The sequence below is a fragment of the Streptomyces sp. NPDC052016 genome (assembly GCF_044548445.1).
In the GTDB taxonomy this organism is placed as follows: Bacteria; Actinomycetota; Actinomycetes; order Streptomycetales; family Streptomycetaceae; genus Streptomyces.
Genome location: NZ_JBIUBX010000004.1, coordinates 57,672 through 172,699 on the forward strand (window position 1 = coordinate 57,672; position 115,028 = coordinate 172,699).

Below are 115,028 nucleotides of genomic sequence, written 5' to 3' on the forward strand. Positions count from 1 at the left end.
CACGACGACTCCACGCTCGCCCTGACACTCAAGGGCCTCTCCGTCGCGGACGTCGCCGCCCTCAACTGCGCTGTCGGCCCAGCGCGACTGCCGCGCCGCGCCCTGAGCCGACTGCACGCGCATACACAGGGGAACCCGCTGCACACCAAGGCCCTGCTGCAGCAGTGCACACCGAGCCTCCTGGGCGCCCACCACGCACAGTTGCCCGCGCCTCGGGGATACGAACGGATCATCGCCGCACGCCTCGACGAGTGCTCGCCCCCCACGCGCCGTCTGGTGAACGCCGTCAGCGTGTTGGGCACCTCCAGTGCCCTGCACACGGCCGCGCGCGTCGGCACGGTCCCCGACGCCCTCGAGGCTCTCTCCGAGGCCATGCGCCGCGACCTGCTGGAAGAGGCCTCACACGGCGGTGCCCCCCACGTGGCCTTCGCGCATCCGCTGGTGAGAGCAGCTGTGTATCAGGCCATGGAACCCGCGCTGCGCTCCCGCCTCCACCACGCGGCGGCGGGTATCGTCACCGAGCCCCAGATGGTCCTGCAGCACCGTGTGTGGGCGGCGGCCGGCCCGGACCCCGACCTCGCGCGGGACCTGAGCACCTACGCGGCCGAGCGCTCCCGCGAAGGAGCGTGGTCCGCCGCCGCCTCGGCCTCCCTGGCATCCGCCCGTCTGTCGCCGCAGGAAGCCGAACGCACCCGACGGACCCTGAAAGCGGTCGAGTACCTCCTCCTCGCCGGGGACATCAGCCAGGCCGCCGAGATGGAACCCACCCTGCGCGCCATGCCGCCGAGCCCGCAGCGGCACTACGTCCTCGGCCACCTCGCTCTGACGACTGGCCGTCTGGACGACGCCCGCCAAGAACTCGACACCTGCTGGGAGAGCTGCGATCCGGCGACAGCGCCCGAGACGGTGCGCTGCGCCACCGAGCAGATGGCATGGCTGTGCCTGATCGAGGGCGACGGGAACGGCATCGTCCAGTGGGCGCGGCGAGGGCTCGCCCTGCCGCCCGGCAACCGGCCTTCCTTCCTCCGCGACTCCCTGGCGATCGGACTGGCCGTCACCGGCCGGCACGAAGAAAGCATGCACTCCGTGGGCCACCTGCCCGACGCGGGCCCGCCCCGCGCACGACACGAGCTGGAAGGCCTGCTCGCCCGGGGCATGCTGCGACTGTGGAACGGTGATCTCGGCGCAGCCCGCCACGACTTGAAGCAAGCCTTCGACGCGCACCGGCGCGGCGGGCTGCCTTACGCGGCCCTGGTGGCCCTCGGGTTCCTCACAGACGCCGAGTACCGCAGCGGACGCTGGGACGATGCGATCGCCCACGGCACCCAGGCCGTTTCCCTGGCCGAAGACACCGATCAGGTCTCGATCCTGGCCGTCGTCCACGCCTTCGCGGCCTTCCCGCTGGCCGGCCGCGGCGAGTACCAGGCCGCCGAGGAACACGCCGACGCGGCCGCCGAACACGCCCGGGTACTCTCGGACGTCAACGACCTCGCGCTCGCGCACACCGCACATGCCCTCATACGGACTGCCCAGGGGGACCATGAGCAAGTGGTCACGCTCTTGCGGCCGTTGACCAGTGCGGAGATCGTCCACCGCGACGGCCTGGACGAAACAGGCATCATTCCCTGGCGGGCTCTGCTCGTGGAGAGCCTCATCCGCACCGGCCACCCGGAGGAAGCCGAGGAGCTGCTCGCCGACTACGAACTCCGCGCCGCCCAGCGGCAGCGATGGCTCGATCTCGCCGCGGCCTGCCGATGCAGGGGCCTGCTCGAAGCCAGCAGGGGACGCGCGAAGGAAGCGGAGCAGGCCTTCCGACATGGGCTGGACCACGGTGACGGCGGCGAGGCCTGCTGGGAGCAGGCCCTGCTGCACCTGTCCTACGGCACGTTCCTGCGACGCGCCGGCAGACGCAGCGAGGCCGTCGCCCAACTCGAGCCCGCCTTGCGGACCTTCGACCGATTGCGGGCCATGCCGTACCTGGAGCGGTGCCGTACCGAACTGGGAGGCTGCGGCCGCACCACGACGAAAGCCCGCACCGCCCGCCATCCGGTGCTGACCGCACAGGAGCTCACCGTCGCACGGCTGGCCGTCCGGGGGCTGACCAACCGGCAGATCGCCCGCGAGCTCATGCTCAGCGTCAAGACGATCGAGTACCACCTGGGCAACACCTACATGAAGCTCGGCATCAACTCGCGCATGGGACTCGTCGCCACACTCGATCCGAAGTAGCCGATACCGCCCGAGCCGCAATTCCTCCTCCTCGCTTCACTGCTGCCACGACGCTCATCGCCTTCTGTCGACGGTCCCCAGGGATATCCCCGGGTGTGTTCCCGGGGTGCCGGTGCACCGGCACCCCTAGCGTGCGGAAGACAGCGAGGACAGCACAGAGAAGGGCCCTGAAGGCGCTTGCGCGCCGATCCACCTCGGGGATCGGGGCCGTGAGACGGACATCGAACACCCATGCGCCCGCCATGGCGGCGCACCTTTCCCGGGAGGGCAAGAGTGCTCATCGATACGGCAACGCCAGGGTCCCGCACCATGCCCCTGCAGGGGATGCTCCCGCCGGACGCGGCCGACGGACAGCAGCCGGCGCCCGCCGCCGTCCCCCGCGACCACCGGATCAGGCTCGCGTTCTCCGTGGACGTCACGGGCTACAGCGCCAGGCCCGTCGCGTGCCAGGACCAGGTGCAACGGCGGCTTGCCGTGCTCGTCCACCAGGTGCTGCACGACGCCCGGGCCGATCTCGCGCGAACGGACGTCCAGCCCGTGGGCGACGGCATGAACGTCGTGCTCCCGGCCGACATGGAGTGCATCGAAGCTCTTCCACGGCTGATGACCGGGGCCGCCCGGCTCCTCTCCCAGGACAACCGTGCCTACAGTGACCGACTGCGCCTGCGCATGGCGTGGGACATCGGTCCCGTCAGCCGCGCCGCCCTCGGTTTCGCCGGCCCCCTGCTGGTGCGGCTCAGCCGTCTGGTCGACTGCGAGCAGCTGCGGACGGCCGCAGAGAGCACCGCGCACGCCGACCTCGTGGTCGCGGTGTCCGACTGGCTCTACGAGAACGTCTTCCGGCCGGGATACACGGACGTCCATGCCGACGACTTCACCAGGATCTGCGCCGTGAGCAAGGACTACCGGGCTTCCGCCTGGCTCTGGACCGGTGATCACCTCGCTCCCGGGCCGGTCTGATTCTTGAGAGGCCGACGTCTGGCGCTGAAGCACCGAGTACGTCAGAGACGCCTACCGGGCCTCAGGGGGCGGATCGAAACGGTGTTCCTATTTTGTCGGATGTCGGGTTAAGGTCACGTGCAGCGAGGATCTTGCACGGAGGTGCCCGCGATGGAGAACAGTGCGCCCGCACGCCGGGGCCGTCCCCCGGGCTCCCGGACCGCCCAGGGAGAGCTGACGGACCGACAGTCGGCCATCGTCCGTTACATCACGGAGACGGTCGACCGGCAGGGCTACCCGCCGTCGATGCGGGAGATCGGCCAGGCCGTGGACCTCGCCAGCACATCGTCGGTCGCCCACCAACTGATGGCCCTCGAGCGCAAAGGCATCCTCTACCGCGATCCGCACCGTCCCCGCGCCTACCGGGTGCGGCCTTCGTGGGCGCCCGCCCTGGGCGGGAGGAGCGCGGCACCGGTCGACGTGCCGCTCGTCGGACGGATCGCCGCCGGCACCCCGCTGCTTGCCGAGGAGATGGTCGAGGACGTCTACTCCCTGCCCCGCCAGGTCGTGGGCGAGGGGGATCTGTTCGCATTGACCGTCTCCGGCGACTCCATGATCGACGCGGCGATCTGTGACGGAGACATCGTGACCGTACGACGCCAGGACAGCGCCGATCACGGGGACATCGTCGCCGCGCTCCTGGATGACGAGGCCACCGTCAAGGTGCTGCGCCGCCAGGACGGGCAGGTGTGGCTCATGCCCCGCAACCCGTCCTACGAACCGATCCGCGGCGACCAGGCGCAGATCCTCGGGAAGGTCGTCGGCGTCCTGCGCCTGCTCTAGACGGGCGCTCGGGCGGGCGGACACGGTGCAGTCGGCCCGGCCCGCCATATCGATGACGAGAGCGTGGCGCCGATCGGCCGCCTCGAAACGGACCTGCAGGCGGTCGCCGTCGCCCCGGTGCTTCTCCGCGCAACCCCGGTGAGGCGAGGCGGTTCCCGGCCGCGGTGCCGGTCGGCGGATCAGCCGGGGTCGTCGAACATGGCCAGCAGTGCATCCTCGTCCGTCTCCGGCGCCGGCTGCTGTTCCGGCTGCGGAATCTGCTCGGCCCACACCGTCTTGCCCTGCGGCATGTAGCGGGCGCCCCAGCTCTTGGTGAACTGCGCCACCAGGTACAGGCCGCGTCCGCCCTCCTCGGTCGTGGCCGCCCGGCGGAGCCGCGGAGAGGTGTTGCTGCGGTCGGAGACCTCGCAGATCAGTGAGTCGTCGCGCAGCAACCGCAGGCCCACCGGCCCCCGGCCGCCATAGCGCACGGCGTTGGTGACCAGCTCGCTGACCACCAGCCCGGTATTGAAATCCAGCTCCGACATGCCCCACTCGGCGAGCTGAGCACGGGTCAGCTCCCTGGCCCGGGCGACGACCGAGGTGTCGGACGGGAACTCCCAGGACGCCACCCGGTCCTCGGGCAGCGCGTGCACACGGGCCAGGAGGAGGGCGACGTCGTCCTGCGGGCCGTCGGGCAGGAGGGTGTCCGCGACCCGGTCGCAGATGTCCTCCAGCGCCGGACCCGCGATGTTCAGCGAGTTCAGCAGCTGCCCGGTGCGGGCGTCGGTGTCCCCGTACCCGCGGCCTTCCTTGAGCAGGCCGTCGGTGTACATCGTCAGCACGCTGCCTGCGGGCAGGTCGACGGTGGCGGACTCGTACGGCTGGAGCCCGCCGAGGCCGAGCGGTGGCCCGGCCGGCAGGTCGACCAGCCGCGCCTGCCCGTCCGGCGTCAGCAGAGCGGGCGGCGGATGACCGGCCCGTGCGGCCGTGCAGCGGCAGGACACCGGGTCGTACACCGCGTACAGGCAGGTCGCCCCGGTCGCAGGGTCCTCTTCGTCGGCCGATTCGTCGGGGGTACGGCTGACCAGTTCGTCCAGATGGGTCAGCACCTCTTCGGGCAGCAGGTCCAGACCGGCCAGCGTGCGCACCGCCGTACGCAGCCGGCCCATGGTCGCCGCCGCCTGCAGACCGGTTCCGGGCACGTCCCCGACGAGCAGCGCCACGCGCATCCCGGACAGCGGGATCGCGTCGAACCAGTCCCCGCCCACACCTGCCCTGGCATCCGCGGGCAGATACCGGGAGGCGAGGTCGACGGCGCTCACCTGGGGCAGGGCGTGCGGCAGCAGGCTGCGCTGCAGGGTGAGGGAGGCGTGGTGCTCCCGGCGGTAGTGGCGGGCGTTGTCCACGCTGATCGCGGCACGGGCCGCCAGCTCGGCCGCCAGCGTCAGGTCGTCCTGCTCGTACGGCCTCGTCCTGCCGCGGCGGTAGAACCCTGCCAGCCCCAGGATGGAGCCCCGCGCGCACAGGGGAGCGCCCAGGTAGGAGTGCACGCCCTCGCCCAGCAGGTCGACGGGGTGCACCCGGTCGGCCGGGTGCCCGGCCAGGGCGGCGGTCAGCACCGAGTCCGTGACCGGCTGGCCGGTCTCCAGACACCGGGACTGGGGTGTACCGGCGGGGTAGGTGGCCGGTTCGTCCACGCCACCGATCGGGGTGTCGCGGGAGTCCTCGCCCGCCCAGGCGGCCACCCGGCGCAGTGCCACGCCGGGGCCCAGCCGTCGGGGCGGTGGCTCTTCGCCCGCCAGGACGCCCTCCACCAGATCGACGACCACCAGGTCGGCGAAGCGGGGCACGGCGATCTCCGCCAGCTGCTCGGCCGTACGCCACATGTCCAGGGTGGTGCCGAGTCGGCTGCCTGCCTCGTTCAGCAAGGACAGCCGTCCGCGCGCCTCGGCGGCGAGTCGGCCGACGCCCGGCTCGCCCACCAGCAGCAGCCACGCGTCGGTGGCTCCGGCGGCGTGCGGTTGCGTCGTCGCGTCGGGAGCGTTCGTCCCAGGCGTCACGGTGGGACGGTTCAGCAGCGGCACATGACGGCCGCCGGGGGCCGTCACGGTGGAGGGGCCCGCTGTCCCGGCGCCACGGGCGTCCTCGAAGCTGACCTCGATCGCCGCGCCCTCCGCGTCGCCGTGGTGCAGCTCTCGGCGGCGCAGCATGGCCACACGACTGCCCGAGAGCGGCACGTCGGCGAAGGTTTCACCGGTCGAGGAGATCAGCTCCACGGCACGCTCCAGCAGCATCAGCCGCTCCTGCGGGGCCAGCCGGGGCGCCGGTCCGCCGAGCCGGGCCAGTTCTCCCGAGCCGAGGTCCAGCTCGGCGTGCCCGCCGCGTTCCCTGGCCCGGCGGAAGGAGCGCATCAGCTCGAGTTCACGGGTCGTGCCCAGCTCCAGCAGCCGTTCCCCGATGCGTTCGGTGGCGTTCTGCAGAGCCAGCGCCATGCCGGGGTCGGCGAGCACGCGGGGCACGGAGAGGTTGACCGCGCCCCGCACGGTGCCGCCCACCGGGTCGCACACCGGCGCGGCCATGCACGTCAGCTCCTTGAGGTCGTGCAGGAAGTGTTCGTGACCGACGACCACGAACGGCGCCCTGGTGCTCAGCACCATGCTGACGCTGCTGGTCCCCATGAATCGCTCATCGACATTGGCGCCCGGCACCAGGGAGGCGGCGTCCATCAGCTTCAGCCCGGCCGGGGCGCCCCACCGATCGAGGATGTTCGCCTGTGCGTCGGCCAGCGTCACGGTCACGGGCACGCCCGAGAACCGTTCGCAGAGGCGGTCCAGCACCGGCGCGGCGGCTCGGACGAGCCGGGAGTCGGGGTCGAGGTCACTCTCGATCGGCAGCGCCGCCCGTTCGCGGTCGATGCCGAGCGACTGCGAGCGCTCCCAGGAGGCGAGAATCTGAGGACGTACTCCGGCAACCCGCGGCATCCGGTCGTCCTGACCGCTGCCCGGAGGAGTTGGATACAGCGCCACAGAACCAGAGTAATCGGGCAATTAGTGCATCTGTCTCGCGGGGCAGTCGAGGCAACGGCATCCGGCGACATCGGCATCCGGTGACATCGGCCTGGCGGGCGTGACGGCCGTCCACCTCGGCGAGACGCGTGCATGTGTGGTCGTAGGTCTAGGGGCTACTCGCACCCTCAAGCCTTCGTCGCGGCCAGAGGCGGCGCCGACGGATCATGCAGAGACGGATGTGGCAAGGGGTTGGTCGCGATGACCGTGGCGACACAGCAGGGTGGCGGGGGCGGTTCCAGTGGCCTCTACGACGTTCTGGAACTCATTCTCGACCGCGGGCTGGTGATCGACGCCTTCGTGCGGGTCTCCCTTGTCGGGATCGAGATACTCAAGATCGACATACGGATCGTGGTGGCCAGCGTCGACACCTACCTCCGCTTCGCCGAGGCGTGCAACCGCCTCGATCTGGAGGCGGGACCGCGGAAGCCGGCCGGGCTGACGGAGCTCACGGGGCAGCTCACGGAGTCCGGCGCCCGTGGCAAGACCAAGGGAGCCCTGTCCGGCGCCGCGGAAACCATTTCCGACGCCTTTCAGCAGGCGCGGAAGGAGGGCCAGAAGTCATAGGGCGACCGGGCCACGCGCAGGCGAGGGGGAGGGAGGGGCGAGCATCTGCGCCTACGGGATCATCCGTCCCTCGAACTTCTCCCTCCGTCGGCACATGACATGAACGGCACCGGAGACCCGCCGCGGCGGGTGTGCGTGCTTGCCAGGGCAAGGTCGGTGTAGGCCTGGCGCAGGCGTCGGCGATGGCCTGCATGTCCGAGTAGAACGGACCCCTCGTGCATGGCTGCCGTGCGTCTCCGGTCCAGACTTTGTCCTGCACGTGGAAGAAGTCCTGGCGGGATCGTGCGTAAGTTCTTCCCACCCCGGTAAATCGCTGCTACTTTCCTCCCCGAAAGCCGACGACTCAGCCGATGAAGGCATGGCGTCTGGGTCCCCAGCCGTAGGCGTGGGAAGGGGAGGGGTTCGTGCGACGGATGACTGCTCGGCCTGAGAACGCGCATCAGGCGCGGCTGCTTCGTTTGCTGCGTGACAGCGGGGCCAACTCCCGTGCCCAGCTCGGCGATCTGGTGGACCTGTCCCGTTCGAAGCTGGCTGTCGAGGTGGACCGGCTGCTGGAGACGGGGCTGGTGGTCGCGGACGGGCTCGCCCCCTCACGGGGCGGCCGGCGTTCGCACAACATCCGCCTCGCTCCGGCGCTGCGTTTCCTCGGTGTCGACATCGGTGCCACGTCGATCGACGTCGCCGTGACGAACGCGGAGTTGGAGGTCCTGGGGCATCTGAATCATCCGATGGACGTCCGGGAAGGGCCCGTGGCGGTCTTCGAGCAGGTGCTGTCGATGGCGGCCAAGCTGAAGGCCTCCGGTGTCGCGGAGGGCTTCGACGGCGCCGGGATCGGTGTGCCGGGGCCGGTCCGCTTCCCGGAGGGTGTGCCGGTCGCGCCTCCCATCATGCCGGGCTGGGACGGCTTCCCGGTGCGGGAGGCGCTCAGTCAGGAACTGGGCTGCCCCGTCATGGTCGACAACGACGTGAACCTGATGGCGGTGGGGGAGCAGCACGCGGGTGTGGCGCGTTCGGTGGGCGACTTCCTCTGCATCAAGATCGGGACCGGTATCGGCTGCGGGATCGTGGTCGGTGGCCAGGTCTACCGGGGGACGACCGGCAGTGCCGGTGACATCGGCCATATCCAGGTGGAACCGGGAGGCCGTGCGTGTGCGTGCGGCAACCACGGTTGTCTGGAGGCACATTTCAGCGGTGCCGCGCTGGCCGGTGACGCGGAGGAGGCCGCGCGTGCGGGCCGCTCGGTGGAGCTCGCCGCTCGGCTGGAGACGGCCGGGCATCTGACGGCCGCGGACGTGTCGGCCGCTGCCGCGGCGGGCGACACGGTGGCCCTGGAGCTGATCCGGGAGGGCGGGAAGCGTCTGGGTCAGGTCATCGCCGGGCTCGTCAGTTTCTTCAATCCGGGGCTGGTGGTGATCGGCGGTGGTGTCACAGGTCTCGGGCACACGCTGCTGGCCAGTGTCCGGACCCAGGTGTACCGGCAGTCGTTGCCGCTGGCCACGGGCAATCTGCCGATCGTCCTGGGGGAGTTGGGGCCGGCCGCCGGGGTCATCGGCGCGGCCCGGCTCATCAGCGACCACCTGTTCTCACCGGCCTGACCGCTGCCGGCATCCGCCGGCGCATTCCCACCACGGGCCACGGCAACCCCTGACGCCAGAAGCGACAGCGCGACCACAGCCACCACAGCACCACCAAGCCAACACAGCCACCGAAGCGCCACGACCGAACCCATTCGCCACAGCGCCACCACGAACACAGCCGCCACCGCGCCACCTCAGCGCCACCGCAGCACCGCCGTACTACCGCACGACACTGCGGCGGCCGGCTCCACCGACAGCACTGGTCGCGGGCCGACCTGCCCTGCCTTGTCCTGCCTACCCTGCTCGCCCCGCCCCGGCACAGACGACGCCAGGCGCTTCCCACAGCTGCCCATGTACCCGATCCACCCTGTCCAGCCCTGCCCGCCCACGGCCGGCACCTGCCGAGGGGATTCCTCATGGCACCACAACCACCCCTGCTCACCATGTCCGGCATCACCAAGTCGTTCCCGGGCGTCCGTGCCCTGGACGGTGTCGACCTCGAGGTCCAGGCCGGCGAGGTCCACTGCCTCCTCGGCCAGAACGGTGCCGGGAAGTCCACGCTGATCAAGGTGCTCGCCGGAGCCCACCAGCCCGACGGCGGTGAGATCACCTGGCGAGGTGAGCCCGTGACCCTGGGGTCGCCGATCGCCGCCATGCGTCTGGGCATCGCCACCATCTACCAGGAACTCGACCTGATCGAGGGGCTGTCCGTCGCGGAGAACGTCTTCCTCGGGCATGAACCCACGTCCGCCGGGTTCGTCGTGCGCGGCTCCGCCGCCCGTACGGCGACCGCGGAACTGCTCAAGCGCCTCGGGCACTCGGAGATCGATCCCGCGCGGCTCGTCGGCGACCTGTCCGCGGCACAGCAGCAGATCGTCTCGATGGCCCGCGCGCTCTCCCACGAGGTACGGCTGATCGTGATGGACGAGCCGTCGGCGGCGCTCGACCCCGACGAGGTCGACAACCTCTTCAGGATCGTGGGCGATCTGACGGCCGACGGTGTCGCCGTCGTCTACATCTCCCACCGTCTCGAGGAGATCAGGCGCATCGGCGACCGGGTGACGGTGCTGAAGGACGGCCGGGCCGTCGCCGGCGGTCTGCCCGCCGAGACCACTCCCACCAAAGACGTCGTGGCCCTGATGACCGGGCGGAACGTCGAGTACGTCTTCCCCGAGCGCCCCCGGGCGGGGTTCGCCGCGGAGAGGGAACCGGTGCTGACGGTCCAAGGGCTGACCCGGCGGGGCGAGTTCGCGCCCGTCGATCTGGAGTTGCGGCCCGGTGAGATCGTCGGGCTGGCCGGGCTCGTGGGGTCCGGGCGCAGCGAGATCCTGGAGACGATCTACGGGGCCCGCAAGGCCGACGGCGGCCGTGTGCTCGTCGAGGGGACCCCCCTGCCTGCCGGCAGTGTCCGCGCCGCCGTCCGCGCCGGCATCGGCCTCGCACCTGAGGAACGCAAGGCGCAGGGGCTGCTGATGCTGGAGTCCGTCAGCAGCAACGTATCGATCTCCACCCTGTCCCGGTTCGCCCGCGCGGGCTGGCTGGACCGGCGTGCCGAGCGCGCCGCGGCGCACCGGGCGGTTCGGGAGCTGTCCCTGCGGCCGGACAATCCCGATGCCGCGATCAGGACGCTGTCCGGCGGCAACCAGCAGAAGGCGGTGCTCGCACGCTGGCTGTTGCGCGGTTGCAAGGTGCTGCTGCTGGACGAGCCGACCCGTGGTGTCGACATCGGCGCCCGGGCTGAGCTCTACGCAGTGATCCGCCGGCTCGCCGACGAGGGCCTGGCCGTACTTCTCGTCTCCAGTGAGGTGCCCGAAGTCCTGGGTCTCGCCGACCGGGTGCTGGTGCTCCGTGAAGGAAGCGTCGTGCACACGGCGGACGCCCGGGAGCTCGACGAGCACCGTGTACTCGATCTCGTGATGGAAGGGAGCCCGACGTCATGACGCAGCCGGCCGCCGCGGCGCAGAAGGAAGCGCCGAAGTCCGCCGCCGAGTCCGCGACGGACAAGGAGGGTGCGCGCCGACCGCTCGGTCTGCGGTGGGACGTGCGCAGTCTGTCGTTGCTCGGTGTCCTCGCCGTACTCGTCGCGGTCGGTGGGATCACCGCGCCGGACGAGTTCCTCGCGACGAGCAATCTGCAGCTCGTCCTCACCCAGGCGTCCGTGATCGGTGTCGTCACCGTCGGCATGACGTTCGTCATCACCAGTGGCGGTATCGACCTGTCGGTCGGCGCGATCGTGGCGCTCGCCTCGGTGTGGGCGACGACCGTGGCCACGCAGGAGTTCGGCTTCGCGGGCATCCTCTTCACCGCCGTGATCGTCGGTGTGGGCTGCGGACTCGTGAACGGCCTGCTGATCGCCTACGGCAGGATGGTGCCGTTCATCGCGACGCTGGCCATGCTCGCCTCCGCGCGGGGGCTGGCGTTGCAGATCACCGACGGCAGGACCCAGATCGTCACCGTCGAATCGGTGCTCGACCTCGGCGTCCGGGACGCCTACATCCTCGGCATCCCGCCCCTGGTCCTGGTCTTCGCCGCGGTCACCGTCATCGGCTGGCTGCTCCTCAACCGCACCACCTTCGGCCGCCGCACCGTCGCGGTCGGCGGCAACGCGGAAGCGGCTCGGCTCGCCGGCATCGACGTCCGCCGCCAGCGCCTGTACCTGTACCTGCTGTCCGGACTGTGCTGCGGTATCGCCGCGTTCATGCTGATCGTGCTCGCCGGCTCGGGGCAGAACACCAACGGCAACCTCTACGAGCTGGACGCCATCGCCGCGGCGATCATCGGCGGCACCCTGCTCAGCGGCGGCCGCGGCACCATCGTCGGCTCCGTCCTCGGTGTCCTGGTCTTCACCACGATCACCAACATCTTCGCCCTGAACAACCTCGAGACCGCTGTCCAGCAGATCGCGAAGGGCGCCATCATCGTCGCCGCCGTCCTGGTCCAGCACCGCTCGTTGCGCGGCGGCGACGCCTGACGCAGCACGGCACACCGCCGGCACGGGTCCTGACCCCGCCGTCCGGCATCCCCCACATCCCTCATCTCACGCACACCGCCCAGTCGAAGGGTCGATCCGCCATGGCAAGAGTCCCGGCCACCAGCCGCAGAGCACTGCTGTTCGGCACCGCAGCCGCATCCGCCGGCGCGCTGCTGACGGCGTGCACCAGCAACGAACCCAGCAAGCAGGAACAGGCCACGAACAACGCCCCGGTCGCGGACGACAAGCCGGGCAAGGCCGTCACCATCGGCTTCGCCGGCCCCCAGGCCGACCACGGCTGGCTCAACGCCATCAACCAGAACGCCAAGTCGCGTGCGGAGAAGTACTCCGACGTCACGCTGGAGATCACCGAGGGATCCAACGACACCGCCCAGCAGATCGGCCAGATCCAGACCCTGATCAACAAGAAGGTCGACGTCCTGGTGATCCTGCCGGCCGACGGCAAGGCGCTCACCCAGGTCGGTCTGCAGGCCATGAAGGCGGGCATCCCCGTCGTCAACCTGGACCGCGTCTTCGCCTCCCCGCAGGCGTACCGCTGCTGGATCGGCGGCGACAACTACGGCATGGGCTTCAACGCCGGCCACTACATCGGCGAGCAGCTCAAGGACAAGCCGAACGCCAAGGTCGTCGAACTCGCCGGGCTCGACAACCTCGAACTGACCAAGCAGCGCACCCAGGGCTTCGACGACGCCCTGAAGAACTACCCCAACATCAGGAAGGTGGCCCGCCAGGCGGCCGACTTCACGGTCGAGTCCGGCCAGGCCAAGACCGCGCAACTGCTGCAGGCGCAGTCGCAGTTCGACGCGCTGTGGAACCACGACGACGACCAGGGCGTGGGCGCGCTGCGCGCCATCGAACAGGCCGGCCGGGACGACTTCCTGATGGTCGGGGGAGCGGGCGCCAAGTCCGCGATGGACGCCATCAAGGCCGACAACGGCGTGCTCAAGGCGACCGTCCTGTACCCGCCGACGATGGCCGCCTCCGCGATCGACCTCGCCCGCGCCCTCGGCCAGGGCAAGGGCGTCGGCGGCCTCGCCGAGTTCGAGATCCCGTCCTCGCTGACCCTCTACTCGGCCGTGGTCACCAAGGACAACGTCGACCAGTACCTGCCGACCGGCTTCATCTGACCGGTCCGGGCCCCGTGCCCCACCAGCACAGCGATGAGTCAGTGACACTCCGACGAGGAGGAATCCGTATGGAACAGAGGGACAGTCGGGCCGCGCCGCCGGCACTCGGCGTGGGCATGGTCGGCTACGCGTTCATGGGCGCCGCGCACTCGCAAGGATGGCGCACCGTAGGGCGCGCGTTCGACCTGCCGCTGCGGCCGGTCCTCGCCGCGATCGCGGGCCGCGACGCGCACGCCGTGCGGGCGGCGGCCGACAAGCACGGCTGGGCCGCGGCGGAGACCGACTGGCGCGCCCTCGTGGCCCGCGACGACGTGCAGCTCGTCGACGTCTGCACACCGGGCGACAGCCATGCGGAGATCGCGATCGCGGCACTGGAGGCCGGCAAGCACGTGCTGTGCGAGAAGCCCCTGGCCAATTCGGTGGCCGAGGCGGAGGCCATGGTCGCGGCGGCCGAAGCGGCCCGCGCACGCGGACAGCTGGCGATGGTGGGCTTCAACTACCGGCGCGTGCCCGCCCTGGCCCACGCACGCCGGCTGATCGCCGACGGCCGGCTCGGCGCGCTGCGCCACGTACGGGTCACCTACCTACAGGACTGGCTGGTCGACCCCGACTTCCCGCTGACCTGGCGGCTGCAGCGCGAGCACGCGGGGTCGGGGGCGCTGGGCGACCTCGGCGCGCACATCGTCGACCTCGCCCAGTACCTGGCGGGTGAGGTACTGGTCGGGGTCTCCGCCCAGATGGAGACCTTCGTCGGGGAACGCCCCCGCCTCGAGGGTGCCTCCTCCGGCCTGACCGCTTCCGGCGGCGCCGGGCGCGGGCCCGTCACGGTCGACGACGCGGCCGTCTTCACCGGCCGGCTCTCCTCGGGTGCGCTCGCCACGTTCGAGGCGACCCGCATGGCGACGGGGCGCAAGAACGCCCTGCGGCTGGAGGTCAACGGCGAGTACGGTTCGCTCGCCTTCGACCTCGAGCGGCTCAACGAGCTGTCCTTCCACGACCACCGGGAGCCGGCCACCACGGCGGGGTTCCGCAGGATCGTCGTCACCGAGGCCGAGCACCCGTACCTGGAGGCGTGGTGGCCGCCGGGCCACGCCCTCGGCTACGAGCACACCTTCACCCACCAGGCCCGCGACCTGGTCCTGGCCATCGCGTCCGGCACCGATCCGGTGCCGTCGTTCGCCGACGGTCTGCAGGTGCAGCGGGTGCTCGCCGCGGTGGAGGAGAGCGCGCAGAAGAACGCCGTCTACACCCCCGTCCAGGCAGTCCAGGCCGAAGTCCGGTAGAGACCCGGCAGGAACCCCGATTGGAGGCGCCATGCCACGCCCGTTCACCCTGTTCACCGGTCAGTGGGCCGACCTGCCGCTGGAGGACGTCTGCCGGCTGGCCCGCGACTTCGGCTACGACGGCCTCGAACTCGCCTGCTGGGGCGACCACTTCGAGGTCGACAAGGCCCTGGCCGACCCGTCCTACCTGGCCGGCCGGCACGCCCTGCTGGACAAGTACGGCCTCACCTGCTGGGCGATCTCCAACCATCTCGTCGGCCAGGCCGTCTGCGACAACCCCATCGACGAACGGCACCAGGGCATCCTGCCCGCCCGGATCTGGGGCGACGGGGAGCCGGAGGGCGTCCGCCGGCGTGCGGCGGCCGAGATCAAGGACACGGCGCGTGCCGCGGCCGCCTTCGGCGTCGACACGGTCGTCGGGTTCACCGGATCGTCGATCTGGCACCTGGTGGCGATGTTCCCACCGGTACCGGAACGGATGATCGAGCGCGGCTACGAGGACTTCGCGGAGCGCTGGAACCCGATCCTGGACGTGTTCGACACCGAGGGCGTCCGTTTCGCCCACGAGGTCCATCCGAGCGAGATCGCCTACGACTACTGGACCACCCGACGCGCCCTGGACGCGGTGGACAACCGGCCGGCCTTCGGGCTCAACTTCGACCCCAGCCACTTCGTCTGGCAGGACCTGGACCCGGTCGGCTTCCTCTACGACTTCCGGGACCGGATCTACCACGTCGACTGCAAGGAGGCCCGGAAGCGTCTGGACGGGCGCAACGGGCGCCTCGGCTCCCATCTGCCCTGGGGCGACCCGCGGCGCGGCTGGGACTTCGTCTCCGCCGGGCACGGTGACGTCCCCTGGGAGGACGTGTTCCGGATGCTGCGTTCGATCGGTTACGACGGTCCGATCTCCGTGGAGTGGGAGGACGCCGGCATGGACCGCCTCATCGGTGCGCCGCAGGCGCTCGCCGATCTCAAGCGGTTCGACTTCGACCCGCCCTCCGCGTCCTTCGACGCCGCCTTCGGGGGCGGCGACAAGTAGAGGGGAGTCGCGAGGGTCCCGCCCTCCGGGGGGACGGCGGGACCCTCGCGACCGGCCCCGCGACCAGCTGGACCGTTGCCCGGCGCTGAGAAGGCCGCCGGGCCGGTCCGGGCTGCCCGGACACGCCTTTGTCCTGGCGTGGGAAGAAGTTTCGACTTCTTCGTGCACAAGGGCTTTCCGCCGAGGACGAACCGGGCTACGGTCCCCTCTCGTGCACAGGCGCCACACAGTGGTTCGCTGCTGACGGCGCGTTCCGGTTGCACGGCTCACCGCTCGTCCGGCCGGACTACGGAGGACATCCGTGCACAACACACGAGCAAGCGCCCCCAGGAATCCCGCACTCGTCACCGGCGGCCCTCTCGCCGCCCACTCGCTCGCCGTGACCGCGCCGACCACGGAGCCGCCCTCCTAGGTCGCGGCCGAAGCCCGCCCACATGCCGGCGGCGGGCGGGAAGGCCCCCGAGCCCCCGCCCACCGTCCTCCAACCACATCGGACCATCGACATGGCAGGGAGGCAGCCCGTGAACAACGACGGGAACGCATCGGAGCGCCGGGCCGGCGGGCGGACCGCACGCACCGGTGTCTGGTTCGTCGGAGCCCGCGGATCGGTGGCCACCACCGCCGTCGCCGGATGCGCGGCGGTCGCCGCCGGACTGCATCCGCCGACCGGCATGGTCACCGAGACACCGCCGTTCCACGGCACCGGCCTGACGCCCTTGCACGCACTCGTCTTCGGCGGCCACGACACCGTCGACTGCCCGCTGCCCAAGCGGGCCGAACACCTCACCGACGCGCGCGTCCTGCCGTACGGGCTCGCCTCCGCCGTGGACGCCGAACTGCGGGCCGCCGACGAGGAGATACGGCCCGGCGGCCCCCTCCCGGGCGACACCCGCAGCGACGAGGAACTCATCACGGCCTTCGCCGCCGACCTCACCTCCTTCCGCGTGCGCAACGCGCTGGAGCGGGTGGTCGTCGTCAACGTCTCCTCCACGGAGCCGCTGCCCGCGCCCGACGCCGTACGTCTGCCGCCCAGCTCCCTCTACGCGGCGGCCGCCTTGCGGGCCGGCTGCCCCTACGTCAACTTCACGCCGTCCACCGGACTGCGCACCCCGGTCCTCGCGGACGCCGCCGCGGCCGGCGGACTTCCCCACGCGGGCCGTGACGGCAAGACCGGCCAGACGCTGCTGCGGGCCGTGCTCGCCCCGATGTTCGTCCAGCGCGCCCTGGACGTACGGGCCTGGTCCGGCACCAACCTGCTGGGCGGCGGCGACGGGGCGGCGCTGGCCGACCCGGGTGCGGCCGCGGCGAAGAACGCCGGCAAGGAACGCGTCCTGACCGAGACCCTCGGGCACACGCCGGAGGGCGAGGTGCACATCGACGACGTGCCGGCGCTCGGCGACTGGAAGACCGCCTGGGACCACATCGCCTTCGAGGGCTTCCTCGGTTCGCGGATGATCCTCCAGACCATCTGGCAGGGCTGCGACTCGGCCCTGGCCGCACCGCTCGTCCTGGACCTGGCCCGCCTGGTCGCCCGCGCCCACGAGGCGGGCCTGTCCGGCCCGCTCCCGGAACTGGGCTTCTACTTCAAGGACCCCGACGGGGGCCCGGCGGGCCTCTCGGAGCAGTTCACCGCACTGCTGTCGTTCGCCGAGCGCCTGCGGGAGGCGAAGTGATCGGCGCCCTTCTGTCCCGCCTCGCCCCACCCCCACCGGTCCGCGTCCCGCATCCCGCCCCGACCGGGAACGGGCAGGGCCCCGCGGGAGCCGCACCGGGGCGCGGGCGACGGGGGCGGCTGCGGGACTGGGCCGAACTGCTGCGTGTCTCCGCCCTGTTCACCGTGCCCGGTGACGCCCTCGCCGGTGCCGCGGCCGCCGGACTGCGGCCCAACCGCGGCACGGCGTACGCCGTGGGCGCCTCGCTCTGCCTCTACGAGGCGGGCATGGCGCTCAACGACTGGGCCGACCGCGACGAGGACGCCGTCGACCGCCCCCATCGTCCCCTCCCCTCCGGCCGTGTCTCCCCGACAGCGGCGCTGGGGGCGGCCGGAGTCCTGACCGCGGCGGGCCTGGCGTTCGCCGCCCGCGCCGGCCGCCCCGCACTCGCGGTGGCGACCGCCCTGGCCGCCACGGTCTGGGCCTACGACCTCCGGTTGAAGCACACCCCCGCGGCCCCGGCGGCGATGGCCGCGGCCCGCGGCCTGGACCTCCTGCTCGGCGCCACGGCAACAGTGTCGGCGCCCACCGCGACGCGTCCCCGCCCCCGAACTGCCACCGGCACGGCACCGTCCGCGCGCGCTCACGGCCCGCTGCCCCACCGGAGCGGCGCCACAGCGCCGTCCGGTCCGCACCCGGCGGCCCCCGCCGCCGCCCCGGTGCTCACCGGCTCCAAGCTCGTCGGCGCGGTGCTCACCGGCCCGGACGCCGGCACGCCGCGGGGCGGGGTGGCCGCCAGGGGCGGAGGGCCGCGGCCCTCCACGTCCCGTCAGCGGCGGGAGCACGGGGCGGGACGGGGCGGGGGACCTCCCGCCACGCCCGGTCCCGCCCTGCGCACCGCGGCCCCCGCCGCCGCCGCGCTGGCCGCCCACACCTACGCAGTCACCGCCGTCTCGCGGCACGAGGCGCACGGCGGCTCCACGCTCACCCCCCTCGCCGCGTGCGGAGCGACGACCGCACTCGGCCTGCTGCTGGCACGGACACCCGCGACGGCAGGGCTCCTTCCGGCGCTGCCGGCCGTCGCGTACGTCCGTACCGCCGCCGTCCCCTGCCTGCACGCCGCACTCAACCCGTCCCCGCCCCTCACACAGCGCGCCGTCGGCGGCGGGATCCGCGCCATGATCCCGCTCCAGGCCGCGCTCGCCGCCCGGTCCGGGGCGGGTGTCACCGCTCTCGCCGTGCTGGGACTCGCCCCCCTGGCCCGCACGCTCGCACGGAAAGTGAGCCCCACTTGAACGACCGGCAGCCACTCCGCCTCGGCTACGGCACCAACGGCCTCACCGACCTCCGTCTCGACGACGCCCTCGGCCTGCTCGCGGACCTGGGCTACGACGGCGTCGGGCTCACCCTCGACCACATGCACCTCGACCCGCTCGCCCCCGATCTCGCCGCCCGCACCGCCCGGGTCTCCCGCCGGCTCGGCGCACTCGGCCTCACCGCGACCGTCGAGACCGGCGCCCGCTACGTGCTCGACCCGCACCGCAAGCACGGTCCGTCGCTGCTCGACCCGGACCCCGACGGCCGTGCCGCCCGCACCCGGCTGCTGATCACGGCGGTCAGGGTCGCGGCGGACCTCGGGGCGCACGCCGTGCACTGCTTCAGCGGCATCACGCCGCCCGGCACCGACGACGACACCGCATGGCAGCGCCTGGAGAAGGCGCTCATGCCCGTGCTCGACGCCGCGGCCGCCGCCGGCGTGCCGCTCGCCATCGAGCCCGAACCGGGCCACCTCCTCGCCACCCTCGCCGACTTCCACCACCTGCGCACCCAGCTCGGCAACCCTTCCCCACTCGGCCTGACCCTCGACATCGGCCACTGCCAGTGCCTGGAGCCGGACCCGCCCGCCGAGTGCGTCCGTGCGGCCGCGCCCTGGCTGCGGCACGTGCAGATCGAGGACATGCGCCGCGGCGTGCACGAGCACCTGCCGTTCGGCGACGGCGAGATCGACTTCCCGCCCGTGCTGGACGCGCTCGCCGCCACCGGCTACCGGGGCCTCACCGTGGTGGAGCTGCCCCGCCACTCCCACGCGGGGCCGCAGCTGGCCCGATCCTCCATCGATTTCCTCCGGACCGCAGCAGCCACCGCCACGAAGGAAGCGCCGGCACCATGACGCAATCCCCTCCCCGAACCCGCGAGGACATCGCCGCCCGGCTGCCCGACGACACCGCGCGCGCCTGGTTCGACGAGGCGCTGGCCGACGCCGCGTCCGCGGCGAAGACACCCCCGACGGCCACCTCCCCCTCCATCGCCCCGACCTGGGAGCTGCGGTTCGCCGCCGCCGGGCGGCACTGCGGCCACGACAACGCGGACACCGTCCGTACGCTCCTGCTGGTCGAGGCCCGGGCGGGAACCGAGACCCTGGACCGGCTCTACCGGCACGGCACTGCCGCCGAACGCCGTGCCGTGCTCCAGGCGCTCCCGGCCCTGGTCGAAGGACCGCACGCCGTACACCTCGTCGAGGACGCCCTGCGCACCAACGACACCAGCCTCGTCTCCGCCGCCCTCGGCCCCTACGGCGCCGCCCACCTCGACCCGCACACCTGGCGTCACGCCGTCCTGAAGTGCCTGTTCACCGGCGTCCCCCTCGACGCGGTCGCGCGTCTGGCGCAGCGGGCGGCCGGTGACGGCGAACTGGCCCGCATGCTCACCGACTACGCCGCCGAGCGCACCGCCGCCGGCCGCGACGTCCCCCGCGATCTCGGTCGCCTGCTGACCCTGACGGGCGAGAAGCCCAAGGAGCTGTGATGCGCATCTTCGACCCCCACATCCACATGACGTCGCGCACCACCGACGACTACGAGGCCATGTACACAGCCGGCGTGCGCGCCGTCGTCGAACCCTCCTTCTGGCTCGGCCAGCCCCGCACCTCCCCGGCCTCCTTCCTCGACTACTTCGACTCCCTCCTCGGCTGGGAACCCTTCCGCGCCGCCCAGTACGGCATCGCCCACCACTGCACCATCGCCCTCAATCCCAAAGAGGCCAACGACCCCCGCTGCACACCGGTCCTGGACACCCTGCCCCGCTACCTCGTCAAGGACGGCGTCGTCGCCGTCGGCGAGATCGGCTACGACTCCATGACACCGGCCGAGGACACCGCGCTGGCCGCCCAGCTCCAGCTCGCCGCCGACCACTCTCTGCCCGCCCTCGTCCACACCCCCCACCGCGACAAGCTCACCGGTCTGCGCCGCACCGTCGACGTCGTCCGCGAGTCGAACCTGCCCGCGGAGCACGTCCTCCTCGACCACCTCAACGAGACGACCGTCAGGGACGCGAAGGACAGCGGCTGCTGGCTCGGCTTCTCCGTCTACCCGGACACCAAGATGGACGAGGACCGCATGATCACGGTCCTGAGGACGTACGGAACGGACAAGGTCCTCGTCAACTCGGCCGCCGACTGGGGAAAGAGCGACCCGCTGAAGACCCGCAAAGTCGCCGACGCCATGCTCGCGGCCGGCTTCGGCGAGGACGACGTCGACCAGGTGCTGTGGCGCAACCCGGTCGCCTTCTACGGACTGAGCGGCCGTCTCCGGCTCGACGCCCCGAAGCCGGAGGACCTGCACGAGGGCAACTCCATCCTCCGCGGCGGGGAATGAGAGGAGCACCCGATGCGCTTCCGGCACCCCGACGGCTCCACCGTCCACCTCGCCTACTGCACCAACGTCCACCCCGCGGAGACCCTCGAGGGCGTCCTCGCCCAGCTGCGCGACCACTGCGAGCCGGTCCGCAGATCCCTGGGACGCGACCGGCTCGGCATCGGCCTGTGGCTCGCCAAGGACGCGGCACGCGCGCTGATCACCGACCCGGCGGCGCTGCGCGGACTTCGGGCCGAACTGGACCGGCGCGGCCTCGAAGTCGTCACCCTGAACGGATTCCCCTACGAGGGGTTCGGCGCGGAAGAGGTCAAGTACCGCGTCTACAAGCCCGACTGGGCCGACACCGAACGCCTCGCGCACACGACCGACCTGGCCCGGCTCCTGACCGCGCTGCTGCCCGACGACGTCACCGAGGGGACCATCTCCACCCTTCCACTCGCCTGGCGGACCGACTTCGGCGAGCACGCCGCCGCCACGGCCGGTGCGGCGCTGACCACTCTGGGGGAACGGCTCGACGTGCTGGAGGAGCTGACCGGCAAGTCGATCCGGATCGCCCTCGAACCGGAGCCCGGCTGCACCGTGGAGACGACCGCGGACGCGATCGGACCGCTCACCGCCCTGCCCGGCGACCGGGTCGGAGTGTGCGTCGACACCTGCCATCTCGCCACCTCCTTCGAGGACCCGGGCACGGCGCTGGCCGCACTCCACGCCGCCGGCGTCGGCGTCCCCAAGGCGCAGCTGTCGGCCGCCCTGCACGCCGAGGAACCCCGTCGGCCCGAGGTCCGCGACGCCCTCGCGGCCTTCGCCGAACCGCGCTTCCTGCACCAGACCCGCACCCTCACGGCCACCGGACTGCGCGGCACCGACGACCTCGGCGAGGCGCTGGCCGGCGACGCCCTGCCCGACGGCGCACCCTGGCGCGCCCACTTCCACGTCCCCCTGCACGCCCCACCCGCCGCACCGCTCACCTCCACCCTGCACGTGCTCAAGGACGCCCTGACCCTGCTGGTGGGAGGCGCCACGCCCCGCACCCGCCATCTCGAGGTCGAGACCTACACCTGGCAGGCCCTCCCGCCCGAGCTGCGCCCCCGCACCAGGACCCAGCTCGTCGACGGCATCGCCGCCGAACTCGGCCTCGCCCGCGACCTGCTCACCGACCTCGGCCTGAAGGAACTGCCGTGAAGGACGCGAAGGCTGCCATGAGCGACCAGCACCCCACCCCGCTCCTCGTCCTGGACGTCGTCGGCCTCACCCCCCGGCTCCTCGACCACATGCCCCGTCTCAAGGCGCTGGCGGCCTCCGGCTCGCAGGCGAACCTGTCCACCGTGCTTCCGGCCGTCACCTGCACCGCGCAGTCCACCTTCCTCACCGGCACCATGCCCGCGGAGCACGGCATCGTCGGCAACGGCTGGTACTTCCGCGAACTCGGCGACGTCCTGCTGTGGCGCCAGCACAACGGCCTCGTCGCCGGCGACAAGCTCTGGGACGCCGCCCGCCGCGCCCACCCCGGCTACACGGTCGCCAACATCTGCTGGTGGTACGCCATGGGCGCCGACACCGACATCACCGTCACCCCCCGTCCCGTCTACTACGCCGACGGCCGCAAGGAACCCGACTGCTACACCCGCCCGCCGGCCCTGCACGACGAACTCACCGACGCGCTCGGCACCTTCCCCCTCTTCCACTTCTGGGGACCGGGCGCGGACATCGTCTCCAGCAAGTGGATCGCCGACGCCACCCGCCACGTCATGCGCACCCGGCACCCCGACCTGACCCTGTGCTACCTGCCCCACCTCGACTACGACCTGCAGCGCTACGGCCCCGACGACCCCCGCTCCCACCGCGCCGCCGCCGAACTCGACGCCGTCATCGGCCCGCTGCTCGACGACGCCCGCGCCGAGGGCCGCACGGTCCTCGCCCTGTCCGAGTACGGCATCACCCCCGTCAGCCGACCCGTCGACATCAACCGCGCCCTGCGGCGGGCCGGCCTGCTGGAGGTCCACACCCAGGACGGCATGGAGTACCTGGACCCGATGGCGTCCCGCGCCTTCGCCGTCGCCGACCACCAGATCGCCCACGTCTACGTCCGCCGGTCCGAGGACCTCGACGCCACCCGCGAGGTGCTGAAGGACCTGCCGGGCATCGACGAGATCCTCGACGACGACGGCAAGAAGGCGAACGGGCTCGACCACCCGCGCTCCGGGGAACTCGTCGCGATCGCCGCACCGGACGCCTGGTTCACGTACTACTACTGGCTCGACGACGCCCGCGCCCCCGACTTCGCCCAGCTCGTCGAGATCCACCGCAAGCCCGGCTACGACCCCGTCGAGCTGTTCATGGACCCCGAAGACCCCTTCGTGCGGCTCAAGGCGGCCAAGGCGGTGGCCCGCAAGAAGCTCGGCATGCGCTACCGCATGGCGGTCGTGCCCCTCGACCCCTCACCCATCCGCGGCAGCCACGGCCGCCTCCCCACGAGCGACGACGACGGTCCGCTCGTCCTGTGCTCCACCCCCCGCGCAGTATCCGGCCGCGTCGCGGCCACCGATGTGAAGTCCCTGCTGCTGCGGCTCGCCGGCCTCTCCTGAGGCGGCTGCCGTCAGGCCCGCAGCACCGCGACGACGAAAGCGAGAATCACTGTGACCTCGTTCAACGACGAAGCCGTCACCGGCGACGAACTGCGCCGCGCGCTCGGCGTCAACCGCCGCCGTTTCCTCAGCACCTGCACGGCCGCCGCGGCCGTGGCGATCGCCGCCCCGGTCTTCGGCGCCTCGCCCGCGCTGGCGCGGGACGGGGCCGAACCCGCCGTCGAGGACCGGGGCCGCTCCGCCCTGGTCCCGCCGCACAAGCGCGGCATCATCCTCTACACCGTCCGGGACGCGGTCGGCCGCGACCCTCTCACCACCGACCTGCCCTCAGGCTTCCGCGAGGTCTTCCGGCAGCTGTCGCGCTTCGGCTACCGCCAGGTGGAGTTCGCCGGCTACGGCCAGCACGCCAACGCGCCCGGCGGCGCGAACCTGGGGACCGTCCAGGGCGCGAAGCTGCTGCGCTCCTGGCTCGACGAGTACGGCCTGCGGGCGCAGGGCAGCCACGGCTTCATCCCGGCGTCCTGGCCGCTGACCCCTTCCGACCTGGACACCTTCAAGCTGAACCTGGAGATCGCCAACATCCTCGGCATGGAGCACATGGGCACCGGTGGCGACCCCACCGGCAGCCCCTACCGGGCCGACTGGGACGTCGCCGCGGAGAAGTGGAACACCATGGGCGCCATCGCCCGCCGCGAGGGCGTCAAGCTGTACACCCACAACCACGACAGCGCCTACGACTTCCTGCTCGACGGGGGCCCGCTCGACGCGCAGGGCCGGCCGACGCGCAGCTCCGGCATCCGGAAGCTCGAGTACTTCCTGGAGGTGACGGACCGCAAGAGCGTCTACCTGGAACTGGACGTCTTCTGGGCGCACGTGGCCCAGTACAAGTTCCACACGTACACCGCGCACGACGGCTCGCAGCGCGAGAAGGTCTTCGACCCCGCCGGTCTCGTGGCCCGCAACACCAACCGCTTCCCGCTCTTCCACGCGAAGGACGGCGTGGTCAACCCCCAGAGCGGTCTGGGCTACGACATGGTGCCGTTCGGCACGGGGGACATCGACTACCGCAGGTTCTTCACCCGAGTGGGTGCGAAGAACTACCACAACCCGATGGTCGAGCAGGACAACGCGCCCAGCTCCACCGACCCCGCCCAGTCCCTGAAGTTCGCCCGGATCGGCTACGACAACCTCGCGGCCCTGCGCGCCCGCCACTGACATAGCGTCAGCCGCCTGACCCGCCCGGCGCCTCAGGCGCGGGCGGGTCAGGCGGCCATGCCCGAAAACACCTGAAACACCGGGACAAACTTTCCCTGAGAAAGTTGAAACTTTGTCCTTGACGAGTTGAAAGTGGGCGCTCTAGCGTCCAACTGACGCGCTTCGCACGGTTTTTGACTCGTTTTCGCTCTGCCGCGGCCCAGCCGGGGGTCAAATCCCCGGGCGTTCGCAGCCGCCGACCAGATCAGAGGAGTTCTGAGTGCGCAACAGACGGATCGTCACCCTCGTGGGGGCGGCGGCGCTGGCCGGGGCCGTCGGGCTCCTGCCTCCGTCCGCAGCCCAAGCCACCGCATCGGATCCCGCACCGCCGGCCGCGGCGGACTTCCAGAAGGTCACCCTCAACGACCGTCCGGGCGAGCCCATGGCCCTCGCCGTCCTGCCCGACCGGCGGGTGCTGCACACGGCCCGCACGGGAGAGGTCCGGATCCACGACCCCAAGAGCGGCGTGAACTTCCTCGCCGCGGACATGAAGAAGAGCCCCGCCGGGCTCTACCAGCACGACGAAGAGGGCGTGCAGGGCATCGCCGTCGACCCCGGCTTCGCCAAGAACCACTGGGTGTACCTCTACTACTCGCCCCGCCTCGACACCCCCATGGACGACCCGGCCACCGCGGGCGTCAACGAAGGGGACGCCCCCGAGTTCGGCACGGCCGCGGACTTCGCCCGGTACAAGGGCGTCACGCGGCTGTCCCGGTTCAAGCTTGAGGGCAACAAGCTCGACTTCGGCTCCGAGCAGAAGATCCTCGACGTCCCGGCCGACCGCGGCATCTGCTGCCACGTCGGCGGCAAGATCGACTTCGACCACAAGGGCAACCTGTTCCTGTCGACCGGTGACGACTCCAACCCGTTCGCCTCGGACGGCTACGCCCCGCTCGACGACCGCCCCGACCGCAACCCGGTCTACGACGCGCGGCGCACCTCGGGCAACACCGACGACCTGCGCGGCAAGGTCCTGCGCATCAAGGTCAAGCGTGACGGCGGCTACGTGATACCGGACGGCAACCTCTTCGCGCCGGGCACCCCGAAGACCCGTCCCGAGATCTACGCCATGGGTCTGCGCAACCCCTTCCGCTTCGCTGTGGACGACAGGACCGGCGAGGTCTACGTCGGCGACTACTCGCCCGACGCCAACCGGGCGAACCCGGACCGCGGCCCCGGCGGCCACGGCCGCTGGATGGTCATCGACCGCCCCGCCAACTACGGCTGGCCCTTCTGCGTGACCCAGGACATGCCGTACCAGGACTACGACTTCGCCACGAAGAAGTCGAACGGCGCCTTCGACTGCGCCAAGCCGGTCAACGACTCGCGGCACAACACCGGCCTCGGCACGCTGCCGCCGGTCACGGACGCGGAGATCGTCTACGGCTACGGCGCCTCCGCGGAGTTCCCGGAGCTCGGTACGGGCGGCATCGGCCCCATGGGCGGCCCGGCGTACCGCTACGACAAGCGGAACAAGGCCCAGAACCGCTGGCCCGCGTACTTCGACGGCAAGCCGCTCTTCTACGAGTGGACCCGCGACCAGATGAAGGCCATCACCCTCGGCAAGGGGAACGAGGTCAAGAAGATCGAGGACGCGATCCCCTCGATCACGACGGACGGCCCGATCGACGCCGAGTTCGGCCCGGACGGCGCGCTGTACGTCCTCGAGTACGGCACCGGGTACTTCGCGGAGCTGCCCGAGGCCCAGCTCTCCCGCATCGACTTCACGCGGGGCAACCGCACCCCGGAGCCCAAGGTCGCCGCGGACGTGGTCAACGGGACCAGTCCGCTGACGGTCCAGTTCTCCAGCGCCGGCACGAAGGACGCCGACGGCGACGCCCTCCGCTACGCCTGGGACTTCGACGCCGACGGCACCGTGGACTCCAGGGAGGCCAACCCGAAGCACACCTTCACCGAGAACGCCGTCTACGACGCCACGCTGAAGGTCACCGACAGCACCGGGCGCTCGGCCTCCGCGTCGGTTTCCGTCGTCGTCGGCAACAAGGCGCCGGTCGTCTCACTCACGACCGACCCGGCTCCGCACGGCGGCACGGCGTTCCACTGGGGTGACACGGTCACCTGGAACGTCACCGTCACCGACGACCAGCCGGTGGACTGCTCGAAGGTCACCGTCACGTTCATCCTCGGCCACGACTCGCACGGTCATCCGCTCTCCTCGAGCAACGGCTGCTCCGGATCGTTCGTGACGTTCGTGGACGGCGGCCACTCCGGTGCGGACAACCTGAAGGCGGTCTTCAACGCCACCTACCGCGACACTCCCCCGGACGGCCTGCCGTCCCTCTCGGGGAGCGCCGAGGTCGCGCTGACGCCGGCCCACTGACCGGCGGCGCGGACACAGAGGCGGGGCGCCACCCCCAGGAGCAGGGGGTGGCGCCCCGCCGCCCTGCGCCGACATGCAACCTGGCTGCGGCCGCGACCGGCCAGGACCGGCCGGCCGTCACAGGTCGGCCGTCACCGCCCTGCGCCGACGACCGGCTCGACCAGGTCCGTGGCGCCTCGGTGGAGGGCCAGTGACGCCCCCGGCCGGGCTGTGAGGCGACTGAACGCGACGCCGAGGACCGGTCAGCCGAGGTTGAGGAGACCGGCGTCGACGACCGCGCGGCCGAAGGGTCTCGCGAGTTCGGCGAGACGCTCGCAGTCGGCGTCACCCAGGGCGGCGTAGGCCGGAAGCGCCAGGCGGTCGGTGCGGTCCTCGATGTGCCGGCGCAGAAGGGCGCCTTCCGCGCTGAGGGAGTCGCCGTCGAGGAGACCGCGCTCGCGCAGGCGCTCCTGGGCGCCGGTCCACTCCTCCTCGGGCCAGGCTCGGCTCGCCCTGAGGAAGTCGACGGGAGCCTCGCCGGTGGCGGCGTGCAGGATCAGGGCCTCCACCCCCCCGACGCCCTCGCTCAGCAGGCACGCGACATGGCCGTCTCCGCGGAACTCCCGGAGCAGTGTCTGGGCGTGCCACAGCCGCAGTACCGGCTCCTCCGGCCACGGCAGTGCGGCATGCGCGGCGAAGAGCGGGCGGCCCTGGGCGTGTTCGCAGGCCGATTCGGCGGCCCGGTGGGTCAGCGTCAGGACCTCGTTCAGGGCGGGCACGTCGTGGATTCCCGCCCGCCGCAGAGCCTCGCCCGCGGCGGCGTACCGCGCGTCCAGGACGTCCTGCGGCGTCGTGGTGTCCCAGGCTCCGTCGATCGCCTGGCGTACGAGATGGGGGCTGAAGTTGTAGAAGGTCGAGATGACCAGCTCGGCGGATGCTCGGCCGAACGCGGCGCTCCGGGAGGTGAAGTACCCCGCCCGTGCGTTCAGTCCGAGGGCCGCGTACCGTCGCCTCGCTTCGGGGACGAAGTAGATCATGGCGTGCACGGGCTCGAGGCGGCGCCAGGCCGCACGTGCTGTCTTCACGGGGTCACCTCTTCGGAGAGTCGACGAACGGGGTGTGCGCTGCGGGCTCAGCACTCTCCGCGCGCTCGCAGGTGTTCCAGCAGGAGGCGGCTCAGCGTTTCGGGCGCCTCCTCGGGGATCCAGTGGCTGACGGCCTGCAGGGTCTCGAACCGGTACGGCCCGTCGACCCACCTGCCGGTCTCCTGCGCGGCGACCGGGCCGAACGCGCTGTCCCCCGTGCTCCAGACGTACAGCGTGGGCACGTCCACGGCGCCGATCGCGCCGTCGGGGCGGCCGGCTCGGTACCAGTTCAGCGCCGCGGTGAGGGCACCCGGCCGGGACAGATGACGCACGTAGGCCTCGGCACTGTCGTGCGGGACCTTTCCGGCGTAGAAGCCGCGGAGCTCCTGGGCGTCCTGGGCTAGCATGCGCTCCTCGGTGGCGGGTGCCTCGCGCCAGTCGATCATGTACCGCGAGCGGGCGCGCTGATCCGGGTCGGTGCGCAGCGCGGTGGCGAGAGCGCCGGGGTGCGGGGTCGAGACGACTGCCAGAGTACGCACGCGGCCGGGGTGGGCGTGGGCCGTCCACCAGGCCACCGCGCCTCCCCAGTCATGGCCGACCAGGTCGAACGTCGTCCAGCCCAGTTCCTCGCTGATCGCGACCACGTCGTCGACGAGACGGCTGATGCGGTAGTCCTCGAGCCGCTGCGGGCGGACCCCGGGGGAGTACCCCCGCTGGTCGGGTGCCACCGCCCGGTAGCCGTGCGCGGCCAACGCCGCGATCTGCCGTCGCCACACCAGCCCGGTCTGCGGGAAGCCGTGCAGCAGCAGCACCGGGCGGCCCCCGGCCGGGCCCGCCGCCATCGCGTCGAAGACGCCCGTACCGGTGGAGATGCTCAGCTCGGTCACGACCCACCTCTTCATACCGACTGGTCGGTAGCCTTGCTGCGGGGGAGTGAGCTGTCAAGAAGGTGGCAGGGAGATCGATCCTCACGGGATGCCGAGCGCCGGAATCCGTCGCTAGATGGATGGGCGGCTTCGTGCCGTCCGAACGACGAAAGTCTGTGCAGGGAAAGCAGGGAAAGGCAGGGAGCGGCATGCAGAAGCGCAGTCTGCGGGACCTCCGGGTATCGGCCATCGGCCTGGGGTGCATGGGCATGTCCGCGTTCTACGGATCCGCCGATCAGGAGGAGGCGATCGCGACCATCCGGCGCGCCCTCGACCTCGGGATGAACTTCCTCGACACCGCGCAGATGTACGGGCCGCTCACCAACGAGTCGCTGGTCGGCGAGGCGATCAGGGGACACCGCGACATGTATGTGATCGCGACGAAGTTCAACTACCGGATGGACAACGCCGTACCCGGCGACATCAGCACGGTCGGCCCGCAGGACGGCTCGGCCGAGCACGTCCGCAGCTCGGTCCACGGCTCCCTGGAGCGTCTGGGGACCGACCACATCGACCTGTACTACCAGCACCGGGTCGACCCGAACGTGCCCATCGAGGAGACGGTCGGCGCGCTGGGCGAGCTCGTCGCCGAGGGCAAGGTGCGGTGCATCGGGCTGAGCGAGGCGAGCGCGCAGACCATCCGGCGCGCCCACGCCGTGCACCCGATCACCGCGGTGCAGAGCGAGTACTCGCTGTGGTCGCGGGACGTGGAGGCCGAGGTGCTGCCCGCCTGCCGGGAGCTGGGAATCGGCTTCGTGCCCTACTCGCCGCTCGGCCGCGGCTTCCTCGCCGGGCGGTTCGCCTCGCCGGACGAGCTCGACGCGAACGACTGGCGCCGTGAGAACCCGCGCTTCCAGGACGCCAACCTGGAGGCGAACCTGCGGCTGGCGGCGAAGGTCAAGGAGATCGCCGCCGAGAAGGAGGTGACCCCGGCCCAGCTGGCCATCGCCTGGGTGCTGGCCCGGGGCGATGACCTGGTGCCCATCCCGGGCACCAAACGCCGCACCTACCTGGAGCAGAACGCCGCCGCGGTCGACATCGCGCTGACCGAGGAGGACCTGGCCCGCATCGACGCGGAGCTGCCCGAGCCGGCGGGTGAGCGGTACGACGAGGCAGGGATGCGAGCCGTCGATCGGTAGGGAGCGACCCCACCCCCCTGCGGCCCGGGCCAGGGCCAGGGCTGATGCGGTGGTCGGCAGACGGCTCTGTCCGGCTCGCCGGTCCGGTCCGGGGGGAGCATGCTGAAGGGGTGGGCGGTGCGCCGATCGCTGTGCACCGGCCGTCTCGTTCGGGCGGTCGGCGCGTCAGCGCGCACATCCACGGGCGGGACGAGATCCTCGGGACCGCCTACAGCGACCACGACCTGGTCGTGTTCCTGGAAGCCGCCGGGATAGACGACCCCGTCGACATCCTGGACGACCCGCAGTGGGTGGAATGGCGCGGAGGCCACGCGCACGAGTGGGCAGACTGAAACCCGCCCCACCCCCACGCCGTCCAGCGGCTGCCTTCGCTGACGCTGCTGACGCGGGTAGGCGTACGACCTGTGACGGTGGTCAGCCGCTTGCCTCGCGGGCGGCTGTTTGGGCGTCCTGAGTGGCTGCCCAGGAGGCGAGCAGGCGCAGGCCCTCTTCGGAGGGGGAGCCCGGTTCGGCGGTGTAGATGGTGAGGGTGAGGCCGGGTTCGGCCGCCATCTCCAGCCCTTCGTAGGCGAGGGTGAGGTCGCCGACGGCGTGGTGGTGGTAGCGCTTGGTCCCGGTTCCGTGGTGGCGGACGTTGTGGGCGCCCCAGCGGGTGCGGAAGGCGTCGCTGCGGGTGGAGAGCTCGCCGACGAGGTCGTGGAGGTCTTTGTCGTGGGGGTCGCGGCCGGCTTCGGTGCGCAGGATGGCCACGGCGATGTCGGCGGCTTGGTCCCAGTCGGGGTAGAAGCGGCGGGAGGCGGGGTCGAGGAAGTTGAAGCGGGCGAGGTTCGCCTGGTTGTGCGGGTCGGCGTAGACCTCGTGGTAGAAGGCGCGGGCGAGCTGGTTGGCGGCGAGCAGGTCCATACGGCCGTTGCGGACGAAGGCCGGGCCGGCGGTGACGGCGTCCAGGGTCCACTGCAGGCTGCGGTGCGCCTTCCACTGCCGGGTGGCGCGGCGGCGGGGCCGGGTGAGGGCGTCGGAGCCGTCGGCGGCCCGAGCCAGGTCGAGCAGGTGGGCTCGCTCCGCCTCGTCGAGCCGCAGGGCCCGGGCGACGGCCTCGAGGACGGCCGGTGAGACCCCCGCGACATGGCCGCGCTCCAGCTTGGCGTAGTACTCCACGCTGACATCTGCCAGCGCGGCGACCTCGCTGCGCCGCAGCCCGGGGACGCGGCGCCGGGTGCCGGCGGGCAGACCGGCCTGCTCGGGGGTGATCCTGGCTCGCCGCGAGGTGAGGAACTCGCGGACCTCTCGCTGGTTGTCCACACCTCGACCGTACGTGCCGCGCGCGGCCGGAGGGATGTACTGCCGGTACACCCCTCGACAGTGACTCGCTGCGCACGCGAAGTGGGGGTTACCTGGATGACGAGGCACTTCCCCTCCAGCCCACCGGCTTGACGGGGGAAGCCCGAACCCGTTCCGCGGGCGGCGCTCCGCTGCTCGCGTCAAAACCGCACCTGCACACGGCGCCTCCCAGCCATGGTCGGCGCGTTCAAGCACGCGAAGGAATCCCTCTCATGCGCGGAGCAGTGATCCACGCCCCCGGCGACGTCCGTTTCGAGACCCTGGACGACCCGAAGATCGTCCACCCGACCGATGCGATCATCCGTACGGCCGTCACCTGTGTGTGCGGCTCGGACCTGTGGTCCTACCGCGGCGCGGAGCCGATAGGCGACCCGCATCCGATGGGGCACGAGTACGTCGGCTTCGTGGAGGAGGTCGGCAGTGAGGTCACCTCGGTCAGGCCCGGCCAGTTCGTGGTCGGCTCCTTCGCCACCTCGGACAACACCTGCGCGAACTGCCGCAACGGCTTCCAGTCGAACTGTCTGCACCGCGAGTTCATGAGCACCTGCCAGGCCGACCACGTGCGGATCCCCAACGCCCAGGGCACCCTCGTCGCCACCGACGGTGTGCCCGAGGAACGGTTCTGGCCCGGTCTGCTGGCCAACTCCGACGTCATGGGCACGGGCTGGTGGGCCGCCGACGCCGCCGAGGTCACGCCGGGCTCCACCGCCGTCGTCGTCGGCGACGGGGCCGTGGGCCTGTGCGGAGTGATCGCGGCGAAGGAGCTGGGCGCGGAGCGGATCATCGTGATGAGCCGCCACGAGTCCCGCCAGAGGCTCGCCCTCGAGTACGGCGCCACCGACATCGTCACCGAGCGCGGCGACGACGGCGTCGCCCGGATCAAGGACCTCACGGACGGCATAGGCGCCGACTCCGTCCTGGAGTGCGTCGGCACCGCCGAGGCCATGCGGCAGGCCCTGCGCTCCGCCCGGCCCGGCGGCAACGTCGGCTTCGTCGGCGTCCCCCATGACGTGGCCGTCGACGGGCAGGAACTGTTCTTCTCCCACGTCGGCCTGCGCGGCGGCCCCGCCCCGGTCCGCCGTTACCTTCCCGACCTGATCGACCGCGTCCTGGAGGGGCGGATCGACCCGGGCAAGGTCTTCGACCTCACCCTGCCCCTGGACCAGGTCGCCGAGGGGTACCGGGCCATGGACGAACGCCGGGCCATCAAGGCCCTCCTCACGCCGTGACCCCGTACACCGGAGATGTCGCCGGGCCGGAGCGAGCGCGGCCCCGGCGTCTTCCTCCCGCCGGGGCGGCGGGCCGGCGGCACGTCACGTCCCTGCCGACCCGCACCTGGACACATCCCAGGCGTCGCGAGGCCCGCCGTGTTCTTCCGGCCGCCGCGCTGCCACTGGCCCTGGCAGCCTGCGGCGACACCTCGTCCCCGGCATCGCCGCCGTCGCGGACGCCCGCCTCCCGGGCGACCGTGGCCGACACGGTGCCCAGCGCACCGTCCGAGAGGAGCACCGTGACGAGGATCCGCCTGACGACCGGCGGCCGGTACGTCGACGCCACCTTGAACGACGGCGCCGCGGCGCGCGACTTCGCCACGCTGCTTCCGCTCACGCTGGAGCTGGAGGACTTCCACCGGACGGAGCGGATCGGCTATCCGCCGCGCAAGCTCGACACCTCCGGAGCCCCGGAGGCCGCCACGCCGAAGGCCGGCGACCTCGCCTACTACGCGCCCTGGGGCAACCTCGCCCTCTTCTACCGCGACGGCGAGCACTCCCCGGGCCTGGTCATCCTTGGTCGCCTGGACGCCACCCGCGACGACATCGAGCGCCTCGCCACCGCCACCAGGGTCCGCATGGAAGGCGTTCCCTGATTCCGGCGCCTCGCCCCCGGGCCCATCCGGGCAGCCGGCCGGGAGAAACGCCCTTGAGCCCCACCTCCTCCCCAGGCTGACGCGCCAACCGACTGCGCTGGCTCCGGTCACCATGCGTGGATGACCGGCGCGTCGGGTTCGTGCAGCCGCCAGGCCTCATTGAGCCGCTCGAGCCGGCCGGCGGCGGCGATGCCGTGAAGGGACGCGACCTTGCCGTCGCCGACCTCGAACGCCACGGCGCCCACGACCCGGTCGTCGACCACGGCGAGGACGGCGGGGGAGCCGTTGACCAGCGCGATGTGGATCGCAGGGGAGCCGCCGGCCAGCCGCCGCTTCGCCGGAGTGGGCTTGAAGCCGGCCCGCACGTAGGAGGCGATGCGCTCGCGCGTTGTGTACCGCAGCAGCCGCCTGGCCAGTCCGGCGCCGTCCGAGACCGCGGTCGCGTCGTCGGTGAGCAGCGCCACCAGCCGTTCGGTGCGCCCCGACGTGGCCGCGGCGAGGAACTCCTCGACGATCCGGCGCGCGGACGCGGGGTCCACCTCGCCGCCGCGGCGGCGCTCGGCGGCGACCCGGATCCGGGCCCGGTGGACATGCTGCTGGCTCGCGGACTCGGTGATGTCGAGGATCCCGGCGATCTCGGCGTGGCCGTACGAGAAGGCCTCGCGCAGGACGTATGCGGCACGCTCGACCGGCGAGAGGCGCTCCATGAGCGTCAGTACGGCCAAGGACACCGATTCGCGCTGCTCGAAGGTGTCGGCCGGGCCGAGCATCGGGTCGCCCTCGAGGAGTGGCTCGGGCAGCCAGGCACCGGCCGCTCGCTCGTGGCGCGCCTGCGCCGAGCGGAGCCGGTCCAGGCAGAGATTGGTGACGACCTTGGTCAGCCAGGCTTCCGGCACCTCGATGCGTTCACGGTCCGCGGCCTGCCAGCGCAGGAACGTGTCCTGCACGGCGTCCTCGGCGTCGGCGGCCGAGCCGAGCAGACGGTACGCGAGCGAGGCCAGCCGGCCCCGGCTGGCCTCGAACCGATCGATGGCAGCGCTGTCCATGCGCAGGAGCCTATGCGGCGACCTTCACACCGGTCCGGTCAGGCCCGTCGGCCAGGCGGCGCCTGCGCTTCGGCATGCCGAAGGTCGGGTGGGCGATGCTCCACCCGGCTCCCCTGAGCACGCCCGACTTGAGCCGCGCGGCGGTTCGGCCGCCCAGGTACCAGGACTTCGACCGGACGTCCCCGTCCACCATCTGGACGATCGCGTCCCGCCGCCCGAGGCTGATGTGGTTGCCGTGGTACTTCAGCCCGGTGGTCGGGACCTTGCTCCCCGTCAGGCGCGCGATGATCGCGGCGGTCGCCTGCATGTTGGTGTAGCCGGCCGAGGCGCAGGACATCGGCAGCGGCCGGCCGTTCTCGCCGATCGCGTACGCGCAGTCGCCGACGGCGTAGACGTCCGGGTGCGAGACCGAGCGCATGGTGCGGTCGACGACGATCTGGCCGGTCTCGGCGACCTCCAGGCCGCCGGCGGCCGCGATGGGGTGCACGGCGAACCCGGCCGACCACACGGTCACGTCGGCCGGGATGGACGTACCGTCCGCGGCGATCGCCCGGGTCGGCTCGACGGCTTCGATGCCGGTGTGCTCGTGGACGGTGATACCGAGCCGGTCGAAGGCTCGGTGCAGGTGACGGCGGGCCTTCGGGGAGAGCCAGGCGCCCAGCTCGCCGCGTGCGGCGAGCGCGACCGAGAGGTCGGGCCGGGACTCGGCGAACTCGGTGGCGGTCTCGATGCCGGTCAGCCCTTCACCGACGACCAGCACGGTGCCGCCCTCGCCCAGGCCGGCCAGGCGCTCGCGCAGACGCAGCGCCGAGGACAGGCCGGTCACATCGAAGGCGTACTCGGCGACGCCGGGGACGCCATGGTGGGCGACGGAGCTGCCGAGCGCGTAGAGCAGGGTGTCGTACGCGAGCTCGCCGTCGCCGTCCTCGCCGGTCACGGCGACGGTCCTGCGCTCGGGGTCGAGGCCGGTGACGCGCGCCAGGAGCAGCCGAACCCCGGTGCCCGCGAACACGTCGGCGAGCTTGCGGAACGCGAGGTCCTGGCCGCTCGCGAGCTGGTGGAGCCGCATCCGTTCGACGAAGTCGGGCACGGCGTTGACGACGGTGATCTCGGTGTCGGCGGGGGAGAGCCGGCGGGCCAGGTTTCCGGCGGCGAAGGCCCCGGCGTATCCGGCGCCCAGTACGACGATGCGGTGCTTCATGGCGTTGCTCCTGTCTCGTTCGCGGGCCCCTTGAACGAGACGGCGCCCCGATTGCTGACAGGAGCCGGGTGTGACGTGGGTCACCAAACCGAGGTGCGCGCTGCACGGTTGGTTAGGGTTGCCGAGAGCAACTGACTGGTGCGCAGGCTGAGGGGCGATCTTGCCCGGTCCAGCCGTGCGCGGCCCGTACATCGGACGATCCCGGCCATGTCGGCGGCGGTAGAGGGCAGTTCTCGGGGGCGCGGCAGCGCGGTAGCGGCGGACGACTGGGGTCGGCCCCGACGGGAGGGGAGGTGCGTCGCATCTGCGGATGGTCTGCGACGGTGTGCGGGCTTTTCCCCGTCTTGAAGAGGGCCTTGAGCATGGGTGACTCACGACGAGGCACCGCACGTCGACCGGACGCGGTGGGCGTGTGACCGGCCGGTCGGCGTCCGCGGTGCTGCCCCCGTCGCTGCGCGTGTGGCTCGGGCTGACGGCGGCCCTCGCCGCGCTGGTGGTCATCGTGCTCGGGGTCCTGTATGCCGACGACAGCGAGCCCGGCAGGGTGGACGCGCGGATCGGGGCGGCGGTGGACGGTGTGGGGCCGCCGTGGCGGCACGTCGCTCTGGCCACGGACTTCCTGGGGGAGCCCGGGGGAGCGGCGATGCTGGTCGCGGCCACCGTGACGGGCTGCCTGCTGCTTCGGCGTCCGCGCGCGGCGGTGCACGCCGTGACCGGCGCCGCCCTGGCCGTGGGAGCGACGAAGCTGCTCAAGCCCCTGGCGGGACGCACCATCCACGACGGGCATCTGTCCTACCCGAGCGGGCACACCGCCTTCCTCACCGCGCTCGCCCTCGTGGTGGCGCTGCTCGCGACCGGCCGGCTCGGCCTCGGCAGGACGGCCGGCGCGTCACTCGTGCTCGCCGCGGCGCTGGTTGCCGGCGCCGCCATGGGCTGGGCGCAGGTCGCCCTTGGCGCGCACTACCCGACCGACGTCCTCGGCGGCTGGTGCACCGCGCTGGCGGTGGTACCGGCGACCGCTTGGCTGGTCGACCGGACGGCCGACCGGCTGGCCGATCGGACGGCCGAAGCCGGTCGGCGGTAGCGTCGCCGACGCCACGTCACATGGAGCCGGACGGCATGATTCGCTGACGCCTCGTCACATCACGCCAGACGGCGGAAGACGGGCTTCACCGGTCGTCCGGCCAGCCAGGGGGTGGGGTCACCGGTGTCCAGTGCCTTCCGGTACACCGCACATGCCTGGGCCACCACGTCGACCGTGTGATCGATGTCGGCGTCGTCGAGCGCGCTGCTCACCACGAACGACGGGGCCAGCACCCCGCCCGTGAGGAGCCGGCGCAGGAACAGGGTGCGGTACTGCTGCGACGGCTGCCGGTTCTCGTCGAGGGTGGCGAAGACGAGGTTGCTGGCCCGGCCGCGGACGACGACGTGGTCGCCGACGCCCATGGCGGCCGCGGCGTCGCGGACACCGGCGGCCAACCGCTCGCCCAGGGCGTGCAGCCGCGCGGTGACGCCCTCCTCGACGTAGGTGGTGAGCACGGCCATCGCGGCGGCCAGGGAGTGCGTCTCCGCACCGTGCGTGGTGGACAGCAGGAACACCCGGTCGCCGGAGTGACGCAGCCCGCCCCGCTCCATCAGGTCGCGGCGCCCGGCCAGCGCGGAGACGGCGAATCCGTTGCCCAGCGCCTTGCCGAACGTGGAGAGGTCGGGGACGACGCCGTACAGGCCCTGGGCGCCCGCCTCGGACCAGCGGAAGCCGGTGATCATCTCGTCGAAGATCAGTACGCAGCCGTACCGGTCGGCCAGCTCGCGCAGGCCGGCGAGGTACCCGGGCGGCGGCTCGGTGTGGGTGGCGGCTTCGAGGATGAGGCAGGCGACCTCGTCCTGGTAACGGGTCAGCAGCTCCTCCGTTGCGGCCAGGTCCCCGTAGGGGAACGCCACGGTGAGCTCGTCGGTCGCCGCCGGAACGCCGGCGGACATCGGCGTGGTGCCGATGAACCAGTCGTCGACGGAGAAGAACGGATGGTCGGCGCAGAGGGCCACCCGCGGGCGCCCGGTGGCGGCACGGGCGAGGCGCACCGCGGCGGTGGTGGCGTCGGAGCCGTTCTTCGCGAACTTTACCATCTCGGCGGTCGGCACCGTGGCCAGGAAGCGTTCCGCGGCCTCGACCTCCACGACGGACGGCCGGACGAAGTTGCTGCCGCGGTCGAGTTCCCGCCGCACCGCCTCGATCACGCGTGGGTGGGCGTGGCCGAGGCTGACCGACCGCAGGCCGGAGCCGTACTCGATGTAGCGGTTGCCGTCGATGTCCCACACGTGAGCACCGCGGCCGTGGCTGATGACCGGAGCCAGGTTCTCGGGGTACTGGTCGTCGCCCTTGGCGTAGGTGTGCGCGCCCCCGGGGATCAGGGCGTGCAGTCGCTCGTTCGCCTGCCGTGACCGGGGCAGGAGGAACTCCTCGGTCCCTTCGGGGTGTTCGGTGTCCACGCCGGCCTCACTTCTCTCTTTGCTTCAGGACCTCGGCGAGGCTCGGCGCCTCCCGGTCCCGCTGGGACATCGATGTGACCGGCAGTGGCCAGTCGATGGCGAGCTCCGGGTCGTCGAAGGCGATCGTCACGTCCTCGGCCGGATCGTGCGGGCGGTCGATCCGGTACGAGGTGTCGGCGGTCTCGGTCAGCGCCTGGAAGCCGTGCGCGCATCCCGCCGGGATGTACACGGTCGCCTGCGTCTCGCCGGACAGCTCGAAGAAGGCCCTGTTCCGGTACGTCGGTGAGTCGGGCCGCAGGTCCACGACGACGTCGAAGATCCGCCCGAACGAGCACCGCACGAGCTTGGCCTCGCCGGCGCCGGAGCGCAGGTGCAGGCCGCGCAGCACGCCCCGGACCGAGCGGGACACGCTGTCCTGGACGAAGGCGTCCGGGTCGAGGCCCACCGAGCGGACCACGTCGGCGTCGAAGGTGCGGCAGAAGAAGCCGCGCTCGTCGGCGTACGGCGTCGGCTCGAAGAGGAACGCGCCGGCGATCTCCGGGACTTCGGTCGCTTTCATGGAGCCTCCTGCCGGGTGCGGGCGTGGGCGTGGTCGTTCGCCGGGAACAGGGACGCGGTCAACGCGTCGAACTGCTCCCGGAGTTGCCGGGCGGCGACCATGTTCGCCTCGGTGAGGGTCCGTCGCAGCTCCGCCGATTGCCGCTCCAGCTCCCGGAACTGCTGCAGCAGCCGGTCCGCGTCGACCTCGCGAGCCGGGTGGCGGTACGCGCCGAGCCCCATGCGTTCCATGAGCGCGTCGCTCTTCGCCGCATAGCTGAGCGCGAGCGTCGGCGTGCCGACCTTCAGCGCGCAGATCAGGTTGTGGTACCGGGTCGCCACCACGGTGTCGGCAGCCGCCGTCTCCTTCATCAGGTCGGCCAGCGAGGCCGTCTCGGCGGCGGTGACCAGCGGCGAGTCCACCGCGTCCAGGATCGCGGCGACCACCGGCGCATCGCACTCGTCGCCGGTGAGCAGCCGGACCGGCCTGCCGTCCTCGACCAGCGCGCGGACGAAGCGGGTCGTCCCGTCGAGGTAGCGCCGGTGGATCTCCTCGGCCCGGGCGCGGTCGTCGTCGCCGCCGTGGAAGGCCATGACGCCGACGCAGACCGGACCCGGTGGGCTCTGGGCCTGGTCCGAGGGCGTGCTCGGCTCCGGCGCCGGCAGGGCGAACGCCAGGTCCGGGTAGACCTCGTCGCGCGCGGTGTCCACGCCCATCGCCCGCATGGCGTCGCGGGACAGGACGTCCCGGTACGACCGGTACGCGGCCAGCCGCGCCGACCAGCGCACCAGGGTCCGGGTCGCCCGGTTGCCGATCGCGTCCGCGCCGACGCCGACCAGTGCGACCCGGGTGCCGAACAGCCGGCCGCTCGCGCAGAGCAGGAACAGCGAGTACGGGAAGCCCCACGGTCGCAGCGGCAGCGTGGCCTCCAGGACGCCCATGCCCGGCACGATCACCACGTCGTGCCGGCGCACCCAGGCAGCGGTGCGGACGGCGTCGACGATTTTGCCCAGGCCCTTCGCCGCGATCGCGCCCGCACGCGACGCGGTCCGGTACTCCCCGCGGTACCAGTGCAGCCGCGTCGCCGGGATCCGGTACCGGGTCGCGACGACCTCGGGTCCGCCGCACAGCGCGTCCACGACCGCCTCCGGGTGCTCGGCGCGGAGGTAGCCGAGCACGGCCTCGAGCGACCCGTCGTTGCCGAGGTTGCCGGAGCCGAGCAGGCCGAACACCCCGACGCGCACCGGAGTCCCGTCGGCAGGCGTCATGCCTGCCTCCCCTCACGTCCGGCGACGAGGGCGTCGACGGAGACGGTGAGCAGGGACGGGTCGACCGGGGCGCGGTCCTCGACCCGCTCGCCGGCGCCGGGCCGGACCCGACTGGTCATCCACGCGGCCAGGTGGCGGTAGCACGCGCGCCGGTCGGCCGGGGACAACGGCGCCCGCCGGATCGCCGAGACGAAGCCCCAGACGTACTCGGCGAGCAGCCGGGGCGTCGGGTGCAGCGGTCCCGCCCGGCGCGGGTCCAGGTTGACGCACCGGGAGCGCTTGGAAGGGTTCGCCCGCTCGGCTCGGGTGGGGTGGTCGCGGCGGAAGTACAGCAGCTCCGGAACCTGGTGGAAGGGCCCGTGCAGGGTGATCTCGGCGACGAACGTGCGGTCCGCGTGGTGGTAGCTGTCGTGGGGCTTCACCCGGCGCAGCACGTCGGCCCGCATCACCCCGTAGAAGTCGTCGCCGCCGGGCTCGAACAGCAGGCTGCGGAAGCGCTCCGGCGCGTGCGGCGAGTCGGTGGCGAGCCCGTACTCGTACGGGACCTTCACCTGGCCGTCGCCGTCGATGACCGCCTGGCCGGCGTGCGCGAGGATCACGTCCGGCCGCTCGTCCAGCGCCTCCACGCAGCGCCGCAGCAGGTCGCGGGCGTACAGGTCGTCGTGCGAGGCCCACTTGAAGAGTTCGCCGCGGCACTCGGTGAAGACGTGGTTGTGGTTCGGCGCGGCGCCGATGTTCCGCGGCAGCCGGATGTACCGGATGCGCGAGTCCCGCGCGGCGTACTTGCGGCAGATGTCCTGGGTCCCGTCGGTCGAGGCGTTGTCGGAGACGACCAGCTCGAAGTCCTCGTAGGTCTGGCCGAGCAGGGCGTCGAGCGCCTCGGCGAGGTACTCCTCGCCGTTGTACACGGGCAGGCCGATGCTCAGCCTGGGTCGGGCGGTCATCAAGATTCCTCCGTGGATACCCCGGTCTTCAGGCCGGGGAGGAAACGGACTCCTGCGGAGCAGGGCAGGGAACGCCGAGCCGCCGCCAGGGCGGTTCGGCGTCCGTCGGCTGTCGGCCGACACCCGTAGCTCAGACGGAAGTTGATAGAGTGTGAGATGTGGCACGGCAGGTCAAGCGGGCGTTCAGGTACCGCTTTTATCCCACGGACGAGCAGGCGGCTGAGCTGTCGCGCACGTTCGGCTGTGTCCGCTTGGTGTACAACAAGGCGCTTCAGGACCGCACGCGGGCCTGGTACGGGGAGCAGCGCCGGATCTCCTACGTGCAGTCGTCCGCCGCGCTGACGGAGTGGAAGAAGACCGAGGAGTTCGCCTTTCTGGCCGAGGTGTCCTCCGTTCCGCTCCAGCAGGCGCTGCGTCACCTTCAGGCGGCGTTCGCGAACTTCTTCGCCAGGCGGGCCAAGTACCCGCGCTTCAAGTCGCGGAAGAAGTCCCGTGCGTCGGCCGAGTACACCCGGTCCGCCTTCAAGTGGCGCGATGGGCGCCTGATGCTGGCGAAGATGGCGGATCCCCTGGACATCCGCTGGTCGCGCCCTCTGCCGGAGGGCGCGGAGCCGACGACGGTGACCGTCTCGCGGGACAGCACCGGGCGTTGGTTCGTGTCCCTGCTGTGTGAGGACACCATCGCCCCGGCCCCCACCACGGATGCGGCGGTCGGCCTGGACGCCGGGATCACCTCGCTGGTGACCCTGTCCACCGGGGAGAAGGTCGCCAACCCCGGGCACGAGCGTCGCGACCGCGCCCGCCTGGCGAAGGCGCAGCGGGCGCTGTCCCGCAAGAGCAAGGGCTCCGCGAACCGGGAGAAGGCCCGTCGGAAGGTCGCCAAGGTGCACGCCCGGATCACCGACCGGCGCCGGGACTTCCTCCACCAACTGTCGACTCGGCTCGTCCGTGAGAACCAAACGGTCGTGATCGAGGACCTCACCGTCCGCAACCTGCTGAAGAACCACACCCTGGCGCGCGCGATCTCGGACGTGGCATGGGCAGACCTCCGCATGATGCTGGAGTACAAGTGTGCCTGGTACGGGCGCGAACTCGTTGTGATCGACCGCTGGTTCCCCAGCAGCAAGCTGTGCGGGAACTGCGGCACGGTCCACGGGAAACTGCCGCTGAACGTGCGCGAGTGGACGTGTGACTGCGGCACCGTGCACGACCGCGACGTGAACGCGGCGCGTAACATCCTGGCCGCCGGGCTGGCGGCGTCTGCCTGTGGAGACGGTGTAAGACCTCAACGGGAGTCCTCCCGGACGGGGCAGTCGTCGGTGAAGCAGGAAACCCAGCGGGCGACCGCTGGAATCCCCCGCCTTTAGGCGAGGGAGGAAGTCAAGGCGTCCTCACTTCGGGAATGGGGTCCTGGTGGTGCTCGCGCAGGGCGGAGCGCAGCTGGAGCCACCACACGGCGGAGGCGGCGAGAGTCGCGGTGGCGACGCCCCAGGCCGAGCCGACCGTGCCGGCCAGGGCCGCGCCGCCGAGCCCGCCCGCCACATAGCAGGCGGACGCGAACAGCTGGCAGCGCAGGCTGCGCCGGGCCGCGGCGAGCGCGCGCAGCCCGGCCGCAGCGCCGGTGCCGAGGCCGGCGCCCGCGACGCCGAGGGTGACCGGCACGATGAGCTGTGCGGCGGAGTGCCAGACGTCGCCGAGCACGAGCTCGCCGAGCCGGTCCGGCACTAGAAGCAGCGCCCCGCCCCAGAGCAGCGCGGCGACGGCCTGCCCGCCTCCCAGCAGGAGGCAGAACCTGCCCAGTCGGTGCGGGGCCCGCCGCAGGACCCGTGCCGCCTCCGCGACAGTGACCAGCGAGAGGCCCATCAGCACGGCGAGGAACGGGCCGAGCAGCAGCTCGGCGCCCCGGACCGCGCCCACCGCGCCGACCCCGACGATCGCGCCGAGCCCGTAGGCACGCAGCTGGCTCGCGCTGCTGAGGCTGACGTTCTCGACGAGGTACCGGTAGCCGAGGTCGCGCTGCTCGCGGAGCCACGCGCGCGCCTGGGCCGTGCGGGGCAGGATGCCGGACTGGACGTAGCCGTATCCCGCGGCCACCGTGGCGGACGCGCCCCAGGCGAGCACGAAGGCGGCCACGCTGCCCACACGGGCCGCCACCAGCATGGCCGGGACGAGCACGACGCCCCACACGAGGTCGTTGACGAACGCCTTCCGCCCGGTGCCGGCGGCGAAGAACGCGAACCGCCATGCGTCCTGCAGCAGCAGCCCCGGCAGTACGACGCCGAGGCAGGCGAACGCGGGCCCCACGCGGCCGCCCAGTGCGAGGCCGGCCACCACGGACGCCGCGCCGAGGGCGGCACCGACGCCGAGCGCGGTACCGGACGACCGGACCACCGCCCCGCGCCAGGCCGCGTCCGCCACGCCGCTGAAGCGCACCATGAGCGGGTCGGTGGCCAGTCCGCGGGAGACGTTGAGCACCACGCCGTAGGTCACCCAGGCCAGGCTGAACACGCCGAACGCGGTCAGCCCCAGCGAGCGCGCCACGTAGATCCCCACCGCGAAGTTGGTCATGCTGGAGGCCGCCTGGTCCGCCAGTCCCCAGGACAGCCGGCCGACGACGGCGCGCCGGGCGGATCCCGCCGGTGCCCTCGTCTTCTCCTCCTCGGTGGTCATCGGCGTCACGCCTTGATCAGCCCGGCGCCGTGCAGGGCGTCGGCCGCCGCGGCGACGGCGTCGAACGGCAGCCCGGAGCGCTCGGCGACGTCCAGCAGAGCGTGCTCGCCGTCGGAGAGGCTGAGCACCCACAGCATGGCCATCTGCGCCTGCTTCGCGTCGCTGCGGCCCCCGAGCGAGTCGTACAGCCCACGCCGGCCCAGCTGCGGCTCACCGTAGGGGCTGAGGTTGACGTACCGCCGGTTGCGGTCGAGGACGGCGAACGCCTCCCGGCAGACGGCGAGCGTGTCCGCCATCGCCTCCGGGGAGACGAAGTCCAGGTTGTCGGCCGAGGTGTGGTACTCGGGGTAGCCGGCATACGGGGTCCGGCTGAGCGAGCCCACGCCGAGATCGAACCCGGGCGAGCAGAACTGCCGCTCGTCGTAGCCGTAGGGCGTGAACTCGGTGACGTGGTGCGGGCGTTCGGAGGCGGCCAGCACGTGCCGCATCACCCGGTCGATCTCCGCATCGCCGCGCCTGCTCTGCTTGTACGTCAGCCGGCCCGGGTCGCCCGCGCAGGCCAGCACCAGCCCGTGCTTGACCCGCTCCACCCGCTCCGCGTTGCGGGCAAGCCAGGTGATCGCCCCGATGGTGCCGGGCGCGAAGATGAACCGGTACGTGTAGTAGGGCGTCTGCCGGGCCAGCGCCCGGGCCAGGAACGTCGCCACCGCGATGCCGGCCAGATTGTCGTTGGCCAGCGACGGGTGGCAGACGTGGCAGGAGACGATCACCTCGTCGGGGACCTGCCCCGCAATCACGTGCTCGGCGTACGTGAGGTGGCCGTCCGCGAGGGTGGAGTCGATGCGCACCTCGTACTCGCCGTCCGGCAGCGCGTCCAGGGTCTCCTGGGCCAGGCAGAACCCCCACTCCGGCTTGTAGTAGCTGGTGCGGTACGGCACCCAGGCCGGGTGGTCCGGCAGCGTGTGCAGGTGTCCGCGCAGCTCGGACAGTGACATGGTCTGCGACACCGGGACGCTGTAGCCGAGCACGTGCAGGCTGGACGCGGCGAAGTCGACGACCCGGTTGCCGGCGCCGTCGGCGATGTACGCGTCCCGGATGTTCCACTCCTGCGGCACCGTCCAGTCGAGCACCTGCGTCCCGGTCGGCACCTCGTGCACCTGCAGCGGGACGTACTCGCCGACGATCTCCAGGGTGGCGCGCACCCCGTCGCCGGTGATGCTCCGGCACAGCGGGTACAGCCGCTCCACCAGCGCGTACATCTCCTCACCGGCCGAGGTCGTCGGCTGCTCGCCGGCCGCGGTCACCGGCGCCACCGCAGGGTGTCGTCGACGGCGCCTGCGTCGGACGCCGCGCGCAGCACGGCAAGGCGGGTGAAGCGCCGCTCGAAGTCCTCCCGGGTCAGCCCGTGTTCCCGGTAGGCGTCGGCGAGTTCGAGCGCGCCCTGCTTCACCGTCCACTCGCAGTCGAAGCCGGGCACCGCGGCGCGGAACCGGGAGAAGTCCACCCGGTACGACCGCGGATCGGCACCGGTCTCCCCGGTGATCACCACGCGCGAGTCGCTCACCGCCTCGGCGACCTGCTCGGCGATCTCGGCGACCGTGACGTTGTTGATCTCGCTGCCGATGTTGAACGCCCGGTCGTGCACCGCCTCCCGCGGCGCGGTCAGCGCTGCCGTGAAGGCCCGTGCGATGTCGGCGGCGTGCACCAGCGGGCGCCAGGGGGTGCCGTCGGAGAGCACCAGCACCTCGCCGGACAGGAGCGCGTGGCCCACCAGGTTGTTCAGCACGATGTCGGCGCGCAGCCGGGGTGAGTAGCCGAAGGCGGTGGCGTTGCGCATGAACACCGGGGTGAAGTCGCCGTCGGCCAGGGCGTGCAGGTCGTCCTCCACACGCACCTTGGACTCCGCGTACGGCGTCACCGGGCGCAGCGGGGCGTCCTCGGTCACCAGGTCGTCGCCGCCGGCGGCGCCGTAGACCGAGCACGTCGACGCGTACAGGAAGCGCCGGACCCCGGCGTCGCGGGCCAGCCGGGCCAGCCGCACGGACGCGTGGTGGTTGATGTCGTAGGTGAGCTCCGGCGCCAGCGATCCCAGCGGGTCGTTGGACAGGGCGGCCAGGTGGATCACGGCCTCGACCCCGGCCACGTGTTCGGCCGCGACGTCGCGCAGGTCCACCCGGTGCCCCGGCGGGTCCGCGGGCCGCGGGCCCAGCACGCAGTCGGAGAACAGGCCGGCGTCCAGACCGACGACCTCGTGCCCGGCGGCCGCGAGGACCGGAGCCATCACGGTGCCCAGATAGCCCTGGTGTCCGGTCAGCAGTACGCGCAAGGTTCAACCCCCCAGGTTGAGTGTGAGTTTGGTGGCGGCGAACGCCTCGGCGTAGCGCGCGTGGCATTCGATGCCGCGGATCCGCGCCAGGCCGAGGAAGGCCTCCCGGTCGTACCAGGGCCGGTGCCGCTGCGACGGGTAGTGCTCCTGCAGCAGCCGCACCTTCTGTTCGGCGATCTCCGGCGACAGCGGCTGGAACGCGGCCGGACGGCCGAGATCGCCGTCCCACTTGACGATCTCGTAGCCGAGCACGAGATGGTCGCGGAACGCGGTGGTCACCAGCTTCGCCAGACCGCGGTGGTCCTGGTGCGCGTCGTCGGTGCGCGGGGCGAGCACCAGGTCCGGATCGGTCTGCACGCGCAGCTCCTCGACCGCGGCCTTGGCCTCGTCCCAGTGCGCGGGCAGCCGTCCGTCCGGCAGCTTGTGCACGGTCAACCGCAGGTCGGCGCCCGGGCAGAAGGCGGCGAGCGCGGCCTGTTCCTCCTGCTCGCGCTCGCTGCCCCCGCCGGAGAGCACCAGCGCGTCGACGCGGAGACCCGGCCGAGCGAGGCACATCGTCAGGAGCGTGCCGCCGGCGCCGATGGCGATGTCGTCGCAGTGCGCACCCATGGCGACGATCCGGTCGAGGCGCCCGGCGCCGAGCCGGATCACGCGGTCCTCACCGCGGCGTCCGCCCCCGCGCCGTCCCGTTCCCACACGGCCCACGGGCGGTCGCCCCGGGCGTAGGCCTCGTCGAGCGCGGCCCGCTCCTTCACGGTGTCGGTCGGCTTCCAGAAGCCGCGGTGCCGGTGTGCCACCAGCCGTCCGCGCTTGGCCAGTCGCGCGCATCCGTCGGCGACCAGGTCCCCGTTCTCCGGGATGTGGTCGAAGACCTCCTGGCGGAGCACGAAGTAGCCGCCGTTCTCCCACAGCGGCAGTTCACTCACCGGGGTGATGCCCCCCACCAGGCCGTCCTCGCCCAGGTCCACACAGTGGAAGGAGGACTGCGGCGGCACCACCATCATCGACGCACCGGCGTCGCGCCGGGCGAACCGGTCGATCATCTCCGGCAGCGGGGCGTCGGTGAGCACGTCGGCGTAGTTCGCGAGGAACATCTCGTCGCCGTCCAGGTGATGGCGCACCCGGCGCAGCCGCTCCCCGATCGGTGACTCGATGCCGGTCTGCGCGAACGTGATCGTCCAGTCCGAGATGTCGGTGGACAGCAGCTCGGTCCGCCCGCCGCGCAGCACGAAGTCGTTGGACGTCGTCTCCTCGTAGTTGAGGAAGAAGTCCTTGATGTGGTGCGCGCCGTAGCCGAGACACAGGATGAACTCCGTGTGCCCGTAGTACGCGTAGTAGCGCATGACGTGCCAGATCAGCGGTCGCGGGCCGACCATCGCCATCGGCTTGGGCACGTCGTCGGAGGCGCCGTTGCGCATCCGCATCCCGTAGCCGCCGCAGAACAGAACGACCTTCATCGCTTGACCTCGACAATGCTCAGTTCCGGGATGGGGAAGACCAGCCGGCCGCCCCAGTCGTGCACGAAGGACAGCTGCTCGACCAGCTCGGCCCGCAGATTCCACGGGAGGACGAGGACGAAGTCCGGTCGGTCGGCGGCTATCTGCTCGGGCGGCAGGATCGGGATGCGGGTGCCCGGGGTGAACCTGCCGTGCTTGTAGGGGTTGCGGTCGACCGTGTACGGGAGCAGGTCGGGCCGGATGCCGCAGTGGTTGAGCAGGGTGTTGCCCTTGCCGGGGGCGCCGTAGCCGACGACCGTCTCGCCGCGCTCGGCCGCCTCGATGAGGAACCCGAGGAGGTCCCGGCGCACCTTGGCCACCCGGGCGGAGAACTCGGTGTACCCGGACAGCTCCTGCAGCCCGGCGGCCTTCTCCCGGGCCAGCACGTCGGCCACCCGCTGCGTCGGCTCGCCGGCCACCTCGGCCGGCCGGGCCCACAGCCGGATGGAGCCGCCGTGCGTGGGCAGCAGCTCGACGTCCACGAGCGCGAGTCCGCCGCTCGCCAGCGCCCGGGTCGCGGACGCGACCGTGTAGTACTGGAAGTGCTCGTGATAGATCGTGTCGTACTGGTTCTCCTCGATCAGGGTCAGCAGGTGCTGCACCTCGATGGAGACCCAGCCGTCGTCGGCGACCAGGGAGCGCAGCCCTTGGGTGAACCCGACCACGTCGGGGATGTGCGCGTACACGTTGTTGGCCACGACCAGGTCCGCCGGGCCGTGCTCGGCGCGGACGCCGGCGCCGGTGGCCGGGTCCAGGAACTCCGTGAGCGTGGGCACACCCGCGTCCCGCGCCGCGGCGCCGACGTTCACCGAGGGCTCGATGCCGAGGCAGCGGATCCCCCGGTCCACCACGTGCCGCAGCAGGTACCCGTCGTTGCTCGCGACCTCGACCACGAAGGAGTCGGGGCCGAGATCCAGCCGCGCCGCGGCGTCGGCGACGAACGTGCGCGCGTGCTCCACCCAGGACGTCGAGTAGGAGGAGAAGTACGCGTACTCGCTGAACGTCTCCTCCGGCGTGATCAGCGGCGGGATCTGCGCGAGCCAGCAGTCGGTGCAGACCCGCAGGTGCAGCGGGTACGCCGGCTCCGGTCTGTCCAGTTGGTCCGCGGCAAGGAAGCTCTCACACGGTGGCGTCGCCCCGAGATCGACGACGCTCGCCATCGCTTCCGAGCCGCAGAGTCGGCAATGTGTCATGTACTGTCCCCATCCCCCTGCTCGCGCGGGTGTCCCCGCCGCGAGCCTGTGTTTTCGTCCCCTACCGGCGGCGGGCCGTCCGCGCCGCCGGACCGACCCGCGATCGCGGTGCGGTACCCGTCCACCAGGCGCTCCAGCCCGACGGCCGGGCTGAAGTCCTGCTCGTAGCGGCGCCGGGCCGCCAGGCCCATCTCCCGGTTGCGGGCCGGCTCGGCCGTGATCCGGCGCAGGCAGGACGCGAGCGAGGCGGGCTCGCCCGGCCGGTGCAGCAGCCCGGTCTTCCCGTCCTCGACGAGCTCCACGAAGGCGCCGTGACCGGCGGCGACGGCCGGGACCCCCGCCGCCATCGCCTCCACCACCACCAGGCCGAACGCCTCCAGCCAGGTCGAAGGAGCCACCACGGCGACCGACCGCGCGACGGCCTCCCGGCACTGCGCCGGGTCCAACAGGCCGACGCAGCGCACGTCGTCCCGGCCCGCCGCCCAGGCGGTCACCTCCGGCTCCAGCGGCCCGGCGCCGGCGATCACGAGCGGCACGCCCACACCGCCGCTCGCCGCGATCTCGTCCCAGGCGGCCATGAGCAGCCGTACGCCCTTGGCCTCCGCGAGCCGGCCCAGATAGAGCAGATGCTCTCCGGCGCCCGTACGGCAGGCGCCCGGGTCCGGCACGAAGTTGTGCTTCACCGCCAGCCGCTCGGCCGGCATGCCGGACCGCACCAGGACGTCGCGCTGCGCCGCGGAGATGCAGAAGAACCGCTCCACGCCGGACCACCACCGCCGCCGGTTGACCGACAGGCTGACCGCGAGCGGCACCGTCGCCAGCCGGGAGCCCCGGTAGCAGCCGTGCCGGACGGCGGGCAGCGGCGGGGACCCGACGCACTCGGTGCACGGCCGGCCGTCCCGCTGCAGCGTGCCGGGCGGGCAGACCTGGGTGTAGTTGTGCAGCGTGGCGACGGCGGGCACGCCGGCGTCGGCGCAGGCGGCCAGCACGGCGGGCGACAGGAGCGGGAAGACGTTGTGGACGTGCACCACGTCCGGCCGCTCGGCGCGGAGCCGGGCGGCGAGCTCCGTGCGGACCGCCGGGTTCCACGGCACCAGCAGCGGTACCGCGGCTTTGCCGAGGAGGGACCGGGCGGCGATGTCGTCGCTGCGCCGCTCGAACACCTCGACCCGGTGGCCGGCCCCGCGCAGCAGCGCCACCTCCTGGTCGACGACCTTGTTCTCCCCGCTCGGCTGCGCCGAGGCGTAACGGTTGTGCACCACGAGGACGTGCATGCTCACGTCACCTCCGATCTCTGGGCCCATCGCGGGACGCGTCGTCGCGGGACGTCGGGCGTCGACGGGGGAGCGGCCGCGGCGGGTGCCGCAAGGAGCGAGGCGGCCACGGCCAGGTGCAGCAGATACGGCGAGGCGTCGCCCAGCCCGGCCTCGGTGTACGACGCGATCGCGCAGTAGCCGATCAGGAAGATCGCGCAGGCCCGCGACAGCGACGGCGGCCGCAGCAACGCGACGCCGCCCAGGACGATGACGACCGCCGCCACCAAGGCGACGCCGGTCACGCCCTGCTCGTGGTAGACGGCCAGCCAGCTGTTGTCGATCGGCAGCCCGCCGAACGACTTGTCGCCCAGGCCCGCGCCGAACAGGTGTTCCGAGGTCGTCCGGGGAGCTGCCAGCAGGGCGTCCCAGACCTTGGCCCGACCGGTGAGACTGGTGAAGTTCTCCTGGCTCTGTCCGCGCAGGAACCACGCCCGCAGCGCGGAGCCGAACCCCACCGCCGCCACGGCGGCGCACAGCACCGCCCAGGTGAAGAACCGGCGGGCGGCGGCGCTGGTCAGCACGAGCGAGAGAATCGCCGGCGTCAGCCCGATGAGCAGGCCGAGCGTGGCCGTCCGGGTATGGGTCAGCGCGAGCAGGACGAGTGCCGGCACGATGACCACCGCCGCGCTGCCCTTGTCGGTCCGGCGGCCCAGAACGAGCAGTACGGTGAGCCCGGTGATCACCGCCGCGTACTGTCCGATCTGCGGCGGGGTGAGCGGCCACAACGCGCCGACCAGCCGCCCGCCGTAGAGCTCGGGCATGGCGGCGCCCGGTGAGATGACCAGGCCGGCGGCCACCGACCCGAGGACCACGAAGTACATCCGGATGTGGTGCCGGACGAAGGTCGGGCCGCCGTCCCACCAGCGGCTGAGCAGCCACAGTGTGCCGACGAAGAGTGCCAGCCGGGCACACCGGAACAGCGCGCCGAACCCGGACCCCAGGTCCGCGCTGGAGATCACGCTCGGCACCAGCAGCAGGGTGAGCAGGAACAGGAAGGCGCTGGCTCGGACGCGCACCCGGGGATTGATCGCGAGCGCCAGCGCGAACGCGACGACCAGCGCGCCCATGGTGACCATCTGGATGAGGGAGCGGGGCAGCGGGACGATCGTCTTCGCCCCGGCGGAGCCGAGCGTGTTGAGGACCAGAAGCCCCCAGACCGTCCCGACGATCTTCGACGTGTGGTTCGCGCCCAACTCAACCACCGGCCCGTGCGCGGAAGGTGCTGCCCGCGTCCTGCTGGTACGGCGTGCCCTGCCACTGACCGTGGTCGAGTATCCGGCTCGGATCGTGGGCGACGAACTTCCATGGCCCGACGTAGACGTTGTCGTGCCAGCGGTTGTGCTGTGTGCGGGTGATGGCCTCGGCCACCCGCTCGCCCTGGTACGGCGACCAGTCCGGATAGGTGCCGTAGTTGGCCAGCACCGCCATGCGGTCGCACTTCACCGTGCAGTCGACGACGGACTTGTCCAGCACGAAGCGGTTGCCGTGGATGTCCACCCGCTGGGTCTTCCACCGGCAGTCGGCGTAGAGCGGTGCGGTGGCGATCGCCGGCTGTGCGCAGCGGTCGGTGTGCTTCACCAGCAAGGTGCACTCACCGGACGAGGTGTTGGCCGGGCTGTTGCAGAACCGGTCGGCGTTCTCCCACAGGGTGATCCCGGACCAGTTGTTCTCCAGCACGTTCCGGTAGATCTCGATCTTGTCCGTGCGGGCTCGGATCCGTGGTTCGCCGCCGGACTCGGACAGGTAGATGGTCGCGAACGGGAAGTTGTCGCCGCGGTCGGCGCGCCTGCGGCCCTCGACCCAGTTGTTCCGCCGGATCGTGTTCTTCCGGATGACCGCGTTGTAGCTGGTCTCGTAGATCAGCGCGGCACCGTCGTTGGCCTCGAGCACGTTGTCCTCGATGCGGAAGTCGTTGTTGTTGGTGTCCGCCCACAACCCGGCTCCCCGGTTGTCGTGCACCCAGTTGCCGCGTACGTCGGCGCCGTCGACGGCCCAGAACTTGACGCCTCCGGTGCAGCCGCAGCCCTCCCGCCGCCGCTCCCAGTCGTCGGTGTTGTTGCCCACGATCTCGTTGCCCTCGACCACCAGGCCGCTGATACGGCCGGTGGCCTTGTACGCGTTCATCCCGTACTGGCCGTTGTCGCGCAGGCAGTTGGCGCGGACCCGCTGGCGGTCACCGGCCATCAGCCCGGCGCCGGAGTTGTTCTGGATCGTCGTGTGCTCGATCACCCAGCCGTCCGCGGAGTCATGGTTGACCACGCCCTCGTTGTGCGGCGCGACGAAACCCTGCACGGTCAGGTAGCGGACGGTGACGTTGCGGGCGGTGCCGCCGAACGCGTACTGGTTGGTCTTCCGGCCGTCGAGCACCGCGCCCGGCGCGCCGAGATAGCTGTTCCCCTCCTTGGGGATGACCTGTGCGTAGCGGTCCGACTCGAGTGTGTGCTTGCCCGGTCGAAGCCAGAACGTGGTGTTCGGGGGGCTGCTCCTGGTCTTCGCCGCCAGGTCACCGACCACCGCGGGGTCGACCGTCACCGCGCCCGTCGGCGCCTTCGCCGGCCCGGCCGCGGGCTGGGCGCACACCCGGGCCACGGACGTGGGCGGCGCAGCGGTCGGCTTCGGCCGCGCGTCCGGCGTGCTCTCACAGCCGGTCGCCGCCGGCAGGGCCAGGGCCAGCGCCAGCGATGCCACCGGCAACGCCCGGTGCCGCCACTTGATCCCCAAGCGTCCTCCCTAGCCGTGGAACCTGAGTACGGTGGTGAACCCCTCCGCGCCGTCGGCGAAGCCGGTGCCGACCAGCGTCGTGGTGGGTTCCTTGCGGCCGAAGCCGGCGGAGTACCAGCCCAGCGGCGGGTCGACGTCGCCGCGATGCGCCCGCCAGCTCAGCTGCCCGGGCAGGTCGAGCGCCGCGGAGCGGTCCTCGCCGTCCCGGGTCCAGGTGAGCACGGCCCGGTTGCCCATCAGGTCCGCGGCGATCGCCGGGCCGAGGTGGAACGCCAGCCGCACCTCCCCGCGCGGGCCGCGCACCTCGTCGACCACCCGCACCTCCCGGCTCGCGGCCGTCAGCTCCACCCGGCGGCGGTGCACGGAAGGCCGGTAACCGTCGTGCTCGGCGCACCAGCGGGCCACCCCCGCCTCGGAGGTGTCCGCGACCAGGACGCGGCTGCGGGCGTGCCGGGTCCACAGGAACGGCCCGCCGGAGACCGACTGGTCACCGCCGTCGAGTTGCAGGGTGTTGTGGCCGAGGGTCGACCGGAAGTACTGCCGCCACTCGGGCTGCCCGTGGTAGCAGAACGTCCCCGGGTCGGCAAGCACGTCGACCCCGTCGTGCCGGACCTCCACGGACAGCGCGTCCGCGTGAGCATGCGCGGCGATGGACAGGAAGCCGTGCGGACCGCCGTCGCAGCGGCACCAGATCTCCTCCGGACCGCGCAGGATGGTCATGCCCGCGTCGGCGAAATGGGCCGGTCGGCCTGCCGGGCGGGACACGGACAGTGCAGCGGACTTGATGAGCGCGGCCAGCAGCGGGGTGCGCACATCGGTGCCGGTCACCGCCGGCCACCAGGCGAGCCGGCCGAACACGGCGTCCCCGGTGGCCAGCAGCGAGGCCCAGCGGTCGGTGCCCGCGCCGTCCACGACCAGACCGTGCCCGTCGTCCGCGTCCCCCTGGCGCGGCGGCCGCAGCCGGCTGTCCACGACGGCCGCGAGCGCGTCCGTCATTCGCAGCAGCACCAGCCGGATCGACGCCGGAACCGGCACCCCGGTGACATCCGCCTCGGCCACCGCGGCCAGGCCGAGCTCCAGCACCAGTCCGTGGTACTCGGTGGCCAGCTCGCGGTTGAGGCCGGAGGGGAAGGTGTTGCTGCGCAGGTGCCGTTCCAGCGACCGCAGCGCGTCGGCTCGCCAACGCGCCGAGGAGGGGAACCACCCGAACGCGCAGGCCGCGGCGAACTGCCCTGCGGCCTCGGCGATGACGTGGTTGTTCGCCGAGGACCCGCGGCTGGGGAAGGCGGCCAGCCAGCGCTGGTGGTGCCAGATCTGGTTGAGCGCCACCGGATTGTTCTCGAACAGCCCGGCTGCGCCCGGCCAGCCGTCGAGCAGCCGGCGGATCCACACCCAGGACAGCAGCCGGATCCCCAGCTCGATGCCGCTGGTCCAGTGCACCCCGAGCAGCGGCGCGTTGGCCGCCCACCACGACCGCAGGTGCTCGGCCACCCGCTCGGCGTACCGCTCGTTCCCGGTGATCGCGTAGGCGCCGGCGAGCACGGTGAGGTACTGGTGCCGGGACAGCTCCCAGATCTGCTTGACGTCCCCGACCGCGTCCTCGTTGCGGTACGGCACGTCGAAGGCGTAGCCCCACGGGGCCCGGCGCCCGGTCTTCGGGTCGTACCACCAGTCCGGGTCGGCCAGGTCGTCGCGGACCACCCCGAAGTACTCGACGTGCCCGGCCATCAGCCGGTCCGCCTCGGCGATGAGACGTTTCGCCGCGTCCGGTGGCACCGCGGCGATCGTCCCCGCGGGCAGCACCGCGGTGAACCGGGCGCCGGTCACGCTCGGGCAGGCGGGCCGCGCCGACCGCCACCGCCGCCTGCGCACCGCGTCGCCCACCCGGCCGGCGACCTCCCGCGGGCCCATCCGGGACAGCCGGCGCAGGTACCAGCCCGCGCTCATGGTCATCGCGCCCCCGCCAACGTCACCGGGGCGCCGGCCGCCAGGCCTGCCCGCACGGCGAGGGTGGCCGCCGTGGTGGCGACCAGCGACTCCAGCGGCACCGGCATCGGCCCGCCGGTCCGTACGGCCTTGACGAACGCGGCCAGCTCGGCGTTCTGGCCCTTGTCCCGGGCCTTGGGCAGCCGCGAACTGACCCATCCTTTGCGGCGCCCATCGTAAACAGCGGCACGGACGAAGTCGTCGAGCCGCAGCGCACGGCCGTCCGCGACCAGGTCCAGCGTCTCCTTCGGGAAGCCGGACGGGCCGGTGGTGACGTAGCTGATGGTGGCGGTGGATCCGTCCGGGTAGCGCAGCACGACCTGCAGATCCTCGTTGCCGGGCGTGGCGACCGCGTACACCGACACCGGGTCGGCCTCGAGCAGCCAGCTCGCCGTGTCGATGAAGTGCCCGCCCTCTCCGGCGAACCGCGAGCCGTGGGTGCCCTGTTGGAGGTACCAGCTGCCGTGCTCGAGGCGGCCCGCGTTGACCAGGTAGCGGAGGCTCGCCGGACCGGTCCGGGCGCCGAAGCGCTTCCTGGCCTCCTGCAGCAGCGGCGCGAACCGGCGGTTGAAGCCCACCTGCAGCCGGTCGTTGCCGGACTCCTCCACCGCCGCGAGCACGTCGGCCAGTTCGGCCTCGGTGAGCGCCAACGGCTTCTCCACGAACACCGACTTGCCGGCCAGCAGTGCCTTTCGGGTCAGCTCGGCGTGCGAGCTGTGGCGGGTGACCACGAACACCGCGTCGATGGACTTGTCGCCGAGCACGGCGTCCAGGTCGGTGGTCGCCTCGGCGAAGCCGAACTTCCGTTTGGCGTTGGCCGCGGAGAGCGCCGTCGTGGTGACGACGGTCGCCAACTCGACGCCGTCGCGCTGTGCCAGGTGCGGCAGCAGCATCGACGTCGCGTAGTTCCCCGCGCCGACGAACGCGAGGCGCACCGGCGACTTGACGGCCCGGGCCGGCTTGGGCACTCCGCCGCCGGGCCGCTTCACCACGGGCACGGCCACCGCAGGGGCCTCCGTGTCGACCGCCTCCTCCGAGTACCTGAACAGCACCGCCACGGCCTTCAGGTCGCCCTCCTTCAGGCGCTGGTACGTCTCGACGGCGTCGTCGAAGTCGGCGACATGGGAGATCAGGGCCTCCACGTCGACGCTGCCGCGGGCGAGGAGATCGAGGAAGCACGCCAGGTTGCGGCGCTCGGTCCAGCGCACGTAGCCGATCGGGTAGTCCCGGCCCTCGAGTTCGTACTCCGGGTCGTAGCGCCCGGGGCCGTAACTGCGGGAGAACCGGACGTCGAGCTCCTTCTCGTAGTACGCGTTCCACGGCAGGTCCAGGCGGCACTTGCCGATGTCGACGACCCGGCCGCGGTCCCGGCAGAGTCGGGCGGCCAGCTCGACGGGCTGGTTGCTGCCGCCGCCGGCGGCCAGGTACACCTGGTCCACGCCGTGACCGCCGGTGAGTTCGGCGACGGCGGCTTCCACGGCCGCGGACTCGGGATCGCCGCAGGCCGCGGCGCCCAGACGCTCGGCGAGCTCGCAGCGCACCGGGTCGGGGTCGACCCCGACGACGCGGACTCCCGAGGCAGTGAGGAGCTGCACCACCAGCTGCCCGATCAGCCCGAGGCCGATGACCAGTGCCACTTCGCCGAGCTGTGACTCGCCCTGGCGGACGCCCTGCATCGCGATCGCCCCGACGGTGCCGAAGGCGGCGTGCCGCGGCGCGAGGCCGTCCGGCACCGGGGTGTACAGGTTCTTCGGCACCCAGTTCAGCTCGGCGTGCAACGCGTGCTCGTTGCCGGCGCAGGCCACGAGGTCGCCGACCTTCACGTCGTCGATCCCGGCGCCGACCTGCTCGACCACCCCGCACAGGGAGTAGCCCAGCGGCGTGTAGGAGTCCAGCTTGCCCATCACCTTGCGGTAGGTGGCGGGCACCCCGTTGGTGGCCACGCTCTGCACCACCTTGGCCACCTGGTCCGGGCGGGAGCGGGCCTTGCCCAGCATCGACATGCCGGCCTCGGACACCTTCATCAGCTCGGTCCCGGTGGAGATCAGCGAGTAGGCGCTGCGGACCAGCACCCCGCCCGGCTTGCACCCCGGCACCGGAACGTCGAGCACCGCCAGCTCGCCGCTCTTGTAGTTCTGCACAACCTGTTTCACCCGAACTCCTCTGATTCCTAAGCCGTTAACCGAGTGCTCTGGCCGGACCCAGAGGTCGCGTCGCGATACCAGTACTCGAGGGTCAGCACATGCCACAGATGCTTGGAGAAGTCCCGCTGCCCGGCGGCGTCCTCGGCGACCATCCGCGCCAGCGCGTCGCGGCGCAGCAGCCCGGAGCGGACCAGCTCGCCGTCGTGGACCACCTCGCGCACCAGCGGGGCGAGGTCCCGGCTCATCCAGGCGCGCAGTGGGGCGCTGAACAGGCCCTTGGGCCGGTACACGATCTCCCGGGGCAGGACCGAGGCGGCCGCCTCCTTGAGGACGGCCTTGCCCTGCCGTCCGACGATCTTGCGGTCGCCGGGCACGGCGAACGCCGCCTTCACCACTTCGACGTCCACGTACGGCACCCGCACCTCGGTCGACGCGGCCATGCTGGAGCGGTCCGTGTACGTGAGGTTCAGGCCCGGCAGGAACATCCGCGCGTCGGTCAGGCACATGCGGTTGACGAAGTCGGCGAGGTCGTTGTCCGCGTAGGTGTCCGCGTGTTCGGTCAGCACGTCGTCGACCGTCCCGGCCAGGTCCGGATCGACCAGGGCGAGCAGCTCGTCCTGGTCGTACAGGGTGTAACTGCGCCGGAACGCGGTCTCCTCCGGCAGATCGGCGAAGGAGAGGAACCGCTTCGCGAAGCGCACCGACCGGTACCCCCGGCGGGCCGTGGCGACCGGCAGCCGGTCCACCGCCCTGGACAGGCCGCGCCGCAGGGGCCGCGGGACGCGCTGGTAGCGCAGCGCGAGCAGGTTGGCCAGGTGCTTGCGGTACCCGGCGAACAACTCGTCGGCGCCCATCCCCGAGAGCATCACCTTGACCCCGGCCTCCCGGGCGGCCGAGCAGATCAGGAAGGTGTTGATCGCGGCGGGGTCGCCGATCGGCTCGTCCAGGTGGTACGTCATCCGCGGCAGCAGGTCGAGCACGTTCGGTGCGATCTCGATCTCCTGCAGGTCGACGCCGAACCGCTCGGCCACCTGCCGGGCATAGCGCAGGTCGTCCGGCATCGCCTCGAACCGGGCGTCCTCGGCGCGGAACCCGATCGTGTAAGCGGAGATCCCCGGTTGGTCGCGGGCCGCCAGCGCGGTCAGGTAGCTGGAATCCAGCCCGCCGGAGAGGAAGGTCGCCACGGGTACGTCGGAGAGCAGGTGGCGCCGGGTCGACTCCTCGACGATCGCGTGCAGGTCCGGCTGCTCACCGGCCCGGGCCCGCTCCCGGCCCTCGGCGGCGACGTCCTTCAGGTTCCAGAACCGGCCGCGCTCCACCCGGCCGTCGGGCCGGCACCTCAGCCAGCTCCCCGGCGGCAGCTTCTCCGCCTCGCGGAACGCGCACCGCGTGTCCGGAACCCAGTAGTACAGCAGCGAGGCCACCAGCGCCGCATGGTCCACCTCGAGCGACCCGCCGGTCACGGCGGCGAGCGCCTTGAGCTCGGAGGCGAACACCAGACCCTCGCCGCGCCGGAGCAGGAACAGCGGCTTGATGCCCAGTTGGTCGCGGGCCAGCACCAGCTCCCCGGTGCGCTCGTCGAAGACCCCGAACGCGAACATGCCGCGCAGCCGGGGCAGGCAGTCGGTGCCCCAGCGCCGCCAGGCCTCCAGCAGCACCTCGGTGTCCGAGGTACCGCGGAAGCGCACCCCGGAGGCTGCCAGCTCGGCACGCAGTTCGGGCGCGTTGTACAGCTCGCCGTTGTACGTGAGGACGAGGCCGTTCGAGACCATCGGCTGGGCGCCGGTCTCGGACAGGTCGACGATGGCCAGCCGGCGGTGCCCGAGGTGCACTTCGCCGTCACCGGCGGGGTGGCTGTAGCGGCCCGCCCCGTCCGGACCGCGGTGGGCGAGGACATCGGTGAGCCGGTCGGTCACGGCCTTCCCGTCCGGCCATCGGTACGTGCCTGCGATGCCACACATGTCCTACCGCGCCTCCTGGTCGCTGTCCGGGACCGGTGCCGCCGACATCGGCAGCCGCTCCGTCCGCGGTCGGCCCGTCCCGTTCTGTCGGGCCGGTCGCTCGTTCCGTCCGCGCAGCGCGGTGTGCAGCCCGTCCCACAGCGTGCCGTCGGTCCGGTCACGCGGATCGGGGTCGATCAGCACCACACCGATCACCGGGATGCGCTGGTCCGCGAGCTGCCGCGCCACGGTGTGCAGCCATGCGGCGCTGCCGTGCCCGGCACGCACGACGAGCACGGTCTGAGCCCCGAGGTACCGGAGGTCGGTCCACGCCGTGCCGGGCGCCACCGAGCCGACGCCGAGCCGGCGCTCCTGATGCGACACGGCCGCGGCACGCTCGCCGCTGACCACGGTCGGGTCTCCCGGCTTCGGACGGCGGCCCGCGAGCTGTGGGCCGGGCAGACCATCGACTATGACGACGGGCCCTTCCGCCGCCAGTGCCCGGGCGAGGTCCAGGGCTATCAGGCTCGTGCTGCGCGCACAGCCCAGTTCCAGCAGTGACACCGGCTCCGTGGAGCTGCGCACGGTGCGGGCCAGGGACGCGGTGAGCCGTTCGCCTGCCGCCCGGATCCGCCGGCGCCGCCACGGCCCGGCCGACCGGCGGGGCAGCTCCGCGATGACCGAGGCGCCGAGGTGCGCCGCGATCTCGCGGCGCAGCACGGGCCGGTCCGCCACCACCGTGCCGACCGTGGCCACGGCGAGGCCGAGGACGAGCCCGAGGACGAGCCCGATCGCGGCGTTGGTGGCAGCGGTCTTGGGCAGGGAGTGCCGCACCGCGCGCGGGTCGTCCACGATCTGCGTGCCGGCGATGAGCTGGGACGTGCCGATGCGCGCCTCCGCGGCGCGCTGGCCGAAATCGGAGATCCGCGAGGTCAGTTCGGCCCGGCGGGCGAAGAGCGACTCCATGTCCGCCGACGCCTCCGGCTCGCTCTCCGGCGCTCCGTCCCCGATCGCCTTGTTGACCTCGGAGAGTTCGCCCCGCATGCGGTCACGCTGGTCGAGCAGGGTCTTGGCCTCGGCGTCCGCGGCTTCCCGTATCCGCCTCACGTGGTCCGCGACGAACGCGTCGGCCAGCGCCTTGGCCCGGGCCACCGCCTCCGCGTCGCTGTCACCTGTCGCGTCGATCTGCAGCAGGTTGTTGGTCAAGCCGGTACCCCGGTAGTCCCGCATGAAGTCCTCGGGTTTCTCCGGGGACTTGAGGGACCGCAGGGCCTCGCCGGCGATCCGCGTGGTGTGCAGCAGCGCCACGTCGGTACGGATGAGCGTTCCGGGGTCGTTCGGCTGGTCCTCCTGATGCGCGACCAGCACCTTGGTCACCGCGGTCGGCGGCGGCGGCAGCAGGACCGCCACGGCCACGCCGACGAGCAGCCCCAGCAGCGCCATGGAGCACCACAGGCGGCGCCGCCTGCGCACCGCCACCACCAGAGCCTGCAGGTCCAGCAGCGGAGCGGCGGTCGACGACTCCGAAGTCGTACTCGTCGTCACCCCGAACCTCCTCTCGCGTCGTCGCCGACCGCGAGCGCCGGCGTGGCGGCAACCCGAGGACGGCCGGCAGACCGCGTCGGACGGGCCCGGACCGTGCCGGCGAGGACGATGCCGACGACCTCGTGCCCCGCGTCCGCACACGCCTCGGCGATGCCGGTGAGCTCCCCCGCGGTCCAGCTGCCCGCGCTGAGCACGACCAGGGCACCGGACTCGTCGTCGCGGTCCGGCACCATCGGCTGGGACACCGAAACCCCCACCACCCGCAGCAGCGGATCGCTCCCGGCCTCGGCGACGAGCTGCCCGGCGGCCCGGCGGGCGATCTCGTCGCCGTCCGGGACGACGACCACCAGCCGCCGGGGAGCCGGCAGCCGGTCCCGGAGGCGGGCGCACACCCGCCGGTAGCGGATCTGCCTGCCGGCCTCGTCGCCGGACGTCCGCGGGGTCGGTACGTCCCACCGGACGTCGACGCCCAGGATCCGGCGGAGCCGGGCCCGCGGGCCACTGCCTTCCGGCTCGTGCGCGGGCCCTTCACCAGGTACGTCGACGGTATGCAGCGGCGCCGAGCCCAGCACCGCGGCGATCTCCGGTTCGGTGCGCAGCCGGCGGCTCATCCGTGCGGCGGTGAGATGACCGATGACCGCGAGCAGGAAGAACAGCAGCGCCCCGGCGACGACGAGCTGCATCCTTGTCGGCGGTGCCTCGCCGGTCGGCCGGGCCGCCGACCCCATGACGACCATGTTCGCCTGGTCGGCGGCCGGGTCGGCCTGGTCCAGCTTGTCGATGGCCTCCTGCAGCGCGGTGCGCAGCTTCGCGAGCTCGGTGCGCGTCTGCACGCTCTCCACGGTCTGCCCCGGACCGGCCGCATCGGCCAGCTCGGTGATGCGGCGGCTGGTCTGCACCACCATCTGCCGCAGTGCCTCGGGCCCGGTCGTCGCCTCGGAGTCGGTGCCGTCACCTGCGATCTGCGCGGCGAATGCGACGAACTGCTGGGCCACCTGGTCGGAGAGCCGCTGTGCGCGCTCCGGGGTGTCGGCCGTGCCCGAGATCTTGACGATGTTGCCGTCGGCGGCCTCGGCGCTCACCCGGTCCCGCAGCTCACTGCCGCTGACCCCGGTCCAGCCGAGCGCGGCGGCCGCACGGTCGAGCACCACCGAACTGGTCGCGATCTCCGCCTGTGTCAGCAGCTCGCGCTCCTCCCACGCCCCCGGCAGCAGGACCGACGCCGACGTCGTGTAGCGCGGCGGAAACACGAGAGAGGCGCCGAAGCCGACGAGCGCGCCCACCACGGTGAGGACGGCGAGAAGCCGCCGGCGGCGACGGATGATCCGCCCGATCGTGACCAGCCGTATCGTGTCGTCCCTCAACGGCGCGGCCTTCTCCCTGCCGGGCCGGGCCGCCCGCCGACACCAAAGTCACGGCAGGCGGCGGCGTAGGCGGCGAGCAGCGATCGCTGGGAGTTCCGCCAGGAGAGCGGCCCGCTGATCCGCTCCTGGCCGATCTTGCCCATCCGGGCCCGCTCCTCCGGATCGTCCAGCAGCCGCGCGATGAGCCGGGCGAACTCGGCCTCGTCGTCGGCGGACGCGTAGACGGCGGCGTCACCCGCGGAGACCCGCGCCTCCCGGAGGTCGAACGAGACGATCGGCCGGCCCATCACCATGTACTCCAGAACCTTGTTCATGGTCGACACGTCGTTGAGCGGGTTGCACGGGTCGGGGGAGAGGCACACGTCCGCGGTGGACAGGTAGCGCACCAGGTCGGCGTCCGGAATGCGCCCGGTGAACTGCACCTGCTCCGAGAGCCCGAGCCGACGGGACAGCTCCACCATCGCGTCGTAGGCGTCGCCGGCGCCGACGAACACCGCGTGCCAGTCGGTCCGCCCGAACTCGTCGCGCAGTTTCGCGAGGGCCCGCAAGGCGTAGTCGACGCCGTCCTGCGGGCCCATGACACCGAGGTAGCACAGCAGATGAGGCTTGCCGCGCTTCAGCTCCGGCTCGGCCGGTACGGGGTGGAACCGGTCGATGTCGGGCGCGCTGCGCACCACGAAGACGTCCTCCGGCCGCCGACCGCCACGACGCAACGCGACGTCCCGGTAGCTCTCGTTCGTGGCGAGCACGACGTCCGCGGCCCGGTAGGTCAGCCGTTCCAGCGCGCACACGGCGCGGTAGAGCAGATCCTTGCCGCGGCCGAACCGGGAGAGGTACAGCTCGGGTACCAGGTCGTGCTGGTCGAAGACGAACCGCGCTCCGCGCCGCTTCAGCCACAGTGCCGGCAGGAACAGCAGGTCGGGCGGGTTGCAGGCGTGGACCACGTCGACCGGGCCGACCTTCCGGGCCAGCCGGACCGTGTGCCACAACGCCGATCCGTACTCCCGCAGGTAGCCGGCCGGCCCTCCGGTGGCCGCGCGCAACGGGTAGCGGTGGATGCGCACCCCGTCGATCAGCGCCTCCGGCTCCGTGTCCCGCTTGCTTCCCCGGGGACAGATGACGTGCACCTCCCAGCCGGCGTCGCGCAGCGTCGTGCACTCCTGCCACACCCGCCGGTCGAACGGCACCGAAAGGTTCTCCACCAGGATCAGCGCGCGCCGGCCCGATCCGTCACCGCCGGCGCTGTCACCCACAGACGTGTCACCAAACAAGGCCCATGTACCCCGGTTCGGCCCGGCGCGTCTCGGCGTCGGGAAGGCGGACAAGGTCGACGATCACGGGGCCGTCTCCGTGGGGCAGCGCCGACAGGACGGCCGGATCCCTGGTTCCGACCAGGCACACCTCGGCGTGCTCGAGCACCTCGTCGACGGAGTCCGCGAGCAGTTGCGCCAGGTGCGGCAGCCGGGTCTCGACGTACTCGCGGTTCGCGCCGAGCAGCCGGGACAGGCTCACGTTGGCGTCGTGGATCTTCAGGTCGTACCCCTTGCCGAAGAGCCTCTCCGCCAGCTCGACGAGCGGGCTCTCGCGGAGGTCGTCGGTGCCGGGTTTGAAGGACAACCCGAACAGGCCCACCCGGCGCTTGCCGGTGCGCTCGACCAGCTCCACCGCGCGCTGCAGATGGTCGGAGTTGGAGGGCAGCACGTGGGCGAGGATGGGCACCGACACGTCGGCCCGCTGCGCCGCGTGGACCAGGCTGCGCAGGTCCTTGGGCAGGCAGGAGCCACCGAAGGCGAAGCCGGGCCGCAGGTAGGCGGGGCTGATGTTCAGCTTGCGGTCGGCCAGGAACACGTCCATCACCTGGTGCGAGTCCACCCCGAGCGCCTGGCACACCGCGCCCAGCTCGTTCGCGAAGCCGATCTTGAGGCCGTGGAACGCGTTGTCCGCGTACTTGATCGCCTCGGCCGTCGGGATCGGCACCCGGAACACCTCTCCGGGCAGGCCGTCGTACAGTGCCGCCACCGTGTCGCCGCTTGCCGGGTCGAGCTCGCCGATGACGGTCTTGGGCGGATCGAAGAAGTCCCGCACGCTCGTGCCCTCGCGCAGGAACTCCGGGTTGACCGCGACGCCGATGTCCACCCCGGCCGTGCCGCCGACGTACTTCTCCAGGATCGGCACCAGCAGGTTCAGGCAGGTGCCCGGGAGCATGGTGCTGCGGAACACGACGGTGTGCCGGCCCCCCTGTTTGGCCCCCTCGGCCAGCGCCGCGCCGATCTGCTCGGTGACCCGCTCCAGGTACGTGGTGCACAGGCTGCCGTTGGGCTCCGACGGCGTGCCCACGCAGACCAGCGACACCTCGCTGTCCATGATCGCCTCCCGGACGTCGCCGGTGGCGCGTAAGGCTCCGGTCCGCACGACGTCGGCGACGAGCTCGCCGATCCGTTCCTCGACCACCGGGGCCTTGCCGTCGTTGACCAGGTCGACCTTCACCTGGTTCACGTCCACCCCGATGACCTCGTGCCCCATGCTGGCCAGACACGCGGCCGACACGCAGCCCACGTAGCCGAGCCCGAAAACGCTGACTCTCATGACCCGTTCCTCCCCCCCAGGCAGGCCCTTTCGGCCTGCGGTCCGCGCGCCGGCGGGACCGTTCAGTTGCAGTCCCCCGCGCATCAGTACGCCCCCTGCCCGTGGAGCACCGCACGCAGCGTCTTCCACAAGATCACTGTGTCCAGGGCCAGCGACCAGTCCTCCACGTACCGCAGGTCCAGCCGGACCGCCTCCTCCCACGACAGGTCGCTGCGTCCGCTGATCTGCCACAGGCCGGTGAGTCCGGGCTTGACCAGCAATCGCCGCCGGATGTCCGGGCCGTAGGCAGCGGACTCCTCCGGTAACGGAGGCCGCGGACCGACGAGCGACATGGAACCGGTGAGCACGTTGAAAAGCTGCGGGAGCTCGTCGATCGAGTACCGGCGCAGCACCGCTCCCACCCGGGTCATCCGCGGATCCCGGCGGAGCTTGAACAGCAGGCCGGCGCCCTCGTTGCGGTCGGCCAACTCGCCACGTGCCTCATGGGCGCCGGCGACCATGGTGCGGAACTTGAGAATGGTGAACTCGCGGCCGTCCTTGCCGACCCTGCGCTGGCGGTAGAACGCCCCACCCCGGCTGTCCAGCATCACGAGCAGCGCGACGCACACCATCAGCGGCGCGAACAGCAGCAGCAGAATCGTTGCGCCTACCCGGTCGACGACCCCTTTGACCGCCCGGCGGCCCCCGGTGAAGGCGGGCATGCTGACCCGCAGCAGCGGGATCCCGAGCACCGCGTCGACGTGCAGTCGCGGGCCGGCCACCTCCATCAGCACGGGCGCCACGACCATCTCGGCGTCACTGCCTTCGAGGTTCCACGCCAGCCGCTGCAGCCGGTCCGGTGACCAGTGCGGGTCCGGGGTGACCGCGACGACACGGTAGCCGTCGTGGCGGACGTGCTTGGCGACGTCCGTCAGCCGGCCGACGACGCGCACTCCGTCCAGTCGGTCACCGTCGAGACCCCGACCGTCCGCCGTGCACACCGCCTCCACCCGCCAGCCGAGATGCGGGAACTTGCGGGTGCGGGTGATCAGGTCGCGCACGGTGGCAGGGCTCCCCGCGGCGAGCACCGGTCTGAGGCACCGCCCCTCCTTGCGCTGTTTGTGCAGCCACAGGCGGAGCAGATACCGCGCGGTCATGGTGACGAGCGCGATCGCGGGGATCGCGACGAAGATCCACAGTTTGATGTTGCGCGAGGTGAGAGCGATCCCGCCGAGCGCCAGTACGACGGTCGCCGCGAACAGTGAGCGTCCGAGCCGGCGGAATTCCTCGGCGCCCTGGCCGAGCACGGCCGGAGCCCACGCACGGCTCACCGCCAACGCTCCCAGCACCAGCAGCTCGGTGCCGAAGGCGAGAATTCCCCACTTCTCGTGCCAGTTGGCCGCGTCCCGGGCTCCGAAGAAGTTGCCGATCGCGGCCACCACGACGGCGGTGGCCACGGTATCGCTGGTGATCACGGTACGGCGGTACCGCTGCTCCCAGTCGACGGCGGGCCGGCTGATCGCCCCGTTCGCCAGACGCCCCCGCGCCGACGGAGACGGGCTGACTAATCCCCCTTGCCGCACAGAACCCCCCAGGTCCCCAGTGGTTCGACGTGTTCGCCTAACACTGTTGCTCGGGAGGTCCCCGCCCCCCCCCGTGCCGCGCTGTTCCTCCCCACGGGAGGCCCCCGCCCCCCGCGCATGACATCCGGGATCTTTCAGAGCTGCCTGAACAACCCACCCTGACGACGGCAGACTCGCATGGCCTGCCAGAGTCTCGAGGTACGCGGGAACCCGTCGAAACCTCGCGTGCTCCCCGCACCCAAGGCCCCCCCAGGGCTCCGGGAATTGATCACCCCCACGTCCGGCGCCGGGGACGCGACCGCTGGCTTTCCACAGCGCCGGAACTATTGATCATTAATGGTCGCCTCATGTCCGAACAGCTGAAGCACGGTCAATCTAGACCATCGGCGCCGGTATGAAGAGAGGATGTGTGTAATTCGTGTTCAAGCTTTGCGAGTGATCCACCGATCGGTGACCGTCTACAGGCGTCTTGACGCCACCGCGCGCTCCAACACTCGCCTGCCCCCCCGGGCGCGGTGGTGCCCCATCGGCTCCCGGCTCCATCCCCGGTTCGGTCGCGAGGGCGTAGCGAGGTCCGCATCGGCGCCGCGTTGGGTGCCCGAGAAAGACGCCGGCCGCACGTGCACGATTCTGGTGAGGCTTCCTGGCCGAGGAAGCCGGGCATCTTGGCCGGATCGATCCCGCTCTCACGCCCATGGCCGAGCAACTGAAGGCGGCGGCCGGGCACGGCAAGCGGTTGCGGGCGGCCTTCTGCCACTAAAGCGTGTTGCAGAACGAAATCAGCGTTGGTTTCCCGCCATGATCGCGCCTGCCACAAGCTTCACTTTGTCCGTTTCCTGGTGACTGGCGACGCTGGTTGATCTCGTGTGCGAGCCGCTACGAGATCTCCCAGACCGTTCTGCAACACGCTTTAAAGCGTGTTGCGGAAGGGCGGGAGAGGTGACTTTCCGCCATGATCGGGTGTGCCGCAGGCTTCGTTTTGCTCGGTTTTCTGGCAACCGGCAATGCCAGTTGATCTCTTCAGGGTCCGTCTTCAAACGGATTGTGCCCGGAGCAGGAAAGGCGCGAGACTGACCGCTGCTTCGCAAGGCGTGGCGATCTTTTCGTATCTGGTGGCGATGCCGCGGGAGCCCTTGAGCCGGTTGAAGCAGCGCTTGATCGTGTTGCGTTGCGGTGAGTCTCCCGGTGGAACCCTGGTCGTCTGCCGCCGCGGGGAGCCGCGTCTCAGCCGGTGCCGTCTCTGGTCGGTCTTCTTTGGGATGGTGTGCGCAATGCCGCGTTTCCGCAGCTAGGCACGGTATCGCCGGACACTGAGCCCGTCCGCGTCCGCGTCCCCGTCCCCGTGCCCTCGCCCCGGCGGCCTTCCGGATGTGTCGGCGGGGGCACCCCCCGTATCGCCCGCACGGTGGGACCGGACTCGACCGCCGACCGCGACGAGCACGTGGCATTCGGAACGCCGACCGGTTCCGTCGGCGAGCGGTGGCGCGATGCCGGCCATCCACCCACGCTGGCGGGGGCGGCAGGCACGGCATCCAGTCGACGGCGCATGTGCGCGTGCGAACTTCTTCCCGCTTCGTTGGGGCCGGGATGCCGACGAGCGTGGCCCCGGCGGCCCGGCGGCCCGGCGGCCCGGCGCCCCGGGGTGAACCCGGCCGTCCCGGCAGCTCCCTGCCGCCCCGGACGTCCTGACCGTGCCGGCCCGAACGTGTCGTCACCGGCCCACGGGATCACCGTCGGCACCGTCGTCGCGGCTGCACAGTGCCATGTGGCCGCCGTGGTGCAGCGGTGTGCCCAGCCGCAGACGGGCCGCCTCGTTCCCCGTCTCCGCGTCGAACAGGTGCACTTCGCCGTGGCCGCCCCGGGTGACGGCGATCCAGTCGGAGCCCGGTGAGGCGGCCACCGCCCGGCGCTGGACGCCCTCCCAGGGGGTGCCGCCGCGACGCGGAGCGCCGTCCATGGCAGGCAGGGGAATCCGGCGGACGGTGCCGTCGGTGCCCAGGAGGACCAGTTCGTCACCGTCGGGGTGGATACGGGTGAAGGCGGTGTGGCGCCGGGCGAGGGCCAGCCGGAAGACGAGCCCGGGGCCGAGTTCCGTGTGGAGCGTGCGGCCCGTCTCCAGGTCGTGGTGCCATGCCTGGTTGGTCCATTCCGGCCAGCGCAGCGGGTCCGGGTCGCCGCCGCGCAGCGTGCTCCACAGCGCCTGCCGGCGGGTGTCGAGCCGGAGGTACCAGCCCCGGGCGGGCGACCCCCAGGGGATGACCGCCTCGGCGGCGAGTACGTCGCCCTTCCTCCGGGCCCGGTGCACTCCCTCGCCCGTGGCCGCGAACACATGGCCCGTGCCGGGTGCCTGCGCGTCCCCATGTCCGTCGTCCGGTAGCGGCAGGACCGCGTGAGGCGTGACCGGAGGGCAGCCGGGCGGAGCCGCGAGGAGGTCGGCGAACCGGTGGACGGCCAGCTCACCGGGCTCCCGGTGCCGCAGCACGACGAGCGGATCACCGCCGCCCAGCACCGTCACGCCCGGTTCGCCGACGCGGGTGCGCACCCTCGCCGTGTCCCCGGTGGCCAGGTCGAGGACGGTCAGCACGTCCGACCACGGTTCGGCGTTCGCGCCCAGGCCGGTGGTGACGGTCAGTCGGCGACCGGACGGGTCGCAGGCGAGGTGCTCGGCCGGCGCGGCGACCGGGACCGTGTGTTCCACCAGCTTCTCGGCGACCGGATCGAGGACCAGCAGTTCGCCTCGACGGTCGTCGACGCAGGCCACCCGCCCGCCCGGCAGCGCCAGGAACCCGGCGTGCTCGGAGAGATGACGGCAGGTCAGGCGACCCACCACGGCGCCGTCCGGCACGGTCAGCACATGGACGGATCCGTCCACATGGTCGGAGACGAGCAGTACGGGTGTGTCAGCGGGCATGGGGTCCTCCAGAAACCAGCCTAGTGAAAACGATTATCATGTATCTTCGGTGCGTTCCCGGTACCTGAGAAAGAGCGAGGGCATCGATGCTGCGCGCACCGTCGAGATTCGTCCGTAGTTGCATCACCGCAGCGGTGGTGGGTTCCCTCCTGGCCGGCTGCGGTTCGTCGTCCGAGGGACCCGCGACTGACAAGGCCAGGCGGACGGCGAAGACAGACGTCACCGTCGAACCCATCAAGGCGTCCACGGAGTTGGCCGACACCAACGGCGTCAAGGTCTCCCTGAAGAAGGAACCCGAGCGGATCGTCTGCCTGTTCGCACTCTGCGACGACATCCTGACCGAACTGGGCATCGTCCCGACGGCCACCAACAGCGCGTTGCTCGCCCACCCGGACTTCCTGGGGGAGAAGAAGGCCAAGGAGGTCGACGTCATCCCCGGCGGATTCATCGCCCCGGAGGTGGAGGCGATCCTCTCCCACAAGCCCGACCTCGTGATCGGCCTGGGGGACACGCACGGCAAGCTCGCACCGGCGCTCAAGGGCGCCACGACGTTCTGGGCCATGCAGCCCGAGACATGGGAGGACAGCGTCGGATACCTGCGCGACCTCGCCGCGCTCACCGGGCGCACCGCCGAGGGCGAGAAGGCCGAGAGGACCTTCCGGACCAAGCTCGCCGCCGCCGAGAAGGCTCCCAGCGACAAGACCGCTCTCGTCATCTACGGCAGCGACGAGAACTTCGGCGTCGCGACCCCCGAGACCGACGTGGCCGCCAGCCTCTTCCCCAAGATCGCCGACTACCCGTGGAAGTCCCGTGGCGTGGAGGGCAGTTACAGCCTCGAGGAGATTCTCGCCCAGGACGTGGACGTGCTGTTCGTGGAGACTTTGAGCTTCGGTGAGGCGGACGGCAAGCTGTCGGAGAAGCTTTCCGAGAACCCCCTCTGGGGCAAGATCCCGGCGGTGAAGAACGGCGACGTCCACGAGGTGAACTCGGAGGTGTGGGCCAAGGGCCGCGGCACCCGCTCGCTGGGCATCGTCCTCGACGAGGCCACGGCCGCGCTGCGGTGAAAACGCCCCTCTCGGCGCCCGTCGCGGCGGACCCCGTCGCGGCGGGGGGACAGCGGCCGTCGCGCGGGGCATACCGAGGGCAGCCGCTCCTGGTGGTCGTGCTGCTGGCCGTCTCCTCGGTCTGCGCGCTCAGCCTCGGCACCCCCTACGTCCCACCGCACCGGCTGGTCGCCGCGGTGTTGGACGGGGACACCACGCTCGCCGGGATCGTCGTCACCGAACTCCGCTTGCCCCGGCTGATGCTGGCGCTCGTCGCCGGGGCCTGTCTGGGGGCGGCCGGACTGGTGCTCCAGGAGGCGCTGCGCAATCCCCTGGCGGTGCCGGAGATGCTGGGCGTGTCGTCGGGTGCCGCGCTGGGGGTGGCCGCGCCGCTGGTGCTGAGCCTGTCACTGCCCGCCGCCGTCCAGCCGATGACGGCCATCGGCGGGGCCGCGCTCGGCGGCGGGCTCACGCTCCTGGCCGCCGGGATCGGCCGCAGTCCGTCCGCGGTGCTGCTGACCGGCGCCGCGGTGGCGGCCGCGTTGCAGGCCGCGCTGCTGGTGCTGATGGTCATGGCCGACCAGCTGGACCTCCAGCTGATCTACCGTTACCTGCTCGGTTCCCTGTCCGCCCGGACCTGGGACGACGTGACGGGCCTGTGGCCGTGGCTGCTCGTCGCGGTCCCCGCACTCGTGCTGTGCGCGCCGGTGCTGTCGGTGATGCGGCTGGGTGACCAGGACGCCGAGGCGCTGGGTGTGCGCGCCCAGCACGCCCGGCTGGCGGCACTGGCCATCGCGGTGGTGCTGATCGCCCCGGTGACGGCCGTGTGCGGGCCCGTGGCGTGGGTGGGCTTCCTCGCGCCGCACCTGGCCCGGTGGTTCAACCCCGCTGCAGGAGCCGTGCGTTGGCTTCCGTGGTCCGCCGCCTGGGGCACGGTCGTCGTGGTCGTCGCCGATGTCCCGGCCCGGCTGGCGCTGGCGCCCGTGGAGACACCGGCCGGCGCGTGGACGGCCCTGCTGGGGGTGCCGGCCGGGGTCGCGCTGATGCGGTCGGGCGGTCGCGGCCGGGCGTCCCGGCGTCGGTCGGCGTGGCGCCGGACGGCCGCACCGGCCGTGGTGCGCGAGCCGCTGCCCGGACCGCGGAAGGCGGCTTCCGGTGCGGCGGACGACGTCTCCGGCGCCCCGGCGTCGGACGACGTCAGCGGAGACGAGCCCGGGCGCGGCGGGATCGGCGGTGGCTGCCCGCCCCCTTCCGGGGCGACCAGAACGGAGGACGTACGGTGACCCGGCGATTCACGGCTCTCGCGGCACTGGCCGTCGTGTGCGCCGGCGTGGAACTGGTGGCCGGGCGCGGCATGCCCCCGGGCGCGGCCTGGGCCGTCCTGAACGGCGGCGGTGACGCGACGGAGCGCCACATCCTGTTCGAACTGCGCCTGCCCAGGCTGCTGGTGGCTCTCTGTGCGGGCGCCTGCCTGGCCATGGCGGGGCTGGTCCTGCAGTCCGCCCTGCGCAATCCCCTTGCCGGACCGGAGGTGACGGGCGTGACCCCGGGGGCGGTGCTCGGCGCTGTCACCGCGACCGCTCTGGGGCTCGCCGGGTGGGACTCGCCCTTGGCCGTGGTCCTCGCCGCGTGCGCGGGCGGGTGCGCCGGAGCCGCGCTGCTGTGGCTGCTCGCCGGCCGCGGGCGCGGTGACCCGGCGCAGACCGCCGTGCACGGGGTGCTGGTGTCGGCGGTGCTCGGCGGACTCACCGCCATGGTGCTCCTCGTGGAGCCGGGCGAACTCGGCAGCGTCGTCCAATGGCTGGTGGGCACCACGGAGGGCCGGGTGTGGCAGCACTGGCACCTGCTGTGGCCGTGGGCCCTCGTCTGGGGGGTCGCGGCCTGGTTGCTGGCCGGGCCGTTGACCCTGCTGCGCTGCGGGGACGACATCGCCCTGGCCGTCGGCCTCTCCGCTCGCCGGGCCCGGACCCTGGCCCTGCTGTGCGCGGTGGCGCTGACGGCGGGCGCGGTGGCAGCCGTAGGGGCGCTGGGCTTCGTGGGGCTGCTCGTCCCGCACCTGGCCGTGGCCGTCTTCGGCGCGGACCTGCGGGTGAGTCTGCCCGGCGCCGCCCTGCTGGGCGCGGTGGTGGTGTGCGGGGCGGACGCGGCGGCGCAGCTGTCCTCGCGGCTGCTGGCGGGGGCGCTGGGCTCCGGACGGCTCACGCTGCCGGTCGGGGCGCTCACCGCCTGCCTCGGGGCCGCGTTGCTGCTGGTAGTCGTGCGCCGCACGCCGAGCCGTTCGTTCTGACGTCGAATCGAGGACAGAGCATGACCGAGTCCGTGGGGATCCACGTCGAGGGTGTCCACTTCGGCTACCCCGGGCGACCCGTGCTGCGGGGCGTCGACCTGACCGTCCGCCCGGGCGAATTGACCGCCCTCATCGGGCTGAACGGCTGCGGCAAGTCGACCTTGCTGCGGCTGGCCGCCGGGCTGCTGCAGCCGGACGAAGGGCGCGTTCGGCTCGGCGGGGACGACCTCGCCCGGCTGTCCCGGCGCGCCACGGCCCGGAGGGTGGCGTTGCTGCACCAGTCCGCGCCGGCCGTGCCGGGCATGGCGGTACGTCATCTCGTCCGCCAGGGGCGGTACGCGGCGCGCGGACCGCTGGGCATGCTGCGCGAGGGCGACGACCCCGTGGTGCACCGGGCGCTGCGGGACGTCGGGGTGGAGGGGTGGGCCGACCGAGACGTCGACGCGCTGTCCGGAGGCGAGCGACAGCGGGTCCGACTCGCGATGGCGCTCGCCCAGGACACGCGCGTCCTGTTGCTCGACGAGCCGACCACCTACCTGGATCTGCACCACCAGCTCGACGTGCTGCAGACGGTGGTCCGCCTGCGCGAGGAACGCGGGCTCACCGTGGTGATGGTGCTGCACGACCTGGCGCACGCGGCCAGGTTCGCCGAACGCGTCGTCGCCCTGCGTGACGGCCGTGTGGTGGCCGACGGGGCACCGGGTGAGGTGGTGACCCCGGGGTTGCTGGCGGACGTGCTGAAGGTGGCCGGGCGGGTCGGCCGGGACCCCGAGGGAGGCTGGCCGGTGTGTTACCCAGATCACCCCCTCTCGGATCTAGAATATGAAAATCACATTCATTAGTGTGGCGTCACGGCGCTCACCCGAACGCCGTAACTCCCGTACGAACAAGGAGAGTTCATGGACAACGAGCAGATCTTCACGCCGATCGCCGACCAGGGCCAGCTGGCCCACGCCTCGGCCTCCCACTCCAACGCGCTCGTCGAGAACCCCTTCGACGACAACGAGGAGTAAGCGAGGGCCCACCCCCTCGACCGTGGGCCCGCCCGTTGCCTTCCGGGCGGGCCCACGCCCATCCCCCACCCCTTTCGTCAGGAGGATCGTCGTGTCCCGCAGCCGACTCGTCCCCGGTGTCGAGGTCGTCGCCGTGCCCGGGCGAGGGCTCGCCGTCCGGACCCCGGAAGGGGAGTTCTTCAGCGTCAGGACAGGGGGTGCCGACGAGGACGTTCTGCTCTCCAGGCTCACGGGCGTGACCACAGGCCCGGTGGACGAGGAACTCGACCGTGTGGTGCGGGCCTTCGAGGAGGCCGGCTATCTGGCGGAAGGGCCGCAGGACCCGCAGTGGCCCGCCGCTCGCCGGGACATCCGGATCGTGGGCGACCCGGTGCTGACCGAACCGCTCGCCGCGCAGCTGGCCGCCCTGGGTGCCCGGCCTCGCACGACGGAGGCCGTCCCCGCCTCGGACGGATCACCGGTGGCCGTCGAGGACCTGCTCGACGGAGACCCCGCCGCGGTCGTGTGGTGCCTCGACGGACCCGTCCCGGACGGGCTGTGGGACGCCGCCGACCGCCTGCCCGACCACGGCGTCGCGTGGCTGCGCTGCCACCGCGAGGCCTGGCAGGCGTACGTCGAGCCGGTGGCCGCCGCTCCCTCAGACGTCACCTCGGCGCACGTCCGGTCCCGTCGGCTCGCCGCCACCCCCGCCCACCGCGAACTGGCCGCGTACTGGAGCGGACCCCGTACCTCCGGCGCGCCGGTCCGGCTCGCCCCACCCGCCGCCACGCTGCTCGCGGCGCTGCTCGCGGACGACCTCAATCGGTGGGCCACCGGCGCCCCCGACACGGCCGGCCTGCCGTCCCGGCGCCGGCTCCGCCGCGTGGACCTGCGCACGCTGACTGTCACCGAGCACCCCGTCCTCCCGGTGCCCGAGGTCGCACCGATACCGAAGAAGGGCGGATGACAGCGTTCGGCACGACCGTGGAGGAACTCGCCACCGACGTGGTCCTCCCGGCCGGCGACGGCCCCTTCCCGGCCGTGCTGATACGCACCCCGTACGACCGGACCCGACACCGGGCCGAGGCGCGCGGCTGGGCGCGCCGCGGGTTCGCCGCCGTCGTCCAGGACGTGCGTGGCCGGTTCGCGTCACCGGGGGAGTGGCACCCGTACGGGAGCGAGGCCACCGACGGCGCGGCGGCCGTCCGCTGGATCCGGCGGCAGCCGTGGAGCGACGGTCGGCTGGTGGCCGTCGGCGCCTCCTACGCGGCCCACTGCGCCCTCGTCCTCGCGCTCGACGTGCCCGAGGACGCCCGGCCCGACGCCGTCCTCGCGGCCGTACCCGCCCTCGGTCCCGCGGAGACGGCACGTGAGGCGTCCGGCGTGGAACGGCTGCTGTCCCGCGCCGGATGGTGGGCCGCCCACGGCGACCGACCGGACTCGGACGAGAGCGCGCTGGACAAGGCCCTCGCGGCGGACCCCGGTCTCCTCACCCACCTGCCGCTCACCGGCCTCCCCGAACGGCTGGGCCGCGGGCTGCCCTCCTGGGCGGGGCTGTGGCGGCACCGCGACCGCGGACGCCTGATCGCGCGGGCGGCGCACGCCGCCGTGCCCCTGCTCGCGGTGGGCGGTCACCACGACCACTTCACCGAGGACACCGTCGCACTGTGGCACGCCTGGGGCGGCCCCTCGGCGCGGCTGCTGCTGGGCCCCTGGGGGCACGGCCTCGTTGCCGCGCCCGGCCCCGACGCCGGCCCGGCCCACCGGGTGAACCTCGGCGAGCTGTACGTGCGCTGGGCCCGCCGCGCCCTGACCGGCGAACTGGCCCCCGGCCGCCACGGCGCTCAAGGGCTGGGTGGGGCCGCCCTGTGGCTGCCCGCCGGTACGAACGGTGAACCGCGCACCCGACGGCCGCGGTTGCTGCACGGGGCCGCCTTCACCGCCGACCCCGGCCGGCCCGTCCGCTCCGACGACCTGACCGTCCCCACGGACGGCCCGCCCGACCGCTGCCTGTTGGTCGCCCCGCCGCTGCAGCGTCCGCTCGACGTGGTCGGCCCCATGAGCGTGAGCCTGCGGGCCACCGCCCACACGCCGTCCGCCGACTGGGCCGTCCGGCTTGTCGCCCTCACGCCGGAAGAGGGCGCCGAGCGACTCGCCGTCGGGATCGTCCGGCGCGACGAACCGGCAGGCCGTGAGGACGCGTTCACCGTCGGACTCGGTCGGCTCGCGCGCCGGCTGCCCGCCGGCACCCGGCTTCGCCTGGAGATCGCCGGGCATCACTTCCCGGCCCACGCCCGCAATCCGCACACCGGGGAGGACCCGGTGACGGCGAACCGCCTGCATGCCTCTCGGCGCGAGATCGGTCCGGACAGTGTGCTGCTGAGCCTGCCCGTGCTCCCGTCCCGCCCCACCCCCGTCGACCCCGCGGAGGAGATCCTGAGATGACGACGCTGCCGCTGGAAGCACTCGTCGACCCCGTCTGCGGCATCGTCCGCAAGGTCGAGCCCGTCGAGCACCCCGCGGGCGCCCCGCCCCGCTACACCGCGCTCACGGCCGAGATATCCGACGCCCGCAAACATGGCCTGTGGCCCGCCGACCGGGTCTCTCTCGGCACCACCTTCGGCGACCCCGGTCAAGCCCGCGTCGCCGCGATAGCCGAGGGGGTGGAGCGATACTGCGGCAATCGCGTGCCGCCGCCCGGCCACAGGGACGCACCCGTACGGGCCACCGCCGCCGAACTGGCCGACAAGGGACTGCGACTCTACGGCCCGGAGGACCTGCCCGCGTACGCCGACTGGCAGTACGCCCGGGAGAAGTTTCCCTACCGCCCCCTGACCCCCGACACCCCGGCCCTGTGGACGCGCGGCACCGAACTGCTGCCCGGCGGAGGAACGACGCAGGTCTGGGCACCCGTCGCGCTCACCCATCTCAACTGGCGCCAGGGCGAACTGCGCGAGCTGCCCCGCACCCACCACCTCAACTACGCCGGAATCGCCACCGGACAGGGTCTCGACGACGCCCTGGAACGCGGCCTGCTGGAGATCGTCGAACGCGACGCCCTGGAACTGTGGTGGCATCTGGACGGCCCGGCCCGCGGCATCGACCCGGCGAGCGTGCCCGGCCTCGCCGACGACCTCGCCGGCTCCGCGTTCGACGTCCACATCGTCGAGATGCACTCGGAGTTCGCTCCCTGCATGGCCGCGCTGGTGCACGACCCGCGCCTCGGACTGTACGCCGCCGGGTTCGCCTGCAAGTACGACCCGGCCGAGGCCGCCCGCAAGGCGGTCCTGGAAGCCGTCCACACCTGGGTCTTCACCCAGGGCCTGACCGAATCCGACGGCTGGGTGTTCCAGGCCGTGGAGGCCGGGCTGCTCGCCCGCGGGCTGTACCTGGAGCATCGTGCCGACGGCCGCTATCTCGACGCGTGCGGTGAGCAGTTCGAGCACGTGCGGGACCTGGGCGCCCATGTGCAGGTGTGGCTGGACGAGAGGATGGCCGCCGAGGCCAGGCGGTTCACCGAACCCGCGCTCGGGACCGTGTCCCTCGACGAGGTCCAGCCCGGCAGCCGGCAGCGATTGGACAGCACGCTGGCCGCGGGCGGCCACCGGGTCATGACCTTCGACCTCACCACGGAGGACGTGGCCGAGACCTCCCTGCGCGTCGCCCGGGTGCTCGTCTCCGGACTGCTGCCCAACGCCCCCGCCGCCTTCGGCTACTTCGGCTGCCCGCGCCTCGCCGAGGCCGCCGTCGCCCGAGGGTGGCGCACGAGCCCGCCGCGCGCGCCGGAGGACTTCACGCTGGCGCCTCCGCCGCACATGTGAGGGTCGCACCCGTGGAAGACCTCCGCGAGGACCGCCCGGTGGACCTCGTCGCCGCCCTCGCCCGCGCACGCTCTCCAGAGCCCCCCGGACCCGACACACCCGCAGGGGGAGCGGTCCGGGTCTGGTCCGGGCCGCCGCGCCCACTCCCGTCGGCCGGCCCGGCAGACCTCGACCTCGGGGCCCTGCTGCGCCTCTCGCTGGCCGGGGGGGACGACTCCGGACGCCTCCGGCCCGTGTCCTCCGCGGGTGCGCTGCACCCGGTGGACACCGAGCTGGTCGTGGGCGCGGGCTGCTCCCTGCCGCCGGGCCGCTACGGCTACGACCCGCTGCGCCACCGCGTCCACCGCCTCGGCCGGCAACCGGGGGACACACCGCCGGGCGTGACCGCCGAACTCTCCGTCACCGCACGGCGCACGGTCTCCCACTACGGCCACCGGGCCTGGCCGCTGCTCCTGCTGGACACCGGGCACGCCGCCGCGGCCCTGTTCCTCGCGGCCCGCGCGACGGGCACGGGCGAGCCCGAGGTACGGCTGGACGGACTCGCCGAGAGCCCACTGGCCGCCGTGCACATCCCGCCGCCCGGCGGGCGGGGCGGCTCGGCGCACCAGGACGGCGGACGGGGCCAGGCGCATCCGGGCGTTGGCGCCCGTGTCCCGGACCTGCCGGGAGGCCCGCCCACCCCCGCCGAACTGCTGGCGCGCCGCAGTACCCCACCGCCGCTGCCGGGCGCCTCGTCCCAGGACACGCTGCGGGAGGTCCTCACCACCGCCGAACGGGCGGGCACCGGCGACCTGCGCTGGTGCGCCGCGGTGGGCCCGCCGCGACCCGCCCTGCTGGCACTGTCCGCCGACGGCACGACCCTGCGGCGGTACGCCGCGGGAGAGGCCCGCCCGACGCTCGCCGCCTGGGCCGCGGGCCAGGCGTGGATCGCGGACGCCGGCGCCGTCCTGCTCGCCCACGGCTGCCCCGCGGACGCCGACGCAACGCACATCCGCCGCGCACACCTGCGGGCCGGCTTCGCCGTCCACCTTGCCCATGTCACCGCCCTGCGCCACGGCCTTGGGGCCCGGCCCGTCGGCTCCTGGCAGCAGGCCGACCTCGGCGCCGCCCTCGGAGCCGCGCCGGACCGGGACTGGGTCGTCCACGGACTGGCCCTCGGCACCCGCCACGCCGACGAGGAGAACACCACGTGATCGTCCACCCCGAGCTGCGCCGCGCCGCCGGGCACGCCCGGCACCCCCTGCTCGCGGCCACCCTGCTGCAGGGCGCCGTCACCCTGACCCACCTGGCGCAGGCCGCACTGCTGGCCCTCGCGCTCGCCCACCTGGCCCGCGGTGACACCGGCCGGCTCCCGTGGCTGCTGGCCGCGGTGCTCGCCGTCGTCGCCGCCCGCGCGGGGCTCGCCGTGTGGCAGCGGCGCACCGCCACCCGTGCCGGGGCCCGGGTCAGGGTGGCCCTGCGGGACGAACTCCTCGTCCAGCTGGGCCGGTTGGGTCCCGCCCACCTGACCACCGCGCGAGCGGGAGCCGTCCGCACCACCCTCGTCGACGGGGTGGAGGGCGTCGACGCCTATGTCTCCCGCTACCTGCCCCAGCTTCTGATCACCCTCACCGTGCCGCCCCTGGTGCTGGCCGCCCTGGCCGTGGTCGAACCGTGGGCACTCCTCGGCCTGGTCCCCGCCCTGCTGCTGGCCCTCGCAGGGCCCCGCGCCTGGGACCGGCTTCTGGCCGCCCGCGGCAAGGAACACTGGGACACCTACGAAGGGCTCGGCGCCGACTACCTGGAGGCGCTCCAGGGCATGCCCGCCCTCCGTGCCGCCGGCGCAGTCGGGCGCACCCGCGCACGCCTGGAGGAGCGGTCCGCCGCGCTGCACCGGGCGACCGTCGCCAAACTGCGGGTGTCCCTGGTCGACACCGCCATCACCGACCTCGCCATCCAGGGCGGCACCGCCGCGGCCGCGCTCCTGGCGTGCTGGTCGGCCGTCACCGGATCCACCACGGCGACCGGTACCTATCTGGTGCTGCTGCTGGCCTCCGAGTGCTTCCGGCCGGTCCGTGACCTGGCCCGCGAATGGCACGCCGGATACCTGGGCGTGTCGGCCGCGGACGGCCTCGCGGCCCTGCGGACCGCCGAGCCGGCCGTCCTCGACACCGGAGCGGCCCCCGCCCACTGGACCACCCCGCCCGAAGTGCGCTTCGACAACGTCCGGTTCGCCTACGACGGCACACCGTCGCCCGCCCTCGACGGCGTCTCCTTCACTGCTCAGGCGGGACGGACGACGGCGATCGTCGGCCCCTCCGGCGCGGGCAAGTCCACGCTGCTGGCCCTGCTCCTGCGCCACCAGGACCCGCAGCGGGGCACCATCACGCTCGACGGGCGCCCCACGACCGAGTACGCGCTCGACTCGCTGCGGCAGGGCATCGCCGTCGTCTCGCAGGAGACGTACCTCTTCCACGCCAGCATCGCCGACAACCTGCGCCTGGCCCGGCCCGGCGCGACGGACGACGACCTGACCCGAGCGGCGCGCGTCGCCGGGGTCCACGACGAGATAGCCGCCCTCCCCGATGGTTACGCCACCGTCCTCGGCGAGCGCGGCGCCACCCTCTCGGGCGGCCAGCGCCAGCGTCTCGCCCTCGCGCGTGCCCTGCTCGCGGACGCCCCGGTGCTGGTCCTCGACGAGGCCACCAGCGCGGTCGACGAACGCCGTGAAGCGGACATCCTCCGGGAACTGATGAACGCCGCGAGCGGCCGGACCGTCCTGGTGGTCGCCCACCGGCTGGCCGCGGTCCGGCACGCCGACCGCATCGTCGTCCTCGACGAAGGACGGGTGGACGCCGTCGGCGAGCACGCCGGCCTGGTCGAGGCCGGCGGCGTCTACGCGCGGCTCGTCGACGCCGGCCGCGCCCACCGAGGAGAACTCGCCGCATGAGCACCGCCACCGCCACCACCGCCCCCTCCGAAGCGGACGTACCCGCGCGAGGCGCGCTGCGGGCCCTCCTCCCCGCCCTCGCCGCACACCGCGCCATGACGGCCCGCACCTGCGCCGCCGCCCTCCTCGAACAGGCTTCCCTCGTCGCGCTCGTGACCCTGGCCGCGCACACCGTGGGTACCGCCGTCATCGAGGGGCGGGACCCCTCGGCCGTCACCGTCACCGCGCTCGTCGCCCTGGTCCTCGTCCGCGCCCTGACGACCTGGCGGGAGATGGACCTCTCGCACGACCTGGCCTACCGGGTGCTGGCCGTACTGCGGGTGCGCGTCTTCGACGGACTCGCCCGCAGCGCGCCCGCCCGCATCGCGGGCCGCCGCAGCGGCGACCTCGCCGCCACCGCCATGGCCGACGTGGAGGCGTTGGAGTTCTTCTACGCCCACACCACCGCCCAACTGCTGGCCTCCGGAACGATCTTCACCGGTGGCTCCCTGGTCCTCGCCGTGGTGGAACCGTGGCTGCTGGCGGCCGTACTGCCGGTCGCGGCCCTGCTCGCCGCCGCGCCCTTCACCGACGCGCGTGGGCGCGCGGCACGCGGCGGCCGCACCCGGACGGCCGCGGCGAGGCTGTCGGCCGACACGGTGGAGACCGTCGACGGACTGCGCGAACTGCTCGCCTTCGGCCGGCTCGCGGAACGCCGCCGCACGCTGGCGGAGCGGGGGCGGCAGGTGGGCGACGCCCAGCGTGCCGAGGCCACCTGGGAGGCGGTCGCCGCAGCGGTCCGCGACCTCCTCATCGTGGCCGCCGTGCTCGGCGTGGTCGCCGCGGCGGCGCAGTCCGTGACGTCCGGACGGCTGCACGGCGCATGGGCCCCGGCGGCGATGGCCCTGGCCCTGTCCGTCCTCGGTCCGGTCGCGGAGTCGGCCCGTGCCCTGAGCCAGGCCGTGGCACTGCGCGCCGCGGCCTCCCGTGTCGGCGCGGCCGTCAAGGCCCCCGCCCTCGCCCCGCCGCCCGCCGCGCCCCGCCCCCTGCCGCCCGGTCCGCTGGGTGTCCGGCTGCACGGCGTGCGGTTCGACTACGGCGGACACCCCGTGCTGGACGGCGTCGACCTGACCGTCCCGCCGGGCCGGACACTCGCCCTGGTCGGTGTCTCGGGAGCCGGCAAGTCGACCTGCGCCCACCTGCTGGCCCGGTTCTGGGACCCCTCCGAGGGAGTGGTCCAGCTGCTGTCTGCCCACGGCGACCCCGTGGACCTCCAGGACGTGAGCGACCCCGAACTGCGGCGCGCGGTCGTCCTCGTGGGACAGGAGACACCCCTCTTCCACGGCACCCTCGCCGAGAACCTGCGGCTCGCCGCGCCCGAAGCGGACGACGACCTGCTCGCCACGACAGCGCGCCGGTGCGGCGTCGACCGGATCGCCGCGATGGACACTCTCGTCGGGGAGCGCGGGGCGACCCTCTCGGGAGGCCAGCGAGCCCGCATCGCCCTCGCCCGCGCGCTGCTGGTGCGCCCGCGCGTTCTCGTCCTCGACGAGTCCACCGCCCACCTGGACAACACCGGCGACGCCCAGCTCGCCGCCGCGCTGCGAGAAGAAGGCCGCACCACGATCGTCATCGCCCACCGGCCGGCCACCATCCGCCGTGCCGACCGCATCGCCGTCCTCGAGAAGGGCCGCATCATCGAGGAGGGAACCTGGGAGGACCTCACCAGCCGCCCCGGCAGCGCGCTCAACCGCGTGCTCGCCACCCCCTCCTGAGCACGGGAAGCCGCCCCGGGGCCCGGGCAGGGAGAGGCTGAGAGGCGCGTGCTCCTGGAACGACTCTCCCGGACGAACGTCGCAACAACGGTCGGCGGCACGGGGAGGAGTCGATGTGTATGCGCTCTTGTATGAGTGAGGGCCCGACCGGTGCGCGCCGGTCGGGCCCTCACTGCGTGCCGTGCGCTTCCGGCACGGCAGAGGCTCAGTGGGTCAGTGGTCGGAGTAGCTGAAGTCACCCACGGTCCAGGCACTGACGTCCTCGATCGCAACGCGGTACATTCCGCCCGTCTCCGGGATCCCCACAGCGCCCTGAAGGATCCGGGCGAGATGGAAGTGCAGATGTGTGGGCGGCCCGTCCTTCTTCGTGGGGGTGTCGAAGACAGCGGAGAAGTCGCCCAGGTGGGCGGAATCCATCAGTACCTCCGACACCCTCTGCCTCCACACGGCTTCGGGGGCCAGGCGGCCGGTGATGACAGCACCACCGGTGACCACGGTGAGGGACATCTGATTGCTCTGCCCGGACTCCACAAGGGCGGCGATGTCAACGATCAGCTCGTCAGGCTTCGGCATGAGATCGGATTCTATGCATCGGCCCGTCCGGGCGGCTTGGGTGGTGGCACTACCGGGCCAGAGGCGCGCACTCGGCTTCCCCGGTGTCGCAATACAGGTCAGGGGTGCGCATCTGTGGCACCTGCGAGCCGGGATCGTGGACGGCCGCCTCGATGGTGTCCGGGTGGGCCGTCAGTTCCAGTGTGCAGGTGCCCGCGCCCGTGGCGCGATGCGTTGGTGAGGAGCCCGGACACGATCAGGACCGCGGTGTCCGCGGCTCCTCAGGTCGGCTGCCGCAGGTCTTCGAGGAAGCCTCGTGCGGTTGCGCGTGCGTTGGCAACGGCCGCGGCGGACCGCATCGTTACGGCGTTGACGGACATCGCGTTCATCGAGGTCACCCTGATCTCCGGAGCGTCCATGCCCGGCGCTTGCCCACCCGATCCCTGTGCCCCGGCCCGCCAACCCGGCGGAACCCGCCGTGCTTGCCGAAGGGGACCGAAGAATCGCAGTCGACGCGCCGGGCCGGTCGGCGGCGCCGCGGGAAGCTCGGCGGACGCTCTGGTTCCCATCCGTGTGTCGGACCTGTGCTGCGGACGGTCCCAAGCACCCGCAGATCGGCTCAGAGAGATACCTCATCGTCGAGCGCGCTCAATGCATACTCGCTGGAGTAGACGTTCGGTGTCCGCATGATGGTGGTTTCTCTCGTAGTCGAGATCGAACAGGGCCCGGCAGACACGCTGCCGGCAGCAGTACACCCATGACGGTGCGGTGGTCGGGTTTCGAAGCCGGCTTGTTGCACAACGGCGACGGGGCTGACGACCGGACCGGGTGGCCCACGGTGATGAGGGGCCGCCGTGAGCAGGACCGCAGTTGACGCGGTGGCGGTACCAGCAGTGCTGTATCGAGCGGCGCCCTCGGTGAAGGCGTCGGACTGCGGCGCGCGTGCCGGGGAGTTCGGCAGTGAGGTTCCAAGCTGGAGCAGACGCAGGACGGGCGGCGGGGCCTACGGCTCACCGGCGGAAGGCGGTACCGCCTTCCGCCGGCACTGTCCCGGCCGCCGGTGTGATCCGATCGATCCCGGGTACCCGTTGTGGTGCCCCCGACCCTGTCGGGAGGAAGAGATCGCACAGGTAATGGATCACCCCCTCCCACTCTCCGGTAGCGTCAAGGTATGAGTCATCCGCACCCCGAACTGAAAGCCGCCCCGCCCCTTCCCGAAGGAGGGCTGCGGGTCACCGCCCTGGGCGGCCTGGGTGAGATCGGCCGCAACATGACTGTCTTCGAGCATGCCGGCAAGCTGCTCATCGTCGACTGTGGCGTGCTGTTCCCCGAGGAGACCCAGCCCGGCGTGGACGTGATCCTGCCGGACTTCACCTCGATCCGGGACCGCTTGGACGACGTCGTGGCCCTGGTCCTCACCCACGGCCACGAGGACCACATCGGCGGTGTGCCGTATCTGCTGCGCGAGCGGTCCGACATTCCCGTCGTCGGCTCCAAGCTGACGCTGGCGTTCCTGGAGGCCAAGCTGAAGGAACACGGCATCCGGCCGCGCACAGTGCGTGTGCGGGAGGGCGACCGGCGCGGCTTCGGGCCCTTCGACTGCGAGTTCGTCGCGGTCAACCACTCCATCCCGGACAGCCTCGCGGTCGCGATCCGCACCGGCGCCGGGATGGTGCTGCACACCGGCGACTTCAAGATGGACCAGTTCCCTCTCGATGACCGCATCACCGATCTGCGCGCCTTCGCCCGTCTCGGCGAGGAGGGCGTGGACCTGTTCCTCACCGACTCCACCAACGCCGAAGTACCCGGCTTCACCACCTCCGAGCGTGAGCTGAACCCGGCGATCGAGCAGGTGATGCGCACCGCGCCGCGCAGGGTCATCGTCTCCAGTTTCGCCAGCCATGTGCACCGTATCCAGCAGATCCTGGACGCCGCCCACCAGCACGGCCGCAAGGTCGCCTTCGTCGGCCGGTCGATGGTCCGCAACATGGGCATCGCCCGCGACCTGGGCTATCTGAAGGTCCCGTCCGGTCTGGTCGTGAGCACGAAGGAGCTGGAGAAGCTCCCGGACCACAAGATCACTCTGGTGTGCACCGGCTCCCAGGGCGAACCGATGGCCGCGCTGTCACGGATGGCCAACCGCGACCACATGATCCGCATCGGCAAGGGTGACACCGTCCTGCTCGCCAGCTCCCTCATCCCCGGCAACGAGAACGCCATCTACCGGGTGATCAACGGGCTCACACGGTGGGGTGCCCACGTGGTCCACAAGGGCAACGCCAAGGTGCACGTCTCCGGGCACGCCAGCGCCGGTGAACTCGTCTACTGCTACAACATCGTCAAACCGCGCAACGTCATGCCCGTGCACGGCGAATGGCGCCACCTGCGGGCCAACGGCGACCTCGCCATCCGTACCGGCGTCGATCCCGAACGGGTCGTCATCGCCGAGGACGGCGTCGTCGTCGACCTCGTCGACGGGCGCGCGTCCATCACCGGCAAGGTCCCCGCCGGCAACGTCTACGTGGACGGCATGGAAGTCGGCGGCGCCACCGAAGCCTCCCTCAAGGACCGCCTCACCCTCGCAGAGGAAGGCGTCGTCACGGTGGTGGCGATCGTCGACGCGGACACCGGCGCCCTCGCCGAGGCCCCCGACTTCCTGGCCCGCGGCTTCGTCCACGACGACACCACTTTCGAGCCGGTCATCCCCGTCATCGAGAAGACTCTGGCCACAGCGGCCGAGGAAGGCGTCGGGGACGCGCACACAACTCGAACAACTCATCGCCCGCGCCGTGGCGAACTGGGCGTTCCGCACGCACCGCCGCAAGCCCCTCATCATCCCCGTCATCATCGACGCCTGAGCCACGGCCCGGCAGGCGTCCGGGGCCGGACGCCGATGCGTTCGAGGTGAAACTCGCCGGCGTCGGTGCCACAGTCGGCCTCGCCCTCCTCGTCCTTGTAGCGACCGCCGGTCTCGACGACCTCACCGGCGATCGCCTGCGCATCGCGGCCGCAGCCGGAATCAGTACCGCGATGTCCGTGGTGGCCGACGGGATCGCCGCAACCCTTCTCGTCGCTTTGATCCGGTGCCCGACACCGTCGGCACGGCATCAGCTGCCGTACCCCGCCAGTGGTGTCGTTGACATGGCGGTTCGACCCGCGCCTTCCCCAACTCCGGGCCTGCGCAGCAGGCGGTCGGACTGAAGCACGTTGAGGAGGCGGTGGCCGTTCGCGGTCGGCTGATGAGACCGCGTTCGACCAGGCAGCGTCACTGCCCCGGGCGTCGAGCGGCGCAAACTGCTCACCATCACGTCGGTGGGCGGAAGGCCCTCCGGTGCAGAGGGCTTCGGCGAACTGTTGTCTGCCCCGGACCTCAACCAGGTGTATGGGAAGGGAAGTCGATACTCGGCTCCGGGCAAGACCTCTGCATCGCAGGCGTCGGCGCAGCATCCTGCCAGAGGGGGGAGACAAGCATGCGTCGGTCGGACCGTTGTCGACTCCCGATGACGTGCCATCAGGCCTCGCTGGGGTCGGCGCCTTCCCGCCGTCGTCGCCATGACGAGCCGGGCCCGTGTCGCCATTGGGACAGGGCCCATCCCTGCCACGGAAATCCAGTGACAGGCCCTCCTCGCTCACCGGATTCTGTCCAGCGCGTGAACACCTTTTCGCGCTGAGTGGAAGGCTGGGAGTGAATGAAAAGAACCCGCCTACTGGTGGCGACTGCCGTGGGGCTCGTACTGAGCGTCGGCGCCGTGCCACCGGTATCGGCACGGACCGGCACCGCGGACGCGGCGCCGTTTGGGACCGCCGTCATGGGGAAGACCGCGACCGTGCGGCTGATAACCGGTGACCGGGTGACGGTCACCACGGGTGCCGCGGGCAGGAGCACAGCCTCCGTCGAGCCCGGCACCGGGCGGCGGGGAGTGCTGTTCCGCACCATCGAGCAGGACGGACACCTTTCGGTCATCCCGTCGGACGCCGCGGACCTGGTCGCCACCGGACGGCTGGACCGCGATCTGTTCGATGTGACCGCGCTCGTCTCCCAGCAGTACGACGAGGCTCACACCGACGCGCTGCCGCTGATCGTGGAGCAGGGCGCGAACGTCGCGGACGGCACCATGAGCCGGCTCACCCGTCTCGCCGACGACGGCGCCCCCGCACAACGGCTCGACAGCATCAATGCGCTGTCGCTCCGCGTCGCCGACAACGACCTCGGCGCGTTCTGGAAGCACCTGGCCTCCGGCGCCTCGAAGGACGGCGCCCGTGCCCAGGGCACGCCCAAGGTGTGGCTGGACAGCCGCGTCCGGCCCTCCCTGGACCGCAGCACCGCCCAGATCGGCACGCCGGCCGCATGGCAGGCCGGGCTGCGGGGCAAGTCCGTCAAGGTCGCCGTCCTGGACACCGGCGCCGACGCGTCCCACCCCGACCTGGCAGGCCGTATCGCTCGGGCGGAGGACTTCTCCGGCAGCTCCGGCACCGGCGACGCCTTCGGCCACGGCACCCATGTGGCCTCGATCGTCGCAGGCAGCGGCGCCGCGTCCGGCGGCACGCGCAAGGGCGTGGCACCGGAGGCCGACCTGCTGATCGGCAAGGTCCTCGGCGACGACGGCTACGGCACCGAGTCCCAGGTCGTCGCCGGTATGGAGTGGGCGGCGGCCCAGGGCGCCAAGGTGGTCAACATGAGCCTCGGCTCGGAGAGCGCCGGCGACGGCCAGGACCCGATGAGCCTGGCCCTGAACGCGCTGACCGAAAGCACCGGCACGCTCTTCGTGGTGGCGGCCGGAAACGCCGGTGAGCTGGGGCAGAGCACCGTCGGCTCGCCCGGCGCGGCGGACGCGGCCCTCACCGTCGGCGCGGTCGACCGCGACGACTCCCTCGCCTCGTTCTCGAGCCGGGGCCCGCGCCTGGGAGACAAGGCCGTCAAGCCCGACGTGACCGCGCCCGGAGTCGACATCGTCGCGGCACGCGCGGCCGGCACCACGATGGGTCACCCGGTCGACGAGCACTACGTAGCGGCGTCCGGCACGTCGATGGCCACCCCGCATGTCGCCGGCGTCGCGGCCCTCCTCGCCCAGCGGTACCCGAACTGGGGCCCGCAGCAGCTGAAGGACGCGCTGGTGAGCACCTCCCGCACCATCGCCGGCCAGAAGGTCATCGAACAGGGCGGTGGCCGCGTCGACGTCGCCGCCGCCGTGCTGGGACCGCTCACCGCGACCGGAACCGTCGCTCTCGGCACGTACGAGACCGGTGGCGGCAGCCCCCGCTCGACGAACGTCCGCTACACCAACCACTCCGGCGAGGACCTCACGCTCACGCTCGACGTCCGGCTGGCCACCACCTCGGGCCGTGAGGCCGCCGAGGGCGCGGTGCGCCCCGGCACGGACTCGGTGCGGGTCGCGGCGGGCCAGACCGTCGACGTGCCCGTGACGGTCGACCCCTCCCGCCTCCAGCGGGGCGCCTACTACGGCTATGCGACCGCCACTTCCGCCGACGGCGAGGTGAAGGTCCACACCACGCTGAGCCTGCTGGTCAAGGGCCCCGTCCACCGCCTCACGGTCACCACCTACGACACCAAGGGCAACCGCTCCGGCGCGCTGCCGACGATCTGGGGGACCGACGGGTTCGTCCGGTACGCCGACGAGGACCGGGGCATCGCCGAGGTCGAGGAAGGCACCTACCAGCTCGATCTTCCCTCCATCGCATCGGACGGCTCGGAGCTGCGCCATGTGATCCTGCCCGAGGTGAAGGTGACCAAGGACACGGCGGTCACGCTCGACGAGCGCAAGACCACCAAGGTGGAGATCCGCACCCCGCGTCCGGCGGAACAGCGCGGCATCCTGAGCTACCAGATGCACCGGGAGATCGACGGTGTCGGTCTGACGCAGGGCGTCATGTACTTCGACAGCGCCGAACGGATCTACGTCAGCCCCACCGCCGAAGTCACCGACGGCACCTTCGAGTTCGCCTCCCGCTGGCAGCTCGTCGCACCGCTCCTGCGGGCCGAGGTCCCCGGGTCCGGCATCGGCCTGCGGGCCTACTACATGCCCCAGTCGCCGCTCTTCGACGACCGCGGCCGGCGTCTGACCGCCGTCGACGCGGGGGATCTCTCCGCGCCGCGCTTCGACCGCGCCCGCGGCAAGCTCGCCGTGGTGACCAACCGCGACAACGTCTACGAGCCGGACACGCTGACGAAGGCCGCCGAGGCCGGGGTCGCGGCCGTGGCCCTCGTCCACTTCAGCGACCAGCCGTGGACCCGTTGGGAGCCCACCGGCGACCGCTGGGCGCTGCCCGCCGTCAGGATCGGCGCCGACGCGGGCGCCGAGTTGCTGAAGCGCATCAAGGACCGCAGGACGCAGGTGCACTTCACGGGCACCGCACGCAGTCCTTACCTGTACGACGTCATGCAGGTCTCCTCGCAGCGCATCCCCAGCAAGGTGGTGCACACCGTGACGGAGGACAACAGCGCCGTCATCCGCACCACGTACGCCGACAACGGCGGTACGCCGTGGGCGTCCGAGCAGCGGTTCGCCCGGCGTCCGTACCAGGACTTCGCCTGGCTCCAGTACTCCCGGTTCGTCCCGACGGGCTTCGAGCGCACCGAGTACGTCTCGGCGGGGAACACCGCCTGGGAGCACAAGGTGCACCACGAGACCATCAGCCAGGACCGCGAACTGACGGTCGGGATGCGCAGCGCCCCGCGCACCTACCGTGCCGGTGAGCAACTGCGGGAGACCTGGAACGCGTCGGTCGTGCGTCCGTCGATCCCGCGCGGCGCCGGTCTCGCCTCCGTCCAGGACGGGAACGTCCTGGCCCTGCGCATACCGGAGTTCACCGACTCGACGTCCGGGCACTGGTCGCGCAAGCTCGCGAGCTCGGGCGGCGACGGCGGCGTCGGCACGGGCGCCGGCGTCTCCCAGCAGGGCGACACGGCGAAGGCGGTCCTCTTCCGCGACGGCAAGGAGATCGCCGAGGCGGACAGCGCCTGGACGGACTTCGAGGTGCCCGCCGGGGCGGCCGACTACCGGCTGGACCTGTCGACCAGCCGGACGTCGGATGAGTGGGCGTACGGCACCGCGACCGAGACGTCCTGGTCGTTCCGGTCCGCTGCCGGCGGCGAGGCGAAGCTGCTCCCGCTGCTCCAGCTCGACTACGACGTCCCGGTGGACGAGCGCAACGAGGTCAAGTCCGGCCGTACGCACGCCGTTCGGCTGGCGGTCCGCGCTCAGGACGGCCTCGCCGCGCCGAAGGGCGTGGTCATGCGGGTCGAGGCCTCGTACGACGACGGCCGGACCTGGAGCCGCGCCTCGCTGCGCGACCGAGGGGCCAACGCCTACGAGGCGACCGTCACACGGCCGTCCGGCGTGCGCGGCGACGCGTACGTGACACTCCGGGTCACCGCCCATGACGCCGCCGGCAACAGTGTGCGGCAGACCGTGACACGGGCCTACCTGCAGCAGGGCTGAGAGAGTCACCGCTCCGAGGTGGTGCGGCCGGCGATGTCCGTCGGCCGCACCGCCGTCTCTCCCGCTCAGACCCAGTTGCGGCGCGCGGCCTGCCAGCCGAGCTGCATGCGGGTCGCGACACCGGCGATGGTCATCAGGTGCTGGATGCGGCGCTGGACGGTGCGTCTGCTGATGCCGAGCTGCCCGGCGATCGACTCGTCCGTGATGCCCGCGACCATCAGGGACAGCAGGCGCTGGTCGTCCACCGTCAGGGAGTCGGCATCGGATTCCAGCATGTGTGCGCCGATCCGGCCCTCCGGAGTCACCCGCAGCGGAGCCCCGATGTCCCAGTACCGTTCGAACAGCGCGACCAGTGCTTCCAGCAGACTGCTGCCCCGCACGACGACCGCCGTCACCTCGCGCGGGTCACCCGCCGGACCGGCCGGAGCCAGCGGACAGATCGCCACGCACCGGTCGGCGATCGCCATCCGCAGCGGCAACGTCGGCACCGCACGCGCCGCCTCCCCGGCCCGCACCGCCCTGGCGATGTTCTCCATTCCGCCGGTGTCGTCGAAGTAGGCCTGCTCGTACAGGACCCGGTAGTTCACGCCGCGCGCCAGGGCGTCGAACTCGGCCTGGTTCGTGCCGGACGGCATGGCGACGTACTGCGCCCTGCAGAACCACAGCAGCTCTTCACGTGCGCTGTCCTGGACCTGCCTCAGCCGCTGGCGCAGCGCACCGGCCCCGGTGACGAACTCGACCACCTCACCCGCGTCGCGGATCCAGGCGTTGCGCCGAAAGGTCTCCATCAGCTCGGACACGGCCGCGCGGGCCTTGCCGAGCTCGTCGGCGCGGCGCTCGAGCCGCGGCAGCAGGGCCACGTCCGGCGGATTGGCGGCGAACCGCCCCGAGACGCCCTCCACCCCACGGGCCAGCCCCTTCTCCTCCAGCGCGCCGAGCAACCGCTCGGCGGTCCGGGCGTCGAACCCCGTCGCCGTGGCCACTTCGCCCGCCGACGCCGTGACGGCGACGACGAGCGCGCGGTACACATCCGTCTCGGCGACCGAGAGCCCCACCGCCTCCAGCATGTTCTTCCTCCCCAGCCCCCTGTCGGCCACGCCGGCGCAGCGGGGGCAGTCGATCCTCGGCCTTGTCTCCGCCGGATCTCCGCTGCTGTGCATGCCTTCGCACAGCGCCCCTGTGCGGCAGTCACCATCGAAGAGATCGCCCGTACCGCCGGACTGGCGCACCGACCGCTTTGCGCCACGTCAACGGCAACGAGGGACTCTACGCCCAGGTTGTACGGGAGGTCGACCCACGGCTGCGCGTCGCACCGGAACCTGGAGCAGGCGCACTGCCGGCCGAGCAGAATCGCCAGCTGTTCCGCGCACCTTTCAGGCTCATGGCCGAGCACGGGCCCCCGTACGAGGTGGGTGACCTGGCAGGGCAGGCCCCAGCCTCCGCCCGTGTCCGGGAACAGACTCGGCCGCGCCCCACGTTGGCACGATCATGACGACGAACGCGCCGCGGCCCGAGGTGCTGCGATACACCGCCTTCTCCAACGTCCCCGAGGGCGGAAACCCCGCCGGCATCGTTCTGGATGCCACCGGCCTGGACGACAGCGACATGCTGGCCATCGCCGCCGACCTCGGATACTCGGAGTCCGCGTTCCTGACCGCACCCCCAGAGGGCCTCGACGGCCAGGAGGGACGGGCGTACAGCATCCGCTACTTCAGCCCCAAGGCCGAGGTGCCGTTCTGCGGGCACGCCACGGTCGCCGCCGCCGTGGCGCTCGCCGAGCGGATCGGTTCCGGGAAGCTGGTGTTCGCGACGCGCGCCGGGACCGTGCCGGTGGAGGTGTCCGAGGAGGGCGGCACGGTCAGGGCCACCCTCACCAGTGTCGAGCCGCACATCGAGGAGGTCGCCGACGCCGACCTCACCGAGGCGCTCGCCGCGCTCGGCTGGCCGGCCGCCGATCTGGACCCGTCCCTCCCGCCCCACATCGCCTTCGCCGGCGCCCGCCACCTCGTCCTCGCTGCGGCGACGCGCGCCCGCCTGGCAGATCTCTCCTACGACTTCGCGCGCCTCGAAGCCCTGATGCACCGCTTGGATCTGACGACGCTCCAGCTGGTGTGGCGGGAGTCGGCCACCGTCTTCCATGTCCGTGACCCGTTCCCCGTCGGCGGTGTCGTCGAGGACCCGGCGACCGGCGCCGCAGCCGCCGCGTTCGGTGCGTACGCCCGTGAGCTCGGCCTGGTCCCCGAGGACGCCGTCCTCACCCTGTACCAGGGCGAGGACATGGGCCGCCCCGGCGAACTCACGGTGACGCTGCGCGCGGGTGACCCGCGCGTCCGTGTCAGCGGCGCCGGTACCCGCCTCAGGTGAGGCGCCGCCCGCAAGACGACGAGCGCCGCCGGACCTGCGACGTCGCCCGCGATGCCCTTGGCCGGTCCCTCACGCCGGCCGCATCACCACCCCCGGCGCCGCTGGGGCCGCGGGTCAGCCGACCCAGCGGCCGGGGAGGTCTGCGCGGATCACCTCGAGATCGGCTACCGCGTGACCGCGTGCATGGATCCAGCAGTGGTCCTGCGCACCGTCCCGGCGCAGCAATCGGCCAGTGGCCGCATACCAGCGCACCGGCGAGTCCTCCTCGCTCGCCCACATCGGATAGTCAGGGAGGTTGACGGGGGAGTAGCGAGCCTGGAGGCTCGGCACCAGCGCGTCCGGCAGCTCACAGGCGTCGTACAGGCTGTCGGCTCCGAAGAGTGACTCGCTCAGCACCAGCTCGACCCACGCCAGGGACATCCGGTCGAGGAAGGGAATCCAGCCCTGGTGGGATTCCACCACCACCGGAGGATCGTCCTGCTCGAACCGGTCGAGGGGAATCGCCCAGGACGCGCAGTCCTGGTTCTCGCGACGAAAGACCAGGACGCCGCCCAGGGCGTCGTCGACATAGAGCCCGGCCGGTGGGACCAAGGGGTCCTGCTGCCGGGTCAGGTCGTCTCGGTGGCCCAAAAGCGCGTATCCCTCTCGCAAGGCGGCGGGGAGTTGGAAGCCGAGACCGCCTTCCGCGGCTGTCAGCTCTTCCTCCGCGCAACCGTCTTCGCGCCGCAGAGGGCGACCTGACCACTGACCAGCGAACCAGCGCACGAAGTCCCAGGCCTGCGACCGGTTGTGCACCCCGCTTCCGAGTGCCACCGACACATCAGGACTCTCCAGCATGGCGGGGACCCTACGGCCTCCCCCGGACAGCCGGGCAGGCGGGAGAACGTTCGGTCGGCTGGGCGCAGCGCGGCGATCGGTTTGCCGAACTGACGTGGGCTCAGCGGTGAACACAGCGGCCGCGACTATTGCGGGTGACCGGCGTCAGTCGAAGAGGGCAACGAGTCCGTTCACCCAGATCGCGAGGAACGCAAGGAGCGCCACCAGACATCCGGCCCCCGCCAGGAAGTCGGCGAACGAGCTCGCCCTGCTGTCCTCCTTCCCGGCGGATGGCGCCGTGTCCCAGTCGACGGGGTGTCCCACGGCTTCGGAGCAGGCTGCCCGTACCGCGGCCAGTTGCTCCTCGGCGAAGGCCGTTCGGGCGAGCGACTCAGGACCGTGCCAGGCGAGTGCCCGCATGCGCTGCGGCGCTGTGCGGTACCGCGCCTCGAAGGCGGAGGTCTCGGCTTCGTCCCGGTCCCGCTCGAGGTACATCCAACGGCCCGCTTCCGCAGGCTCCGCGTACAGGCGGTAGACCTCGGCCAGGCGGCGACGAAGCATCAGATCGTTCGGAAAGGACGACACCAGCCCGCGCAGGCGCTGGCGCGCGACCGGAACCCGGCCGGCGGCCAGGTCCGCATCGACTCGGGCAAGGGTGTCTCGCAACGGCATGAACGCATGATCCGTTACAGCAGTGACTGCCGTCGACCTGGTTTCCTCGCTCCGTACTCGCTCGTCTCCCGATGCGTAGCGCCTGAACCCTGGGCCCTCGTCGTGGTGGAGAGCGCGACGGACACCGACGCCACACGGCGAGCGGCCTTCGCCCGTGGGCGCTGCGGGCGAAGGCGCAGGAGTTGAGCGGTACTGGAGCCGGCGTCGCCGTCGACGACTTCGGACCGCTGCCACGCGGACGCGGCTCAGGCAGTGCCGACCGCTGCCCGGCGGATCGGCGCGTCGTGTCCGGCAGCGGAGTGCAGGTGGTCCAGGAGCGGGCCGGCGCCTCGGACGGCGAGGGCGACGGAGGTCAGCGTCGGGTTGCAGGCGGTGGCGGTCGGGATGACGTTGTTGCCCGCGACCCAGAGGCCCCGGGTGTTCCAGACCCGGCTGTGACTGTCGCAGACGCTGGTGCCGTCGTCGGCAGGCCCCATGCGCGTGGTGCCCTGGTAGTGCAGCGAGCTGCCCGCGGGCAGGAGGACGGGGGAGTCGCCCAGGGGGATCCCCACGGCCGTTGCCGCTTCGGCGATGGCCTCCTTGGGCTGTTCGATGGTGGACAGATCCCGCTCGGTGTAGCGGTAGTGGACGCGCATGGCGGGCAGGCCGTAGGCGTCGGCCGTGGTGTCGTCGAACTCGACGCGGTCCTCGGCGGTGATGTCCTTGGCGCAGAACCAGCCCAGCCCCACGACGGCGCCGGGCTCGACGGTCGTGTCGTCGGCGAGCGGGAGGGGCGACGCGTCGAGCTGCATCACCTGGCCCTGGAAGGGATGTGCGTCGGTGTAGGGAACCCAGCTGACACCGCTCTGGGGCACGATGGCGCCGTCTTCGTCGCGGGTGCGGTCCGTGACGGCGCCATGGGCGGTGACGACGCCGTCGGGCAGGCGGGCGGCATGGACGATCTGCGGCTGGTCGTTGAGGTAGCGGCCCAGAGCGGGCGGGCGGATGCCGGAGGCGTGCAGCAGCTGCGGGGTGCGCAGGGCGTCCGCGGCCACGACGACCGCCCGGGCGGTGATGGTCCTCTCCTCGCCGTCGACCATGTTCCTCAGGGTCACTCCGGTCGCGGTCCCGGCGTCCAGGAATGCGCGGGATGCCGGTGGCCGGCCCCGAGGGGTTGACCGGCGCTGTCGTGGGTGCGGCGGGTGCTCTGGCTGCGGCTGGTTGGGCGCTGCACCTGGATGCCGCATCCTCGGCGCCACCGTCCGGGCGGACGGCCGGGAGGGGTGCGTCCGGATCGCGCTCCGCCGCAACGCAGCACCAGCGCCCGGCGCTTTCGCCGAGGCCACGAGGAACGGCGGCCTGGGCATCACGGGCGTGGCGCGTCACCGCGTCCGCTGCCCTCCGCACCCCTGGCGGACCTCAGAACGGTGAAGCAACGACGTCGGCGCCCAGGCAGTGGACGGCCGGGGCGTCCGTCGCCGCGGTTCACGGGGACTCCGGTGCGTGCTCCTCGCTCGCGGACGGCACGTCGTCGCCGGGCCGGCTCGCGGAGACCATGATCCGGACCGCGTCGCCCAGTCCGTGCGGCCGCAGGAGACCCGGATCCGAGCGCAGGCCCCATCCCGGGCCGCACAGCAAGATCTGACTGCGAGTGCGGGCGCCGTGGATGCCCCAGCGGAAGGCCGCGAGGTGACGGGCGAGCGGAAGGTCGGCGGTGCTGCGGGACTGCGACCACAGAGCGACGGCGGCGGGAGCGATCCTCCGTACGGTGGCCTCCAGGGCCGCGACCGGGACCGAACCGCCCAGCATCAGAACGCGCCGGCCGTGCTCCGCCAGCACCGCGGTGAGCGCCTCCAGCGGGAGGGTGTGCTGCTCGCCCGGCAGACACGCCAGGAGAACCGGAGGCGAGCTTGCGGGCCCGTTCCGGGCGACCGAGCGCGCGTAGGCGTGGCAGAGGGCCGCGGAGACGTGCCAGGAGAGCAGGTGTTCCACCTCCACGTACCGGTCGTCGGAGGACTCCCATGCGCGCCCGACCGATCGCATGGTCGGGGCGAGCACCTCCTCCCATGCGGTGACCAGGCCGTACGACTCGATGGCCGCAGTGATCCGCTCGTGCACGGCTTCGGCGTCCATCCGGACCGCCGCCTGGGCGAGTGCCCGGCACCGTCGGCGTGAGTCCGCGAGGGACGGGGAGCCTTCCGGGGCAGTGTCGGGGCCGGACGACGGCTCGCCGACCGGTGCGAGCGGGCGGGGGGCCGTGTCCGCCGGGGCCTCTTCGGCGGCGTGGCCGTCCGTGGCCCGGATCTGCGCGACGCGGGCCGCCTCCGCAGGGGGGACGCCCTCCGCGGTCAGACGGCACATCTCCCGCACCATCGCGACGTCCTCGGCCGTCCAGCGCCGGTGACGTCCCTCTGCCCTCGTCGCCGGTCCCAGCCCGTAGCGGCGGCCCCACGACCGCAAGGTGGTGGGGGAGATGCCGAGCCTGCGCGCGAGTGCACCGGTCGTGATGCCGGGCCCGGCGCTGCGGTCCTTGGTGACGTCCATCCTCTGCCTCCACCGCCGTAGCGGACATGCCCGGCCTTGGGGCACGTGGTGTGTTCGCGATCCGGGCGGGACACGGATGCGCTCCGGCGGACCGAGCCGCTCGGGTACGGCAGCTGCGTTCACCTGGTCCGGCCCCGGCCAGGTCGGTGGCTACCGAAACTCCACTCGCGGCCTTCGGGGTCGAGGACCCGGGCGCGACGGGCGCCCCATCCGGTGTCCTCCGGAGGCAACACCGGTCGGCCGCCCGCGCGCACGGCGCGGTCGTAGAGCACGTCGACGTCCGGCGACGCCAGGTAGACGCCGGTTCCGGTCGACGCGCCGCGCAGCGGGGAAACGTTGTACGCGGCATCGGACTCGCGACCATCACGGCGGCCCGTCCCAGACACAGCTCGGAGTGGACGACGCGACCGCCCTCGCCGTCCACGCGTGACGTCGCGACGAATCCGAGCGCCTCCAGCCAGGCGATGGCCGCGGGGGGTCCGCGTAGCTGAGATATGCGTGCAAAGACGTCTCGTGCGGTTCCATCATCGGCTCCAGGACGGCAACGCGGTCAGGCCTGGGGGGCCATCACACGGCGCAGCGAGAGCAGGGCCCGCCGGATGTGACTCTTCACCGTGCCCAGAGGGAGCCCCTCGTGCTCGGCGATCTGCACCTGGGTCATGTCGCCGTAGACGGCCATCCCCAGCAGACGCCGCTGCACAAAAGTCAGGTGCTGGAGTTGCTGCAGCACGAGGACGCGCAGGACGGCGGCCTCGCTCTCGTCGACGCCCCAGTGCACTGCCGCCTCCTCGTGCATCGCCGCGGACGCGTTCTCGATCTCGGCCCGACGGGCCCGCGCCGCGTGGGCGTCCGCGATGGCGTGGCGGGCGATGCCGACGAGCCAGCCGCCCAGCGCGCCGCGCTCGGGCCGGTACCCCGCGCGTCCGCGCCAGGCGGCCAGGAAGACCTGCTGGGTGACGTCCTCGGCGTCCTGGGCGTCGTTCAGGGAGCGCCGGGCGAGCGTGTGCACGAGTGCGCCCCACTGCCGGTACGCCAGGGCGAGGGCCTGCTCGTCTCCGGCGCGGAACCGCCGGGCGAGCTCGGCGTCGGCGGGAGTCTCCTCGTGCGGTGGCGGCGGACCGGACGTACCGACCGGTCCGGTCTGGCGCGGACACGTGTGCTCAGCGTCGGCGCTCAGGTGTACGGCGGGCCGAGTAGAAGCCATGGCGAGCTCCCGGATCGAGGATCAGCGTCGGCACGACCGTCCTCCGAAACGATGCGCGATCGCAAGACGCATCGTTCGCGCATCGAAACGGCGAGCCCTGCGCACGCAAACACACCGGCCCGCGAAAAGCCTGCATCCTCCCCGGAGGCGCCCGGAGAAGACCCTGTGAACTCACTCGCAGGCAGTGAGCGGTTCGAAGGGACAACAGTGATGAACTCCCGGACTCCTCTGGTCGCGGCGGCTACCCTCGGCGTGTTCGCGCTCGCACTGGGCGGCGCGGGAACCGCGACGGCCGCCGACGACGACCAGGCCATGGTCTCCGTCTTCCACGCCGTACCCGGCCTGACGGTCGACGTGTACGCCAACGGTGACGAACTGCTTCCGGACTTCAAGCCGGGCGAGCTCACCAAGCCGCAACCCCTGCCCGCCGGCTCGTACGACCTCGAGGTCTTCGAAGCGGGAGCGGATCCCAAGGGCCAGCCCGCCATCCAGAAGACGGTCGAGGTCCCGGCAGGGGCAAATGCGACCGTCGTGGCCCACCTGAACGCCGACGGCAGGCCGCAGTTGGACGCCTTCGTGAACGACACCGCGAAGGTGGAGGCCGGCAAGACCCGTCTGACGGTCCGTCACGTCGCGGCCGCGCCGGCCGTCGACGTCAGGGCCGGAGGCCAGCCGGTGTTCACGGGGCTGGAGAACCCCAAGGAGGACACCGGCACCGTGGACGCCGGCACCGTCTCGGCGGATGTCGTGCTGGCCGGTACCGATGACGTGGTCGTCGGCCCCGCCGACCTCAATCTCACCGAGGGCACCACCAACATCGTCTACGCCTGGGGCAGCGCCCAGGACAAGAACCTCGCCCTGAAGGTGCAGACCCTGACCGGCATGCACTCCGCGCCCTCGGGCGTGAACGCCGGAACGACCGACAAGAGCGAGCCCTGGATGGCCTACGCCGCCGGAGGCGGCCTGCTCGCCCTCGCCGGCGCGCTCACCTCTCGCCGCGTGGTGTCCGGCAGCCGTGTCTGACACCAGGCCGGCCCCGCGGTTCCGGCGGCTTCAGACAGTGGCGACCGCGCTGCTGGCCGTCTCCGGAACCGCGGTGCTGGCTCTCGCGCCGTCCGGCGAAAGCCTCCCACCGGCCGCGGAGTTCGACCAACGGTCGTCCGTCGCGCCGCCGTCCTCCCCGCCCGTCCGCGCGGCGCCGGCCGGCCCTTCGGCGGCGGCGAGGCAGGGGCCCGCGGCCGCGCCCCGCCGTCTCGACATCGAGCGCGTCGGTCTGAGCGCCGAGGTCGAGCCGGTAGGCGCAGCCCTCGACGGCAGTGCGGAGATCCCCGAAAATCCGGACGACGTCGGCTGGTACCGATACGGCCCGGCTCCGGGAGAGCCCTCCGGTTCCGCCGTGGTCCTGGGGCACGTGGACTCCCGCTCGGGGGACCTCGGCGCCTTCGCCGCCCTCTTCGACGTCCGCGCGGGCGACGAGGTGACCGTGCGGCGGGCCGCCGGGCCCCCGGTCACCTACCGGGTCGCCGCCCGCACCGAGGTGGCCAAGGAACGCCTGCCCGCCTCGGCCTTCGCCAGGACCGGCGAACCGGTACTCACCCTGATCACCTGCGCACCCCCGTTCGACGAGGACCAGGGCGGCTACCAGCACAACCTCATCGTGACGGCGGTCCCGGACGCGGGGCCGAAGTGAGGCCGCCCGCTGAGGAATCCCTGGCATCCTCGAGCAGCTGTCCGCGCCCGACCCGGAGGAGATCATGACCCGTCGCCGACCGGCTGCCGTCCGCGCACGGGCCGACGCGAGGGCGGACACCGAGCCCTGCGCCCGGCGCTCACCCCTCCCACGTCCACCGGCTCCCGCCGCCTCGCCGAAACGAGGGGAGGCGCGGCATGGCAGAACATCTGGACGCCGACGAGCTGACCGACCTGGCCCTCGAAGCCGACGCCCGACCATCCGCGCAGCAGCGCGACCACCTCGACCGATGCCCGCAGTGCCGCACGGAGCTCGAACAACTGCGCCAAGTGGTCCGTGCCGCGCGCGCCGTGTCGACCGACGACCTCCTGACCGCCCCACCCGACCGGGTGTGGCGCTCGATCGCGGCAGAACTCCGGCCGGCAACATCCCCGGCGGCGCGGACCGCGAGCGGCGCCACCGCCCCTGATCCGTACGGCCACCACTCCCGCGGCCACGCATGGCTGCGCCGCCCAGCTGGGCGGGAGCGCGCCTGGCTGCGCCGCCCCGCCCTGCTGCTCGCCGCCGCGAGTCTCGCCGTCGGGGCGCTTGCGGGCAGCGCCGTCACCTCGTGGCGGCTCAGGCCGCCGGTACGGTCCGTCTGGTCCGCGATGTCGAAGCCGACCGCCAGGTCGTGGTGACCGTGAAAGGCCTGCCGCCCACGGACGGCTACTACGAGGTGTGGCTCATGGACCGGAGCCGCACCAGACTCATCGCGCTGGGCGTCCTCGGCCCGGACGGCAGCGCCACGCTGCCGCTTCCCGAGGGGATCGACCTCTCGGGCTACACGCTGATCGACGTCTCGGCGCAGGAGAACAACGGGAACCCCGCCCACTCGGGCGAGAGCGTGGTGCGCGGCAGACTCCCCACCGTCGACCTACCCGCAGCGCGCCGGACCGGCACCCACACGCCCGGGAACGGGGCGAGGGCGGACCAGCTTTCGGGGCATGCCTTCGTCGACAGGGCCGGCGCTGTCGAAGCCGACGGTGGTCCTGGCCGTGAGGCACTCTCCTGAGACGGTGACGACGTGTCGTGGCGCACCCGCGCGGCGGGCCCGGGGCCCGCACCCTGCCGGGCGACGCCTCCACGTTCCGGCAGCCTCCACACGAGCGGGAGAGCCAGGTTCTGCCTGGGAAAGAACCTGCCCCCTCACGCGTCTGCCGTGGCCGTCGCGGCGCGATGACACTGGAGAGCATGACTGCAGACTCCGACTCCCGGGCGCTGGGCGCCTTCCTCAAGGCCCGCCGGGCCCAGCTGACACCGGGGGAGTGCGGCCTCCCCGAGACGGACTCCGCCCGCAAAGTCTCCGGACTGCGCCGCGAGGAGGTCGCCCAGCTCGCCGCCATCAGCGTGGACTACTACACACGGCTGGAACAGGGCCGCGTCCGGGCATCCGCATCTGTGCTCACCACCCTGGCCCGCGCCCTGCGCCTCGACGACGACCAGCAGACCTACCTCTACGAACTCGCCGGCCGTAGCGACGCCCGCTCACCCCGCCGTCGGCCCGCCCAACGCCTGCGTCCCGCCATGCGGCGGCTGCTCGATCAGCTCACCGAAACCCCCGCGCTCGTCCTCGGCAAACGCCTGGACATCCTGGCCTGGAACCCCGCCGCTGTAGCCCTCTACGCCGACTTCTCCGCCCTCCCGGCCCACAGGCGCAACTACCTGCGGCTGCTGTTCATGAACCCGGTGGTCCGGCAGCTGCACCAGGACTGGGCCCACGACGCCCGGGAAGCCGTCGCCGCGCTGCGCATGGAAGCCGCGGCCGACCCCGACGATCCCGACCTCGCCCAGCTCGTCGGCGAACTGTCCCTCCAGGACGCCGACTTCCGCACATGGTGGGCCGAACACCGCGTCAACAGCGCCAGGTACGGCACCAAGCACTACCGCCACCACATAGTGGGCGACCTCACCCTCGACTGCGACACCTGGACCGGCCCCGACGGCTCCGGACAGCGCCTGATGATCCTGACCGCCGAACCCGGCAGCCCCTCCCACGACGCGCTGCGCATCCTCACCTCATGGACCACCCGGCAGGCGAGCACCGACCGACCGAGGGCCTGACGCGGTGACCACCTGGAGACCCGAAGATCTCGCTTGCCATGGTTCACGGATCTCGACGTGAAATGACCCCACTGTCATGTTCACGCACGTGGAACGGGCAGCCGCCCGTCAGACCGGCTGCCCGTCGAAGGGGGCTCCGGAGCCTGGCTCGAACGTCATGCCGAGGTCGTACTGCGCGATCCCGAACGGCTGGAAATCGGCATCGGCGAGGACGCGGTAGAGGAACTCGGAGGTGGACATGTCGTACCGGTCCCATGGGCCGCCGTCGTCGGATCGCGCGAGGATGGGGTACTCGCCGGGCAGCGCGGCATCGATCAGCCAGCAGTACTGGTCGGCCCATTCGGTGGCGCCCCACTCAACCAACCCCTTGCCACCCGGTGCGTAGATCACATAGGGATCGACGGCGGAGACGTCTCCGTACTTGCCGTCCTGGTCGACCGACAGGGCGACCCGCCACTGTGTCAGGAAGTCGAACGAGACGCCCTCGTCACGCGCCAGAAAGTAGACGGAATCACTGAAGACGCCGCCGCCGAACGCCTCGTAGAGCTCCTTGTAGTCCGCCGGCAGCGGAACCCCCAGCTGTCCCTCGATCGCCGCCCAGTCGACGGAGATCCCGAGCGGCTCCCACCCGGTCAGTTCGATCACTCGCTGCACCCACATGCAACCATCATGTAGCACCGATCTTCATGGGGTCGTTGTGGGTTCTCACCGGCCGCGTCACATGACGCGCTCCTGACCAACAGCTATGTGGTCGATCTCGGGCGGGTGCTCCGGTCCCTCGGTCTCAGAGCGGTGTCATTTCCTGCCCGGCACGGGCTACTTCGCGTTGTCGAGGGCAGGGAAGAGGGCGCGGGCGGCCTCCGGGCCTGGTGCGACGAAGATGCCGTCCGCCCGAACGAGGATGGTGGACGGGGCCTCTTCTGTGGCGATCGAGCCTTCCACGAAGACCTTTCGGCCGTCGGTTCCCGTGACTCGGGCCATGACCCGCAAGGGCGCCTCCAGGGGAACCGGGCCGTGATACCGCATCCGGAGCGAGATGGTCATGCCCGGACTTCCGGCGGCGGCGCATGCCGGCTGGTGGTCTGGGGCGAGTTCATCGATGTCTCTGTGTACGTGTCGGAGGCCGAGACGCGGTTGTCAGCGTGCGGCTGTGGGCGGGGTGGTGTCCCGGACGAAGACCGGCTTGAGGCGTTTCTCCGGCAGGGCTGGGGGAGGTCTTCCCAGTCGAGCACGTGCGAGACGACCCGTTCGGGGGCGACCGTGCCGGATGCGGCGAGTTCGAGAGCGTCGGGGATGTGGGTCCGAACGTTGCTGGTGAGGTACATGTCGAGCAGCGGAGTTCGCCGGGGCGGAAGTGATTGCCGGCCGATTCGCAGATGCCTTCGGAAGCCAGGGACCTGACGGCGAGGGCGAGCTGGTCGACGCGGCCGGTGGCCTCGACGGCCAGGTCGAAGCCGTGACGAATCGGTTCGATCGCCTCGGCGGTGCGGGCGCCGAAGCTCTCGGCGAGCTTGCGGTGTTCGGGGTCGGGGTCGACGTAGAGGATGTCGGATGCGCCGACGGCGCGGGCGATGTCGCACACGTACAGGCCGATGCTGCCGCGGGCGACGACCAGTACCCGGGCGCTGGGCCGTGCCTTGAGGTGCGGCGCGACCAGACGCCAGGACAGGGACCAGTTGTCGCTCGCAGAGGCCATCGCGACCGGGTCGAGGCCGGCGGGCAGCGGCGCCAGCATGGCGTCCGCGTAGGGAACGCGGAGCAGGTCGGAGAAGAGGCCGCCCCAGCTGCCGCCGATGGGTGCGCCGTACATCGCCATGTGCGGTACGGCCGCGCAGTGGGCGGTCAGTCCGGCGCGGCAGTTGTCGCAGGTGCCGCAGTTGATGGACCAGGGGACGACGACGAGGTCGCAGGGTGCCACGGTGGTCACGGTGTCGCCGATGTCGACGACGCGGGCGCCGCCCTCGTGCCCAAGGGCGAACGGAGCTCGATGAAGCCGTGTCCGGCCAGGATCGCGGAGTCGACGTCACAGGAGGTGGCGGCGACCGGCGCGACGATCGCCGCCTGGTCGGACCGGAGCTCGGGGTCCGGGGCCTCGCGCCACTCGACGGTGCGGCGGGCGACGTACGTCATGGCGGCGGCCATGGGACTGGTTCTGCACGGCGGCGACCGGTGCGGTGGCGCGAGCCTCCGCGAGATGGGCGGTGTCGACGTTGCTGAGGCCGAGGTGACGGATCAGGCCCTGCTCGCCCAGCGCGGCCAGCGACTCGAAGCGCTCAGCGAGCGACTCGCCGTGCGGGGGCGTCATCGCCCCGACGCGCAGGCAGGCGAGATCGCAAAGGTCCACGCCCAGACCGTCGAGGTTGGCTTCGACGAAGCCACGCATGTCGGCCGGGGTCCCGTGGTGGAGACCTTCGGGGCGGATGAGGGGGCCCACCTCGGTGGCGATGACCAGGTTGGCCTGGTAAGGGGAAAGCGCCTCGCGGATCAGGGTGTTCGCACGCGCGGCGCCGCCGTGGCCGAGGTAGAGGTCGGCGTTGTCGATGTGATCGACTCCGAGTCCCGAGCCGGCGGGAGATGGGTGATCATCCACCCGTCGGAGCGCATTCGGCGTCGTGGATCGGCAAGTCTCACGGGGACGCCATGTGCGCCGTCCATGTGGCAGGAGGCTGAGAGTACGACACGCAGCGTGGGACCCTAAACTGGTTGTGGGATCTCACTGACCGTTTCCAAAACGATGCTGCGACCTGGGACTTCAGCTTGTGTCTCGCTCCGTGTCCCGGTGAGTCAGTCTCACGAACGTTGCCCTTCCTTGTCCTGTGGCTGCGCGCCAGGGTTCGCCTCTTGGGCGATCACGAGCTGGCGTCCTGTCTCGCGATTGCCCGCGCCGTGCGGGCGGCTTTCTCCTCGGTCTCCGAGAGGGCGGCGTTTCCCACACCGAACAGGCCCTGCCGCAGGAAAACTGCCAGGCCGTGGGCGGCAGCGGCGATCCTGAGCAGCAGGTCGAACGCGGCGTCCGGGTCTGAGATGAGCTGTCGGGCCACAGGCAGTAGGAGGCGGGCCACCTCGTCGCCTGCCGCGGCCAGTTCGGCGAACCTGGACTTGTCGAGGCCGGCATTGAAAGTTACATCGAATAGAGCGGGTTCCTCGGCGGCGAATCTGACGTATGCCGCCGCGAAGGACGCCAGTTGTTCGACGGGGTCCTCGATGCCCTTCACGGCCGCGGCGAAGCGATGGCGTTGTTCGCGGTAACCCTGTGTGGCGAGTTCAGCCAGCAGCGCGTCCCGGTCGGTGAAGTGCTTGTACGGCGCCGCGACACTCACTCCGGCCCGGCGGCTGGCTTCGGCCAGGGTGAAGCCGTGCGGACCTCGCTCGCCGACCAGCTCCAAGGATGCCCGCAGGAGGGAGTTGCGCAGGTCGCCGTGATGGTGGCCGACGGGGCGTCGGGTAACTGGAGGGGCCATGCCCGATAGGTTAACATCGCTTACCAGGTAAGTGACATTAACCATGGGAGTCGCCATGTCCGTTGCTCGCTTTCACCACGTCAGCCTCTCGGTCGCGGACCTTGCCGCGCAGGAAGCCTGGTACGCCGACGCGTTCGGGCTCACGCAGGTGGAAGAGCGCCTGGAGCTGCCTGAAGCGGGAGTCCGTACCGTCGTGCTGGGTGATGCGGCGGGCCTGCGGGTGGAGTTCGTCGAACGGTCCGGCTCGCGCCCTGTCTCGCACACCGATGCTTTTGCCGCCACCGCCGTACAGACCTTCACTCACCTGGCACTTCAAGTCCCTGATCTCGACGACGCGTTCGCCCGCCTGACGCAGGACTGCGGGGCTACTGCGGTCTCCCCACCCGCCCCCGGCGTCAGTGAAGGCATGCGCTACGCCTACGTCGCCGACCCGGAGGGCAATCTGCTGGAACTGATCGAGACGTCCTGAGAGGTGCGGGTCAGGCCGGCGCAGCACGGCACTACTCATGCGGTGGGATGGGGCGTGTGGGCGTCGAGTGCCGTCGCGCGGAGGACGGCGGCCACCCGTGTCACGGCCGGCGTCGGTGGGTCGGGCAGGCGGGCCAGGAGCAGGCGCCGCTGTTCCTGCGGGCCGCCGCGGACGGGGAGAACCCGCACGCCGGGGGGCACCGCGGAGACGAGCGAGGCAGGAAGGGTCGTCAGCCCGCACCCTGCGGCGACCAGGCGGAGCTTGGCCAGCCAGTCGCGGGCGGTGAAAGCGATCTCGGGACGCTCGTCCAGACCCGGCCACACGCCCATCAGGCGGTCCTCTCCCGAGGAGGACCCGGCGATCCAGCGCTGCCCCCACAGATCGGCCACGTCTACGTAGGTGCCGCGGGCGAGGGGGTGCGTGGCGGGCACCGCGAGACGCAGCGGGCGTTCGGTGAGTGTCTGCAGTGCCAGTGGGGGCGACTCGGTTCCGGCGCGCGGAACGGTGGCGCCGAGGCGAGCAGGGCCAGATCCAGGCTGCCCGCCCGCAGCGCGCGGACCAGTGCCGGGGTTCCGCCCTCGCGGCCGACGACCTCGAGTCCCGGATCGCTTTCACGCAGTGCGGCAAGGGCTCGGGGCAGCAGCACGGCACCGGCGCTGGGCACCCATCCCAGCCGGACCGTCCCGGTCTGCTCCGGCAAGCCCGACAGCTCCCTGGCGGTCGCGGCGATCTCGTCGAGCACGACCGTCGCGCGGCGCATGACGACGCGGCCGGCGGGCGTGAGCCTGGCCCCGTCGCGCCGCCGCTCCAGCAGTTCGGTGCCTGCCGCGCGCTCAATCGCGGCGATCTGCCGGGAGACCGCGGACTGGGTGTAGCCGAGCGACGCCGCGGCCGCGGTGAAGGTTCCCTGTTCGGCCACGGCCCGCAGGACGCGCAACGCAGTGAGTGACACATCAGTGAAGTCCATGATGTTTACGCATACTAGCTAATCCGAACTTTCGTTGGACTCATGACCGATCTCGCGTCCATCACGGCCTTCACCACCGCCTGGCAGGGCCCGCTGCACGTCCTGGTGAACAACGCGGGCGTCATGGCCTGCCCCGAGCAGTACACGGAGCAGGGCTGGGAGTGGCAGTTCGCCACTAACCACCTCGGCCATTTCGCCCTCGCCACCGGCTTGCACAGCGCGCTGGCCGCCGACGGCAACGCCCGCGTCGTGGTGGTGAGCTCCACCGGCCACCAGCAGTCACCGGTCGTGTGGGACGACGTCAACTTCGCCTTCCGCCCCTATGACCCATGGCTCGCCTACGGACAGTCCAAGACGGCCAACGTCCTGTTCGCGGTGGAGGCGACCCGACGCTGGGCCGACGACAACATCACCGCCAACGCCCTGATGCCGGGCGCCATCTACACGAACCTGCAGCGGCACACCGGCGGCCGGGGCAGCGGCCGCGTCCCCGCCGAGCTGATCAAGACTGTCGAACAGGGCGCCGCCACGTCAGCGCTCCTGGCCACCTCGCCGCTGCTCGAAGGCATCGGCGGCCGCTACTTCGTCGACTGCAACGAGACCGAGATCGTCGACCGCCGCTCCCTGCACGGCATCGCCCGCTACGCCATCGACCCGGCGGGCGCGCGGCGCCTGTGGGACCTGTCGCAGGACCTGATCACCGGCGCAGCGTGATCGAGGTATCGCCGACGAGGTCATGCGCCGATGCCGTGGGCGAGCAGGCTTTCGGCGGTGTCCGCAATCGTGTCCTCGATCGGACGCGCCTTCCAGCCGAGGAGCTTCTCCGCCTTCGAACCGGTCGCGTCGAGGTCGCGGCCCAGCTGGTGCCTGAGCAGGCGCAGTTCGGGGTTGACGGTGGCCAGGGCCCGGGTGAGCCAGACGGGCAGTTCGCGGGTCGGGGCCTTGGCGGCGCGTTCGCCTAGGCGGTCGTGCAGGATGCGGGCGATGTCGACGACGCGCAGGCTGTGGCCCGCGACGGCCAGGAAGCGTTCGCCGGCGGCGGCGGGGTTGGTCATGGCGCGCACGTGCAGGTCGGCGACGTCGCGGACGTCGACGTAGCCCATGCCGAAGGGCGGGCAGGCGGGGACGCGTCCCTCCAGCATCCTGCGGATCAGGCGCAGGGAGGGCGGGTCGTCGGGGCCGAGGAGCGGGCCGAAGACGCCCACGGGATGTACGGCGGCCAGTTCCATACCGCCGCCTTCCTCCCGGATGAACCGCCAGGCGGCACGCTCGGCGAGGGTCTTGGAACGCTGGTAGGGCGGGATGTCGGCGTCGACGTTGGTCCAGTCCTCCTCGGTGAACGGGGTGGAGCGTGGGGGGTGTCCGATGCCGATGGCGCCGAAGGCGCTGGTCAGCACGGTACGGCGGACGCCCGCGTCACGGGCGGCGCGCAGGACGCGCAGGACCCCTTCGCGGGCCGGGACGACCAGGTCGTCGTCGCTTGCGGGGGTGTGACGCAGGGTGGGTGAAGCGACGTGGAGGACGTGCTCGCAGTCGGCTACGGCGGCGTCCCAGCCGTCGGAGTGCTGGAGGTCGGCGCGTAGGACGGTGAGCCGGTCGTCGTCGAAGACGGCGGCCTCGTGCAGCCAGGAGCGCAAGGCCGGTTCGCGCTGTGGGTCGCGGACGGTGGTGCGGACGGTGTGGCCGGCGTCGAGGAGGGCGACGATGCACCAGCTTCCGATGAATCCGGTCCCTCCGGTGACCAGTACGGGTGTCATGGGTGTCTCCTCAGCTGGTGGCGTGGGTGGGAAGGGGGGTGGGTGGGGGTGTCACGGGCAGTCGTCGGGCGGCGATGGCGCTGGCGAGGAGGGCGTGACTGATCATGATCGGGTAGATGACGGCGCGTTCGAGCAGGCCGATGTTCCACATCCAGCCGGTTACGGCGTCGGCCATGAAGAGCGGGAAGGCGACCAGGCCCGCGGTGCCCAGGGCGATGCTCGCGGTCGAGCGGCGGCGGCTGAGGCCGATGCGTGCGCCGTTGGCTCCGACGGCGATCGCCATGACGTTGCCGGCGAGCATGACGGTCTGCGCGCCGAGCGTGTGGAGGGCGATCAGGCCGTTGTCGACGTTGGCGTTGGAGCCTTGGAAGATGCCGACGAGGCCGACTCCGGCTCCGGCCAGGACGGCGAGTATCACGATGAGGGTCGGGCGGAGGCCCTTGCGCGGGTCGAACACGAGGAACGCGCCGACGGCCAGGAGGATGCCGTAGACCACCCAGCCGGTGTTCATGACGGCGCCGAGGGGTGAGTTGGCGACTTGCCCGAACGCGGTCTGGGGCGGGCCGGTCAGGCCGAGGTGGCTGACCCAGTTGTGGAAGGGCGAGTACGGCGGGTCCTGCCAAGCGGCGGCGGTGACGAACTCGGCCAGCCAGGACACGAGCGGGCCGAGCAGGATGAGGAGGCCTCCGGCGCGGGCGGCCGGGCCGGAGCGGACGATGGGGTTCATGACAGGGCCATTCCGGGGATGCGCCGGCGGATGGCCTCCAGCTCGGCTTCGTCGGAGACGCCCTGCCAGTCGTAGCGCGGGGTGTACGGGGCTTCCAGGGCGCGCACCTCGTCGTCGGTGAGGTCGATGTCGAGGGAGGCCACGGCCTGGTCGATCTGGCGGATGGAGCCGGCGCCGACCAGCGGCGCGGTGACCACCGGCCGGCGGCGCAGCCAGGCGAGCGCGATCTGGGCGCGGCTCGCGCCGTGCGCGTCCGCCACCTGGCCGACCGCGTCGATGATCGCCTTGTTGGACGCTTCCTGCGCGGGTGAGTAGAGCAGATCGGCGTAGGCCGCGTCGGTTTCGGAGCGTGGCGTGGAGCGGGCGTCGTCCCAGGCCCGGGCCAGGCGGCCGCGGGCCAGGGGGGACCAGATGAGGGTGCCGACGCCTTCGTCCAGGCACAGCGGGATCATTTCCCGTTCCTCTTCGCGGGCGAGGAGGTTGTAGTGGTTCTGCATCGACACGAACCGCGCCCAGCCGTGCTGCTTCTGTAGGTGGAGGGCCTTGGCGAATTCCCAGGCGTGCATGGAGGAGGCGCCGAGGTAGCGGACCTTGCCGTCCTGCACGAGGTCGCTGAGGGCCTGGAGGGTCTCCTCCCAGGGGGTGGAGTGGTCGTTGCGGTGGATCTGGTAGAGGTCGATGTAGTCCGTGCCTAGGCGGCGCAGGGAGTGGTCGACCTCGGTCATGATCGCCTTGCGTGACAGTCCGCGTCCGTTCGGGCCCGGGCGCATCGGGTGACGCAGTTTCGTGGCGATGACCACGGCGTCGCGGTCGGCGTAGTCCTTCAGTGCGCGGCCGAGGACCTCCTCGCTGGAGCCGTTGGAGTACAAGTTCGCGGTGTCGAAGAAGTTGATGCCCGCCTCCAGGGCGTGCTTGATGAGCGGGCGGGCCTCCTCCTCGCCCTTCGACCAGACGGGGTGCCCGCGGTCGGGTTCGCCGTAGGTCATGGCGCCGATGGCGATCGGTGACACGTCCAGGCCGGTGGTGCCGAGCTTGATGTAGTGCATGGTGCCCCTCTAAAGTAAGTGGAGAACTCTCCGAATAACGTAGTGGAGAGTTCTCCACTTAGCAAGGGGAGATCTCGTGGTCCGATCCGACGCCCGTGAGAACAGGGCGCGCATCCTCGCTGCCGCCCGCGAGGCGCTGGGCGAGGACGGCGGCACGTCGATGAACCAGATCGCCCAGCGCGCCGGCGTCGGCCCGGGCACGCTGTACCGGAATTTCCCCACCCGCGAGGCGCTGGTCCTGGCCGTCTATCAGGACGAGGTCACCCGCATCACCAGCACCGTGCCCGAGTTGCTGGCCCAGATGTCTCCACTGGAAGCGCTCCGCCACTGGACGACCGACCTCGTCGAGGCCATGCGCAGAAAGCACGGCCTCGGCGACGCCCTGGGCCCGGGCGCGCACCAGGCGATGAGCGAGCAGAGCTACGGGCCGGTCATCGCCGCGATCACCCAGCTCCTCGACGCCGGCAAGAAGGACGGCACTATCCGCTCGGACGCCAACCCAGGAGACTTCCTCCAGCTCACCGGCGCCTTGTGGCGCGCCGTGTCCAGCCCCGAGGACCGGGCACCACACATGCTCGCGCTCATCCTCGACGGACTCCGCACGCACTGATAGACGCCGCGCGCCCTTCGCGCTGGTGGCTGGCGCATCATTCGGCTACCCAACTGTCGATGGCCTTCGACTACCGCAACGTCGACGGCCAGACCCGCAAACCGGCTAGTCACAGCAAGCGGTGTGGACCTGCGATTCGAGACGACGGTCTCCAGCCCGGCCGAGCTCGCTGACTACGACCTGGTCGTGGTCGCCGACGGAAGCAACAGCCTGCTGCGCGACAGCTTCGCGAAGGACTTCGGCCCCAGCACCGACACGGCCACTGCGAAGTTCGTGTGGTTCGGCACCACCTACATGTTCGAGGGCCTGACGTTCGTCTACAAACAGAGCGAGCACGGCGCCTTCGCGGTCCACGGCTATCCGGTCGACGAGGAGAAGAGCACCTTCATCGTCGAAGCGGACCCAGAGACCTGGAGGGCAGCGGGGCTGGACGAGTTCGACGTCAGCCGTCCCCCGGCGAGAGCGATGCGAAGACCCAGCGCTACCTCACAGAGCTGTTCGCGGACCAGATCGGCGGCGCACCGCTGCTGGAGAACAACTCCCGGTGGGGGAACTTCCGCTCCCGCCGGCGAACTCGTGGAGCCGACATGACGCCCGCACCTCGTGGGTACTGCTCGGCGACGCCGCACACACCGCCCACTTCTCGGTCGGATCCGGGAACGAAAATGGCGACGGAGGACGCGATCGTCCTTGCCGACAAGGTCGCCGGCGCAGACCTCCGCACCGCTCTCGCCGAATACGAGTCCGAACGACGCCCTAAGGTCGAACGGATCCAGTCGCTCGGACGCCCCAGCCTGCTGTGGTGGGAGCACTTCGGCCGGTACGCTGGTCGAAATCTGTGCACGGCACTCAGGCAATCGGCCCTCCCCCCGTGGCGCATCAAATACCCTGTCGGCCAAGATCGCCGGACATGGACCGCAGTTCAGCTCAGTCTGTAACGATCTGTAGCGCCTTAAAGACGATGCACCGGATGATGGCGATCGTCATCATCCGGCCTGTGCCCCTGAGCGGTCAGCCCGTCCAGTTCGTTGCCGCGGCGGAGGCGAACTGGGACTCGATCTGTTCCAGACGCTCGCGCAGCGCCGCGCTGATGAACCGGTGCGAGTCACTGCCCAGGACGAGTCGCAGTGGCGCCGGTGAGACGCCAGCCGTGGCGATGATCGCGGCGGCCATCTTCGCGGGGTTGTCCAGCGAGGGGCGGCTGCGGCTCTTCGAGGCCCTGGACCCACGTCTCGGCGATGAACACGGCCGGCTGTCGACCTCCGTCGGCCCCCGCTCGCCGCGCTCGCCACCGGGGATGTCCACTCTGGCGGCAACGCCCGCCTTATCGACGGGCAGCTCGGATCAGGGGCGGGTAGACGCTTAGGGAGCGGTCGGCGGTGTTGCGAGCAGGGCCACGCTGTGTGTGAGGGCTTCGCGTTCTTCGTCGGTCCACGTGTTCGGGTGATTGGCGATGTTTCCCAGGATGAGCGCGGAGATGTGGTCAAAGAGTCGTTCGGCGCTCAGGTGGCTGCTGACCTGCCCGGCGACTTGGGCGTCTTCGATGGCTTTGATCTTGTCGGTGACCGCACGCTGTACAGGGGCCAGCGAGTTGGTGAGTCCGGGGCGTTCGAGATGCTGCCACAAGAGGAGCCGGACGAAGTGGGGGTTTGCCCGGTAGAAGTCGAACACCTGCCGGGCGTAGCCAGGCAGGTCGGTGGCATCGAGTGTCACGGCGTCCTGGGCGCGCAGGACGTGATACTCCAGGACGGCGTTGAACAGGCCGTCCTTGTTGCCGTAATAGGCATAGATCATGCGCTGGTTGGCGTGTGCCAGTTCGGATATGCGCGCGATGCGCCCGCCGGACAGTCCCTCAGCGGCGAACTCTGCCGTGGCGGCCTCCAAAATGCGGCGCCGGGTGTCCTCGGCGTCCCGGGTTGCCCGGCCGGAATCCTGCCTCTGGGCCATGCCTCACGCTCCCACTTGCCGCATACTCGACCCGTCGGCTGCGGTGCAGCCCTGCACCGCAGCCGACGGGGTTTTGCAAAAGGTCAGGCTACGTTCTCGGCCAGCACCTCGTTGGCGTGGATGGTATCGAGGTACTCGCGCACCGACACCAGCTTGCCGTCGCGCACCGTGAACACGAAGACCACCTTGTTGTCGTACGCCTTGCCGGTGGCGGAGACACCGTGCACCTCGGTCTCGACCACGACTTGGTCACCCTCCGCAACAATGTTGTTGATCTTCACGTCCACCCCATTAGGCATATTCGCGCCTATGACGGACATCACTTGATAGAACCCCTCCTTGGAGTGGCTTCCGGCCAGCGGGAACTGCTCCGGCTTGCCTGCGATCCAGTAGGCCAGATCGTCAGCTAGCAGGGCGGTGGGGTCGCCGCCGGAACCCACGGCACCGAAGAAGGCCAGCACCACATTCTTGTTTTCCTCTGTCACGCTCATGGCGTTCCGCTCCTTGCCTGGGTGCGGCCGAGCCGCTCCGGCATTGGTAAGTAGTTTCTTACTTACTAATGTAGGCGACAGCGCCCTGGACGGCAATGGGTGTCCGGTGACGCCGCCGAGGAAGCCGCCGGCCGACCAGATGCCCCTGGACGTCGGCCCGGTGTGCCGCCGACGTCGGTAGCCTCAGGGGCGCTCGAGGTCACGCTCAGAAGGTGAGCACCATCCGGCCGCGGTGGCCGCCGGCTTCCGTCAGGCGATGCGCGTGCGCCGCCTCGGCGGCCGGCAGGACTGGGCCACCCGGAAGTGAGAGCGCGCCACGCTCGGTCAGCTGCCGCAGGTCGTCCAGTTTGGCGTGGTCTCCGACGTAGTCGGGCACGTAGACCGCATGGGCGACCAGTCCGCGCGGCAGGGCACCGTAGATCTCGGTGCCGCGGAAGGCGGCCACCTGTCCGCCGTCCCGAACGGCGCCGAGCACGCCGGTACCCAGGACCGCCGTCGGCGACGCCGTCGGCCCCGGCGGCCGCGATCCGGCGGACGGCCTCGGCGAAGCCGTCGCCGCGGGGGACGACGTGGTCGGCGCCGAGCCGGCGGACGAGTTCCTCGTCGGCGGGGGCGGCGTTGGCGACGACGCGGAGGCCGTCGGCCTTGGCCAGCTCGACGAGGTAGCCGCCCACCGCGCCGGCGGCGCCGGTGACGGCGAGGAGTCTGCCGGCGGTGAGGTCACGGTAGGCGCCGCTGGCGGCGCTGGTCGGCATGACCATCGCCATGACACGGTCGCCCGGGGCCAGTAGGGTCACGTCGTGTCCGACCTCGTCGACCACTCCGGCGGCGTCCTGCCCGGGGATGTAAGGCGCCTGCATGCCGGGATGCCGGAAGAGACCCGCCCTGAGCAGGGTATCCGTCGGGTTGACCGCGGCGGCGTGCACCCGCAGGCGCACCTCGCCCGGTCCGGCGTGCGGAACGGGCACGCTCAGGAGCTGCAGCACCCACCTCCTTGCCCGCCGACGTCGCGGCCATCTCGACGACCTCGACCGTCTCCCCGTCATAGCGGAACCGCGTGCCCACCCCCACGCGGGCCCCGGCACCACTCATGCCGTCCTCCTCAACACAGTGGAAAGGCCAAGGGGTTCAGTGAGATCCGCGTGAAATTCATGGGACCACAACAGGTGATGGACCGCGGCGCGTACCAGCGGCTCGGGCGGACGTGGCAGTAGCGATGCCGTGTGCCCCAGCAGAACGCGGTCGAAGTCGGCACGGCGCAGTTCCTCCACGATGCCCGGCTCGAACAGCCACGGGCGGCGGAAGCCAGCAAGGAAACGGATGTTCTCCAACTCGGCCGGCGGCGGTGTGTCCCACACCTCCGTAACCCCAACCGCGTGCCTCGACCACTTGCCGAGCCCAGGCGAACGTGAAGGACACCACCGGGTCGGACCACCGGCGGCGCGGTTTCACGTCCACCACGACCGGTCCGTGATCCGTGATCAATAGGTAATCCGGAATGTACTTCCGGATCCGCGCCCCAGCCACGGTCTTCAGGAGAAACGGCTGCGCCACGATGCCATGCACCAGCGGATCGAAGTCGGCACACAGCAGGCGTGCGAGCTCCAGCCGCGACTCATAGATCACATGGTCACCCGTGGTGGCTGACCAGTAGGTGCCGGAGTAGTGCCTCTGCTCCTTACGCCACCGGAATGTCCGCCACGGAGCCGCCGTCCTCAGCATGTCGATCGAGACAGCAGACCATTCCAGATCCTCAAGGAGTTGCCCGCTCGTCTGGCGGACGCTGACAGTCGCAGCGAGGCTGTCCATGGCGCTACCCCCAACCCGAGGAACGGCCTACACCACCACGGTGCCGCCCAGGGAGCTGAGGATCAGCGCGTCTCGAGTGTCGTCACCCGAATGGGCGCCGGTGCTGTACAGCGAGTCTCACTTCTGCTGCACAAGTGCAGCCGCGGTGCAGCCAGCTCTGAGACTGTGCAGCAAATCTTGAGACCCTACACTGGTGCTGCTCGGGGCTACCGCGGAGGTTCAGTCATGCCCCGGACCATTTGGTCAGGTGCGATCAGCTTCGGTCTGGTCACCGTGCCGATCCACATCCAGTCCGCCACCGAGGACCACTCGATCCACTTCCACCAGTACCACCTGGAGGACATGGGTCGGGTCCGGTACCGGAAGGTGTGCGAGCTGGAGGACCGCGAGGTGTCGGACGCGGAGATCGGCAAGGGTTACGAGTACGCCAAGGACCAGGTGATCGCGATCCGCGACGAGGACCTGGAGAACCTGCCGCTGCCGACCGCGAAGGCGATCGAGATCCTCGGATTCCTGCCGTGGGAGTCCATCGAGCCGATCCAGATCGGCGAGGGCTACTACCTGGCCCCGGACGGGCAGGTCGCCGCCAAGCCCTACAAGCTGCTGCGGGAGGCCCTGGCGAGGACCGAGAGGGTCGGAGTCGCGAAGTACGCGCTGCGCGGTCGCGAACGGCTGGGGCTGCTGCGGGTCCGCGACGAGGCGATCGTCCTGCACACGATGCGCTGGCCGGACGAGATCCGCGACCCCACCGAGCTGCTGCCGCCTCCGGTGGACGTCCCGGAGGAGGAGATCGAGGGCGCTCTGTCCCTGATGGAGATGATGAGC

Annotated in this window: 95 protein-coding genes and 7 pseudogenes (2 of these 102 cut by a window edge); 52 read left to right on the forward strand and 50 right to left on the reverse strand. The window is 71.8% G+C overall.

What is annotated here, in order from left to right:
- The 3 genes from ACIHAR_RS06865 to lexA all read left to right on the forward strand — a co-directional run.
- On the forward strand, positions 1-2,229 hold the 3' portion of the coding sequence (locus ACIHAR_RS06865; protein ID WP_400017506.1) for an ATP-binding protein. 546 nt of this gene lie to the left of the window's left edge; only the last 2,229 of its 2,775 coding nucleotides appear in the window; its start codon lies off the left edge, out of view; the stop codon is at positions 2,227-2,229.
- A gap of 309 nt (positions 2,230-2,538) precedes the next feature.
- Positions 2,539-3,189 carry a hypothetical protein gene (locus tag ACIHAR_RS06870; RefSeq protein WP_400017508.1) on the forward strand — a complete coding sequence of 217 codons (651 nt, stop codon included), beginning with the start codon at positions 2,539-2,541 and terminating at the stop codon, positions 3,187-3,189.
- Between the two features lie 150 nt (positions 3,190-3,339).
- Positions 3,340-4,011, forward strand: a complete 672-nt coding sequence (lexA, locus tag ACIHAR_RS06875) for a transcriptional repressor LexA (RefSeq protein ID WP_365453466.1) — start codon at positions 3,340-3,342, stop codon at positions 4,009-4,011.
- A 179-nt stretch (positions 4,012-4,190) separates the two neighbouring features.
- On the opposite strand, the gene ACIHAR_RS06880 is transcribed toward lexA, so the two are convergent.
- A complete protein-coding gene (locus ACIHAR_RS06880) occupies positions 4,191-7,019 on the reverse strand; it encodes a SpoIIE family protein phosphatase (RefSeq protein WP_400017510.1) in 2,829 nt (942 codons plus the stop codon).
- 240 nt (positions 7,020-7,259) lie between these two features.
- On the opposite strand from ACIHAR_RS06880, the gene ACIHAR_RS06885 reads away from it, so the two are divergent.
- The 16 genes from ACIHAR_RS06885 (at position 7,260) to ACIHAR_RS06960 (ending at position 27,128) form a co-directional block, all read left to right on the forward strand.
- A complete protein-coding gene (locus ACIHAR_RS06885) occupies positions 7,260-7,625 on the forward strand; it encodes a gas vesicle structural protein GvpA (RefSeq protein WP_365453460.1) in 366 nt (121 codons plus the stop codon).
- A 413-nt stretch (positions 7,626-8,038) separates the two neighbouring features.
- The gene (locus ACIHAR_RS06890; RefSeq protein ID WP_365453457.1) at positions 8,039-9,220 is read left to right on the forward strand and encodes an ROK family transcriptional regulator; all 1,182 of its coding nucleotides are present in this window, start codon (positions 8,039-8,041) and stop codon (positions 9,218-9,220) included.
- A 398-nt stretch (positions 9,221-9,618) separates the two neighbouring features.
- A complete protein-coding gene (locus ACIHAR_RS06895; RefSeq protein ID WP_365453454.1) occupies positions 9,619-11,142 on the forward strand; it encodes a sugar ABC transporter ATP-binding protein in 1,524 nt (507 codons plus the stop codon).
- Positions 11,139-12,173, forward strand: a complete 1,035-nt coding sequence (locus tag ACIHAR_RS06900; RefSeq protein ID WP_365453451.1) for an ABC transporter permease — start codon at positions 11,139-11,141, stop codon at positions 12,171-12,173. The genes ACIHAR_RS06895 and ACIHAR_RS06900 overlap by 4 nt, the downstream gene beginning before the upstream one ends.
- A gap of 101 nt (positions 12,174-12,274) precedes the next feature.
- Positions 12,275-13,321 carry a substrate-binding domain-containing protein gene (locus ACIHAR_RS06905; protein WP_365453448.1) on the forward strand — a complete coding sequence of 349 codons (1,047 nt, stop codon included), beginning with the start codon at positions 12,275-12,277 and terminating at the stop codon, positions 13,319-13,321.
- A 68-nt stretch (positions 13,322-13,389) separates the two neighbouring features.
- Positions 13,390-14,604 carry a Gfo/Idh/MocA family protein gene (locus ACIHAR_RS06910; RefSeq protein WP_400017515.1) on the forward strand — a complete coding sequence of 405 codons (1,215 nt, stop codon included), beginning with the start codon at positions 13,390-13,392 and terminating at the stop codon, positions 14,602-14,604.
- A 31-nt stretch (positions 14,605-14,635) separates the two neighbouring features.
- Positions 14,636-15,643, forward strand: a complete 1,008-nt coding sequence (locus ACIHAR_RS06915; protein WP_365453443.1) for a sugar phosphate isomerase/epimerase family protein — start codon at positions 14,636-14,638, stop codon at positions 15,641-15,643.
- A 503-nt stretch (positions 15,644-16,146) separates the two neighbouring features.
- Entirely contained in the window at positions 16,147-17,316 is a 1,170-nt protein-coding gene (locus tag ACIHAR_RS06920; protein WP_400017518.1) for an inositol-3-phosphate synthase, read from the forward strand.
- Complete coding sequence (locus ACIHAR_RS06925; RefSeq protein ID WP_400017520.1) at positions 17,313-18,590, forward strand: UbiA family prenyltransferase; 1,278 nt, start codon at positions 17,313-17,315, stop codon at positions 18,588-18,590. Before ACIHAR_RS06920 ends, ACIHAR_RS06925 begins: the two co-directional genes overlap by 4 nt.
- Positions 18,587-19,465: a sugar phosphate isomerase/epimerase family protein gene (locus ACIHAR_RS06930; RefSeq protein ID WP_400017523.1), complete on the forward strand. Its 879-nt coding sequence runs from the start codon at positions 18,587-18,589 to the stop codon at positions 19,463-19,465. Before ACIHAR_RS06925 ends, ACIHAR_RS06930 begins: the two co-directional genes overlap by 4 nt.
- Entirely contained in the window at positions 19,462-20,100 is a 639-nt protein-coding gene (locus ACIHAR_RS06935) for an EboA domain-containing protein (RefSeq protein ID WP_400017525.1), read from the forward strand. The genes ACIHAR_RS06930 and ACIHAR_RS06935 overlap by 4 nt, the downstream gene beginning before the upstream one ends.
- Positions 20,100-20,948, forward strand: coding sequence for a TatD family hydrolase (locus tag ACIHAR_RS06940; protein ID WP_400017527.1), 849 nt, complete (start codon positions 20,100-20,102; stop codon positions 20,946-20,948). Before ACIHAR_RS06935 ends, ACIHAR_RS06940 begins: the two co-directional genes overlap by 1 nt.
- A gap of 12 nt (positions 20,949-20,960) precedes the next feature.
- Positions 20,961-22,130, forward strand: a complete 1,170-nt coding sequence (eboE, locus tag ACIHAR_RS06945; protein WP_400017530.1) for a metabolite traffic protein EboE — start codon at positions 20,961-20,963, stop codon at positions 22,128-22,130.
- 17 nt (positions 22,131-22,147) lie between these two features.
- Positions 22,148-23,533: a nucleotide pyrophosphatase/phosphodiesterase family protein gene (locus tag ACIHAR_RS06950; RefSeq protein WP_400017875.1), complete on the forward strand. Its 1,386-nt coding sequence runs from the start codon at positions 22,148-22,150 to the stop codon at positions 23,531-23,533.
- Between the two features lie 51 nt (positions 23,534-23,584).
- Complete coding sequence (locus ACIHAR_RS06955) at positions 23,585-24,748, forward strand: sugar phosphate isomerase/epimerase family protein (RefSeq protein WP_400017532.1); 1,164 nt, start codon at positions 23,585-23,587, stop codon at positions 24,746-24,748.
- 259 nt (positions 24,749-25,007) lie between these two features.
- The gene (locus tag ACIHAR_RS06960) at positions 25,008-27,128 is read left to right on the forward strand and encodes a PQQ-dependent sugar dehydrogenase (protein WP_400017534.1); all 2,121 of its coding nucleotides are present in this window, start codon (positions 25,008-25,010) and stop codon (positions 27,126-27,128) included.
- A gap of 242 nt (positions 27,129-27,370) precedes the next feature.
- Here ACIHAR_RS06960 and ACIHAR_RS06965 read toward each other — a convergent pair whose 3' ends face one another.
- The gene (locus ACIHAR_RS06965) at positions 27,371-28,192 is read right to left on the reverse strand and encodes a hypothetical protein (protein WP_400017536.1); all 822 of its coding nucleotides are present in this window, start codon (positions 28,190-28,192) and stop codon (positions 27,371-27,373) included.
- Between the two features lie 47 nt (positions 28,193-28,239).
- Positions 28,240-29,070, reverse strand: a complete 831-nt coding sequence (locus tag ACIHAR_RS06970) for an alpha/beta fold hydrolase (protein WP_400017877.1) — start codon at positions 29,068-29,070, stop codon at positions 28,240-28,242.
- 197 nt (positions 29,071-29,267) lie between these two features.
- On the opposite strand from ACIHAR_RS06970, the gene ACIHAR_RS06975 reads away from it, so the two are divergent.
- Both ACIHAR_RS06975 and ACIHAR_RS06980 read left to right on the forward strand, forming a co-directional pair.
- Positions 29,268-30,257 (forward strand): aldo/keto reductase, encoded by a 990-nt coding sequence (locus ACIHAR_RS06975; protein ID WP_400017539.1) that lies wholly within the window; start codon positions 29,268-29,270, stop codon positions 30,255-30,257.
- Positions 30,258-30,367: 110 nt separating this feature from the next.
- The gene (locus ACIHAR_RS06980) at positions 30,368-30,589 is read left to right on the forward strand and encodes a hypothetical protein (protein WP_365453410.1); all 222 of its coding nucleotides are present in this window, start codon (positions 30,368-30,370) and stop codon (positions 30,587-30,589) included.
- Between the two features lie 82 nt (positions 30,590-30,671).
- Here ACIHAR_RS06980 and ACIHAR_RS06985 read toward each other — a convergent pair whose 3' ends face one another.
- The gene (locus ACIHAR_RS06985; protein WP_400017542.1) at positions 30,672-31,559 is read right to left on the reverse strand and encodes a helix-turn-helix domain-containing protein; all 888 of its coding nucleotides are present in this window, start codon (positions 31,557-31,559) and stop codon (positions 30,672-30,674) included.
- Between the two features lie 251 nt (positions 31,560-31,810).
- Between ACIHAR_RS06985 and ACIHAR_RS06990 the strand changes: the two genes are divergently transcribed.
- Together ACIHAR_RS06990 and ACIHAR_RS06995 are read left to right on the forward strand one after the other, a co-directional pair.
- The gene (locus ACIHAR_RS06990; RefSeq protein ID WP_400017544.1) at positions 31,811-32,827 is read left to right on the forward strand and encodes a zinc-dependent alcohol dehydrogenase family protein; all 1,017 of its coding nucleotides are present in this window, start codon (positions 31,811-31,813) and stop codon (positions 32,825-32,827) included.
- A gap of 281 nt (positions 32,828-33,108) precedes the next feature.
- On the forward strand, positions 33,109-33,465 hold the full coding sequence (locus ACIHAR_RS06995) for a cyclophilin-like fold protein (RefSeq protein ID WP_400017545.1): 357 nt from the start codon (positions 33,109-33,111) through the stop codon (positions 33,463-33,465).
- Between the two features lie 107 nt (positions 33,466-33,572).
- Here ACIHAR_RS06995 and ACIHAR_RS07000 read toward each other — a convergent pair whose 3' ends face one another.
- Positions 33,573-34,511, reverse strand: coding sequence for a sigma-70 family RNA polymerase sigma factor (locus tag ACIHAR_RS07000; protein ID WP_400017547.1), 939 nt, complete (start codon positions 34,509-34,511; stop codon positions 33,573-33,575).
- 10 nt (positions 34,512-34,521) lie between these two features.
- Positions 34,522-35,712, reverse strand: coding sequence for an NAD(P)/FAD-dependent oxidoreductase (locus ACIHAR_RS07005; protein WP_400017549.1), 1,191 nt, complete (start codon positions 35,710-35,712; stop codon positions 34,522-34,524).
- A gap of 412 nt (positions 35,713-36,124) precedes the next feature.
- On the opposite strand from ACIHAR_RS07005, the gene ACIHAR_RS07010 reads away from it, so the two are divergent.
- Positions 36,125-36,796, forward strand: coding sequence for a phosphatase PAP2 family protein (locus ACIHAR_RS07010; protein ID WP_400017551.1), 672 nt, complete (start codon positions 36,125-36,127; stop codon positions 36,794-36,796).
- 59 nt (positions 36,797-36,855) lie between these two features.
- Here ACIHAR_RS07010 and ACIHAR_RS07015 read toward each other — a convergent pair whose 3' ends face one another.
- From ACIHAR_RS07015 to ACIHAR_RS07030, 4 genes are read right to left on the reverse strand one after another with little or no spacing between them, the layout of a single operon-like run.
- A complete protein-coding gene (locus ACIHAR_RS07015) occupies positions 36,856-38,199 on the reverse strand; it encodes a glutamate-1-semialdehyde 2,1-aminomutase (RefSeq protein WP_400017553.1) in 1,344 nt (447 codons plus the stop codon).
- Between the two features lie 7 nt (positions 38,200-38,206).
- On the reverse strand, positions 38,207-38,758 hold the full coding sequence (gene rfbC / locus ACIHAR_RS07020; RefSeq protein WP_400017555.1) for a dTDP-4-dehydrorhamnose 3,5-epimerase: 552 nt from the start codon (positions 38,756-38,758) through the stop codon (positions 38,207-38,209).
- On the reverse strand, positions 38,755-40,005 hold the full coding sequence (locus ACIHAR_RS07025; RefSeq protein ID WP_400017557.1) for a polysaccharide pyruvyl transferase family protein: 1,251 nt from the start codon (positions 40,003-40,005) through the stop codon (positions 38,755-38,757). The genes rfbC and ACIHAR_RS07025 overlap by 4 nt, the downstream gene beginning before the upstream one ends.
- Positions 40,002-40,949: a glycosyltransferase family 2 protein gene (locus ACIHAR_RS07030; RefSeq protein WP_400017559.1), complete on the reverse strand. Its 948-nt coding sequence runs from the start codon at positions 40,947-40,949 to the stop codon at positions 40,002-40,004. The genes ACIHAR_RS07025 and ACIHAR_RS07030 overlap by 4 nt, the downstream gene beginning before the upstream one ends.
- A gap of 158 nt (positions 40,950-41,107) precedes the next feature.
- Between ACIHAR_RS07030 and ACIHAR_RS07035 the strand changes: the two genes are divergently transcribed.
- On the forward strand, positions 41,108-42,316 hold the full coding sequence (locus ACIHAR_RS07035) for an RNA-guided endonuclease InsQ/TnpB family protein (RefSeq protein ID WP_400017561.1): 1,209 nt from the start codon (positions 41,108-41,110) through the stop codon (positions 42,314-42,316).
- Between the two features lie 13 nt (positions 42,317-42,329).
- On the opposite strand, the gene ACIHAR_RS07040 is transcribed toward ACIHAR_RS07035, so the two are convergent.
- The 18 genes from ACIHAR_RS07040 to ACIHAR_RS07125 form a co-directional block, all read right to left on the reverse strand.
- Positions 42,330-43,619: a hypothetical protein gene (locus tag ACIHAR_RS07040; RefSeq protein WP_400017563.1), complete on the reverse strand. Its 1,290-nt coding sequence runs from the start codon at positions 43,617-43,619 to the stop codon at positions 42,330-42,332.
- A 5-nt stretch (positions 43,620-43,624) separates the two neighbouring features.
- Positions 43,625-44,878 carry a DUF4910 domain-containing protein gene (locus tag ACIHAR_RS07045; RefSeq protein ID WP_400017879.1) on the reverse strand — a complete coding sequence of 418 codons (1,254 nt, stop codon included), beginning with the start codon at positions 44,876-44,878 and terminating at the stop codon, positions 43,625-43,627.
- Positions 44,879-44,919: 41 nt separating this feature from the next.
- Positions 44,920-45,945: an NAD-dependent epimerase/dehydratase family protein gene (locus ACIHAR_RS07050; RefSeq protein WP_400017566.1), complete on the reverse strand. Its 1,026-nt coding sequence runs from the start codon at positions 45,943-45,945 to the stop codon at positions 44,920-44,922.
- Between the two features lie 3 nt (positions 45,946-45,948).
- Positions 45,949-46,596 carry a PIG-L deacetylase family protein gene (locus ACIHAR_RS07055; RefSeq protein ID WP_400017568.1) on the reverse strand — a complete coding sequence of 216 codons (648 nt, stop codon included), beginning with the start codon at positions 46,594-46,596 and terminating at the stop codon, positions 45,949-45,951.
- Positions 46,593-47,402, reverse strand: a complete 810-nt coding sequence (locus tag ACIHAR_RS07060) for a glucose-1-phosphate cytidylyltransferase (RefSeq protein ID WP_365453370.1) — start codon at positions 47,400-47,402, stop codon at positions 46,593-46,595. Before ACIHAR_RS07060 ends, ACIHAR_RS07055 begins: the two co-directional genes overlap by 4 nt.
- Complete coding sequence (locus ACIHAR_RS07065; protein WP_365453367.1) at positions 47,399-48,634, reverse strand: class I SAM-dependent methyltransferase; 1,236 nt, start codon at positions 48,632-48,634, stop codon at positions 47,399-47,401. The genes ACIHAR_RS07060 and ACIHAR_RS07065 overlap by 4 nt, the downstream gene beginning before the upstream one ends.
- Complete coding sequence (locus tag ACIHAR_RS07070; RefSeq protein ID WP_365454034.1) at positions 48,631-49,908, reverse strand: glycosyltransferase; 1,278 nt, start codon at positions 49,906-49,908, stop codon at positions 48,631-48,633. Before ACIHAR_RS07070 ends, ACIHAR_RS07065 begins: the two co-directional genes overlap by 4 nt.
- A gap of 2 nt (positions 49,909-49,910) precedes the next feature.
- A complete protein-coding gene (locus tag ACIHAR_RS07075) occupies positions 49,911-51,143 on the reverse strand; it encodes an O-antigen ligase domain-containing protein (protein ID WP_400017571.1) in 1,233 nt (410 codons plus the stop codon).
- Between the two features lies 1 nt (position 51,144).
- The gene (locus ACIHAR_RS07080) at positions 51,145-52,671 is read right to left on the reverse strand and encodes a right-handed parallel beta-helix repeat-containing protein (RefSeq protein ID WP_400017573.1); all 1,527 of its coding nucleotides are present in this window, start codon (positions 52,669-52,671) and stop codon (positions 51,145-51,147) included.
- Positions 52,672-52,680: 9 nt separating this feature from the next.
- Positions 52,681-54,624: an alginate lyase family protein gene (locus ACIHAR_RS07085; RefSeq protein WP_400017576.1), complete on the reverse strand. Its 1,944-nt coding sequence runs from the start codon at positions 54,622-54,624 to the stop codon at positions 52,681-52,683.
- Positions 54,621-56,810 carry a bi-domain-containing oxidoreductase gene (locus tag ACIHAR_RS07090; RefSeq protein WP_400017578.1) on the reverse strand — a complete coding sequence of 730 codons (2,190 nt, stop codon included), beginning with the start codon at positions 56,808-56,810 and terminating at the stop codon, positions 54,621-54,623. Before ACIHAR_RS07090 ends, ACIHAR_RS07085 begins: the two co-directional genes overlap by 4 nt.
- 17 nt (positions 56,811-56,827) lie before the next feature.
- Positions 56,828-58,762, reverse strand: a complete 1,935-nt coding sequence (gene asnB, locus ACIHAR_RS07095; RefSeq protein WP_400017580.1) for an asparagine synthase (glutamine-hydrolyzing) — start codon at positions 58,760-58,762, stop codon at positions 56,828-56,830.
- 3 nt (positions 58,763-58,765) lie between these two features.
- On the reverse strand, positions 58,766-60,286 hold the full coding sequence (locus ACIHAR_RS07100; protein ID WP_400017582.1) for a Wzz/FepE/Etk N-terminal domain-containing protein: 1,521 nt from the start codon (positions 60,284-60,286) through the stop codon (positions 58,766-58,768).
- Positions 60,283-61,650, reverse strand: coding sequence for a Wzz/FepE/Etk N-terminal domain-containing protein (locus tag ACIHAR_RS07105; RefSeq protein WP_400017585.1), 1,368 nt, complete (start codon positions 61,648-61,650; stop codon positions 60,283-60,285). The genes ACIHAR_RS07100 and ACIHAR_RS07105 overlap by 4 nt, the downstream gene beginning before the upstream one ends.
- Positions 61,647-62,921, reverse strand: a complete 1,275-nt coding sequence (locus ACIHAR_RS07110) for a glycosyltransferase family 4 protein (protein WP_400017587.1) — start codon at positions 62,919-62,921, stop codon at positions 61,647-61,649. The genes ACIHAR_RS07105 and ACIHAR_RS07110 overlap by 4 nt, the downstream gene beginning before the upstream one ends.
- Positions 62,911-64,236, reverse strand: coding sequence for a nucleotide sugar dehydrogenase (locus tag ACIHAR_RS07115; protein ID WP_365453340.1), 1,326 nt, complete (start codon positions 64,234-64,236; stop codon positions 62,911-62,913). The genes ACIHAR_RS07110 and ACIHAR_RS07115 overlap by 11 nt, the downstream gene beginning before the upstream one ends.
- Positions 64,237-64,319: 83 nt before the next feature.
- Positions 64,320-65,798 carry a sugar transferase gene (locus ACIHAR_RS07120; RefSeq protein ID WP_400017589.1) on the reverse strand — a complete coding sequence of 493 codons (1,479 nt, stop codon included), beginning with the start codon at positions 65,796-65,798 and terminating at the stop codon, positions 64,320-64,322.
- 1,711 nt (positions 65,799-67,509) lie between these two features.
- Positions 67,510-68,709, reverse strand: a complete 1,200-nt coding sequence (locus ACIHAR_RS07125) for a hypothetical protein (RefSeq protein ID WP_365453334.1) — start codon at positions 68,707-68,709, stop codon at positions 67,510-67,512.
- Positions 68,710-68,795: 86 nt separating this feature from the next.
- Between ACIHAR_RS07125 and ACIHAR_RS07130 the strand changes: the two genes are divergently transcribed.
- The 11 genes from ACIHAR_RS07130 (at position 68,796) to ACIHAR_RS07180 (ending at position 81,535) form a co-directional block, all read left to right on the forward strand.
- Positions 68,796-69,773, forward strand: a complete 978-nt coding sequence (locus ACIHAR_RS07130; protein WP_365453331.1) for an ABC transporter substrate-binding protein — start codon at positions 68,796-68,798, stop codon at positions 69,771-69,773.
- Positions 69,774-69,865: 92 nt separating this feature from the next.
- The gene (locus ACIHAR_RS07135) at positions 69,866-71,035 is read left to right on the forward strand and encodes a FecCD family ABC transporter permease (protein ID WP_400017592.1); all 1,170 of its coding nucleotides are present in this window, start codon (positions 69,866-69,868) and stop codon (positions 71,033-71,035) included.
- Positions 71,032-72,039 (forward strand): FecCD family ABC transporter permease, encoded by a 1,008-nt coding sequence (locus tag ACIHAR_RS07140; RefSeq protein ID WP_400017594.1) that lies wholly within the window; start codon positions 71,032-71,034, stop codon positions 72,037-72,039. Before ACIHAR_RS07135 ends, ACIHAR_RS07140 begins: the two co-directional genes overlap by 4 nt.
- Before the next feature lie 20 nt (positions 72,040-72,059).
- Positions 72,060-72,881, forward strand: a complete 822-nt coding sequence (locus ACIHAR_RS07145; protein WP_400017596.1) for an ABC transporter ATP-binding protein — start codon at positions 72,060-72,062, stop codon at positions 72,879-72,881.
- A 57-nt stretch (positions 72,882-72,938) separates the two neighbouring features.
- Positions 72,939-73,052: a streptamidine family RiPP gene (gene amiA / locus ACIHAR_RS07150; protein ID WP_240797855.1), complete on the forward strand. Its 114-nt coding sequence runs from the start codon at positions 72,939-72,941 to the stop codon at positions 73,050-73,052.
- A gap of 91 nt (positions 73,053-73,143) precedes the next feature.
- Complete coding sequence (locus ACIHAR_RS07155) at positions 73,144-73,998, forward strand: hypothetical protein (protein WP_400017599.1); 855 nt, start codon at positions 73,144-73,146, stop codon at positions 73,996-73,998.
- On the forward strand, positions 73,995-75,476 hold the full coding sequence (locus ACIHAR_RS07160) for a CocE/NonD family hydrolase (protein ID WP_365453315.1): 1,482 nt from the start codon (positions 73,995-73,997) through the stop codon (positions 75,474-75,476). Before ACIHAR_RS07155 ends, ACIHAR_RS07160 begins: the two co-directional genes overlap by 4 nt.
- Positions 75,473-76,852, forward strand: a complete 1,380-nt coding sequence (locus ACIHAR_RS07165; RefSeq protein WP_400017602.1) for a YcaO-like family protein — start codon at positions 75,473-75,475, stop codon at positions 76,850-76,852. Before ACIHAR_RS07160 ends, ACIHAR_RS07165 begins: the two co-directional genes overlap by 4 nt.
- Positions 76,853-76,863: 11 nt before the next feature.
- Positions 76,864-78,045 (forward strand): SagB/ThcOx family dehydrogenase, encoded by a 1,182-nt coding sequence (locus ACIHAR_RS07170; protein WP_400017604.1) that lies wholly within the window; start codon positions 76,864-76,866, stop codon positions 78,043-78,045.
- Complete coding sequence (locus ACIHAR_RS07175; RefSeq protein WP_400017606.1) at positions 78,042-79,781, forward strand: ABC transporter ATP-binding protein/permease; 1,740 nt, start codon at positions 78,042-78,044, stop codon at positions 79,779-79,781. The genes ACIHAR_RS07170 and ACIHAR_RS07175 overlap by 4 nt, the downstream gene beginning before the upstream one ends.
- Positions 79,778-81,535, forward strand: coding sequence for an ABC transporter ATP-binding protein (locus ACIHAR_RS07180; RefSeq protein ID WP_400017608.1), 1,758 nt, complete (start codon positions 79,778-79,780; stop codon positions 81,533-81,535). Before ACIHAR_RS07175 ends, ACIHAR_RS07180 begins: the two co-directional genes overlap by 4 nt.
- Before the next feature lie 213 nt (positions 81,536-81,748).
- On the opposite strand, the gene ACIHAR_RS07185 is transcribed toward ACIHAR_RS07180, so the two are convergent.
- Positions 81,749-82,108 carry a hypothetical protein gene (locus tag ACIHAR_RS07185; RefSeq protein ID WP_400017610.1) on the reverse strand — a complete coding sequence of 120 codons (360 nt, stop codon included), beginning with the start codon at positions 82,106-82,108 and terminating at the stop codon, positions 81,749-81,751.
- Positions 82,109-83,258: 1,150 nt separating this feature from the next.
- On the opposite strand from ACIHAR_RS07185, the pseudogene ACIHAR_RS07190 reads away from it, so the two are divergent.
- The 3 genes and pseudogenes from ACIHAR_RS07190 (at position 83,259) to ACIHAR_RS07200 (ending at position 89,547) form a co-directional block, all read left to right on the forward strand.
- Positions 83,259-84,945 (forward strand): annotated as a pseudogene (locus tag ACIHAR_RS07190) (ribonuclease J).
- A gap of 285 nt (positions 84,946-85,230) precedes the next feature.
- A pseudogene (locus ACIHAR_RS07195) lies at positions 85,231-85,447 on the forward strand (NAD(P)/FAD-dependent oxidoreductase); the annotation flags it as partial.
- Between the two features lie 329 nt (positions 85,448-85,776).
- A complete protein-coding gene (locus tag ACIHAR_RS07200; RefSeq protein WP_400017612.1) occupies positions 85,777-89,547 on the forward strand; it encodes a S8 family serine peptidase in 3,771 nt (1,256 codons plus the stop codon).
- 65 nt (positions 89,548-89,612) lie between these two features.
- On the opposite strand, the gene ACIHAR_RS07205 is transcribed toward ACIHAR_RS07200, so the two are convergent.
- Positions 89,613-90,614, reverse strand: a complete 1,002-nt coding sequence (locus ACIHAR_RS07205; RefSeq protein ID WP_365453291.1) for a helix-turn-helix domain-containing protein — start codon at positions 90,612-90,614, stop codon at positions 89,613-89,615.
- Between the two features lie 421 nt (positions 90,615-91,035).
- Here ACIHAR_RS07205 and ACIHAR_RS07210 point away from each other — a divergent pair, with 421 nt between their 5' ends.
- Entirely contained in the window at positions 91,036-91,911 is an 876-nt protein-coding gene (locus ACIHAR_RS07210) for a PhzF family phenazine biosynthesis isomerase (RefSeq protein WP_365453288.1), read from the forward strand.
- A gap of 114 nt (positions 91,912-92,025) precedes the next feature.
- On the opposite strand, the gene ACIHAR_RS07215 is transcribed toward ACIHAR_RS07210, so the two are convergent.
- The 6 genes from ACIHAR_RS07215 to ACIHAR_RS07240 form a co-directional block, all read right to left on the reverse strand.
- On the reverse strand, positions 92,026-92,748 hold the full coding sequence (locus tag ACIHAR_RS07215; RefSeq protein WP_400017614.1) for an SMI1/KNR4 family protein: 723 nt from the start codon (positions 92,746-92,748) through the stop codon (positions 92,026-92,028).
- A gap of 144 nt (positions 92,749-92,892) precedes the next feature.
- Positions 92,893-93,399: a DUF6584 family protein gene (locus ACIHAR_RS07220; protein WP_365453283.1), complete on the reverse strand. Its 507-nt coding sequence runs from the start codon at positions 93,397-93,399 to the stop codon at positions 92,893-92,895.
- Positions 93,400-93,644: 245 nt separating this feature from the next.
- Positions 93,645-94,745, reverse strand: a complete 1,101-nt coding sequence (locus tag ACIHAR_RS07225) for a GMC family oxidoreductase (protein ID WP_400017617.1) — start codon at positions 94,743-94,745, stop codon at positions 93,645-93,647.
- Between the two features lie 118 nt (positions 94,746-94,863).
- Positions 94,864-95,922, reverse strand: coding sequence for a MerR family transcriptional regulator (locus ACIHAR_RS07230; protein WP_400017619.1), 1,059 nt, complete (start codon positions 95,920-95,922; stop codon positions 94,864-94,866).
- A gap of 119 nt (positions 95,923-96,041) precedes the next feature.
- Positions 96,042-96,308, reverse strand: coding sequence for a VOC family protein (locus ACIHAR_RS07235; protein WP_400017621.1), 267 nt, complete (start codon positions 96,306-96,308; stop codon positions 96,042-96,044).
- 164 nt (positions 96,309-96,472) lie between these two features.
- Complete coding sequence (locus ACIHAR_RS07240; protein WP_400017623.1) at positions 96,473-97,126, reverse strand: RNA polymerase sigma factor; 654 nt, start codon at positions 97,124-97,126, stop codon at positions 96,473-96,475.
- 210 nt (positions 97,127-97,336) lie between these two features.
- On the opposite strand from ACIHAR_RS07240, the gene ACIHAR_RS07245 reads away from it, so the two are divergent.
- The 5 genes from ACIHAR_RS07245 (at position 97,337) to ACIHAR_RS07265 (ending at position 100,919) form a co-directional block, all read left to right on the forward strand.
- On the forward strand, positions 97,337-98,149 hold the full coding sequence (locus tag ACIHAR_RS07245) for a DUF4397 domain-containing protein (protein WP_400017626.1): 813 nt from the start codon (positions 97,337-97,339) through the stop codon (positions 98,147-98,149).
- A complete protein-coding gene (locus ACIHAR_RS07250) occupies positions 98,142-98,816 on the forward strand; it encodes a class F sortase (protein WP_400017628.1) in 675 nt (224 codons plus the stop codon). Before ACIHAR_RS07245 ends, ACIHAR_RS07250 begins: the two co-directional genes overlap by 8 nt.
- A gap of 197 nt (positions 98,817-99,013) precedes the next feature.
- The gene (locus ACIHAR_RS07255) at positions 99,014-99,496 is read left to right on the forward strand and encodes a hypothetical protein (protein ID WP_400017630.1); all 483 of its coding nucleotides are present in this window, start codon (positions 99,014-99,016) and stop codon (positions 99,494-99,496) included.
- A complete protein-coding gene (locus tag ACIHAR_RS07260; RefSeq protein WP_400017632.1) occupies positions 99,427-99,870 on the forward strand; it encodes an anti-sigma factor in 444 nt (147 codons plus the stop codon). The genes ACIHAR_RS07255 and ACIHAR_RS07260 overlap by 70 nt, the downstream gene beginning before the upstream one ends.
- A gap of 179 nt (positions 99,871-100,049) precedes the next feature.
- Positions 100,050-100,919 carry a helix-turn-helix domain-containing protein gene (locus ACIHAR_RS07265; protein WP_400017634.1) on the forward strand — a complete coding sequence of 290 codons (870 nt, stop codon included), beginning with the start codon at positions 100,050-100,052 and terminating at the stop codon, positions 100,917-100,919.
- 108 nt (positions 100,920-101,027) lie between these two features.
- Here ACIHAR_RS07265 and ACIHAR_RS07270 read toward each other — a convergent pair whose 3' ends face one another.
- The 5 genes and pseudogenes from ACIHAR_RS07270 to ACIHAR_RS07290 form a co-directional block, all read right to left on the reverse strand.
- On the reverse strand, positions 101,028-101,579 hold the full coding sequence (locus ACIHAR_RS07270; protein ID WP_400017636.1) for an SMI1/KNR4 family protein: 552 nt from the start codon (positions 101,577-101,579) through the stop codon (positions 101,028-101,030).
- A 156-nt stretch (positions 101,580-101,735) separates the two neighbouring features.
- Positions 101,736-101,963: a hypothetical protein gene (locus tag ACIHAR_RS07275; RefSeq protein WP_400017638.1), complete on the reverse strand. Its 228-nt coding sequence runs from the start codon at positions 101,961-101,963 to the stop codon at positions 101,736-101,738.
- A 93-nt stretch (positions 101,964-102,056) separates the two neighbouring features.
- Positions 102,057-103,049, reverse strand: a pseudogene (locus ACIHAR_RS07280) (zinc-binding dehydrogenase).
- A 16-nt stretch (positions 103,050-103,065) separates the two neighbouring features.
- Positions 103,066-103,476, reverse strand: a pseudogene (locus ACIHAR_RS07285) (aldo/keto reductase); the annotation flags it as partial.
- Between the two features lie 292 nt (positions 103,477-103,768).
- Complete coding sequence (locus ACIHAR_RS07290) at positions 103,769-104,437, reverse strand: TetR/AcrR family transcriptional regulator (RefSeq protein WP_400017640.1); 669 nt, start codon at positions 104,435-104,437, stop codon at positions 103,769-103,771.
- On the opposite strand from ACIHAR_RS07290, the gene ACIHAR_RS07295 reads away from it, so the two are divergent.
- Positions 104,436-104,849 (forward strand): VOC family protein, encoded by a 414-nt coding sequence (locus tag ACIHAR_RS07295; RefSeq protein WP_400017642.1) that lies wholly within the window; start codon positions 104,436-104,438, stop codon positions 104,847-104,849. The two genes, ACIHAR_RS07290 and ACIHAR_RS07295, sit on opposite strands and share 2 nt — an antisense overlap.
- A gap of 35 nt (positions 104,850-104,884) precedes the next feature.
- Here ACIHAR_RS07295 and ACIHAR_RS07300 read toward each other — a convergent pair.
- Positions 104,885-105,816: pseudogene (locus ACIHAR_RS07300) on the reverse strand (LysR family transcriptional regulator).
- 42 nt (positions 105,817-105,858) lie between these two features.
- Here ACIHAR_RS07300 and ACIHAR_RS07305 point away from each other — a divergent pair.
- Positions 105,859-106,530, forward strand: a pseudogene (locus ACIHAR_RS07305) (SDR family NAD(P)-dependent oxidoreductase); the annotation flags it as partial.
- A gap of 20 nt (positions 106,531-106,550) precedes the next feature.
- Here the strand turns inward: ACIHAR_RS07305 and ACIHAR_RS07310 are convergent.
- Genes ACIHAR_RS07310 through ACIHAR_RS07320 form a run of 3 tightly spaced genes read right to left on the reverse strand, consistent with a single transcriptional unit; the run spans position 106,551 to position 109,346 of the window.
- Positions 106,551-107,573, reverse strand: a complete 1,023-nt coding sequence (locus ACIHAR_RS07310; protein WP_400017643.1) for an SDR family oxidoreductase — start codon at positions 107,571-107,573, stop codon at positions 106,551-106,553.
- Positions 107,574-107,583: 10 nt separating this feature from the next.
- A complete protein-coding gene (locus ACIHAR_RS07315; protein ID WP_400017645.1) occupies positions 107,584-108,300 on the reverse strand; it encodes a DUF998 domain-containing protein in 717 nt (238 codons plus the stop codon).
- The gene (locus ACIHAR_RS07320; protein ID WP_400017647.1) at positions 108,297-109,346 is read right to left on the reverse strand and encodes an aldo/keto reductase; all 1,050 of its coding nucleotides are present in this window, start codon (positions 109,344-109,346) and stop codon (positions 108,297-108,299) included. Before ACIHAR_RS07320 ends, ACIHAR_RS07315 begins: the two co-directional genes overlap by 4 nt.
- Positions 109,347-109,422: 76 nt before the next feature.
- Here ACIHAR_RS07320 and ACIHAR_RS07325 point away from each other — a divergent pair, with 76 nt between their 5' ends.
- The 3 genes from ACIHAR_RS07325 to ACIHAR_RS07335 all read left to right on the forward strand — a co-directional run bounded on the left by ACIHAR_RS07325 (position 109,423) and on the right by ACIHAR_RS07335 (position 111,322).
- Positions 109,423-109,956 (forward strand): TetR/AcrR family transcriptional regulator, encoded by a 534-nt coding sequence (locus ACIHAR_RS07325; protein WP_400017649.1) that lies wholly within the window; start codon positions 109,423-109,425, stop codon positions 109,954-109,956.
- A gap of 123 nt (positions 109,957-110,079) precedes the next feature.
- Positions 110,080-110,547: a hypothetical protein gene (locus tag ACIHAR_RS07330; protein ID WP_400017652.1), complete on the forward strand. Its 468-nt coding sequence runs from the start codon at positions 110,080-110,082 to the stop codon at positions 110,545-110,547.
- Between the two features lie 379 nt (positions 110,548-110,926).
- Positions 110,927-111,322, forward strand: coding sequence for a hypothetical protein (locus ACIHAR_RS07335; RefSeq protein ID WP_400017653.1), 396 nt, complete (start codon positions 110,927-110,929; stop codon positions 111,320-111,322).
- Here the strand turns inward: ACIHAR_RS07335 and ACIHAR_RS07340 are convergent.
- From ACIHAR_RS07340 to ACIHAR_RS07350, 3 genes are all read right to left on the reverse strand, one after another.
- Entirely contained in the window at positions 111,319-111,903 is a 585-nt protein-coding gene (locus tag ACIHAR_RS07340) for a TetR family transcriptional regulator (protein WP_400017655.1), read from the reverse strand. The two genes, ACIHAR_RS07335 and ACIHAR_RS07340, sit on opposite strands and share 4 nt — an antisense overlap.
- Positions 111,904-111,986: 83 nt before the next feature.
- Positions 111,987-112,394: a nuclear transport factor 2 family protein gene (locus ACIHAR_RS07345; protein WP_400017657.1), complete on the reverse strand. Its 408-nt coding sequence runs from the start codon at positions 112,392-112,394 to the stop codon at positions 111,987-111,989.
- A 205-nt stretch (positions 112,395-112,599) separates the two neighbouring features.
- Positions 112,600-112,869: a zinc-binding dehydrogenase gene (locus tag ACIHAR_RS07350; RefSeq protein WP_400017659.1), complete on the reverse strand. Its 270-nt coding sequence runs from the start codon at positions 112,867-112,869 to the stop codon at positions 112,600-112,602.
- A 94-nt stretch (positions 112,870-112,963) separates the two neighbouring features.
- Here ACIHAR_RS07350 and ACIHAR_RS07355 point away from each other — a divergent pair, with 94 nt between their 5' ends.
- Positions 112,964-113,185 carry a hypothetical protein gene (locus tag ACIHAR_RS07355; protein ID WP_400017661.1) on the forward strand — a complete coding sequence of 74 codons (222 nt, stop codon included), beginning with the start codon at positions 112,964-112,966 and terminating at the stop codon, positions 113,183-113,185.
- On the opposite strand, the pseudogene ACIHAR_RS07360 reads toward ACIHAR_RS07355, so the two are convergent.
- Positions 113,117-113,440: pseudogene (locus tag ACIHAR_RS07360) on the reverse strand (alcohol dehydrogenase catalytic domain-containing protein); the annotation flags it as partial. The gene ACIHAR_RS07355 and the pseudogene ACIHAR_RS07360 sit on opposite strands and share 69 nt — an antisense overlap.
- Before the next feature lie 103 nt (positions 113,441-113,543).
- Complete coding sequence (locus tag ACIHAR_RS07365; RefSeq protein WP_400017663.1) at positions 113,544-114,203, reverse strand: TnsA-like heteromeric transposase endonuclease subunit; 660 nt, start codon at positions 114,201-114,203, stop codon at positions 113,544-113,546.
- 225 nt (positions 114,204-114,428) lie between these two features.
- Here ACIHAR_RS07365 and ACIHAR_RS07370 point away from each other — a divergent pair, with 225 nt between their 5' ends.
- A protein-coding gene (locus tag ACIHAR_RS07370) for a Ku protein (RefSeq protein ID WP_365453256.1) crosses the window boundary here: on the forward strand, positions 114,429-115,028 show its 5' portion. The gene runs 261 nt beyond the window's last position; the window shows 600 of its 861 coding nt (coding positions 1-600); it begins with the start codon at positions 114,429-114,431; its stop codon lies beyond the right edge, outside the window.

Excerpts from the sequence above, each read along its gene's own strand:
- ACIHAR_RS06870 (WP_400017508.1), top strand. The coding sequence starts at position 2,539 with ATGCCCCTGCAGGGGATGCTCCCGCCGGACGCGGCCGACGGACAGCAG.
- lexA (WP_365453466.1), top strand. The coding sequence starts at position 3,340 with ATGGAGAACAGTGCGCCCGCACGCCGGGGCCGTCCCCCGGGCTCCCGG.
- ACIHAR_RS06885 (WP_365453460.1), top strand. The coding sequence starts at position 7,260 with ATGACCGTGGCGACACAGCAGGGTGGCGGGGGCGGTTCCAGTGGCCTC.
- ACIHAR_RS06890 (WP_365453457.1), top strand. The coding sequence starts at position 8,039 with ATGACTGCTCGGCCTGAGAACGCGCATCAGGCGCGGCTGCTTCGTTTG.
- ACIHAR_RS06895 (WP_365453454.1), top strand. The coding sequence starts at position 9,619 with ATGGCACCACAACCACCCCTGCTCACCATGTCCGGCATCACCAAGTCG.
- ACIHAR_RS06900 (WP_365453451.1), top strand. The coding sequence starts at position 11,139 with ATGACGCAGCCGGCCGCCGCGGCGCAGAAGGAAGCGCCGAAGTCCGCC.
- ACIHAR_RS06905 (WP_365453448.1), top strand. The coding sequence starts at position 12,275 with ATGGCAAGAGTCCCGGCCACCAGCCGCAGAGCACTGCTGTTCGGCACC.
- ACIHAR_RS06910 (WP_400017515.1), top strand. The coding sequence starts at position 13,390 with ATGGAACAGAGGGACAGTCGGGCCGCGCCGCCGGCACTCGGCGTGGGC.
- ACIHAR_RS06915 (WP_365453443.1), top strand. The coding sequence starts at position 14,636 with ATGCCACGCCCGTTCACCCTGTTCACCGGTCAGTGGGCCGACCTGCCG.
- ACIHAR_RS06920 (WP_400017518.1), top strand. The coding sequence starts at position 16,147 with ATGGCAGGGAGGCAGCCCGTGAACAACGACGGGAACGCATCGGAGCGC.
- ACIHAR_RS06935 (WP_400017525.1), top strand. The coding sequence starts at position 19,462 with ATGACGCAATCCCCTCCCCGAACCCGCGAGGACATCGCCGCCCGGCTG.
- ACIHAR_RS06940 (WP_400017527.1), top strand. The coding sequence starts at position 20,100 with ATGCGCATCTTCGACCCCCACATCCACATGACGTCGCGCACCACCGAC.
- eboE (WP_400017530.1), top strand. The coding sequence starts at position 20,961 with ATGCGCTTCCGGCACCCCGACGGCTCCACCGTCCACCTCGCCTACTGC.
- ACIHAR_RS06950 (WP_400017875.1), top strand. The coding sequence starts at position 22,148 with ATGAGCGACCAGCACCCCACCCCGCTCCTCGTCCTGGACGTCGTCGGC.
- ACIHAR_RS06975 (WP_400017539.1), top strand. The coding sequence starts at position 29,268 with ATGCAGAAGCGCAGTCTGCGGGACCTCCGGGTATCGGCCATCGGCCTG.
- ACIHAR_RS06990 (WP_400017544.1), top strand. The coding sequence starts at position 31,811 with ATGCGCGGAGCAGTGATCCACGCCCCCGGCGACGTCCGTTTCGAGACC.
- ACIHAR_RS07000 (WP_400017547.1), bottom strand. The coding sequence starts at position 34,511 with ATGGACAGCGCTGCCATCGATCGGTTCGAGGCCAGCCGGGGCCGGCTG.
- ACIHAR_RS07005 (WP_400017549.1), bottom strand. The coding sequence starts at position 35,712 with ATGAAGCACCGCATCGTCGTACTGGGCGCCGGATACGCCGGGGCCTTC.
- rfbC (WP_400017555.1), bottom strand. The coding sequence starts at position 38,758 with ATGAAAGCGACCGAAGTCCCGGAGATCGCCGGCGCGTTCCTCTTCGAG.
- ACIHAR_RS07025 (WP_400017557.1), bottom strand. The coding sequence starts at position 40,005 with ATGACGCCTGCCGACGGGACTCCGGTGCGCGTCGGGGTGTTCGGCCTG.
- ACIHAR_RS07030 (WP_400017559.1), bottom strand. The coding sequence starts at position 40,949 with ATGACCGCCCGACCCAGGCTGAGCATCGGCCTGCCCGTGTACAACGGC.
- ACIHAR_RS07040 (WP_400017563.1), bottom strand. The coding sequence starts at position 43,619 with ATGACCACCGAGGAGGAGAAGACGAGGGCACCGGCGGGATCCGCCCGG.
- ACIHAR_RS07045 (WP_400017879.1), bottom strand. The coding sequence starts at position 44,878 with ATGTACGCGCTGGTGGAGCGGCTGTACCCGCTGTGCCGGAGCATCACC.
- ACIHAR_RS07060 (WP_365453370.1), bottom strand. The coding sequence starts at position 47,402 with ATGAAGGTCGTTCTGTTCTGCGGCGGCTACGGGATGCGGATGCGCAAC.
- ACIHAR_RS07065 (WP_365453367.1), bottom strand. The coding sequence starts at position 48,634 with ATGACACATTGCCGACTCTGCGGCTCGGAAGCGATGGCGAGCGTCGTC.
- ACIHAR_RS07070 (WP_365454034.1), bottom strand. The coding sequence starts at position 49,908 with ATGCACGTCCTCGTGGTGCACAACCGTTACGCCTCGGCGCAGCCGAGC.
- ACIHAR_RS07085 (WP_400017576.1), bottom strand. The coding sequence starts at position 54,624 with ATGACCATGAGCGCGGGCTGGTACCTGCGCCGGCTGTCCCGGATGGGC.
- asnB (WP_400017580.1), bottom strand. The coding sequence starts at position 58,762 with ATGTGTGGCATCGCAGGCACGTACCGATGGCCGGACGGGAAGGCCGTG.
- ACIHAR_RS07115 (WP_365453340.1), bottom strand. The coding sequence starts at position 64,236 with ATGAGAGTCAGCGTTTTCGGGCTCGGCTACGTGGGCTGCGTGTCGGCC.
- ACIHAR_RS07125 (WP_365453334.1), bottom strand. The coding sequence starts at position 68,709 with ATGCCCGCTGACACACCCGTACTGCTCGTCTCCGACCATGTGGACGGA.
- ACIHAR_RS07130 (WP_365453331.1), top strand. The coding sequence starts at position 68,796 with ATGCTGCGCGCACCGTCGAGATTCGTCCGTAGTTGCATCACCGCAGCG.
- ACIHAR_RS07145 (WP_400017596.1), top strand. The coding sequence starts at position 72,060 with ATGACCGAGTCCGTGGGGATCCACGTCGAGGGTGTCCACTTCGGCTAC.
- amiA (WP_240797855.1), top strand. The coding sequence starts at position 72,939 with ATGGACAACGAGCAGATCTTCACGCCGATCGCCGACCAGGGCCAGCTG.
- ACIHAR_RS07160 (WP_365453315.1), top strand. The coding sequence starts at position 73,995 with ATGACAGCGTTCGGCACGACCGTGGAGGAACTCGCCACCGACGTGGTC.
- ACIHAR_RS07165 (WP_400017602.1), top strand. The coding sequence starts at position 75,473 with ATGACGACGCTGCCGCTGGAAGCACTCGTCGACCCCGTCTGCGGCATC.
- ACIHAR_RS07180 (WP_400017608.1), top strand. The coding sequence starts at position 79,778 with ATGAGCACCGCCACCGCCACCACCGCCCCCTCCGAAGCGGACGTACCC.
- ACIHAR_RS07185 (WP_400017610.1), bottom strand. The coding sequence starts at position 82,108 with ATGCCGAAGCCTGACGAGCTGATCGTTGACATCGCCGCCCTTGTGGAG.
- ACIHAR_RS07200 (WP_400017612.1), top strand. The coding sequence starts at position 85,777 with ATGAAAAGAACCCGCCTACTGGTGGCGACTGCCGTGGGGCTCGTACTG.
- ACIHAR_RS07205 (WP_365453291.1), bottom strand. The coding sequence starts at position 90,614 with ATGCTGGAGGCGGTGGGGCTCTCGGTCGCCGAGACGGATGTGTACCGC.
- ACIHAR_RS07210 (WP_365453288.1), top strand. The coding sequence starts at position 91,036 with ATGACGACGAACGCGCCGCGGCCCGAGGTGCTGCGATACACCGCCTTC.
- ACIHAR_RS07215 (WP_400017614.1), bottom strand. The coding sequence starts at position 92,748 with ATGCTGGAGAGTCCTGATGTGTCGGTGGCACTCGGAAGCGGGGTGCAC.
- ACIHAR_RS07220 (WP_365453283.1), bottom strand. The coding sequence starts at position 93,399 with ATGCCGTTGCGAGACACCCTTGCCCGAGTCGATGCGGACCTGGCCGCC.
- ACIHAR_RS07225 (WP_400017617.1), bottom strand. The coding sequence starts at position 94,745 with ATGCCCAGGCCGCCGTTCCTCGTGGCCTCGGCGAAAGCGCCGGGCGCT.
- ACIHAR_RS07230 (WP_400017619.1), bottom strand. The coding sequence starts at position 95,922 with ATGGACGTCACCAAGGACCGCAGCGCCGGGCCCGGCATCACGACCGGT.
- ACIHAR_RS07240 (WP_400017623.1), bottom strand. The coding sequence starts at position 97,126 with ATGGCTTCTACTCGGCCCGCCGTACACCTGAGCGCCGACGCTGAGCAC.
- ACIHAR_RS07245 (WP_400017626.1), top strand. The coding sequence starts at position 97,337 with ATGAACTCCCGGACTCCTCTGGTCGCGGCGGCTACCCTCGGCGTGTTC.
- ACIHAR_RS07255 (WP_400017630.1), top strand. The coding sequence starts at position 99,014 with ATGGCAGAACATCTGGACGCCGACGAGCTGACCGACCTGGCCCTCGAA.
- ACIHAR_RS07265 (WP_400017634.1), top strand. The coding sequence starts at position 100,050 with ATGACTGCAGACTCCGACTCCCGGGCGCTGGGCGCCTTCCTCAAGGCC.
- ACIHAR_RS07270 (WP_400017636.1), bottom strand. The coding sequence starts at position 101,579 with ATGTGGGTGCAGCGAGTGATCGAACTGACCGGGTGGGAGCCGCTCGGG.
- ACIHAR_RS07275 (WP_400017638.1), bottom strand. The coding sequence starts at position 101,963 with ATGACCATCTCGCTCCGGATGCGGTATCACGGCCCGGTTCCCCTGGAG.
- ACIHAR_RS07295 (WP_400017642.1), top strand. The coding sequence starts at position 104,436 with ATGTCCGTTGCTCGCTTTCACCACGTCAGCCTCTCGGTCGCGGACCTT.
- ACIHAR_RS07290 (WP_400017640.1), bottom strand. The coding sequence starts at position 104,437 with ATGGCGACTCCCATGGTTAATGTCACTTACCTGGTAAGCGATGTTAAC.
- ACIHAR_RS07310 (WP_400017643.1), bottom strand. The coding sequence starts at position 107,573 with ATGACACCCGTACTGGTCACCGGAGGGACCGGATTCATCGGAAGCTGG.
- ACIHAR_RS07315 (WP_400017645.1), bottom strand. The coding sequence starts at position 108,300 with ATGAACCCCATCGTCCGCTCCGGCCCGGCCGCCCGCGCCGGAGGCCTC.
- ACIHAR_RS07320 (WP_400017647.1), bottom strand. The coding sequence starts at position 109,346 with ATGCACTACATCAAGCTCGGCACCACCGGCCTGGACGTGTCACCGATC.
- ACIHAR_RS07335 (WP_400017653.1), top strand. The coding sequence starts at position 110,927 with ATGATGGCGATCGTCATCATCCGGCCTGTGCCCCTGAGCGGTCAGCCC.
- ACIHAR_RS07340 (WP_400017655.1), bottom strand. The coding sequence starts at position 111,903 with ATGGCCCAGAGGCAGGATTCCGGCCGGGCAACCCGGGACGCCGAGGAC.
- ACIHAR_RS07345 (WP_400017657.1), bottom strand. The coding sequence starts at position 112,394 with ATGAGCGTGACAGAGGAAAACAAGAATGTGGTGCTGGCCTTCTTCGGT.
- ACIHAR_RS07365 (WP_400017663.1), bottom strand. The coding sequence starts at position 114,203 with ATGGACAGCCTCGCTGCGACTGTCAGCGTCCGCCAGACGAGCGGGCAA.